The organism is Stenotrophomonas sp. YIM B06876 (assembly GCF_030711595.1).
GTDB lineage: Bacteria > Pseudomonadota > Gammaproteobacteria > Xanthomonadales > Xanthomonadaceae > Stenotrophomonas.
In genome coordinates this window covers 57,672-173,014 of record NZ_JAUJUJ010000001.1, presented here as the reverse complement: position 1 = coordinate 173,014, position 115,343 = coordinate 57,672, and the positions used below count along the sequence as shown (strand labels likewise).

101 protein-coding genes and 1 tRNA gene (2 of these 102 cut by a window edge) are annotated in these 115,343 nt (G+C 66.1%); 69 read left to right on the top strand and 33 right to left on the bottom strand.

Features of this window, described 5'->3' with window-relative positions; all coding sequences use genetic code 11:
• Positions 1-88, bottom strand: the beginning of a protein-coding gene (locus QZH66_RS00725; protein ID WP_305804028.1) for an Rne/Rng family ribonuclease. It extends 2,966 nt beyond the left edge of the window; the window shows 88 of its 3,054 coding nt (coding positions 1-88); it begins with the start codon at positions 86-88; its stop codon lies off the left edge, out of view.
• 409 nt (positions 89-497) lie between these two features.
• Here QZH66_RS00725 and QZH66_RS00720 point away from each other — a divergent pair, with 409 nt between their 5' ends.
• The gene (locus QZH66_RS00720) at positions 498-1,472 is read left to right on the top strand and encodes an RluA family pseudouridine synthase (RefSeq protein WP_305804027.1); all 975 of its coding nucleotides are present in this window, start codon (positions 498-500) and stop codon (positions 1,470-1,472) included.
• 316 nt (positions 1,473-1,788) lie between these two features.
• Here the strand turns inward: QZH66_RS00720 and QZH66_RS00715 are convergent, their stop codons facing one another.
• On the bottom strand, positions 1,789-2,205 hold the full coding sequence (locus tag QZH66_RS00715) for a TonB family protein (protein WP_305804026.1): 417 nt from the start codon (positions 2,203-2,205) through the stop codon (positions 1,789-1,791).
• A gap of 5 nt (positions 2,206-2,210) precedes the next feature.
• Positions 2,211-2,552 carry a 4a-hydroxytetrahydrobiopterin dehydratase gene (locus tag QZH66_RS00710; RefSeq protein ID WP_305804025.1) on the bottom strand — a complete coding sequence of 114 codons (342 nt, stop codon included), beginning with the start codon at positions 2,550-2,552 and terminating at the stop codon, positions 2,211-2,213.
• Positions 2,553-2,642: 90 nt separating this feature from the next.
• Between QZH66_RS00710 and QZH66_RS00705 the strand changes: the two genes are divergently transcribed.
• Together QZH66_RS00705 and QZH66_RS00700 are read left to right on the top strand one after the other, a co-directional pair.
• On the top strand, positions 2,643-3,242 hold the full coding sequence (locus tag QZH66_RS00705) for an NfuA family Fe-S biogenesis protein (RefSeq protein WP_305804024.1): 600 nt from the start codon (positions 2,643-2,645) through the stop codon (positions 3,240-3,242).
• Between the two features lie 51 nt (positions 3,243-3,293).
• On the top strand, positions 3,294-4,916 hold the full coding sequence (locus QZH66_RS00700; protein WP_305804023.1) for a hypothetical protein: 1,623 nt from the start codon (positions 3,294-3,296) through the stop codon (positions 4,914-4,916).
• Positions 4,917-5,004: 88 nt separating this feature from the next.
• Here QZH66_RS00700 and QZH66_RS00695 read toward each other — a convergent pair whose 3' ends face one another.
• Positions 5,005-5,466, bottom strand: a complete 462-nt coding sequence (locus QZH66_RS00695) for a cytochrome c (protein WP_305804022.1) — start codon at positions 5,464-5,466, stop codon at positions 5,005-5,007.
• Positions 5,467-5,475: 9 nt separating this feature from the next.
• The gene (locus QZH66_RS00690) at positions 5,476-5,868 is read right to left on the bottom strand and encodes a c-type cytochrome (RefSeq protein ID WP_305804021.1); all 393 of its coding nucleotides are present in this window, start codon (positions 5,866-5,868) and stop codon (positions 5,476-5,478) included.
• Between the two features lie 205 nt (positions 5,869-6,073).
• Here QZH66_RS00690 and QZH66_RS00685 point away from each other — a divergent pair, with 205 nt between their 5' ends.
• The 3 genes from QZH66_RS00685 to QZH66_RS00675 are packed head-to-tail and all read left to right on the top strand — an operon-like array spanning position 6,074 to position 13,799.
• A complete protein-coding gene (locus tag QZH66_RS00685) occupies positions 6,074-7,219 on the top strand; it encodes an efflux RND transporter periplasmic adaptor subunit (RefSeq protein ID WP_305804020.1) in 1,146 nt (381 codons plus the stop codon).
• A complete protein-coding gene (locus QZH66_RS00680) occupies positions 7,216-10,725 on the top strand; it encodes an efflux RND transporter permease subunit (RefSeq protein ID WP_305804019.1) in 3,510 nt (1,169 codons plus the stop codon). The genes QZH66_RS00685 and QZH66_RS00680 overlap by 4 nt, the downstream gene beginning before the upstream one ends.
• Positions 10,722-13,799 carry an efflux RND transporter permease subunit gene (locus tag QZH66_RS00675; protein WP_305804018.1) on the top strand — a complete coding sequence of 1,026 codons (3,078 nt, stop codon included), beginning with the start codon at positions 10,722-10,724 and terminating at the stop codon, positions 13,797-13,799. Before QZH66_RS00680 ends, QZH66_RS00675 begins: the two co-directional genes overlap by 4 nt.
• A gap of 60 nt (positions 13,800-13,859) precedes the next feature.
• Here QZH66_RS00675 and QZH66_RS00670 read toward each other — a convergent pair whose 3' ends face one another.
• From QZH66_RS00670 to ykgO, 6 genes are all read right to left on the bottom strand, one after another.
• On the bottom strand, positions 13,860-15,080 hold the full coding sequence (locus QZH66_RS00670; RefSeq protein WP_305804017.1) for a TraB/GumN family protein: 1,221 nt from the start codon (positions 15,078-15,080) through the stop codon (positions 13,860-13,862).
• A 4-nt stretch (positions 15,081-15,084) separates the two neighbouring features.
• On the bottom strand, positions 15,085-15,615 hold the full coding sequence (locus QZH66_RS00665) for a GNAT family N-acetyltransferase (protein WP_305804016.1): 531 nt from the start codon (positions 15,613-15,615) through the stop codon (positions 15,085-15,087).
• Positions 15,616-15,630: 15 nt separating this feature from the next.
• Positions 15,631-16,518 carry a carbon-nitrogen hydrolase gene (locus QZH66_RS00660; protein WP_305804015.1) on the bottom strand — a complete coding sequence of 296 codons (888 nt, stop codon included), beginning with the start codon at positions 16,516-16,518 and terminating at the stop codon, positions 15,631-15,633.
• Between the two features lie 197 nt (positions 16,519-16,715).
• Positions 16,716-17,777 carry an agmatine deiminase family protein gene (locus tag QZH66_RS00655; protein ID WP_305804014.1) on the bottom strand — a complete coding sequence of 354 codons (1,062 nt, stop codon included), beginning with the start codon at positions 17,775-17,777 and terminating at the stop codon, positions 16,716-16,718.
• A gap of 122 nt (positions 17,778-17,899) precedes the next feature.
• Complete coding sequence (locus QZH66_RS00650) at positions 17,900-18,229, bottom strand: hypothetical protein (protein WP_305804013.1); 330 nt, start codon at positions 18,227-18,229, stop codon at positions 17,900-17,902.
• Between the two features lie 131 nt (positions 18,230-18,360).
• Complete coding sequence (gene ykgO / locus QZH66_RS00645) at positions 18,361-18,486, bottom strand: type B 50S ribosomal protein L36 (protein ID WP_057628212.1); 126 nt, start codon at positions 18,484-18,486, stop codon at positions 18,361-18,363.
• A 184-nt stretch (positions 18,487-18,670) separates the two neighbouring features.
• Here ykgO and cmk point away from each other — a divergent pair, with 184 nt between their 5' ends.
• From cmk to galU, 8 genes are all read left to right on the top strand, one after another.
• A complete protein-coding gene (cmk, locus tag QZH66_RS00640) occupies positions 18,671-19,351 on the top strand; it encodes a (d)CMP kinase (protein ID WP_305804012.1) in 681 nt (226 codons plus the stop codon).
• Positions 19,352-19,545: 194 nt separating this feature from the next.
• Positions 19,546-21,225, top strand: coding sequence for a 30S ribosomal protein S1 (gene rpsA / locus QZH66_RS00635; RefSeq protein WP_305804011.1), 1,680 nt, complete (start codon positions 19,546-19,548; stop codon positions 21,223-21,225).
• A gap of 35 nt (positions 21,226-21,260) precedes the next feature.
• Positions 21,261-21,611, top strand: coding sequence for an integration host factor subunit beta (locus QZH66_RS00630; protein ID WP_305804010.1), 351 nt, complete (start codon positions 21,261-21,263; stop codon positions 21,609-21,611).
• An 80-nt stretch (positions 21,612-21,691) separates the two neighbouring features.
• Positions 21,692-21,991, top strand: coding sequence for a hypothetical protein (locus tag QZH66_RS00625; protein ID WP_305804009.1), 300 nt, complete (start codon positions 21,692-21,694; stop codon positions 21,989-21,991).
• 6 nt (positions 21,992-21,997) lie between these two features.
• Positions 21,998-23,176: a lipopolysaccharide assembly protein LapB gene (lapB, locus tag QZH66_RS00620; protein WP_305804008.1), complete on the top strand. Its 1,179-nt coding sequence runs from the start codon at positions 21,998-22,000 to the stop codon at positions 23,174-23,176.
• A 20-nt stretch (positions 23,177-23,196) separates the two neighbouring features.
• A complete protein-coding gene (locus QZH66_RS00615; RefSeq protein WP_305804107.1) occupies positions 23,197-24,159 on the top strand; it encodes a glycosyltransferase family 4 protein in 963 nt (320 codons plus the stop codon).
• A gap of 12 nt (positions 24,160-24,171) precedes the next feature.
• Positions 24,172-26,073 (top strand): nucleoside-diphosphate sugar epimerase/dehydratase, encoded by a 1,902-nt coding sequence (locus QZH66_RS00610; protein ID WP_305804007.1) that lies wholly within the window; start codon positions 24,172-24,174, stop codon positions 26,071-26,073.
• Between the two features lie 6 nt (positions 26,074-26,079).
• Positions 26,080-26,964 carry a UTP--glucose-1-phosphate uridylyltransferase GalU gene (gene galU, locus QZH66_RS00605; protein ID WP_305804006.1) on the top strand — a complete coding sequence of 295 codons (885 nt, stop codon included), beginning with the start codon at positions 26,080-26,082 and terminating at the stop codon, positions 26,962-26,964.
• Between the two features lie 358 nt (positions 26,965-27,322).
• On the opposite strand, the gene QZH66_RS00600 is transcribed toward galU, so the two are convergent.
• From QZH66_RS00600 to QZH66_RS00590, 3 genes are all read right to left on the bottom strand, one after another.
• Positions 27,323-28,531 (bottom strand): acetyl-CoA C-acyltransferase, encoded by a 1,209-nt coding sequence (locus QZH66_RS00600; protein ID WP_305804005.1) that lies wholly within the window; start codon positions 28,529-28,531, stop codon positions 27,323-27,325.
• 67 nt (positions 28,532-28,598) lie between these two features.
• Entirely contained in the window at positions 28,599-30,971 is a 2,373-nt protein-coding gene (locus QZH66_RS00595; protein ID WP_305804004.1) for a 3-hydroxyacyl-CoA dehydrogenase/enoyl-CoA hydratase family protein, read from the bottom strand.
• Between the two features lie 26 nt (positions 30,972-30,997).
• Positions 30,998-31,660: a TetR/AcrR family transcriptional regulator gene (locus tag QZH66_RS00590; RefSeq protein ID WP_305804003.1), complete on the bottom strand. Its 663-nt coding sequence runs from the start codon at positions 31,658-31,660 to the stop codon at positions 30,998-31,000.
• Between the two features lie 208 nt (positions 31,661-31,868).
• On the opposite strand from QZH66_RS00590, the gene ndk reads away from it, so the two are divergent.
• The 12 genes from ndk (at position 31,869) to QZH66_RS00530 (ending at position 47,423) form a co-directional block, all read left to right on the top strand.
• On the top strand, positions 31,869-32,294 hold the full coding sequence (gene ndk, locus QZH66_RS00585; protein ID WP_305804002.1) for a nucleoside-diphosphate kinase: 426 nt from the start codon (positions 31,869-31,871) through the stop codon (positions 32,292-32,294).
• Between the two features lie 12 nt (positions 32,295-32,306).
• Positions 32,307-33,512, top strand: a complete 1,206-nt coding sequence (gene rlmN / locus QZH66_RS00580) for a 23S rRNA (adenine(2503)-C(2))-methyltransferase RlmN (RefSeq protein WP_305804001.1) — start codon at positions 32,307-32,309, stop codon at positions 33,510-33,512.
• A gap of 16 nt (positions 33,513-33,528) precedes the next feature.
• Positions 33,529-34,305, top strand: coding sequence for a tetratricopeptide repeat protein (locus QZH66_RS00575; RefSeq protein ID WP_305804106.1), 777 nt, complete (start codon positions 33,529-33,531; stop codon positions 34,303-34,305).
• A 6-nt stretch (positions 34,306-34,311) separates the two neighbouring features.
• Positions 34,312-35,157 carry a RodZ domain-containing protein gene (locus QZH66_RS00570; RefSeq protein WP_305804000.1) on the top strand — a complete coding sequence of 282 codons (846 nt, stop codon included), beginning with the start codon at positions 34,312-34,314 and terminating at the stop codon, positions 35,155-35,157.
• 57 nt (positions 35,158-35,214) lie between these two features.
• On the top strand, positions 35,215-35,856 hold the full coding sequence (locus QZH66_RS00565) for a tetratricopeptide repeat protein (protein WP_305803999.1): 642 nt from the start codon (positions 35,215-35,217) through the stop codon (positions 35,854-35,856).
• Entirely contained in the window at positions 35,856-37,064 is a 1,209-nt protein-coding gene (gene bamB / locus QZH66_RS00560; RefSeq protein ID WP_305803998.1) for an outer membrane protein assembly factor BamB, read from the top strand. The genes QZH66_RS00565 and bamB overlap by 1 nt, the downstream gene beginning before the upstream one ends.
• An 11-nt stretch (positions 37,065-37,075) precedes the next feature.
• Entirely contained in the window at positions 37,076-38,470 is a 1,395-nt protein-coding gene (gene der / locus QZH66_RS00555; protein WP_305803997.1) for a ribosome biogenesis GTPase Der, read from the top strand.
• A 275-nt stretch (positions 38,471-38,745) separates the two neighbouring features.
• Complete coding sequence (gene moeB / locus QZH66_RS00550) at positions 38,746-39,885, top strand: molybdopterin-synthase adenylyltransferase MoeB (RefSeq protein ID WP_305803996.1); 1,140 nt, start codon at positions 38,746-38,748, stop codon at positions 39,883-39,885.
• Positions 39,886-40,083: 198 nt separating this feature from the next.
• Entirely contained in the window at positions 40,084-40,965 is an 882-nt protein-coding gene (gene folD / locus QZH66_RS00545; RefSeq protein WP_305803995.1) for a bifunctional methylenetetrahydrofolate dehydrogenase/methenyltetrahydrofolate cyclohydrolase FolD, read from the top strand.
• Between the two features lie 123 nt (positions 40,966-41,088).
• Positions 41,089-42,549 carry an IMP dehydrogenase gene (guaB, locus tag QZH66_RS00540; RefSeq protein ID WP_305803994.1) on the top strand — a complete coding sequence of 487 codons (1,461 nt, stop codon included), beginning with the start codon at positions 41,089-41,091 and terminating at the stop codon, positions 42,547-42,549.
• An 88-nt stretch (positions 42,550-42,637) separates the two neighbouring features.
• On the top strand, positions 42,638-44,203 hold the full coding sequence (gene guaA / locus QZH66_RS00535) for a glutamine-hydrolyzing GMP synthase (protein WP_305803993.1): 1,566 nt from the start codon (positions 42,638-42,640) through the stop codon (positions 44,201-44,203).
• A 352-nt stretch (positions 44,204-44,555) separates the two neighbouring features.
• Positions 44,556-47,423, top strand: a complete 2,868-nt coding sequence (locus QZH66_RS00530; protein ID WP_305803992.1) for a ligand-binding sensor domain-containing diguanylate cyclase — start codon at positions 44,556-44,558, stop codon at positions 47,421-47,423.
• 202 nt (positions 47,424-47,625) lie between these two features.
• Here the strand turns inward: QZH66_RS00530 and QZH66_RS00525 are convergent, their stop codons facing one another.
• The 5 genes from QZH66_RS00525 to QZH66_RS00505 form a co-directional block, all read right to left on the bottom strand.
• On the bottom strand, positions 47,626-48,513 hold the full coding sequence (locus QZH66_RS00525) for a DMT family transporter (RefSeq protein WP_305804105.1): 888 nt from the start codon (positions 48,511-48,513) through the stop codon (positions 47,626-47,628).
• Positions 48,514-48,545: 32 nt separating this feature from the next.
• Complete coding sequence (gene murB / locus QZH66_RS00520; protein ID WP_305803991.1) at positions 48,546-49,586, bottom strand: UDP-N-acetylmuramate dehydrogenase; 1,041 nt, start codon at positions 49,584-49,586, stop codon at positions 48,546-48,548.
• Entirely contained in the window at positions 49,583-50,638 is a 1,056-nt protein-coding gene (locus QZH66_RS00515; protein WP_305803990.1) for a quinone-dependent dihydroorotate dehydrogenase, read from the bottom strand. Before QZH66_RS00515 ends, murB begins: the two co-directional genes overlap by 4 nt.
• A 130-nt stretch (positions 50,639-50,768) precedes the next feature.
• The gene (locus QZH66_RS00510) at positions 50,769-51,065 is read right to left on the bottom strand and encodes a DUF4190 domain-containing protein (RefSeq protein ID WP_305803989.1); all 297 of its coding nucleotides are present in this window, start codon (positions 51,063-51,065) and stop codon (positions 50,769-50,771) included.
• A gap of 124 nt (positions 51,066-51,189) precedes the next feature.
• Complete coding sequence (locus QZH66_RS00505; protein WP_305803988.1) at positions 51,190-52,722, bottom strand: aldehyde dehydrogenase family protein; 1,533 nt, start codon at positions 52,720-52,722, stop codon at positions 51,190-51,192.
• A 160-nt stretch (positions 52,723-52,882) separates the two neighbouring features.
• On the opposite strand from QZH66_RS00505, the gene QZH66_RS00500 reads away from it, so the two are divergent.
• A tRNA-Arg gene (locus tag QZH66_RS00500) sits at positions 52,883-52,959 on the top strand.
• Positions 52,960-53,216: 257 nt separating this feature from the next.
• Here the strand turns inward: QZH66_RS00500 and QZH66_RS00495 are convergent.
• Positions 53,217-53,450, bottom strand: coding sequence for a hypothetical protein (locus tag QZH66_RS00495; protein ID WP_305803987.1), 234 nt, complete (start codon positions 53,448-53,450; stop codon positions 53,217-53,219).
• 67 nt (positions 53,451-53,517) lie between these two features.
• Here QZH66_RS00495 and QZH66_RS00490 point away from each other — a divergent pair, with 67 nt between their 5' ends.
• From QZH66_RS00490 to thrC, 6 genes are all read left to right on the top strand, one after another.
• A complete protein-coding gene (locus QZH66_RS00490) occupies positions 53,518-53,697 on the top strand; it encodes a hypothetical protein (protein ID WP_305803986.1) in 180 nt (59 codons plus the stop codon).
• 297 nt (positions 53,698-53,994) lie between these two features.
• On the top strand, positions 53,995-54,942 hold the full coding sequence (locus QZH66_RS00485; RefSeq protein WP_305803985.1) for a DMT family transporter: 948 nt from the start codon (positions 53,995-53,997) through the stop codon (positions 54,940-54,942).
• Positions 54,943-55,189: 247 nt separating this feature from the next.
• Positions 55,190-55,327: a hypothetical protein gene (locus QZH66_RS00480; RefSeq protein WP_305803984.1), complete on the top strand. Its 138-nt coding sequence runs from the start codon at positions 55,190-55,192 to the stop codon at positions 55,325-55,327.
• 94 nt (positions 55,328-55,421) lie between these two features.
• On the top strand, positions 55,422-57,935 hold the full coding sequence (thrA, locus tag QZH66_RS00475; protein WP_305803983.1) for a bifunctional aspartate kinase/homoserine dehydrogenase I: 2,514 nt from the start codon (positions 55,422-55,424) through the stop codon (positions 57,933-57,935).
• Positions 57,932-58,852 (top strand): homoserine kinase, encoded by a 921-nt coding sequence (locus tag QZH66_RS00470; RefSeq protein ID WP_305803982.1) that lies wholly within the window; start codon positions 57,932-57,934, stop codon positions 58,850-58,852. Before thrA ends, QZH66_RS00470 begins: the two co-directional genes overlap by 4 nt.
• Before the next feature lie 38 nt (positions 58,853-58,890).
• On the top strand, positions 58,891-60,189 hold the full coding sequence (thrC, locus tag QZH66_RS00465) for a threonine synthase (protein WP_305803981.1): 1,299 nt from the start codon (positions 58,891-58,893) through the stop codon (positions 60,187-60,189).
• A gap of 32 nt (positions 60,190-60,221) precedes the next feature.
• Here thrC and QZH66_RS00460 read toward each other — a convergent pair whose 3' ends face one another.
• Together QZH66_RS00460 and QZH66_RS00455 are read right to left on the bottom strand one after the other, a co-directional pair.
• On the bottom strand, positions 60,222-60,779 hold the full coding sequence (locus QZH66_RS00460) for a hypothetical protein (protein ID WP_305803980.1): 558 nt from the start codon (positions 60,777-60,779) through the stop codon (positions 60,222-60,224).
• A gap of 57 nt (positions 60,780-60,836) precedes the next feature.
• The gene (locus tag QZH66_RS00455) at positions 60,837-61,592 is read right to left on the bottom strand and encodes a helix-turn-helix domain-containing protein (protein WP_305803979.1); all 756 of its coding nucleotides are present in this window, start codon (positions 61,590-61,592) and stop codon (positions 60,837-60,839) included.
• A 119-nt stretch (positions 61,593-61,711) separates the two neighbouring features.
• Here QZH66_RS00455 and hisS point away from each other — a divergent pair, with 119 nt between their 5' ends.
• The 21 genes from hisS (at position 61,712) to QZH66_RS00350 (ending at position 81,926) form a co-directional block, all read left to right on the top strand.
• Positions 61,712-63,118, top strand: a complete 1,407-nt coding sequence (gene hisS / locus QZH66_RS00450) for a histidine--tRNA ligase (RefSeq protein WP_305803978.1) — start codon at positions 61,712-61,714, stop codon at positions 63,116-63,118.
• Positions 63,119-63,477: 359 nt separating this feature from the next.
• On the top strand, positions 63,478-63,798 hold the full coding sequence (locus QZH66_RS00445; protein WP_305803977.1) for a YerC/YecD family TrpR-related protein: 321 nt from the start codon (positions 63,478-63,480) through the stop codon (positions 63,796-63,798).
• A gap of 10 nt (positions 63,799-63,808) precedes the next feature.
• Positions 63,809-64,720, top strand: a complete 912-nt coding sequence (hisG, locus tag QZH66_RS00440; RefSeq protein ID WP_305803976.1) for an ATP phosphoribosyltransferase — start codon at positions 63,809-63,811, stop codon at positions 64,718-64,720.
• On the top strand, positions 64,717-66,012 hold the full coding sequence (hisD, locus tag QZH66_RS00435; protein ID WP_305803975.1) for a histidinol dehydrogenase: 1,296 nt from the start codon (positions 64,717-64,719) through the stop codon (positions 66,010-66,012). The genes hisG and hisD overlap by 4 nt, the downstream gene beginning before the upstream one ends.
• Entirely contained in the window at positions 66,009-67,106 is a 1,098-nt protein-coding gene (gene hisC / locus QZH66_RS00430) for a histidinol-phosphate transaminase (protein ID WP_305803974.1), read from the top strand. Before hisD ends, hisC begins: the two co-directional genes overlap by 4 nt.
• Positions 67,103-68,176 carry a bifunctional histidinol-phosphatase/imidazoleglycerol-phosphate dehydratase HisB gene (gene hisB, locus QZH66_RS00425; protein WP_305803973.1) on the top strand — a complete coding sequence of 358 codons (1,074 nt, stop codon included), beginning with the start codon at positions 67,103-67,105 and terminating at the stop codon, positions 68,174-68,176. The genes hisC and hisB overlap by 4 nt, the downstream gene beginning before the upstream one ends.
• Entirely contained in the window at positions 68,173-68,775 is a 603-nt protein-coding gene (gene hisH, locus QZH66_RS00420; RefSeq protein WP_305803972.1) for an imidazole glycerol phosphate synthase subunit HisH, read from the top strand. The genes hisB and hisH overlap by 4 nt, the downstream gene beginning before the upstream one ends.
• Complete coding sequence (gene hisA / locus QZH66_RS00415) at positions 68,772-69,506, top strand: 1-(5-phosphoribosyl)-5-[(5-phosphoribosylamino)methylideneamino]imidazole-4-carboxamide isomerase (protein WP_305803971.1); 735 nt, start codon at positions 68,772-68,774, stop codon at positions 69,504-69,506. The genes hisH and hisA overlap by 4 nt, the downstream gene beginning before the upstream one ends.
• Positions 69,500-70,276 (top strand): imidazole glycerol phosphate synthase subunit HisF, encoded by a 777-nt coding sequence (gene hisF / locus QZH66_RS00410; protein WP_305803970.1) that lies wholly within the window; start codon positions 69,500-69,502, stop codon positions 70,274-70,276. Before hisA ends, hisF begins: the two co-directional genes overlap by 7 nt.
• On the top strand, positions 70,266-70,904 hold the full coding sequence (gene hisIE / locus QZH66_RS00405) for a bifunctional phosphoribosyl-AMP cyclohydrolase/phosphoribosyl-ATP diphosphatase HisIE (RefSeq protein WP_305803969.1): 639 nt from the start codon (positions 70,266-70,268) through the stop codon (positions 70,902-70,904). The genes hisF and hisIE overlap by 11 nt, the downstream gene beginning before the upstream one ends.
• Positions 70,905-71,127: 223 nt before the next feature.
• Positions 71,128-72,711, top strand: a complete 1,584-nt coding sequence (locus tag QZH66_RS00400) for a calcineurin-like phosphoesterase family protein (protein WP_305803968.1) — start codon at positions 71,128-71,130, stop codon at positions 72,709-72,711.
• A 491-nt stretch (positions 72,712-73,202) separates the two neighbouring features.
• Positions 73,203-73,775, top strand: a complete 573-nt coding sequence (locus QZH66_RS00395) for a sigma-70 family RNA polymerase sigma factor (RefSeq protein WP_305803967.1) — start codon at positions 73,203-73,205, stop codon at positions 73,773-73,775.
• Complete coding sequence (locus QZH66_RS00390) at positions 73,772-74,548, top strand: anti-sigma factor (RefSeq protein WP_305803966.1); 777 nt, start codon at positions 73,772-73,774, stop codon at positions 74,546-74,548. The genes QZH66_RS00395 and QZH66_RS00390 overlap by 4 nt, the downstream gene beginning before the upstream one ends.
• A gap of 78 nt (positions 74,549-74,626) precedes the next feature.
• Positions 74,627-75,583 (top strand): fatty acid desaturase, encoded by a 957-nt coding sequence (locus QZH66_RS00385; RefSeq protein ID WP_305803965.1) that lies wholly within the window; start codon positions 74,627-74,629, stop codon positions 75,581-75,583.
• Complete coding sequence (locus QZH66_RS00380) at positions 75,583-76,887, top strand: FAD-dependent oxidoreductase (protein ID WP_305803964.1); 1,305 nt, start codon at positions 75,583-75,585, stop codon at positions 76,885-76,887. The genes QZH66_RS00385 and QZH66_RS00380 overlap by 1 nt, the downstream gene beginning before the upstream one ends.
• A complete protein-coding gene (locus tag QZH66_RS00375; RefSeq protein WP_305803963.1) occupies positions 76,884-77,660 on the top strand; it encodes a DUF1365 domain-containing protein in 777 nt (258 codons plus the stop codon). Before QZH66_RS00380 ends, QZH66_RS00375 begins: the two co-directional genes overlap by 4 nt.
• Positions 77,657-78,937, top strand: a complete 1,281-nt coding sequence (locus QZH66_RS00370; RefSeq protein WP_305803962.1) for a cyclopropane-fatty-acyl-phospholipid synthase family protein — start codon at positions 77,657-77,659, stop codon at positions 78,935-78,937. The genes QZH66_RS00375 and QZH66_RS00370 overlap by 4 nt, the downstream gene beginning before the upstream one ends.
• Positions 78,934-79,491: a DUF2878 domain-containing protein gene (locus QZH66_RS00365; protein ID WP_305803961.1), complete on the top strand. Its 558-nt coding sequence runs from the start codon at positions 78,934-78,936 to the stop codon at positions 79,489-79,491. Before QZH66_RS00370 ends, QZH66_RS00365 begins: the two co-directional genes overlap by 4 nt.
• 11 nt (positions 79,492-79,502) lie before the next feature.
• Positions 79,503-80,288 carry a DUF1295 domain-containing protein gene (locus QZH66_RS00360; RefSeq protein ID WP_305804104.1) on the top strand — a complete coding sequence of 262 codons (786 nt, stop codon included), beginning with the start codon at positions 79,503-79,505 and terminating at the stop codon, positions 80,286-80,288.
• Positions 80,285-81,370 carry a class I SAM-dependent methyltransferase gene (locus QZH66_RS00355; protein WP_305803960.1) on the top strand — a complete coding sequence of 362 codons (1,086 nt, stop codon included), beginning with the start codon at positions 80,285-80,287 and terminating at the stop codon, positions 81,368-81,370. Before QZH66_RS00360 ends, QZH66_RS00355 begins: the two co-directional genes overlap by 4 nt.
• Before the next feature lie 16 nt (positions 81,371-81,386).
• The gene (locus QZH66_RS00350; protein ID WP_305803959.1) at positions 81,387-81,926 is read left to right on the top strand and encodes a lipocalin family protein; all 540 of its coding nucleotides are present in this window, start codon (positions 81,387-81,389) and stop codon (positions 81,924-81,926) included.
• A gap of 131 nt (positions 81,927-82,057) precedes the next feature.
• Here QZH66_RS00350 and QZH66_RS00345 read toward each other — a convergent pair whose 3' ends face one another.
• Positions 82,058-83,044 (bottom strand): C13 family peptidase, encoded by a 987-nt coding sequence (locus tag QZH66_RS00345; protein ID WP_305803958.1) that lies wholly within the window; start codon positions 83,042-83,044, stop codon positions 82,058-82,060.
• A gap of 313 nt (positions 83,045-83,357) precedes the next feature.
• Here QZH66_RS00345 and QZH66_RS00340 point away from each other — a divergent pair, with 313 nt between their 5' ends.
• From QZH66_RS00340 to QZH66_RS00300, 9 genes are all read left to right on the top strand, one after another.
• A complete protein-coding gene (locus QZH66_RS00340; protein WP_305803957.1) occupies positions 83,358-85,205 on the top strand; it encodes a class I SAM-dependent DNA methyltransferase in 1,848 nt (615 codons plus the stop codon).
• A 151-nt stretch (positions 85,206-85,356) separates the two neighbouring features.
• On the top strand, positions 85,357-86,688 hold the full coding sequence (locus QZH66_RS00335; RefSeq protein WP_305803956.1) for a hypothetical protein: 1,332 nt from the start codon (positions 85,357-85,359) through the stop codon (positions 86,686-86,688).
• Entirely contained in the window at positions 86,685-87,134 is a 450-nt protein-coding gene (locus tag QZH66_RS00330; protein ID WP_305803955.1) for a hypothetical protein, read from the top strand. Before QZH66_RS00335 ends, QZH66_RS00330 begins: the two co-directional genes overlap by 4 nt.
• A gap of 47 nt (positions 87,135-87,181) precedes the next feature.
• On the top strand, positions 87,182-89,752 hold the full coding sequence (locus QZH66_RS00325; RefSeq protein WP_305803954.1) for a DUF4268 domain-containing protein: 2,571 nt from the start codon (positions 87,182-87,184) through the stop codon (positions 89,750-89,752).
• A 54-nt stretch (positions 89,753-89,806) separates the two neighbouring features.
• On the top strand, positions 89,807-90,529 hold the full coding sequence (locus QZH66_RS00320; RefSeq protein ID WP_305803953.1) for a nucleotidyltransferase domain-containing protein: 723 nt from the start codon (positions 89,807-89,809) through the stop codon (positions 90,527-90,529).
• Positions 90,477-90,926 (top strand): DNA-binding protein, encoded by a 450-nt coding sequence (locus QZH66_RS00315; RefSeq protein ID WP_305803952.1) that lies wholly within the window; start codon positions 90,477-90,479, stop codon positions 90,924-90,926. Before QZH66_RS00320 ends, QZH66_RS00315 begins: the two co-directional genes overlap by 53 nt.
• Positions 90,923-94,030 (top strand): DEAD/DEAH box helicase family protein, encoded by a 3,108-nt coding sequence (locus tag QZH66_RS00310; protein ID WP_305803951.1) that lies wholly within the window; start codon positions 90,923-90,925, stop codon positions 94,028-94,030. Before QZH66_RS00315 ends, QZH66_RS00310 begins: the two co-directional genes overlap by 4 nt.
• Positions 94,031-94,250: 220 nt before the next feature.
• A complete protein-coding gene (locus QZH66_RS00305) occupies positions 94,251-96,374 on the top strand; it encodes a M13-type metalloendopeptidase (RefSeq protein ID WP_305803950.1) in 2,124 nt (707 codons plus the stop codon).
• 187 nt (positions 96,375-96,561) lie between these two features.
• On the top strand, positions 96,562-96,978 hold the full coding sequence (locus tag QZH66_RS00300) for a DUF1801 domain-containing protein (protein WP_305803949.1): 417 nt from the start codon (positions 96,562-96,564) through the stop codon (positions 96,976-96,978).
• Between the two features lie 138 nt (positions 96,979-97,116).
• Here QZH66_RS00300 and QZH66_RS00295 read toward each other — a convergent pair whose 3' ends face one another.
• Positions 97,117-97,632 carry a hypothetical protein gene (locus QZH66_RS00295; protein WP_305803948.1) on the bottom strand — a complete coding sequence of 172 codons (516 nt, stop codon included), beginning with the start codon at positions 97,630-97,632 and terminating at the stop codon, positions 97,117-97,119.
• A gap of 321 nt (positions 97,633-97,953) precedes the next feature.
• Complete coding sequence (locus tag QZH66_RS00290; protein ID WP_305803947.1) at positions 97,954-99,225, bottom strand: amino acid permease; 1,272 nt, start codon at positions 99,223-99,225, stop codon at positions 97,954-97,956.
• 248 nt (positions 99,226-99,473) lie between these two features.
• On the opposite strand from QZH66_RS00290, the gene QZH66_RS00285 reads away from it, so the two are divergent.
• On the top strand, positions 99,474-101,294 hold the full coding sequence (locus QZH66_RS00285; protein ID WP_305803946.1) for a DUF885 family protein: 1,821 nt from the start codon (positions 99,474-99,476) through the stop codon (positions 101,292-101,294).
• An 809-nt stretch (positions 101,295-102,103) separates the two neighbouring features.
• On the opposite strand, the gene mtnC is transcribed toward QZH66_RS00285, so the two are convergent.
• The 5 genes from mtnC to QZH66_RS00260 form a co-directional block, all read right to left on the bottom strand.
• A complete protein-coding gene (gene mtnC / locus QZH66_RS00280) occupies positions 102,104-102,805 on the bottom strand; it encodes an acireductone synthase (protein ID WP_305803945.1) in 702 nt (233 codons plus the stop codon).
• Positions 102,806-102,808: 3 nt separating this feature from the next.
• Positions 102,809-103,375, bottom strand: a complete 567-nt coding sequence (locus QZH66_RS00275) for an acireductone dioxygenase (protein WP_305803944.1) — start codon at positions 103,373-103,375, stop codon at positions 102,809-102,811.
• Between the two features lie 61 nt (positions 103,376-103,436).
• Entirely contained in the window at positions 103,437-104,084 is a 648-nt protein-coding gene (locus QZH66_RS00270) for a methylthioribulose 1-phosphate dehydratase (RefSeq protein ID WP_305803943.1), read from the bottom strand.
• A gap of 10 nt (positions 104,085-104,094) precedes the next feature.
• The gene (locus QZH66_RS00265) at positions 104,095-105,540 is read right to left on the bottom strand and encodes an amino acid permease (RefSeq protein ID WP_305803942.1); all 1,446 of its coding nucleotides are present in this window, start codon (positions 105,538-105,540) and stop codon (positions 104,095-104,097) included.
• Between the two features lie 73 nt (positions 105,541-105,613).
• On the bottom strand, positions 105,614-107,089 hold the full coding sequence (locus QZH66_RS00260) for an amino acid permease (protein ID WP_305803941.1): 1,476 nt from the start codon (positions 107,087-107,089) through the stop codon (positions 105,614-105,616).
• 186 nt (positions 107,090-107,275) lie between these two features.
• Here QZH66_RS00260 and QZH66_RS00255 point away from each other — a divergent pair, with 186 nt between their 5' ends.
• Positions 107,276-107,833: an NUDIX hydrolase gene (locus QZH66_RS00255; protein ID WP_305803940.1), complete on the top strand. Its 558-nt coding sequence runs from the start codon at positions 107,276-107,278 to the stop codon at positions 107,831-107,833.
• Positions 107,834-108,078: 245 nt separating this feature from the next.
• On the opposite strand, the gene serA is transcribed toward QZH66_RS00255, so the two are convergent.
• On the bottom strand, positions 108,079-109,320 hold the full coding sequence (gene serA, locus QZH66_RS00250) for a phosphoglycerate dehydrogenase (protein WP_305803939.1): 1,242 nt from the start codon (positions 109,318-109,320) through the stop codon (positions 108,079-108,081).
• Between the two features lie 207 nt (positions 109,321-109,527).
• Here serA and QZH66_RS00245 point away from each other — a divergent pair, with 207 nt between their 5' ends.
• The 3 genes from QZH66_RS00245 to QZH66_RS00235 all read left to right on the top strand — a co-directional run bounded on the left by QZH66_RS00245 (position 109,528) and on the right by QZH66_RS00235 (position 113,094).
• On the top strand, positions 109,528-110,916 hold the full coding sequence (locus tag QZH66_RS00245) for an FAD-binding oxidoreductase (protein ID WP_305803938.1): 1,389 nt from the start codon (positions 109,528-109,530) through the stop codon (positions 110,914-110,916).
• Positions 110,917-110,980: 64 nt separating this feature from the next.
• Positions 110,981-111,280, top strand: coding sequence for a DUF2388 domain-containing protein (locus QZH66_RS00240; protein WP_305803937.1), 300 nt, complete (start codon positions 110,981-110,983; stop codon positions 111,278-111,280).
• Positions 111,277-113,094, top strand: a complete 1,818-nt coding sequence (locus tag QZH66_RS00235; protein WP_305803936.1) for a DUF4105 domain-containing protein — start codon at positions 111,277-111,279, stop codon at positions 113,092-113,094. Before QZH66_RS00240 ends, QZH66_RS00235 begins: the two co-directional genes overlap by 4 nt.
• Before the next feature lie 31 nt (positions 113,095-113,125).
• Here the strand turns inward: QZH66_RS00235 and QZH66_RS00230 are convergent, their stop codons facing one another.
• Together QZH66_RS00230 and folE are read right to left on the bottom strand one after the other, a co-directional pair.
• The gene (locus QZH66_RS00230) at positions 113,126-113,824 is read right to left on the bottom strand and encodes an RNA polymerase sigma factor (protein WP_305803935.1); all 699 of its coding nucleotides are present in this window, start codon (positions 113,822-113,824) and stop codon (positions 113,126-113,128) included.
• Positions 113,825-113,836: 12 nt separating this feature from the next.
• On the bottom strand, positions 113,837-114,451 hold the full coding sequence (folE, locus tag QZH66_RS00225; protein ID WP_305804103.1) for a GTP cyclohydrolase I: 615 nt from the start codon (positions 114,449-114,451) through the stop codon (positions 113,837-113,839).
• Between the two features lie 172 nt (positions 114,452-114,623).
• On the opposite strand from folE, the gene QZH66_RS00220 reads away from it, so the two are divergent.
• A protein-coding gene (locus QZH66_RS00220) for an FAD-dependent oxidoreductase (RefSeq protein ID WP_305803934.1) crosses the window boundary here: on the top strand, positions 114,624-115,343 show its start. The gene runs 816 nt beyond the window's last position; only the first 720 of its 1,536 coding nucleotides appear in the window; it begins with the start codon at positions 114,624-114,626; its stop codon lies beyond the right edge, outside the window.

The window sequence follows — 115,343 nt, the reverse complement described above, 5'->3', positions numbered from 1 at the left end:
CGATGTCGATGTCGTACAGGGTCTGCCCGTCGACGATGGCCACGCGCAGTTCTTCGGCCTGCGTGGCGTTGATCAGCATTCGCTTCATTTTGGGTTCCTTGCGCGCTGCTACCGCGCGGAACGCCATGGGGACTTCGCCTCTGGACACGGTTCGCTGCCCTTCGCGCAGGCGCGGGGAGGGCGGCTTGGGTTTCCAGCGCTACGACACCACGGCAGGCCGCGGGAGCGCTTCTCTTGATGTTTATTGGTTTTTCGGGGCCGGTGGCGGCTTCCAGACGGACTGGCAGAGCCACGCGGGACATGTGTTTCGTCCAGCACAGATGCGCATTGCATCCGACGATGGCCGGGAACGCCGGTGAGCCGCTAACATGGCCGCCCCGGGGGCGGTGGCCGCGCACTGTGCCGGATTCGTGGGAAGTCGGGCTTCTGGCCCTGACTAACTTCCAACGAAATCAAACCCTTATCTCGCGCCCCGAGTGTAGCAGAATAAAAGCCCGATGAATGATTCCGAACAGAACCGCAAGCCGCTTGCGGCAAAAACCGGCGTGCGTGTGGTCACGATTGCTGAAGATCGCGATGGCCAGCGGCTGGACAACTTCCTGCTGGGCCAGCTCAAGGGCGCGCCGCGCAGTCTGGTCTACAAGCTGGTGCGCAGTGGCCAGGTGCGGGTGAATGGCGGCCGGGCGAAGGCGGAGCGCAAGCTGGAGAGCGGCGATGAAGTCCGTATTCCGCCGGTCAATCTCGTCGAGGTCGGCGAAAAGGCGCCGCCGCCGTCCGGTTTCCTGCAGCGCATGGAGCAGGCCATCGTGTTCGAGGACGCTCGCCTGCTGGTGCTCAACAAGCCGTCGGGGGTGGCCAGTCATGGCGGCAGCGGCATCAGTCATGGGGCCATCGAGACAATGCGGGTGTTGCGGCCGAATCTGAACCTGGAGCTGGTGCACCGCCTGGATCGTGACACCTCCGGCCTGCTGGTGATGGCCAAGAAGCGTTCGGCGCTGACCGAGTTGCAGGCGCTGATGCGTGAGGACCGCGGCGGCATCCAGAAACGCTACCTGGCCCTGCTGGTCGGGCGGATGCCCGACGGGGTGATGAGTGTGGATGCGCCGCTGCATGTCGGGCTGCGCCAGGGCGGTGAGCGCCACGTCCAGGTCAATCCGGCCGGCAAGGGTTCACTCAGCCACTTCCGGGTGCTGGAGCGGCGCGGCGGGCATTCCTATTGCGAGGTGCGGATTGAAACCGGGCGCACCCACCAGATCCGGGTGCATGCCCAGCATATCGGCCATGCAGTGGCTGGCGACGATAAATACGGTGATCCGGCAATCAACAAGCGGTTTCGTGAGCAGATCGGCCTCAAGCGCCTGTTTCTGCATGCCGCTTCGCTGGAATTCGCGCTCGATGCCGGCAAGACCCCCTATCTGCTGAATGCGCCGTTGGCCGAGGAGTTGGGTGAGGCGCTGAGCCGGCTGGGATGAGCGGGCGATGCCAGCGCCGGATCCGGGCCGGCGATGGTTTGGAGCGCCCCGACATAGTCCGGTGGTGCGCGGGAGGCCAGTGGACGGTGGACTCCCGCCCGTCCGAAAAGTGGCCGAGGGCCGCGGCATCCTGGCCGGGGTCGGGAGGGCGGCAACCCCGCAACCGGACAGCGGGCGCGGGTTGGGCTGCCTGGAAAAGACCCCCGTCAGGCGGCCCGGCGCGGTCAAGCCAGAGATGACCGGTGGAAATCGCTGGCATGCGTGGGAGCGCCTGGCGGGAAAGACGGTGGCGGCCGCCCGGGGGCGCGCCTGCAGGTCAGTCGCCGTGGTCCATGTGTTCCTGGATGGCGAAGCACTTGTCCGGCTTGGGCTGCGGCGGGTTGAAGCTGACCGGCACCTGGATGGTGGCGTTCACGCCCTTGCCATTGCGGGTGGCGGGATTGAACTTCCATTCGCGCACGCGGCTCTGCGCGGATTCATCCAGCTTGGCATTGCCGCTGCTGGTCAGCAGTTTGACCTCCACCGGCACGCCTTCCGCGCCGACCACGACGTTGAGCACCGTGGTGCCGCCCACGCCGGTGCACGCCAGTTCGATCGGGTAGTCCGGCGGCGGCGTCTGCACCGCGGCCACCTCGGTTGGCGCGATGGCCGGGGCGGCGCGTTCGCCCGACTGGCCGCAGCCGCTGAGCAGGGCGGTGACGATGCTGGCACACAACAACAGACGCAGGTTCATGACGGTCACTCCGTTAGGGCCGAGGCTTTGGCAGCGCAGATGAAGTCGTTTTCGCTCAGGCCGCCCACATCGTGGGTGGAGAAGCGGACCACGGCCCGGTCGTAATGTACGCCCAGGTCGGGGTGGTGGTCTTCGCGATGGGCGATCCAGGCCAGCGCATTCACAAAGGCCATGGTGCGGTGGTAGTCCTTGAAGTGGAACGTGCGCACCAGCGCCTGCCCGGCTTCGGCCACTTCCCAGCCGGGAACCTGCGGCAGCAGTTCCTGCACCCGGGCTTGGGTGAGGCGGTGCTCGTGGCCTTTGCGCGGGATGCAGTGCGCCTGCACAAGCGGAATCAGGTCTGCCATATGGATCTCCAGTAGCGGTTGGCTGAACATTGCAACGCCCGATGTCGATATCCCATGAGCGTCCAGCAAGACAGGGCTAGAATAACCCGCATGATCCAGATCTCCGACACCGCCCAAACCCATTTCCGCAAGTTGATCGAACGTGAGTCCGCGCCCGGAATGGGCGTGCGCCTGAGTGCCTCCGAGCCGGGAACGCCGCGTGCCGATGTACGCCTTGAATTCGCCGAGCCGGCCGATCTGATCGGCGACGAGTGGGCCGTCGATTGCGATGGGTTCACGCTGTATGTAGCCGCCACCAGCGTGGCATGGCTGGATGGCGCTGAAATCGACTACGTCACCCAGGCCGCCGGCAGCCAGCAGCTGACCATCAAGGCGCCGAAGATCAAGGGCGAAGCCCCGGCTGAATCGGCCTCCATCGTCGAGCGCGTGCGCTGGGTGATCGAAAACGAGATCAACCCGCAACTGGCCTCGCACGGCGGCCGTGTCGCGGTGCAGGAAGTATCGGCCGATGGCGTGGTGCTGCTGCGCTTTGGCGGGGGCTGCCACGGCTGTGGCATGGCCGATGTGACCCTCAAACAGGGCATTGAAAAAACCCTGATGGGCCGGGTGCCGGGGATCACCGCGGTACGTGACGCCACCGACCATGAAACCGGTCAGGCGCCCTATATCCCGCGCGATGGCGCGGGTTGATCCGACGGCTTCCGCGCCCCGGTGACGAGAGCCGCCGACATCCTTGACGCCGTGCTGGCATCACGTCAGCCGGGCAAACTCATTCTTGAACGCAAAACCGGCCTGCCGTATGGCTGGGGCCTGTGGCTGCGCCGATTGCCGGCGCTGGCGCCGGTGGTGGCCGCGCAGCAGATGACGGCGATCCTGGCGGCGCGGCCGCCCCCGGTATCGACCGGACCGGTACCGCTGCTGTCAATGTGGCAAGCGCTGCGCCAGCTGTTCTGGCAGGGCTGGGAACGGGCGCCTGCCGACGAGCGTGGACTGCGCTGGTTTTCCGCGTTTATCAGCGCCGCGTTGCACGTGCTGTTTGCGCTGTTCCTGGTCTGGGTGGCGTTGATCCGCACCCCGCCGACCCCGGACAACGCCGGCGACGCCGGGCGGGTGCAGCTGCAGTATTTCGGAACTGGCACGCCGCAACAGCAGGGGGGAGGGATACCCGTCGCAGGCGGCGATGCCGGCGCGACCGGGTCGAGCGGGGCGGCCTCCACACCGCGGGCGCCGGACCTGGCCGCCGCAGCGGCTGCTGAAAGCGAGGAGCAAAGTACGGCGCCGGCGCCGGGTGAACCTGGGACGGCAGAGCCGATCCCCGCCCCGGAGGTGGTGCCGCCGGCCGCGCAGCCGTTGCAGGTCACCGACGTGGCGCAGCCGGTGAGCGACTTCGTATTGCCGCCGGTCAATACCGTGCCTGCCAAGGTTGAAGCGCCACAGCTGCGCATGCCCGAGCTGCAAGTGCAGATGCGGCCGGTGGATATCGTCGAAGAACGGCCGCCTGCCGTCCAGATCCGCACGCCGGTGACAGCACTGCAGCCGGCGGTGTCCGCGCCGCAGGTGCAGGTGCGCGAACGCGAGATCCACATCGCTCCCCCGCAGACGCCGGTGATCCGCCCGGTACGCGCCTCCGCGGTCGAGGTGCGCGTGCCCACGCGCGAGCTGGCGGTGCGTGAGGCATCGATACCGGCGGCACCGGAAAAGGACGCGGCTGCAATTCCAGGTCCTGCTCAGATGAGGGGACTGGCCGGCCGCGAAGATGTATCGGCAGTTTCTTCGGCGGTTCCGGCTGCACCGGGTGCGGCAGCAAGTCCAACCTCCGGTACCAGTGCTGGCGCAGGGCCGCGATCGCAGGACCGGGTGGGCGGCTGGGAGGCGCCGGTAAAGGGGGATGACTGGGGGGTGGGAAAACGCCAGACCGCGGGAAATACCGGGCACCAGGCGTCCGCGGGGGAGGGGCTGTTCAACGCCGATGGCAGCGTCCGCATCCAGGCCGGGGCGGATAGCCAGGGTGGGACAGGGCGCGGCGCGCCGGGTGGCGAGTCGGATACCTGGACCCGCGACCGGATCGCTGAATCCGGCACCTGGCTCAAGCGACCACCCTACGAACACACGCCGACCTCGTTCGACAAATACTGGGTGCCGAACGAATCGTTGCTGGCCGAATGGGTGCGCAAGGGCATCAAGAGCATCGAGATTCCGATTCCCGGCACCAATACCCGGATTTCCTGCGTGGTGTCGCTGCTGCAGTTCGGCGGCGGCTGCGGCCTGAGCAACCCGAACATGCAGGAACAGCCGGCCGAGGCGCGGCCGCCGCCGGATATCCCGTTCAAGAAAGCGCTGCAGGAAGACAACGGCAGCCGCTGATGCAAAAACGCCGCCCCCGAGGGCGGCGCTTTTCGGTAGGACCAAAGTGCCGGAGGCGGTGGCCGCCCCGGCAGCTAACGCAAGCGGATCACTTGAGGCCGTGCAGATCGCGCAGCTGGCTGGGGCGGGAGCCGAACCAGGCGGCCAGGTCGGAAATGTCCTGATCGCTCAGGTTGGCCGCCTGCGGCGACATCAGCACATGCTGGCGGTTGCCGTCCCGGTAGGCCTGCAACGCATGGGCGAGATAGTCGCCGTACTGGCCCCCCAGTTTGGGGTAGGTGGCATCGATCGGGTGGTTGCCGTCGGCGCCATGGCAGTCGATGCAGCTTTGTCCCGTCGCCTTGCCCTTGGCCTGGGCCAGATGTTCGCCGGCGGCAATGCGGCCTTCCGGCAGGCCGGCCGACGAGCGCGAACCCTGTTCCCCACTGGCGTGCCCGGGATCTCCGGCGGATTTGTCGGCCGACTCCACCTCCGATTGCGAACAGGCCGCCAGTGCGCCGGCCGCGAACAGGACGATGGCAAAACGCTTCAGTTGCGTGGCTTTCGGCATGATCGATGCTTATTTTAGGGTGGACAGGTAGGCCGAAAGGTCAGCGATATCCTGCACGCTGAAGCTCATCGACTGCGCCTGCATGGTCGGGTGTTTGCGCTTGCCTTCCCGGTATTCGGTCAGCGCCTGGCTCAGATATTCGGCCGATTGGCCGCCGATCTTTGGCACGCGATAGCTGGGATAGGCGTTCTTGTATCCGGTCAGGCCGTGACAACCCTGGCAGGTGTAGGACAGCGTCCTGCCCGCGTCGACATTGGCGACGATCGCAGGTGGCGAGGGGGCGGCGGGCACTGCAGGCGCAGCGGGAGCGGCAGGTGTTGCGGACTGCGGATTGGCTTGGGCGGCCCCGAACGACAGGGTGACGGCCAGAGCGAGACAAGCGGCGAGCGTCTGCGGGCGCATGGTTTCAAGGTCCGGAGTGCGGGTCTGGGCGTTCCGCCGTGGGACGCGGAACGACCCGAGTATAGCCTGCGTATTCACGGCTTCGGAACCGCGCGCGGATGCTGCATTGCGGCGTGAGGTCCATGACTTTTGGCGGATGGTGTGTCCGTGCCGTGGTGCAATACTTTCCTATAACACCTGTTAACGCATCCCCAGGGACAAGACGATGTCGCCACTTACACACCCGCACGGCCGCAGCGGAATCTGCGCTGCTGCTTTGATCATTTCCACCTCGCTGCTGCTGGGCGGTTGTAGCGCTGGCGGCGAAGAGGCCCAGGCCAAAACGCAAACCGAACAGAAGGCGGTGGACGCGGTGCCGGTGGAGGCGGCCAAGGCGACCCGTCGCGCCGTGGCGGCCAGCTATACCGGTACTGCGGCGCTGGAGCCGCGCGCCGAATCGCAGGTGGTGGCCAAGACCTCGGGCGTGGCGCTGGCCGTGCTGGTCGAGGAAGGCCAGCCGGTAAAGGCCGGACAGCCGCTGGTGCGGCTGGACGCGGACCGCGCGCGGCTGGCGGTGGCCCAGGGCGAAGCGCAGATGCGCAAGCTGGAGAACAGCTACCACCGTGCGCAGAAACTGGTGGCGCAACAGCTGATCAGCGCCGCCGATGTGGACCAGCTGCGTTTCGATCTGGAAAACGCGCGGGCGCAGTACCGGCTGGCCACGCTGGAGCTTTCCTATACCACCGTGGTGGCGCCGATTTCCGGTGTGATCGCCTCGCGTGCGATCAAGACCGGCAATTTCGTGCAGATCAATACGCCGATCTTCCGCATCGTCGATGACAGCCGGCTGGAAGCCACGCTCAACGTGCCCGAACGCGAGCTGGCCACCTTGCGCGCCGGCCAGCCGGTGACGTTGCTGGCCGACGCGCTGCCAGGGCAGAGCTTCACCGGCAAGGTCGATCGGATCGCGCCGGTGGTGGATGCCGGCAGTGGCACCTTCCGCGTGGTCAGTGCGTTCGATGGGCACGCGGGGCAGTTGCAGCCGGGCATGTTCGGTCGCCTGCGCATCGATTACGACCAGCGCGCCGATGCGCTGGTGGTGCCGCGGCTGGCGTTGCTGGACGATGGCGATCCGGCGGTATTCAAGGTGGAGGCCGACAAGGTCCGCCGCGTTGCGGTGAAGCTGGGTTATGCCGAAGGGCCGTGGGTGGAGATCCGGGAGGGTCTGGCCGAGGGCGACCGCGTGGTCACCGCCGGCAAGGTCGCCTTGCGCGATGGCACGGGGGTGCAGGTGATCGAGGCCGCGCGGGCGCAGCAGGCCGCTCCCGCGCCTGTGGCTGATGCCAAGGCGAAGGCGGAGACCCGGCAATGAGCCGCGCGGACCGCGACCCCGGCAACGATCCACACAGTCCGTTGCCCACGGGCGCCCACGGTGGCGGGCTGGTCGAATTTGCCACCCGCCGCCGCGTGACCATCGCCATGTTCACGGTGACGCTGCTGCTGTTCGGTTTCATCGCCCTGGGCAGCCTCAAGGTCAATCTGTTGCCCGACCTGAGCTATCCGACGCTGACCGTGCGCACCGAGTACACCGGTGCGGCACCGGTGGAAATCGAAACCCTGATCACCGAGCCGGTCGAAGAAGCGGTGGGGGTGGTCAAGAACCTGCGCAAGCTCAAGTCGGTGTCGCGCACCGGACAGAGCGATGTGGTGCTGGAGTTCGCCTGGGGCACCAACATGGACCAGGCCAGCCTGGAGGTGCGCGACAAGATGGAAGCGCTGAACCTGCCGCTGGAGGCCAAGGCGCCGGTGCTGCTGCGCTTCAATCCCTCGACCGAGCCGATCATGCGGCTGGTGCTGTCGGGCAAGAACGAGCCTGGCAGCGAGACCGATGCGGTCCGCCAGCTCACCGGACTGCGCCGCTACGCCGAAGAGGACCTGAAGAAGAAGCTGGAGCCGGTGGCGGGCGTGGCCGCGGTGAAGGTGGGCGGTGGCCTGGAGGATGAGATCCAGGTCGATATCGACCAGCAGAAGCTGGCGCAGTTGAGCCTGCCGATCGATACGGTGATCAAGCGGCTCAAGGAGGAGAACATCAACATCTCCGGTGGCCGGCTGGAGGAGGGCTCGCAGCGCTACCTGGTGCGCACCGTCAACCAGTTCGCCGATCTGGAGGAGATCGGCAACCTGCTGATCACCACGCAGGGGGCCAATACCAGCGCCGCCGATTCGGCGATGGCGCAGATGTATGCCATTGCCGCGTCCACCGGCTCGGATGCGGCGATTGCGGCCGCCTCCGCGGCGCAGAGCGCGTCGTCGGCGTCGGCCAGCAATATCGCCAATGGCATGCCGGTGCGCCTGAAGGATGTGGCCAGCGTGCGCCAGGGTTACAAGGAGCGCGAGGCCATCATCCGCCTCGGCGGCAAGGAAGCGGTGGAGCTGGCGATCTACAAGGAAGGCGATGCCAATACGGTGGCCACCGCCAAGGCGTTGCGCACGCGGCTGGAGCAGATCAAGGCGCAGTTTCCCGCCGATGCCGAGCTGACCACGATCGAGGACCAGTCGCGCTTCATCGAACATGCGATCAGCGACGTCAAGAAGGATGCGGTGATCGGCGGCCTGCTGGCGATCCTGATCATCTTCCTGTTCCTGCGCGATGGCTGGAGCACGTTCGTGATCAGCCTGTCGTTGCCGGTGTCGATCATCGCCACGTTCTTCTTCATGGGCCAGCTGGGGCTGAGCTTGAACGTGATGTCGCTGGGCGGGCTGGCCTTGGCTACCGGACTGGTGGTGGACGATTCGATCGTGGTGCTGGAGTCGATTGCCAAGGCGCGCGAGCGCGGCCTGGGGATTCTGGAGGCGGCCATTGCCGGCACCCGCGAAGTGAGCATGGCGGTGGTGGCCTCGACCTTGACCACGATTGCGGTGTTCCTGCCGCTGGTGTTCGTCGAGGGCATCGCCGGGCAATTGTTCCGTGACCAGGCATTGACGGTGGCGATCGCCATTGCGATCTCGCTGCTGGTGTCGATGACGTTGATTCCGATGCTCAGCTCGCTCAAAGGCCGCCCGCCGCTGGCGTTCCCGGAAGAGCCGCCGCATCCGCAGTGGCAGCCGTCGCAGCGCTGGCTCAAGCCGGTGGCCGGGGGCGGACGCGGGCTGGGGGCCGCGCTGCGCGGACTGTTCTTCGGCATCGCCTGGCTGCTGGTGCGGTGCTGGCGCGGACTGGTGCGGGTCATCGGCCCGATCATGCGCAAGGCCAGCGATCTGGCGATGGCGCCGTATGCGCGCGCCGAGCGTGGCTACCTGAAGCTGTTGCCCGGTGCCCTGCATCGCCCCGGGCTGGTGCTGGGTGCCGCGGCGCTGGCGTTCGTGTTGACGCTGGCGGTGGTGCCGATGCTCGGCGCCGACCTGATCCCGCAACTGGCGCAGGACCGCTTCGAGATGACCGCCAAACTGCCGGCGGGCACGCCGCTGCGGCAGACCGACGCGCTGGTGCGCGAACTGCAGCTGGCCCACGCCCAGGACAGTGCGATCGCCTCGATGTACGGCGTCAGTGGCGCCGGCACCCGGCTGGATGCCAGTCCGACTGAAAGCGGCGAGAACATCGGCAAGTTGACCGTGGTGATGCAGGGCGGTGGCAGTCCGAAGCAGGAGGCGGCCATCACCGAGCGCCTGCGCGCGGGCATGCAGCAGCACCCGGGGGTACAGGTCGATTTCGCGCGCCCGGCGTTGTTCAGTTTTTCCACGCCGCTGGAAGTGGAGCTGCGTGGCCAGGACATGGAAACGCTGGAGCGCGCCGGACAGAAGCTGGCTGCATTGCTGCGCAACAACCCGCACTACGCCGACGTCAAGTCGACGGTGGAGGAGGGGTTCCCGGAAGTGCAGATCCGCTTCGACCAGGAACGTGCCGGGGCACTGGGGCTGACCACGCGGCAGATCGCCGATGTGGTGGTGAAAAAAGTGCGCGGTGATGTCGCCACCCGCTACAGCTTCCGTGACCGCAAGATCGATGTGCTGGTGCGGGCGCAGGAAAGCGACCGCTCCAGCGTCGACAACATCCGCCGGCTGATCGTCAATCCGGGCAGTGCGCGGCCGGTGACGCTGGATGCGGTGGCCGACGTGGTGGCCACCACCGGACCGTCCGAGATCCATCGCGCCGACCAGACCCGGGTCGCGGTGGTGTCGGCGAACCTGCGCGATATCGATCTGGGCGCGGCGGTGCGCGAGGTGCAGGGCATGGTCGGCAGCAACCCGCTGGGCGCCGGTGTGGGCATGCATATCGGCGGCCAGGGCGAGGAGCTGGCCGAGTCGGCCAAATCACTGCTGTTCGCCTTCGCGCTGGCCATCTTCCTGGTCTATCTGGTGATGGCCTCGCAGTTCGAATCGCTGCTGCACCCGTTCGTGATCCTGTTCACCATCCCGCTGGCGCTGGTCGGCGCGATCCTGGCGTTGCTGCTCACCGGCAAGCCGATCTCGGTGGTGGTGTTCATCGGCCTGATCCTGCTGGTGGGGCTGGTGACCAAGAACGCGATCATCCTGATCGACAAGGTCAACCAGCTGCGCGAGGCCGGGGTGGGCAAGCGCGAGGCACTGGTGGAAGGCGCGCGTTCGCGGCTGCGGCCGATCATCATGACCACCCTGTGCACGCTGTTCGGCTTCCTGCCGCTGGCGGTGGCGATGGGCGAGGGCGCGGAAGTGCGCGCGCCGATGGCGATCACCGTGATCGGCGGCCTGCTGGTATCCACGCTGTTGACGCTGGTGGTGATTCCGGTGGTGTACGACCTGCTCGATCGCCGTGGCGATGCCTACTACCTGGAGCGTGGACGGCGCATGCGCAGCCGCCATGGCGTTGCCGCCGATGACGCGGCGTTGGAGTCGGCATGAGCGTCGCCGCCTTCAGCATCCGCCGCCCGGTCACCACGATCATGTGTTTCGTGTCGCTGTTCGTGGTCGGCCTGATTGCCGCCTTCCGGCTGCCGCTGGAAGCCCTGCCGGATATCTCCGCGCCGTTCCTGTTCGTGCAGATACCCTATGCCGGCTCCACGCCGGAAGAGGTGGAGCGCAACCTGGTACGGCCGACCGAGGAAGCGCTGGCAACGATGACCGGGATCAAGCGCATGCGCTCCTCGGCGACCTCGGAAGGGGCCAGCATCTTCATCGAGTTCTCCGACTGGGATCGCGATATCGCCATCGCCGCTTCCGATGCACGCGAACGCATCGATGCCATCCGTGCCGATCTGCCCGACGACCTGCAGCGCTACAGCGTGTTCAAGTGGTCCAGCAGTGACCAGCCGGTGCTCAAGGTGCGCCTGGCCAGCGAGACCGACCTGACCGGCGCGTACGACATGATCGATCGCGAGTTCAAGCGGCGGCTGGAGCGGATCCCTGGGGTGGCGCGGGTGTCGATCTCCGGCGCGCCGCCGAACGAGGTCGAGATCGCGGTAGACCCGGACCGGCTGAGCGCGCACAACCTCAGCCTCAACGACCTCAGTGCGCGGCTGGCGGCGCTGAATTTTTCGGTCTCGGCGGGCCGCATCGACGACAACGGCCGCCGCGTGCGGATCCAGCCGGTCGGCGAGCTGGCCGATCTGCAGCAGCTGCGCGATCTGGTGATCGACAACCGCGGTCTGCGCCTGGGCGATATCGCCGAGGTCCGGCTCAAGCCGGCGCGGATGAACTATGGGCGGCGCCTGGACGGCCATCCGGCGATCGGCCTGGATATCTACAAGGAGCGCAGTGCCAACCTGGTGGAAGTGTCGCGGGCGGCGTTGGCCGAGGTGGAGGCGATCCGCAAGCAGCCGTCGATGAGCGACGTGCAGGTCAAGGTGATCGATAACCAGGGCAAGACGGTGACCTCGTCGCTGCTGGAGCTGGCCGAAGCCGGCGGAGTGGGACTGCTGCTGTCGGTGACGGTGCTGTTCTTCTTCCTGCGGCATTGGCCATCCACGCTGATGGTGACGCTGGCGATCCCGATCTGTTTCACCATCACCCTGGGCTTCATGCATTTTGCCGGGGTCACGCTCAACATCCTGACCATGATGGGGTTGCTGCTGGCGGTGGGCATGCTGGTGGACAACGCCGTGGTGGTGGTGGAAAGCATCTACCAGGAACGCGAGCGCATGCCGGGCCAGCCGAAGCTGGCCTCGCTGGTCGGCACCCGCAACGTTGCCATCGCGCTCAGCGCCGGTACCTTGTGCCACTGCATCGTGTTCGTGCCGAACCTGTTCGGCGAGACCAACAACATCTCCATCTTCATGGCGCAGATCGCGATCACCATCTCGGTGTCGCTGCTGGCCTCGTGGCTGGTGGCGGTGAGCCTGATCCCGATGCTGGCGGCAAGGATGAAAACGCCCGCCCTCGTCAACTCCAGCACGGGTGTGATCGCGCGCCTGCAGCAGCGCTATGCGCGTCTGTTGCAGTGGTCGCTGGAGCACCGCGGCTGGAGCGTCATCGGCATCGTCCTGGTGGTGCTGGTCAGCCTGGTGCCGATGAAACTGACCAAGATCGACATGTTCGGTGGTGGTGGTGGCAACGAAGCCTATGTCCAGTACCAGTGGAAGGGCTCGTACACGCGCGAGCAGCTGGCCGACGAGGTGGGCAAGGTCGAGCAGTTCCTGGACGGGAACCGCGAGCGCTTCCATATCAGCCAGCTGTACTCGTTCTTCAGCGAGCAGGAGGGCAGCACCACGGTGATCACCTTCGATCCGGCACACGCCAAGGAACTGCAGCAACTGCAGGAACAGATCCGCAAGGAGCTGCCGCGCTCGGCGCGGGCCGACTACAGCATCGGCAACCAGGGCGATGACCAGGGCGGCGGGCAGAGCGTGCAGGTGCAGCTGGTGGGCGATTCCACCCAGGTGCTGCAGGAAATGGCCGGGGACGTGATTCCGTTGCTGGCCCGGCGCAAGGAGCTGCGCGATGTGCGTGTCGAGGCCGGTGACCGCAGCAGCGAGCTGGCGGTGCGGGTTGATCGTGAGCGCGCGGCGGCCTTCGGTTTCAATGCCGAGCAGGTCGCCAGTTTCGTCGGCCTGGCATTGCGCGGTTCACCGCTGCGCGAGTTCCGCCGCGGTGACAGCGAGGTGCCGGTATGGGTGCGCTTTGCCGGCGCCGAAGAAAGCAGTCCGGAAGACCTGGCCGGTTTCACCGTGCGTTCCAGCGACGGCCGTTCGGTGCCGCTGCTCAGCCTGGTGGAAGTGGCGGTCAAGCCATCGGCCACCCAGATCGCGCGGACCAACCGCCAGACCACGCTGACCATCAAGGCCAACCTGGCTGAAAAGGTGACCGTGCCCGAAGCGCGCAAGGCGATGGAAGACACGCTCAAACCGATGGAGTTCCCCGGCGGCTACAGCTTCAGCTTCGATGGGGGCGACTACCAGAACGACAACGAGGCGATGGCGCAGATGATGTTCAACCTGCTGATCGCACTGCTGATGATCTACGTGGTGATGGCGGCGGTGTTCGAATCGCTGCTGTTCCCGGCGGCGATCATGAGCGGGGTGCTGTTCTCCATCTTTGGCGTGTTCTGGCTGTTCTGGATCACCGGCACCGCGTTCGGGATCATGTCCTTCATCGGCATCCTGGTACTGATGGGGGTGGTGGTGAACAACGGCATCGTGATGATCGAGCACATCAACAACCTGCGCCGGCGTGGCATGGGCCGCACCCAGGCGCTGGTGGAAGGTTCACGCGAACGCCTGCGTCCGATCATGATGACCATGGGCACCGCGATCCTGGCCATGGTGCCGATCTCGTTGACCGACACGCAGATGTTCGGCAACGGGCCGGCGTATTACCCGATGGCACGGGCCATTGCCGGTGGCCTGGCGTTCTCGACCCTGGTCAGCCTGCTGTTCCTGCCGACGATCTACGCCATGCTCGATGACCTGAGCACCGGCACGGCGCGGCTGCTGCGGCGCGCCCGCGGCTTGCCCGCCGCCAAGATGATCGTCGAAGGCTGAGGCGGCAAAAGGAAAGGCCCGCGCAAGCGGGCCTTTCGCCATCCTCCCGGTCCGGGCGGATCAGCCGGCGAGCCTGCCATAGACGGTGAAGCCGGTCAGCCACAGCCCGAGCATGCTGCCGAGGTTGGTCAGCATGAAGGTCATCACCACCCGGGTAACCCGGTTGCGGTACCAGCCGCGCAGCGTTTGCGCATCGTCGCGCAGCTGCAGGAAGTCGTGGTACGCAGGCTTGCGCAGGCGCGCTTCCATCAGTGCCGAGAACGCGCCGGTGGGAATGCTCAGGCGGAACGGCTTGAACGGGGCGACCACCACCGCGGTGAGGATGCTCAGCGGGTGACCGCCGGCAAGCAGGCAGCCCAGGCCGGCCAGGCCGCCGGTATACATCGCCCACACCGCGAGCATTTCGGTGCCCATGCCGAGACCGCCGCGCCAGAAGCCGATGCCGATACCGGCCAGCACGATGGCCAGGATGCCGAGCGTGATCCACGGCAGCTTGCGCTTGCGCGGCACTTCCTCCAGCGACTCCCGCAGCGGGCCCGGTGCCGCCGTGTCGGATTGCAGATACGTCGCCATCCCGGCCAGATGCCCGGCACCGACCACCGCCAGCACGTTGCGCTGGTCATCACTGCGCTCCTCGCGCAGGCGCGTGGCCATGTAGCGGTCGCGCTCGCCGATGATGGTCTCGTACAGTTCCGGACTCTCGCTGGCGAATTCGCCAAAGCTCGACTCCAGCATGTCGCCCTGCTTGAGTTTCTCGATCTCGGCTTCGCCTACCTCGTCGGAGGCGAACAGGCCCGCGCCGAGACCACCGATCAGTTTGAGCTTGCCGAAGAAGCCCAGCCGCTGCGAGGCGCGGCGGAACGTCAGGCCGACTTCGCGGTCGATCAGGTACACCGGCAGCTGGCGCTCGTGGGCCAGCGTCACCGCGCGCTTGAGCTCGGCGCCCGGTTCGATCCCCAGCTGTTCGGCCAGGCGCCGCTGGTAGGCGGCCAATGCCAGGTTGGCGGCAAACAGCGCCACCCGCCCGTTGCGGATCACCTCGACCAGGTCCAGCCGGGCCAGCTTGTCCGGTTCGGTCAGGGCCTGCAGGCGCTGCGGGTCCAGTTCCACCGCGACCGCATCGAACTGGCCGCTGTTGATGGCCTGTTCGACCGCTTCCACGCTCGCCTGGGAGACATGGGCGGTGCCCAGCAGGGTGTAGCGGACACCGTCACGTTCGACGATGCGCACCGGCTGGCCGGCCAGCAGCTCGCCGGCGGATTCGTTGGAGGATTCAGTCATTTCTTCATTCATTGGAGGGCGCGCTGTCGGCGCCGTCGCCCAGTGCGCGTTGCATCTGGACCGTGTCCAGCCAGCGCCCGTGCTTGCGGCCCAGGCCGCGGAAGATGCCGACCATCTGGAAGCCGAAGCGCTCGTGCAAGCGGATGGAGGCCGTGTTGGAAGGTTCGCCGATCACCGCCACCATCTGCCGGTAGCCGCGTTGCGTGCAGGCTTCGATCAGGCCCCGCATCAGCGCGCTGCCGACCCCGCGACCCTGGCAGGCCGCATCCACATAGACCGAGTTTTCCACCGTCCACCGGTAGGCGATGCGGCCGCGGTAGGTGTTGGCATAGGCATAGCCGGCGATCGCGCCGTCGACCAGCGCGACGATGTACGGGAAACCGCGGGCAACGATGTCGTGCATGCGCCGGGTCATTTCCGCCAGGTCGGGCACGTCGTACTCGTAGGTGTTGACCAGACCGGTGACCTCCACCGCATAGATCGCGGTGATGGCCGCCATGTCGGCATCGGTAACGTCACGCAGCTGGACGGTCACGGCTGGTCCGGAAAATCAGTCGATGTAGCGTTTGAGCAGATCGGCATAGGCATCGATGCGGCGATCGCGCAGGAACGGCCAGATGCGCCGCACGTGCTCGCTGCGCTGCAGGTCGACATCGCACACCAGCACGGTGGGATCCGCCCCGGCCTCGGCGAGGAATTCGCCCTGCGGCCCCAGCACATGGCTGTTGCCCCAGAAGTCGATTCCCGACGCGCCCATCGGCGAGCTTTCATGGCCGACGCGGTTGCAGCTCAGTACCGGCAGGCCGTTGGCGACCGCATGACCGCGATGGCTCAGCACCCAGGCGTCGCGCTGGCGGTTCTTCTCGTCCTGCACATCGTCCGGATCCCAGCCGATGGCGGTCGGGTAGAGCAGCAGTTCGGCGCCGGCCAGCGCCATCAGGCGCGCGGCTTCCGGATACCACTGGTCCCAGCACACCAGCACGCCCAGACGGCCGACCGAGGTGTCGATCGGGGTGAAGCCCAGATCGCCCGGGGTGAAGTAGAACTTCTCGTAGAACCCCGGATCGTCAGGGATGTGCATCTTGCGGTACTTGCCCAGCAGGCGGCCGTCCTTTTCCAGCACCACCGCGGTGTTGTGGTACAGGCCCGCGGCACGGCGCTCGAACAGCGAGCCCACGATCACCACGCCATATTTTTTGGCCAGCGCGCCCAGCCGTTCGGTGCTGGGGCCGGGAATCGGCTCGGCCAGGTCGAACTCGTCCACCGATTCGTGCTGGCAGAAATAGGGGCCGTTGTGCAGTTCCTGCAACAGCACCAGCTTCGCGCCCTGGGCGGCGGCTTCAGCCACGCGCGCTTCGATGACGGCCAGGTTGGCCTGCGCATCACCGTGGTTGCGTTCCTGGATCAGGGCGACGGAAAGGGTGTGACGGGAACTCATCCTGGTAGGGGTCCTGCAGTAAAAAATGCATGGTAGCGCGGAAGCCGCCGGTGCAGACCGTCGCCGGCTGAACGCGTGTGCGGTGGATGCGCTACGGGGCCGTTACCGGCCCCGGATGGTTGCGCAAGGTCCAGATGGCGCGCGGGCAGGTGACCCTGTCGCGGGTGACGCGGCACGACAGGGGACGTCACACACGTCTATCCGGTGTGTGGCGTCGCCTGCGGCGCGGCGAGCAGGCCGGCCGGAAGCTGCATGGTGATGCAGTGCAGGCTGCCGTTCTGCCAGATCAGCGGGCGGCAGGGCACCTGTACGATCTCGCGCCCGGGAAATGCCATCGCCAGCACCGCCTTGGCCTGCTCGTCGGCGGCATCACCATAGGCCGGCATCAGCACGGCGCCATTGATGATCAGGAAGTTGGCATACGAGGCGGCCAGGCGCCGGTTCTGGTCGATCACCGGCTGCGGCCAGGGCAGCGGGAACAGCCGATAGGGAGCGCCCTCGCGGGTGCGCAGCGCCGCCAGTTCCTTCCCCATCGCCTGCAGTTCGGTGTAGTGGGAGTCGGCGGGGTCGTCACAACTCTGATAGACGATGCCGTCCGCCGGGGCGAAACGGGCGAGGGTATCGATGTGGGCATCGGTGTCATCGCCCTCCAGATAGCCGTGGTCCAGCCACAACACGCGATCCTGCCGCATCCACTGCGCCATATCGGCACTGAGCGATTCGCGATCGCGCTCCGGGTGGCGTTCGTGCAGGCACTGCCAGGTGGTCAGCAGCGTGCCTGCGCCATCGGTCTCCACCGCGCCGCCTTCCAGTGCGAACGGAATGCTCTGCACCCCGGCATTGGCAAAGACGCCCGCAGCCTGCAGCACGCCCACCAGCCGGTCGTCGCGGCTGGCTTCGAACTTGCCGCCCCAGCCGGTGAAACGGAAGTCGAGCAGCTGGAAGCGGCCATCGGCGCGTGTGAGCGAGATCGGGCCGGAGTCGCGCAGCCAGGTGTCGTCGTACTCGGCGACCACGAAATGCACACGCTGCATGTCGATGCGGGCGGAGCGCAGGCGGGCTTCGGCATAGATCTGCAGGTCGTCATCGGCCACGCAGATCAGCGCCGGCTGGAAGCGGGTGATTGCCGCGACCAGGGCGATGTAGGTGTCCTCGACCTCGGCCAGGCGTTCGGCCCAGTCGGTGTCGGCGTGGGGCCAGGCGATCAGGATGGCCGACTGGGATTCCCATTCGGCCGGAAAACGCAACGTTTCGTTCATGTTCTCTATATTGCCGCCGGACCATGCAGTGGCCGCGGGGCGCAGTGGCCGCGCCCTTGCGGGAAGATGCGCGGCAGTTCGCGATGACCAGGGCCGAAGGGCTGGCCTTCGCCCGGGGGAATTCAGAGGATCGGTGGCTTCGGGCCGATTTCTTCCGGGGCGGCCTTGTTGGCCACCACGTCGATCACCTTCTGCTTTTCGAAGTACACGGTGAAAGCGGGGTAAACCCAGCGATTGATGGTCGGCCACTGCCGCTTCTGCCCGCCGCGCGGATCCATGCGCTCCTGCGGAGCACCGAAACGGGCCTCCACCTGGCTCATGCTCTGGCCACGCACGGGCAGCACCGCCGCCGGCTTTTCCTGCACACGGTCGATCAGCAGGGTGTCGGCGCGTACGCCGGAACTGGCGCCCAGCAGGGCAATCAACGGCAGTGCATACAGATATCGCTTCATGGTCACTACTCCCGGGTGGTCAGGTGCCGATTACAGCAAAAAACGCGCAACAAAAAACCGCCCTGAGGCGGCTTTCTGCTGGAAGCCCGGAATCGGTGTGGATTCCGGTGGCAGCCGTGAGGCCGCCCGGCTCAGCGCTGGCGAGCCTTGAAGCGCGGATTGGACTTGCAGATCACGAAGATCTTGCCGCGGCGACGGACAACTTTGCAGTCGCGGTGACGGGTCTTGGCCGATTTCAGGGAAGACAGGACTTTCATGGCATACCTCGGCGTGTAACGTGGATTCGTGGGGAGCGCGGCCGCGGATATGCAGATTGACGCTCGTTCAAGCCGGCCATTCTACTGGTCTTTTCCCCGCATGTTCAAGTGGTTGCCCAATCAGGGATCGAACAGGATGCGGCGCGGGGTCTAGAATGACCAATTCCGATTGCCAAGGTCGCGCATGAGTCAGCCAGTTCCCGTCCTCACCATTGATGGCCCCTCGGGCGCCGGCAAGGGTACCGTCAGCCGTATCGTGGCGCGCCGCCTGGGGTGGCACTATCTTGATTCAGGGGCGTTGTACCGCGCGGTCGGGGTGGCGGCCAGTTGGGCCAATCTGGACATTTCCGATGCCGCGGCGCTGGTGCGCTGCACCTTCGACACCCGGGTCGAATTTGTCGAGCGCGGGGCGGGTGACTTGCGCGTGCTGGTCAATGGCATCGATGCGACCGACGAGTTGCGGCTGGAAACCGCCGGCGCGGTGGCATCGGCGATCGCCGCCATCGCCGAAGTGCGGGCGGCACTGAAGGAGCGCCAGCGCGCATTCAGGGTTGCCCCGGGGCTGGTGGCCGATGGTCGCGATATGGGCACGGTCATCTTCCCGGACGCGCCCTGCAAGGTTTTCCTGACGGCCAGCGCCGAAGAGCGGGCGCAGCGGCGGCATAAGCAGTTGAAGCAGAAAGGGGTTTCGGTTAACTTTGACGACCTCCTGCGTGAGATCATGGCCCGCGACGCCCGTGATGCACAGCGCGCAGTGGCGCCCTTGAGGCCGGCCGATGACGCCGTTCTCATCGACACCAGTGGTATTGGCATCGACGAGGTCGTTGCCAAGGTGCTGGGTCTGCTTCCCTTTGCGGAGGCGTGATACCGGGACATGGAGTGCAGCCAGCGCACCGGCTGCAGTCGCACGACAGGAAGTTGCAACAGCTCCGTTACACAATGGTGTGTGGCGGATTCTTCTATCAACACACGATCGCTTTTGCAGGGTCGACCAACAGGCTGGACAGTCCGCGTTCCCGTAACCGGTCCGCTGTCCGTGTGTCCAACTGAGTAAATCTAATGACCGAATCATTTGCCGAACTGTTTGAAGCCAGCCAGACCAATCTGGCCAAGCTGAAGCCCGGTTCCATCGTCATCGGTACCGTCGTGGAAGTCCGCGGCGATGTGGTGGTGATCAACGCCGGCCTGAAGTCCGAAGGCATCGTGCCTATCGAACAGTTCCGTAACGATGCTGGCGAGATCGACGTCGCCGAAGGCGACCAGGTCAAGGTCGCCCTCGACTCGCTCGAGAACGGCTTCGGCGAAACCGTGTTGTCGCGCGAGAAGGCCAAGCGCGCCATGGTGTGGGACGAGCTGGAAGAGGCCCTGGAAAAGAACGAAACCATCACCGGTCGCATCAGCGGCAAGGTCAAGGGTGGCTTCACCGTGGACATCAAGGATGTCCGCGCGTTCCTGCCCGGTTCGCTGGTGGATGTGCGCCCGGTGCGCGACCCGGCCTACCTGGAAGGCAAGGAGCTGGAGTTCAAGCTCATCAAGCTCGACCGCAAGCGCAACAACGTGGTCGTTTCGCGTCGTGCAGTGGTCGAGAGCGAGCACTCGGAAGAGCGCGAGCAGCTGATGGACAAGCTGCAGGAAGGCGCGATCCTGAAGGGTGTCGTCAAGAACCTGACCGACTACGGCGCGTTCGTGGACCTGGGCGGTATCGACGGCCTGTTGCACATCACCGACATGGCGTGGAAGCGCGTGCGCCATCCGTCCGAAGTCGTCAACGTCGGCGACGAGCTGGACGTGCGCGTGCTGAAGTTCGACCGTGAGCGCAACCGCGTTTCGCTCGGCCTGAAGCAGCTGGGCGAGGATCCGTGGGACAACATCGCCCGTCGCTACCCGGCCAACAGCCGCGTGTTCGGCAAGGTCTCCAACGTCACCGATTACGGCGCGTTCGTCGAGATCGAGCCGGGCGTCGAAGGCCTGGTGCACGTTTCGGAAATGGATTGGACCAACAAGAACGTCAACCCGTCCAAGGTTGTGCAGGTCGGTGACGAGGTCGAAGTCATGGTCCTGGACGTCGACGAGGAGCGTCGCCGCATCTCGCTGGGCATGAAGCAGGTTGCCGCCAATCCGTGGGAAACCTTCGCTGCGATCCACAAGAAGAACGACAAGGTGTCCGGTCAGATCAAGTCGATCACCGACTTCGGCATCTTCATCGGTCTGGACGGTGGCATCGACGGTCTGGTGCACCTGTCGGATATCAGCTGGAACACCACCGGCGAAGACGTGGTCCGCAACTACAAGAAGGGCGACACCCTGGAAGCCGTGGTTCTGGCGGTCGATCCGGAGCGTGAGCGCATCAGCCTGGGCGTCAAGCAGCTGGAGCAGGACCCGTTCGGCCAGTACATGGCGACGTATCCGAAGGGCTCGAAGGTCGAGGGCGTGGTCAAGGAAGTGGACGCCAAGGGCGCTACCATCGAACTGGCTGACGGCATCGAAGGCTACGTGGCTGCACGCGACATCAGTGTCGACCGTGTGGATGACGCTACCCAGCACCTGAAGGTCGGCGACAAGATCGAAGCCAAGTTCGTGGGCATGGACCGCAAGGGCCGCACCCTGCAGCTGTCGATCAAGGCCAAGGACGACGCGGAAATGCGTGAAACCCTTGAGGACTACCAGTCCGCCTCGGGTGGCACCACCCAGCTGGGCGCACTGCTGCGTGCACAGCTGAACAGCAACAAGTCCGAGTAATCGGTTGACGTAAGCGTTCCTGGACGGTCCGGGCAATGCCCGGACCGTCTCAGGTGGCGCGCCCACCGCAAGATTGTGAAATGACCAAGTCCGAGCTGATCGAAATCCTTGCGCGCCGACAGGCGCATCTCAAGTCGGACGATGTGGATCTGGCGGTAAAGTCGTTGCTGGAGATGATGGGCGGGTCGCTGGCGACCGGGGATCGTATCGAGATCCGCGGTTTTGGCAGTTTCTCCCTGCATTACCGCCCGCCGCGCCTCGGGCGTAACCCGAAAACCGGTGAATCGGTCGCGCTGCCGGGCAAGCATGTCCCGCACTTCAAACCGGGCAAGGAGTTGCGTGAGCGCGTGAGCGACGTGACGCCGCTGGAAAACGATCCGGCCTGAGTTATCTGTCGCAGCGCAAACCGCTGCTGGAATCTGGCCCGGTCGGATAAGCTGGGCGCTCCCGGACCTGGAGCTGCTGCATGAAAGTTGTACGTTTGCTGATATTGCTCGCCGTGCTGGTGGGGGGGCTGATTATCGGCTCGCTCAATTCGCAGCCGCTTGATATCAGCCTTGCCTTCTGGGTGCTGAAGACCACCTCCGGGGTGGCAATTATTGTTTCGCTGCTGCTGGGTGCCCTGTTGGGAGGCGCGCTGGTGGCTGCAGGGGTGGTGATTCCCCTCTATGCGAAGTTGCGGCGTGCCAGCAAGGCTGCGCTGGTTGCGTCACGTGCGCCTGCAAACCAGGTGCCGCCTTCTCCTTCTCCTTTTGACGGGCGCTGATCGAAGATGGCCTTTGTCAGTGAGTGGTTCTGGTTTTTCCTGTTCCTGCCGATTGCTGCGATCTGCGGCTGGATCATCGGCCGGCGTGGTGGGCAGCGACATGGTGAAAACCAGGTCAGCCGGCTGTCCAGCACCTATTTCCGTGGTCTGAACTACCTGCTCAACGAGCAGCCGGACAAGGCGATCGAGCTGTTCCTGCATATCGCCGAGCTGGACAAGGAAACCTTTGAAACCCAGGTGGCATTGGGTCATCTGTTCCGGCGCCGGGGCGAAGTCGATCGGGCGATCCGTCTGCATCAAGGGCTGGTCCATCGCACTGATCTGAATGATCAACAGCGGGTGCAGGCGCTGCTTGCGCTGGGCGAGGACTATATGAAGTCCGGCCTGCTGGACCGTGCCGAAACCGTGTTCACGGAACTTGCCCAGATCGATCAGCGCGCCCCGCAGGCGCTCAAGCATCTGATCGGCATCTACCAGGCCGAGCGCGACTGGGAAAAGGCGATCGACAATGCCTCGCGTTATGAAGAGGTCAGCGGCGAGCCGATGGGCAAGCTCATTGCCCAGTTCGAATGCGAGCTGGCCGACCGCCACCGCGGCGCCGGTAACAACGTGCAGGCGCGTGAGGCAATCGCGCGGGCGTACCAGGCCGATGCGATGTCGGTGCGCGCCGGTATTCTCGAGGGGCGTCTGGAGGGCGACGCAGGCAATGCCGAAGCGGCAGTGCGTGCGTTCGAACGTGCAGCGCGCAATGATCCGGATTACCTGCCTGAAATCCTGCCCAAGCTGCTTGAAAATTACCGCAAGGTAGGGGATATGGGCGGCGCACGGGCGTTTCTGTCGGAGATGACCGAACACTACCGTGGCATCGCGCCGGTGTTGGCGTTGACCCGGCTGGTGGAGGAGCAGGAAGGGGTGGCGCCTGCGCGGGCCTATCTCGGCAGCCAGCTCAAGGACCGGCCTTCGGTCCGCGGCGAGTCGGCCCTGATCGAGCTCACCCTGGCCGACGGTGCTGATCCGACCGCGACCCTGCACGATCTGAAGCACATTACCGAGCAGTTGCTGGTGCGCAATCCGGCTTACCGCTGTACGCGATGCGGCTTCGGTGCCCGCACCCACCATTGGCAATGCCCAAGCTGCAAAGAGTGGGGAACAGTGAAGCCATTGCTCAACTTCGCGGTGCTGTAGAGATGTTCAAGCTGTCATGGATGGCGGCACTGCTGCTGATTGTGTCGTTCTGCGCCACCGTCACCTGGCTGGCCAGGATCTACGCGCTACGCCGCAATCTCATGGACCACCCGGGTGAGCGGCGTAGCCACCAGGTTGCCACCCCGCGTGGAGGTGGTGTCGCGATCGTGGTGTCAGTACTGCTGGCGATGGCTGCCGGGGCGGTGATCTGGCCGCCATTTTCGCCATCGCTGGGGGGTTTTTCCCTGGGCCTGGTTCTGGTGGCCGGAATTGGCTGGTGGGATGATCATCGGCCGTTGTCTGCGTTCACGCGGCTTGCGGTGCATGCACTGGCGGCGCTGCTGCTCGCCAGCCTGGTGTGGCACGCCACCGCCGATATTGCGCATTCGGTTCTGGCGCTGCTGATCACGCTGTCGTTGATCAATATCTGGAATTTCATGGATGGCATCAACGGCCTTGCCGTCACCCAGGCGTGCCTGGTTGCGGCGGTGTTTGCGCTGATCTTGCCCGCTCCTTTCGCGTTCGCGGCCTTGGTGGTGCTGGCGGCCTGTGTCGGGTTTCTGCCTTTCAACTTTCCACGGGCGAAGATATTCCTTGGCGATGTGGGCAGTGGTGGGCTGGGCTATACGCTGGCGGGTCTGCTTTGTCTGGCCAGCGTCACCACCAGAACCAACTGGCTGGTGCTGTTGCTGCCGTTGACGGTATTCCTGGTGGATGCGGGGCTTACCTTGCTTCTGCGGATAGTGACCGGCGAGCAATGGATGCAGCCGCATACGCAGCATCTGTACCAGCGGTGGACGAAGTGTGGCACCAGTCACGCCGTGGTCACCTGCACTTACGCGGTTTATACGCTCTTTGGGATTACACTTGCGCTGATATCACGCGAACAACCTGCGGGGCTGGCTGGTGGGATTGCTGCTTCCTGGTTGTTGCTCTCTGCGGTTGTGTGGATTTTTCTGCGCAGGCGCGTCGGTGATCAATAAGGTCTCAAATTCATGACCCCATTGCTCCAGCGGACTGCTGGTTTTGCCCCTCGGTTTGCGGTTATCTGCCATGACTTGCTCATGGTGTGGCTCGGCTGGCAGTTGTTGCACGCCGGCAGATACTGGGTGTTGCAGGATGCACCCCCTTTGCCGCTGTGGAATGTGGATACCGCGCTGGTCCTCGGCATCCAGGCCGTTATTTTCTGGAAAATGGGCCTGTATCGGGGGCTATGGCGTTTTGCCAGCGTGGCCGACCTGTTGAATATCTTCAAAGCCTGTTTTCTGGGCGCAGTGGCGATTGTGGTGGTGCTCGCTTTCAAGCGATTGAACGGCAACCCGATCTCGGTGCTGGTGGTCTACCCGTTTGCGCTGTCCGCGCTGCTGGGCACGCCGCGATTGCTGTATCGCGCGTGGAAGGACTATCAGGCCGTGCAGTCCGATGCCGGTGCACGCCGGGTTCTCATCCTGGGCGCAGGTCGCGCGGCAGAGGCGCTGGTGCGTGATCTGCGCCGCTCCGGCGATTATGAGCCGGTCGGCCTGCTTGACGACTCCGCGCATCTGCAGGGCGCCAAGCTGCAGGATGTGCCTATTCTCGGGTTGCTCGAAGACGCGCCGGTAGTGGCACGCGAGACGGCGGCTAAATTGCTGGTCATCGCTATCCCTACGCTGGACGCGGCCGGAATGCAGCGCGTGGTGGGTATTTGCGAAAGTACCGGTATTCCCTTCCGTAAGGTTCCCCGGCTCAGCGATGTTCTCGAGGGGCATTCGCTTCCGGGCCAGTTGAAAGAAGTGGCGATCGAGGACCTTCTGGGGCGCAAGCCGATCCTCCCGAATTGGGAGTTGATCCGGGGCTGGCTGGGAGGCCGGACGGTTCTGGTGACCGGCGCCGGCGGGTCTATCGGGTCGGAGTTGTGCCGGCAGTGCGCGCGCCATGGCGCGGCCAGGATTGTGCTGCTTGAGATCAGCGAGTTGGCCTTGCTGACGATCCAGGCGGAACTGGAGCGGGGCTTTCCGGCATTGCAGATCGAGGCGGTACTGGGAGACTGCGGGGATCCTGCGGTTATCCGGCATGCGATAGGCCGGGGCAGGCCGGATGCGGTGTTCCATGCGGCCGCCTACAAGCAGGTGCCGGTGCTGGAAGCGCAGGTGCGCGAAGCCGTACGCAACAATATTCTCGCGACCGAGAATGTCGCACGTGCCTGTATTGAAGCCGATATCGCACAATTCGTATTCATTTCCACCGACAAGGCGGTCGAGCCGGTCAATGCGCTGGGCGGCAGCAAGCGCTATGCGGAAATGATCTGCCAGAGCCTGGATCAGCAAGCCGCGCGCACCCGGTTTGTCACGGTCCGCTTCGGCAATGTGCTCGATTCGGCAGGCAGCGTTGTACCGCTGTTCCGTGAGCAGATCAGAAACGGTGGCCCGGTGACCGTCACCCATCGGGAGGTCAGCCGATACTTCATGACCATCCCCGAGGCCTGCCAGCTTATTCTGCAGGCCGGGGCCTCTGCATCCCATGGCGCCATCTACACCCTGGATATGGGCGAGCCCATTCTGATAAGGGTGCTGGCCGAGCAGATGATCCGATTGGCCGGCAAGCGGGTGGGCAGTGATATCGCCATCATCTACACCGGGCTGCGCCCGGGTGAAAAAATGCATGAAACGCTGTTCTATTCCGATGAGAATTGCCGGCCCACCTCACACCCCAAGATCCTGGAGGCCGGAGTCCGCAGCTTTTCATCCGAGCAGGTGTTGTCGAGTATTCCCCATCTGCGCGAAGCGGTGGCAACATACGACCTCGAAAAAATCCAAGCCATTTTCAATTCGACGATGCCGGAATTTTCTGGAATTGCCTGCGAACAATCTTCGGATTCGGCAAAAGTGGTCCAGTTTCCGGTTGCACGAGGCAAATAGAAGTTGATGACACAACGTATCCGCAAAGCTGTTTTTCCGGTTGCCGGGCTCGGGACTCGGTTTCTTCCGGCCACCAAGACGGTGCCCAAGGAGATGCTGCCGATCATTGACCGGCCACTGATCCAGTACGCCGTCGATGAGGCGATAGAGGCCGGTTGTGACACTCTGATTTTCATCACCAACCGCTACAAGCACGCGGTTGCCGATTACTTCGACAAAGCCTACGAACTCGAGCAGAAGCTTGAGCGTGCCGGCAAGCACGAGCAGCTGGAACTGGTGCGGCATGTGTTGCCCAAGGGCGTGCGGGCCGTGTTCGTGACCCAGGCCGAAGCACTGGGGTTGGGACATGCGGTGCTGTGTGCAAAGGCCATCGTCGGCAACGAGCCGTTCGCGGTTCTGCTGCCCGACGATCTGATCTGGAATCGGGGCCACAGCGCGCTCAAGCAGATGGCTGACGCCAACCAGGCCACAGGCGCCAGCATCATTGCCGTGGAGGATGTGCCGCATGACAAGACCGGCAGCTATGGCATCGTCGCCACCGATATGTTCGAGGGGCGCCAGGCCTGCATCAGCGCGATCGTCGAAAAGCCCAAGCCCGAGGAGGCGCCCAGCGACTTGGCCGTGGTGGGGCGCTATGTGTTGAGTCCGAAAATTTTTGAGCTTCTGGAAGCGACAGGAACCGGGGCCGGCGGCGAGATCCAGTTGACCGACGCCATTGCTGAGCTGCTCAAGACTGAACGGGTAGACGCGTTCCGGTTCGAAGGTAGGCGTTTCGACTGCGGTACCCATCTGGGGCTGGTCGAAGCGACGATCCGTTTCGCGCTGAACAACGAAAAGCTGGCGGGTCCGGCCCGTGAGGTGCTGCAGCGGATGCTGGCCGAAGACTGCTAGGATCTGGCTGATGCAAGGTCCGATCATGGGCGAGTGCATTTGCCCGGGACGCGCGGGCCGGAGCGATCAAGGCCAGGCAGGCAATCGCGAGGCGGCCTTCTCCGGTTTACTGAATACTTCCGCCAAGTCGTGATGGATACCTGGTCCGCTGCCGGGGGTTGCTCAGTCATCAGGGTCCGGCTCGCCACCGCGCCGGTCGCCGCAAACGGTTCCCCCTGCGGTTGTGGGCAATGACGTGTCGCCGTAAAGGGTGCCGGGGAGGCGGGTTCTCTCTATCGAGGTGTCTCCAGGTACCGCACCAACCGACAAAAAAGGGCAGCCGTATGGCTGCCCTTTGGGTATCCCGCGCTACGTCGGATCACAGCGCCTCGAAGATGCCCGCCGCGCCCATGCCGGTGCCGATGCACATCGTGACCATGCCGTACTTCTGCTGGCGGCGGCGCAGGCCGTGCAGCAGGGTGGCAGTGCGGATCGCGCCGGTCGCGCCCAGCGGATGGCCCAAGGCGATCGCGCCACCCAGCGGATTGACCTTGGACGGGTCCAGGCCGCAATCGCGGATGACCGCCAGCGACTGCGCGGCGAAGGCTTCGTTGAGTTCGATCCAGTCCAGTTGGTCCTGGCTCAGGCCGGCCTGCTTGAGTGCCTTCGGAATCGCCGCGATCGGGCCGATACCCATCACTTCCGGGCGCACGCCCGCGACCGAGAAACTGACGAAGCGGGCCAGCGGGGTCAGGCCGTAATCCTTGATCGCCTGCTCCGAGGCCAGCAGCACCGCACCGGCGCCGTCGCTCATCTGCGAGGAGTTGCCGGCGGTGACGGTACCGCCGAACTGGCCGTTGCGGAACACCGGGCGCAGCTTGGCCAGGCCTTCGGCGGACGAATCCAGGCGTGGGCCTTCGTCGGTGTCGACCATGCGGTCACGGGTGATGATGCGGCGGCCGTCGGCCAGGTCCGGCTGGCGGGTACGCACATCGTACGGGCTGATCTCGTCCTTGAACTCGCCGTTCTGGATTGCGGCGATCGCCTTCTGGTGCGAGGCCAGGGCGAAGGCGTCCTGCTCCTCGCGCGAGACCTTCCATTCCTCGGCGACCTTCTCGGCGGTGATGCCCATGCCGTAGGCGATGGCGACGTGGTCGTTGTCGAACACGCTCGGCGCCATCGCGATCTTGTTGCCCATCATCGGCACCATCGACATCGACTCGGTACCGCCGGCCAGCATCAGGTCCGAATTGCCCAGGCGGATCTGGTCGGCGGCCATGGCCACGGCCTGCAGGCCGGAGGAGCAGAAGCGGTTGACCGTCTGCGCGGCGATGGTGTCCGGCAGGCCGGCCAGCAGCACGCCGATGCGCGCCACGTTCATGCCCTGCTCTGCCTCGGGCATGGCGCAGCCGATGATGGCGTCGTCGATGCGGTTGACGTCGATGCCCGGCGCCTGCGCGACCACGCTGCGCAGCACGTGGGCGAGCATGTCGTCGGGGCGGGTGTTGCGGAACATGCCCTTGGGCGCCTTGCCGACCGGGGTACGGGTGGCGGCGACGATATAGGCGTCCTGGATTTGCTTGGTCATTGCAGTGATCTCTTTGGTAAGAATTGGGAGAGGTTGCCGGCCAGTGGCCGGCACTACCGATGTCCCGTCAGTTCCGCAGCGGCTTGCCGGTCTTGAGCATGTGCGCGATGCGGGCCTGGGTCTTTTCCTGCTGGGCCAGTTCGACGAAGTGCTTGCGCTCCAGGGTCAGCAGCCACTCTTCATCCACCAGCGTGCCGCGATCCACTTCGCCGCCACACAGCACAGTGGCGATGCGCACGGCGATCTCGTAGTCGTACGGGCTGATGAAGCGGCCTTCCAGCATGTTGACCAGCATCATCTTGAACGTGGCGATGCCGACGTCACCGGCAACCTGGATGCGGCGGGCCGGCATCGGCGGACGGTAGCCGCCTTCAGCCAGCGCCTGCACCTCGGCCTTGGCGATGTACAGCGCTTCGAAGCTGTTGAACACGACCTTGTCGGTCGCACGCATCAGGCCCAGCTCCTTGGCGTTGACCGCCGAGTTGGAGACCTTGGCCATCGCCACAGTTTCGAAGGTCTTCTTCAGCTCGGCGAACACGTCGCCGCCCGGGCCGGCGGCCTGCGCCGCGCGCACGGCCAGCTCCTTCAGGCCACCACCGGCCGGCAGCAGGCCGACGCCGGCCTCGACCAGGCCGATGTAGCTTTCCAGCGCCGCCACACTCTTGGCGCTGTGCATCTGGAACTCGCAGCCGCCCCCCAGAGCCAGGCCGCGCACGGCGGTCACCACCGGCACCAGCGAGTACTTGATCGCCTGGCTGGTGCGCTGGAAGTTGTGCACCATTTCCTCGAACTGCTCGACCTTGCCGGCCTGCAGCAGGCCCAGCGCACCGGCCAGGTCGGCACCGGCGGAGAAGGGCTCCTTCTGCTGCCAGATCACCAGGCCCTTGAAGTCCTGCTCGGCGCGCTTGATCGCTTCCTGCAGGCCATCGAGCACCTGGTCGGAGACGGTGTTCATCTTGGTCTTGAAGCTGACCACCGCGATGCCGTCGCCGTCGTGCCACATGCGCACGCCGTCGTTCTCGAACACGGTCTCGCCGGGGCTGAAGGTTTCGCCCAGCAGCGGATCGGGGAAGCGCTGGCGCTGGTACACCGGCAGCGCCGAGCGCGGCAGCTTGGCGTTGCGCGACGGGCTGTAGCTGCCTTCGGCGGCGTGCACGCCGTCGCGGCCATCGAACACCCAGTCCGGCAGCGGGGCGTTGCTCATGCTCTTGCCAGCCACGATGTCATCGGCGATCCACTGCGCGACCTGCTTCCAGCCAGCGGCCTGCCAGGTTTCGAACGGGCCCAGCGACCAGCCGTAGCCCCAGCGGATGGCCAGATCCACGTCGCGCGCGGTCTCGGCGATGTCGGCCAGGTGGTAGGCGCTGTAGTGGAACAGGTCGCGGAAGGTCGCCCACAGGAACTGCGCCTGCGGGTGCTGGCTTTCGCGCAGCCTGGCGAACTTTTCGGCCGGGTTTCTGATCTTCAGGATCTCGACCACTTCCGGCGCGGCGGCGCGGTCAGCCGCACGGTAGTCCTGCTTTTCCAGATCCAGCACCACGATGTCCTTGCCGACCTTGCGGAAGATGCCGGCGCCGGTCTTCTGGCCGAGGGCGCCCTTGCCGATCAGCGCCTCCAGCCACTTGGGCGCCTTGAAGAATTCATGCCACGGGTCGTTGGGCAGGGTGTCGCCCATGGTCTTGATGACGTGGGCCATGGTGTCCAGGCCCACCACGTCGGAGGTGCGGTAGGTGGCCGACTTCGGGCGCCCGACCAGCGGGCCGGTCAGGCCGTCCACTTCATCGAAGCCCAGGCCGAACTGCTGGGTGTGATGGATGGTGGACAGGATCGAGAACACGCCGATGCGGTTGCCGATGAAGTTCGGGGTGTCCTTGGCGTACACCACGCCCTTGCCCAGCGTGGTGACCAGGAAGGCTTCCAGGCCTTCCAGCACGGCGGCATCGGTGGTGGTGGCCGGGATCAGCTCGGCCAGGTGCATGTAGCGCGGCGGGTTGAAGAAGTGCACGCCGCAGAAGCGGTGGCGCAGCTGTTCGGGCAGCACGTCGGCGAGCTTGTTGATGCCCAGGCCCGAGGTGTTGGAGGCCAGCACGGCGTGGTCGGCCACGAACGGGGCGATCTTCCTGTACAGGTCCTGTTTCCAGTCCATCCGTTCGGCGATGGCTTCGATGATCAGGTCGCAGCTCTTGAGCTGTTCCAGGCCGGTCTCATAGTTGGCCGGGGTGATCGCCTCGGCGTAGGCCTTGCTGGCCAGCGGGGCGGGGCTGAGCTTGCCCAGGTTGGCGATCGCCTTGAGCACGATGCCATCGGTCGGGCCTTCCTTGGCGGGCAGGTCGAACAGCACGGTGTCGACGCCGGCGTTGGTCAGGTGGGCGGCGATCTGGGCACCCATGACGCCGGCACCCAGCACGGCGGCACGGCGGACTGGCAGGGAATTGGACATGTCGATAAGCCTTTGTTGGTCAGCGATTACTGGGTGGAAAGGGAGGTCGTCGAAGCGCTCGAAGCCGCACTGGCGCGGAAGCCGGCCTCGGCGAAATGGATCAGTTCACGTGCCGCGTGGGCACGATGGGCGGCTTCGCTGACTCCGGCAGGGCGTTTGATCAGGCCGAAGTCGGCCATGGCGTAGGTCAGTGAGCCGGCCAGGAAATCCAGGCGCCAGTACAGCTGCTCCTTGTTCAGGTCAGGCACGCAGGCGGCGATGGCTTTGCCGAAGTCGCGCAGCACGTGACCGTAATGGTCGGACAGGAACTTGCGCAGGTTGTCGTTTTTCTCGGCGTAGGCGCGGGCGATCACCCGCACGAAGGCGCCGCCGGTCTGGCGGTCCTGGGCCATCGCCAGGGCGGGCTCGACGAAGGCGGCCAGCACCGGGCGCAGCTGGCCGGGATGCTCGCGGCGCGCGGTTTCCAGCTGTTCCAGGCGGGCGCTGGTCATCTCGTCCATGCGCCGGCGGAACACCTCGTTGACCAGGTTTTCCTTGGAACCGAAGTGGTAGTTGACGGCCGCGATGTTCACGTCGGCCTGGCTGGTGACCTGGCGCAGCGAGGTGCCGGCAAAGCCGAATTGCGCGAACAATTCCTCGGCGGCGCTGAGGATGCGGTCCTTGGTGGAGAAGTTGGCGGGTTTGCCCATGGCTAAAAATCAATCAAACGATTGTTTGGATCTTATGCCTGGTCATGGACCGGGTCATGCTGCGATGCAGCAGTGTTTATCCAGCGGTGTGCAAGTTGCCCGGGCAGCCGTTAGAATTACGCACCGCAATTCAGGCCAAGCCCGCGTCCGCACGCGGGTTTTTTCATTACCTCCGGGCCGAAAAGGCCCGTCCAACGGAGTACTTCCCATGGCGCTCGAGCGCACCCTGTCCATCATCAAGCCCGATGCCGTTGCCAAGAACGTGATCGGTGAAATCTACGCGCGCTTTGAAAAGGCCGGCCTGAAAATCGTTGCTGCCAAGTACAAGCAGCTGTCGCGCCGCGAAGCCGAAGGCTTCTATGCCGTGCACCGCGAGCGTCCGTTCTTCAACGCGCTGGTCGAGTTCATGATCTCCGGCCCGGTGATGATCCAGGCGCTGGAAGGCGAAAATGCCGTGCTGGCCCATCGCGACCTGCTGGGCGCCACCAATCCGAAGGAAGCGGCCGCGGGAACTATCCGTGCCGATTTTGCCGAGTCGATCGACGCCAATGCCGCACACGGCTCGGATTCGGTGGAGAATGCTGCCATCGAGATCGCCTATTTCTTCGCTTCCACCGAAGTGGTTTCCCGCTAAAGAGTTGATGCCGTGAACGAGGTCGTCCAGAAACCCGCAATCGTCCTGGTGCCTGCCGCCACGATGGGGGCGGTCAAGAAGCAGAACCTGCTCGACCTCGATCGCGAGGGCCTGGAGCATTTCTTCGCCGCGCTCGGCGAACAGAAATTCCGTGCCCATCAGGTGATGAAGTGGATCCACCATCGCTACGTCACCGATTTCGATGAGATGACCGACCTCGGCAAGGCTCTGCGCGCCAAGCTGCACGAGCATGCCGAGGTCGTCGTCCCGCAAGTGGTGTTCGACAAGCCTTCCGCCGACGGCACCCACAAGTGGTTGCTGGCGATGGGCAATGACGGCAAGAACGCCATTGAAGCGGTCTACATTCCGGACAAGGGCCGCGGCACGCTGTGTGTGTCCTCGCAGGTCGGCTGCGCGCTGAACTGCACGTTCTGTTCCACCGCCACCCAGGGCTTCAATCGCAACCTCTCCACCGCCGAGATCATTGGCCAGGTGTGGGTGGCGGCGCGCCATCTGGGCAACGTCCCGCACGGCATCCGCCGTCTCACCAACGTGGTGATGATGGGCATGGGCGAGCCGTTGATGAATTTCGACAACGTCGTGCGCGCAATGAGCGTGATGCGCGATGATCTGGGCTACGGCCTGGCCAACAAGCGGGTCACCCTGTCCACGTCCGGCCTGGTGCCGATGATCGACCGGCTCTCGGTCGAGAGTGATGTGTCGCTGGCGGTGTCGCTGCACGCGCCGACCGACGAGCTGCGCGAGACGCTGGTGCCGCTGAACCGGAAATACCCGATTGCCGAATTGATGGCTTCCTGCGCGCGCTATCTGCGCGGCAACAAGCGGCGCGATTCGGTGACGTTCGAATACACCCTGATGAAGGGTGTCAATGACCAGCCCGAGCATGCGCGGCAGCTGGCCAGGTTGATGCGCCAGTTCGACAACGCGGTGCAGGCGGCGAACTCGGGCAAGGTCAATCTGATTCCGTTCAATCCGTTCCCGGGCACGGGCTACGAGCGTTCCGGTGAGGCCGAGATCCGCGCCTTCCAGAAGATCCTGCTTGATTCGAAGGTGCTGACCATGGTGCGGCGGACCCGCGGGGATGACATCGATGCGGCCTGCGGCCAGCTCAAGGGGCAGGTGATGGACCGCACGCGCCGGCAAGCCGAGTTCCAGCGCACGCTCGATGCGTTGGATGCGGGTGATGCCCTTGCGTAATCCGGCCCTGTGGCTGCTGCTCGCGGGCGTGCTGGTGATCACCAGCTGCGGCGGCGGGCGCAGCGCAAAGCCGGGCAGGGTGCGCAGCGTCCAACAAGTGGCGCCCAGTTACGATATCCGCGATGACAAGCCGGCGCGCCAGCGCATGCAGTACCGGGAGTTGTTGCAGATTTCCGCCGACCGGTTGGGGCGCGGCGAATTGGATGAGGCGCTCAAGCACGCCCGTTCCGCGCAGAAGCTGGAGCCATCCGTTGCCGATGCCTACACCGTGCAGGCGGTGATCGAGGCGCGGCGCGGCAATGACGAACGGGCCGGTGCGCTGTATCGCAAAGCGGTCGAGGTCGGCCCCGGCCAACCCGATGTGCTTGGCAACTACGGAGCCTGGCTGTGCGGCAGTGGCCATCCGGCCGAGGCGCTGGTCTGGTTTGACCGGGTGTTGGCCGATGCCGGCTACGCTGGCCGGGCCGAGACCCTGGCCAATGCCGGTGGCTGTGCGCTGGAGGCGGGGCAGCTTGAGCGCGCCGACCGGGATCTGCGCGAGGCGCTGGCATTGCGGCCCGACAATCCGTATGCGTTGGAGTCGATGGCGCGCAACGAGTACGTCCACGGCCGGTACTTCGAAGCGCGGGCGTTCTATCAACGTAGATTGGCGGCTGCGCCGGCCACCGCTTCCGTGTTACAACTGGCCGTTCAGATTGAGGACGGGCTGGGCGACAAGGTGGCGGCCAGTCGATATCAACAGCGGTTGCGCGAGGAATTTCCCTCTGCTGCGACCTCGAATCCCCAGGGTTGATGCATTGTGATCAATGATCCAGGTGTGAACGCTTTCGATGGTGCTGTGGGATGTGGCGGCCGGCTGCAGCAGGCGCGTGAGGCCGCAGGATTGTCGCGCGAGCAGGTGGCGGCCCAGCTGCGCATGCCCGAGCAGGTGGTGACGGCACTGGAAGAAGACCAGTGGCAGCGGCTGGGGGCTCCGGTCTTCGTGCGCGGCCAGTTGCGCAGCTATGCAAGATTGCTGAACGTCGATCTGGGAAGCCTGCTTGAGCAGGCGCAGATCGCTCCGATCGAGCCGGCGCGGCTGGTGAGTCACGTTCATACCCCGCGGTTGCAGCGGGTGGCGGAAAATATCGGCCGGCGCGCGGTCTATGTGGTGATCACCGCCGCGCTGGTGGTGCCGGTGTGGTACGCCAGTCGCGGCCATTTTGCCGACACGCCGCCCCATACCGCGTCCCTGGATGTGGTACCGGCCAGCGAGCCGACGCCGGTTGCAGGATCGCCGGTGCAGTCGGTGCCGGCAGCTGCTCCGGCAGCGCGGCCGTCGTCGGCGCCATATATCGCCTCGATCACGCCTGTCGCGCGGACGCCGCAGCCCGAAGCGGGGCGTGGCGTGGTTCTCGATTTCAAGGGTGACAGCTGGGTGGAGATCACCGCCGCTGACGGCTCCACGCTTGAGCGTGCCTTGATCCGCGCCGGTGGAAAGCGCAGTTACCAGCCTGGCGAAGTGGCCCGGATAGTGCTGGGCAATGCCTCCGCGGTCGAGGTTCAGCAGGCCGGCGGCACATTGGATATCAGCCCTTACAAGCGCGCTAATGTCGCCCGCTTTACGGTATCCTCTGACGGCTCCGTGGTGCCGGTTTCCAACTGAAACACGCAGCCCAACTAAAATCACAATGCTCCCCGGCAGGGTAGAGCGAGAGTACGCATGGCGATTGACGACCTGCTCGACGAGCACGAACAAAGCGAACGTGTCCGCACGTGGATCCGCAAGAATGGCGCCGGTATTCTCGGCGGGGTGGTGTTCAGCATCGCCGTGATCGGCGGCTGGCAGTGGTGGCAGAGGCAGCAGGTCAGCCAGCTGGCCGAAGCCAATGCGCGTTACGACGCAGTCATCCGCAGCCTGCAGTCCAAGGACCTCGCCGAGGCAGCCAAGGACGTAGCGGCGCTCGAAGGCGGCAAGGCGAGCATCTACGCGGATCTGGCAGCGCTGGAACTGGCCAAGGCCCAGGTTGACGCGGGCAAGAGCGAGGCGGCGATTGCCACCTTGCGCGCGGTCAAGGCCGAAGGCGAGTTCAAGCTGCTGATCGAACAGCGCATCGCGCGGCTGCTGATTGAAACCGGCAAGCCCGACGAGGCGTTGAAATTGCTCGCCACCGGCGAGGACAGCGCCAGCCTTGAAATCCGCGGCGATGCGTTGATGGCACAGAGCAAGCGTGATGAAGCGCGCGAGCTGTACAGCAGGGCGCTGGCCAGGCTGGACGTGGCGGCTCCGCAGCGTCGTCTGCTGGAGACCAAGCTGACCGATGCCGGCGGTACGGTGGTTGACCCTGCGGCGGAAAAAATCTGATGAGGCAGGTAACCATGTTCAAGCGTATTGCGACGGTGTTGCTGGTAACGCTGGCACTTTCAGGCTGCACCACGATGAAAGGCTGGTTTGCCGGCAAGGACGCCGAGGCCAAGAAGGCGCTTGAGCCGGCTGAGCTGGTGAAATTCGAGCCGACCGTCAAGGTCGACAAGCTCTGGTCCGCCAACGTGGGCAAGGGTGAAGGACGTATCGGCATCCGCCAGGGCCCGGCGGTGGCCGATGGGCGCGTGTATGTCGCGGCGGTGCAGGGCGGGGTCCGCGCCCTGGACCTGCAGTCCGGCAAGCTGATCTGGAAATACGAGCCGTCCAAGGTGAAGAAGCAGCCGAAGTTGCGTCTTTCCGGTGGTCCGGGCGTAGGTGAAGGGCTGGTGGCGATCGGCACGCTGGACGGGCAGGTGATCGCGCTGGATGCAGAAAATGGTGCCGAGAAATGGCGGGCCAAGGTGCCGGCCGAAGTCATCGCCGCACCGGCGATTGCCCAGGGCCTGGTGTTCGTGCGCAGCAATGACGGCCGCACCACCGCATTTGATGCCAGCAATGGCACCCGCCGCTGGTTCAACACCCAGGAGCTCCCGTCGCTGACCGTGCGTGGCAACGCGCCGGTGGTGGTCGGGCCGGGCGTTCTGTTCATCGGCAATGACGACGGCACCCTGACCGCCTTGGCGATGCAGGATGGCCGCCCGCTGTGGGAGCAGATGGTCGGCACGCCGGAGGGACGCACCGAGCTGGAGCGCATGGCTGACGTCGATGGCGCGCCGGTGCTGGAAGGCAATACGCTGTTTGTGAGCAGCTTCAAGAACGAGACACTGGCCATTGAAGGGCCGACCGGGCGTCCGATGTGGTCGCGCGACCATGGCGGTGCCGGTGGCGTGGCGGTGTCCTCGGGCAATGTGGTGGTGACTGACAGCAAGGGCGGTGTGTTCGGCCTGGACAAATCCACCGGTTCGGCAATGTGGTCACAGCAGGCGCTGGCACGCCGCTCGTTGACCGGGGCTGCAATCCAGGGCGACTACGCCGTGGTGGGTGATTACAAAGGGTATCTGCACTGGTTGCGACTGGATGATGGCGGGCTTGCGGCTCGCGCCAAAACCGGGGGCGACGCATTGTTGGCGCAGCCGGTGGTGGTAGATGGGATTCTGCTGATGCAGAACGTTGATGGTGACCTGACCGCATTCCGGTTGGGACAATAAGGAGTTCCGCGATGCTGCCCTTGGTCGCCCTGGTCGGACGGCCGAATGTCGGCAAGTCCACCCTTTTCAATGCTTTCACCCGTACCCGGGATGCACTGGTGCATGACCAGCCCGGCGTTACCCGTGACCGTAATTACGGTGTCTGTCGCCTCGATGAGGACAACCCGTTCCTGATCGTCGATACCGGCGGTATCGCAGGTGACGAGGAAGGGCTGGCTGGCGCCACCGCCCGGCAGGCACGTGCTGCCGCCGGTGAAGCCGACCTGATCCTGTTTGTCGTCGATGCCCGCGAGGGAACCTCGGCACTGGACGACGAAATCCTCGCGTGGCTGCGCAAGTTGTCGCGGCCCACGTTGCTGCTGATCAACAAGATCGACGGCACCAACGAGGACGCCGTGCGTTCGGAGTTTTCCCGCTACGGCTTCAGCGAAATGCTGACCGTCTCGGCCGCCCATCGCCAGGGTCTGGATGACCTGCTCGATGAGGTGGTCGCACGGTTGCCGGAAGAGGGCACCACCGAAACCCTGGACAACGATCCGAAGCGTATGCGCATCGCTTTTGTCGGCCGGCCCAACGTGGGCAAGTCGACGCTGGTCAATCGTCTGCTGGGCGAAGAGCGCATGATCGCCTCGGAGGTTCCGGGTACCACGCGCGATTCGATCGCGGTGGATATGGAGCGCGACGGCCGCGAATACCGGCTGATCGACACCGCCGGCCTGCGTCGCAAGGGGCGGGTGGAAGAGGTCGTCGAAAAATTCAGCGTGGTCAAGACGCTGCAGTCGATCGAACACTGCCAGGTGGCGGTGCTGATGCTCGATGCCACCGAAGGCGTCACCGACCAGGACGCCAGCGTGCTGGGTGCGGTGCTCGACGCCGGGCGCGCATTGGTGGTGGCGATCAACAAGTGGGACGGGCTCACCGATTACCAGCGTGAACAGGCCGAGGCGCTGCTGGCACGCAAGCTGAGCTTCGTGCCGTGGGCCGAGGTGGTGCGCATTTCGGCCATCCACGGGTCCGGGTTGCGCGAGCTGTTCCGCGCAGTGCACCAGGCACATGCCTCGGCCATCAGGGAGTTCAGCACCAGCGAGGTCAACAAGGCGCTGGAGGTGGCGTATGAAACCAATCCGCCGCCGGCCGTCCGTGGCCATGTCGCCAAGCTGCGTTACGTGCATCCGGGCGGCTCCAACCCGCCGACGTTCATTGTCCACGGCACCCGGTTGAAGGAATTGCCGGAGTCGTACAAACGCTATCTGGAAAACTTCTTCCGCAAGCGTTTCAAGCTGGTGGGCACGCCAGTGCAGTTCATCTTCCGCGAGGGAGTCAATCCCTTCGAAGGCAAGAAGAATGTGCTGACCGACCGGCAGGTTGCGAAGAAGCGCCGCTTGATCAAGCACATCAAGCGCTGACGCGTTCGCGGTATTGCGGACGTGACAGGAGAAGCCCGCGCCTTGCGCGGGCTTTTTCTTTGCGGCGAGTGGATTGCTATCGGGTTGCAGCGCCCCAGTAGCGATGTCGCTTCACCCGCCGGCCTTGGATGTCGAATCGCCCGGAGAGGCGTCGCGGGCGGCTGCGGCAGCCGATCAGCCGGATCTTGATGCAGGCGTCCGTCTGGCCTTCTCTCGGGAAAATTCCCGAGGAATGATCGACATCTGCTCCCGGGAATTGTGCCGATAATGGATGCATGGACATTATCGAATTGACTCCCGCCCAGGCCCGGCAGCGGGTGGCGGCCGGTGCCATCCTGATCGACGTGCGGGAAGCCCACGAGCGCGCCAGCGGCCAGGCTGAAGCTTCGCGCGGCGTGGCCAAGGCCGAATTGCTGGCCGCGCCGGCGACGCATCTGCCCGAATCCACGGCGGAGATTGTGCTGATCTGCCAAGGCGGGTTGCGTTCGCTGCAAGCGGCGCAGGCGTTGGCAGCGGCGGGTTATGTGCGGATCGCTTCGGTTGCCGGCGGCACCACGGCCTGGCGTGACTGCGGATTGCCGTTGGTCCAGCCTGTGCAGACCGTCGAGGAGCACGACTTCCAGCAGCGTTACTCGCGCCATCTGCTGCTGCCGGAGGTGGGCGTGGACGGGCAGCGCCGTCTGCTGGCATCGCGGGTGTTGCTGCTCGGTGCGGGCGGCCTGGGATCGCCGGCGGCGTTCTATCTGGCGGCGGCCGGGGTGGGGCATCTGCGCATCGTCGATGACGACGTGGTCGAGCGCAGCAACCTGCAGCGGCAGATCCTGCATACCGACGCCAGTGTGGGCAGCGCCAAGGTCAGCTCGGCGCGCGAGCGGCTGGCCGCGCTGAATCCGGGGGTGGGCGTTGAGGCACTGCCGCTGCGGGTGACCTCGGGCAATGTGGAGGTGATGTTGCAGGACGTGGATGTGGTGCTCGACGGTTCGGACAACTTCCCGTTGCGCTACCTGCTCAACGATGCCTGCGTGAAGCTGGGCAAGCCGCTGGTGTATGGCGCGGTGCAGCGCTTCGAGGGGCAGGTGAGCGTGTTCGATGCCGGCCGCCATCGTGGCGCGCAGCCCTGTTATCGCTGTCTGTTCCCAGAGCCGCCGGCGCCGGAGTTCGCGCCCAACTGTTCCGAGGCGGGAGTGCTCGGGGTGTTGCCGGGTATTATCGGCCTGCTGCAGGCCACCGAGGTGTTGAAGCTGCTGCTGGATATCGGCCAGCCATTGGCCGGGCGTCTGCTGCGTTTCGATGCGCTGTCCATGCGGTTTCGCGAGACCCGGCTCGCGGCCGATCCCGATTGCCCGGTGTGCGCTCCGGGCCGGGAGTTTCCCGGCTACATCGACTATGCCGCGTTCTGCTCCAGCGGCGTTTGACTGCCCACATTTTCGCCACGCGGCGCCGGGCCCGGTGCAGGTGGGCGGTCGCCGCATGGCCCATCACCGGATGACGGTGGCGATGGGGGCTGCAGGAGTGTCGCGGCAACCGCGCGGGATACCGCCTGGCAGGGCAAAAAGGGTGTCGGGTTCACGGGAATCGGGGACAATATGCGTCCCCCGCCCAGCCCCACGCCGATGACCCTGCCTGCAGATGCCGCCATGACCTCCCGTATCCTCGATGGGCGGCGTATTGCCGAGGAACTGCTGGATGATTTGAAGGTGCGCGTGGATGCGCGCCTGGCGGCGGGTCGCTCGCGCCCCGGGTTGGCGGTGGTGCTGGTGGGCGCTGATCCGGCCTCGGCGGTGTATGTGCGCAACAAGCGCCGCGCGGCCGAGAAGGTCGGTATCGAGGCGTTCGACTACGACCTGCCGGCGGGCACCACCGAGGCGCAGCTGCTGGCATTGATCGACCAGCTCAATGCCGATCCGAAGATCCACGGCATCCTGATCCAGCTGCCGCTGCCCGGCATTCCCGATGCCAATCGGCTGATCCAGCGGATCGATCCACGCAAGGATGTCGACGGCTTCCATCCGGAGAACGTCGGCCATCTGGTGTTGCGCCAGTTCGGCCTGCGCCCGTGCACCCCGCGCGGCATCACCACGCTGCTGGGGCATACCGACCAGCCGGTGCGCGGTCGCAACGCCACCATCGTCGGCGTCAGCAACCATGTCGGCCGGCCGATGGGGCTGGAACTGCTGATCGCCGGCTGCACCGTCACCAGCTGCCACAAGTTCACCCCGCGCGCGGAGCTGGAGCGGGCAGTGCGCAACGCCGACATCCTGGTGGTGGCGGTGGGTATTCCCGGACTGGTGCCGGGTGAATGGGTGAAGCCCGGCGCGGTGGTGATCGATGTCGGCATCAACCGGCTCGATGACGGCCGCCTGGTCGGCGACGTCGGATTCAACGCCGCCGCCCAGCGCGCCAGCTGGATCACCCCCGTACCCGGTGGGGTCGGCCCGATGACGGTGGCCACGCTGATGCAGAACACCATTGAAGCGGCCGAAGCGGCGGGCTGAACCACAGTTGCGGGCAACGGCGCGGCTGCAACGCAGCTTTGCGCAGCGGACTACTGCCTCCCCCTGCCAAAGGGGGGCAAACAAGGGTAAAATGTCGCGCTTCCCCACACAACGGGCACGCCGATGCTGCGCATCCAGGCTGAAGCACTGACCTACGACGACGTTTCGCTCGTCCCCGCCCACTCCATTGTCCTGCCCAAGGATGTCGATCTCGGGACGCGCCTGACGCGCGATCTGCGGTTGAAGCTGCCGGTTGTCTCGGCGGCCATGGATACCGTCACTGAAGCCCGTCTTGCCATAGCGATGGCCCAGATTGGCGGCATCGGCATCATCCACAAGAACCTGGCCCTTGAGCAGCAGGCTGCCGAAGTGGCCAAGGTCAAGAAGTTCGAATCCGGCGTGATTCGCGACCCGATCACGGTCGGTCCGGAAACCACGATCCGCGACGTGCTGGCGCTGACCCAGGCGCACAATATTTCCGGGGTGCCGGTGGTGGACGACAGCGGCCAGCTGGCCGGCATCGTCACCCACCGTGACATGCGCTTCGAGACTGAACTCGACGATCCGGTCCGCCACATCATGACCAAGAAGGATCGCCTGATCACGGTCAAGGAAGGCGCCGCCTCGGTCGAAGTGCTGCAGCTGCTGCACAGGAACCGCATCGAAAAGGTGCTGGTGGTCAACGATGCGTTTGAACTGCGCGGCCTGATCACGGTCAAGGACATCCAGAAGAAGACCGACAACCCCAACGCCGCCAAGGACGCCTCGACCCGTTTGCTGGTCGGCGCCGCGGTAGGCGTGGGCGGTGATACCGAGCGCCGTGTCGAGGCGCTGGTCGCGGCGGGTGTTGACGTGCTGGTGGTGGATACCGCGCACGGCCACTCGCAGGGCGTGCTGGACCGCGTGCGCTGGGTGAAGAAGAACTTCCCGGGCGTGCAGGTCATCGGCGGCAACATCTGTACCGGTGATGCGGCGCTGGCGCTGCTCGACTGCGGCGCCGATGGCGTCAAGGTCGGCATCGGCCCGGGCTCGATCTGCACCACGCGCGTGGTGGCAGGCGTGGGCGTGCCGCAGATCACCGCCATCGACCTGGTGGCCGAAGCGCTGCAGGACCGCATCCCGCTGATCGCCGATGGCGGCATCCGCTATTCGGGCGATATCGGCAAGGCGCTGGCCGCCGGTGCCTCCACGGTGATGATCGGTGGCCTGTTCGCCGGTACCGAGGAATCGCCGGGCGAAACCGAACTGTTCCAGGGCCGCAGCTACAAGAGCTACCGCGGCATGGGTTCGCTGGCGGCGATGGAAAAGGGCAGCAAGGATCGCTACTTCCAGGATTCGGCCGATGCCGACAAGCTGGTGCCCGAGGGCATCGAAGGCCGCGTGCCGTACCGTGGTCCGGTCGGTGGCATCGTCCATCAGCTGATGGGCGGCCTGCGCGCCACGATGGGCTACGTGGGTTGCGGCACCATCGAGGAAATGCGCACCCAGCCGAAGTTTGTGAAGATCAGCGGTGCCGGCCAGCGTGAGAGCCACGTCCACGACGTGCAGATCACCAAGGAACCACCGAACTACAGAATGGGCTGATCCAGTCCGAACGCAAAGAGGGAGACGTTCGCGTGTCCCTCTTTTCGTATCCGCCATCCGTTTCCCGACTTGCACCTGCATTGGCGACATGACCAACATCCATAACGACAAGATCCTCATCCTCGATTTCGGCGCGCAGTACACGCAGCTGATCGCCCGCCGCATCCGCGAGTTCGGCGTGTATTGCGAAATCTGGGCGTGGGACCACGATCCTGACGAGATCGCCGCCTTCGGCGCCAAGGGCATCATCCTGTCCGGTGGCCCGGAATCGACCACACTGGCGGACGCGCCCGCCGCGCCGCAGCAGGTGTTCGACAGCGGCCTGCCGATCCTGGGCATCTGCTACGGCATGCAGACCCTGGCCGCGCAGCTGGGCGGTGCCACCGAAGCGGCGGACCAGCGCGAGTTCGGCCATGCCGAAGTGACGCTGCTGGGCAACGATGCGCTGCTGGGTGGCCTGTCCGACCACGCCGGTGAGCCGCGTCTGGATGTGTGGATGAGCCACGGCGACCACGTGTCGCAGGCGCCGCCGGGCTTCGTGATCACCGCGGTCACCGATCGGATTCCGGTGGCGGCGATGGCCAACGAGGACAAGCGCTGGTACGGCGTGCAGTTCCACCCGGAAGTCACGCACACCAGGCAGGGCTCGGCGCTGCTCAAGCGCTTTGTCACCGGGATCTGCGGCTGCGCCACGTTGTGGACGGCGGCCAACATCATCGAGGACCAGATTGCCCGCGTGCGCGAGCAGGTCGGCGATGACGAGGTGATCCTCGGCCTGTCCGGCGGCGTCGACTCCTCGGTGGTCGCCGCGCTGCTGCACAAGGCGATCGGCGACAAGCTGACCTGCGTGTTCGTCGATACCGGCCTGCTGCGCTGGCAGGAAGGCGACCAGGTGATGGCGATGTTCGCCGAACACATGGGCGTCAAGGTGATCCGCGTCAATGCCGCGGACCGCTATTTCACCGCGCTCGAAGGCGTGGTCGACCCGGAGGCCAAGCGCAAGATCATCGGCAACCTGTTCGTCGATATTTTCGACGAAGAGTCCAACAAGCTCAGCAACGCCAAGTGGCTGGCGCAGGGCACCATCTACCCGGACGTGATCGAGTCGGCCGGCAGCAAGACCGGCAAGGCCCACGTCATCAAGAGCCACCACAACGTCGGCGGCCTGCCCGAACACATGAAGCTGGGCCTGGTCGAGCCGCTGCGTGAGCTGTTCAAGGACGAAGTGCGCCGTCTCGGCGTCGAGCTCGGGCTGCCCCGCAGCATGGTCTACCGGCATCCGTTCCCGGGCCCGGGCCTGGGCGTGCGCATCCTCGGCGAGGTGAAGCGCGAGTACGCCGAGCTGCTGGCCAAGGCCGATGCGATCTTCATCGAGGAACTGCGCAAGGCCGATCTGTATGACAAGACCAGCCAGGCGTTCGCGGTGTTCCTGCCGGTGAAGTCGGTCGGCGTGGTCGGCGATGCGCGCGCGTACGAGTGGGTGATCGCGCTGCGTGCGGTGGAAACCATCGACTTCATGACCGCACACTGGTCACACCTGCCGTACGACTTTCTCGGCCGCGTCTCCAACCGCATCATCAACGAGCTGCGCGGCGTCTCGCGCGTGGTCTATGACATCTCCGGCAAGCCGCCGGCGACGATCGAGTGGGAATGAGCCGGCAGTGGCAAGCGTCTGCGCCGCAACGCGCTTGAATCAGCAGTGCACAACAACGCCCCGTCAGGGGCGTTGTTGTGTAAACGCACTTGCGCTCGGTGGATTCAATGTGGCCGCGTCAATAATGTCGACCAATGGCCGATATCACTATGGCCAGTGTCCGTTGGCATCCGGCGGTTGGACGGGGGCTTTGCTATTTTTTCCAGACTCTTATTGGTCGAACAGGTGATAGTCGATGCCGCATGACGCCTTTGCTTCGCGCAGCGGATTTGATCCGCGCAGCAAGGCGTATCGGGGTTCTCGTTCTGGATATGCGCCGGGGCTGGCGCGGTGTTTCGTGTACGGAAAGCGAATGCGCGGTGTGTTGTTGCTGTGCCTGCTTTTTCTGGACGCGTGGCCGGCACTGGGCTTGCCGTCCAAGCCGCTCGACGGCTATTTCAAGGAAGTGTGGACCACCCGCGAAGGGCTTCCACACAACCTGATCCACGGCATCGCACAGACGCAGGACGGCTATCTGTGGTTCGCCACCTGGGAAGGCGTGGTGCGCTACAACGGGATCGATTTCCGTCTCTTCGACCAGCATGTCATCCCCGAACTGCGCGACAGCGGCGTGCTGGCCCTGCGGTTGGCGCGTGATGGCGGCTTGCTGCTGGGGACGGCGAGCGGTGGCGTGGTGCGTTATCACGCGGGGCGCTGGAGCGCCTGGCCGGGGAGCGAGGCGCTGCCGCAGGATCAGGTCATCGACCTGGTGGAGGGCCGTGACGGCGCGCTGTGGGTGGGTACCCACGGTAGCGGCGTACTGCGCATCGACAGCAGCGGCGCGATGACGCGTTTCGGTGTTGGCGCCGGCCTGCCCAGCCATTCCGTGCAGAAGATGCTGCAAGCAGACGACGGCACGCTCTGGGTCGCCACCACGGGCGGGCTGGCGCGCTATTCGAACGGGCGTTTTGCGGCACTGGGCGCAGCGCAGGGATTGCCGCCCGGACAGGCGTTCAATGTGGTATCCGGGCCGGATGGCCGCATCCATGTGGGTATGGAGCAGGGCGCGTGGCGGCAGGACGGCGAACGGTTTGCACCGCTGGCGCCGGACATGCCGTCCTCCAACGTGACCCGCATGATGGTGGAAGCCGACGGCACGGTTTGGCTGGGCACGGTCACCGGACTGTACCGGCACAGCCCGGGCTATGGGCTGGAACGGATCGGCACCGCCAACGGTCTGCCCAACGAACAGGTTTCCGCACTCTGGCAGGATCGCGAAAGCAGCCTGTGGGTCGGTACCAATGGCGGACTCCTGCGCCTGCGCGATGCGCCCTTCAGCACCTTCGGCCTGCAGGATGGGCTGCCCAACGCCTATGTGCGCAGCGTGCTGGCCGATACGCAGGGCACCCTCTGGATCGCTACCAGCGATGGCCTGGGCTGGCTGCGCAAGGGTCGTTTCAGCGCAGCCGGCAGCCGCGCCGGCCTGCCTGGCGATTCCCTGCTCAGTCTCGCCAGGTCGCGCGCGGGCGGTGTCTGGGTTGGCACCTACAGTCATGGCGCGGCGCTGTGGGACGGTCGCGTGCGCCGCCACCTCGACAGCCGCAGCGGCCTGACCGGCAATCAGGTGCGCGCCCTGCTGGAAAGCGCTGACGGCACGCTCTGGATCGGCACCTCGCGCGGGCTGAACCGGGTCGATGCGCGGGGTGTGCGGCACTACACCATGGCCCAGGGCATGCCCAGTGACTTCATCATCGCGCTGCACGAGGATCGTCACGGCGCGCTGTGGGTCGGCACCTCCAACGGGCTGGCACAGATCGAAGGCGAGCATGTCCGCGCTTATTCGCTGCGCGATTTCGGTGCCAGCAACGTATTCGGCCTGCACGAAACCGAAGACGGCACGCTCTGGCTGGCGACCAATCAGGGAGTCATCCGCCGCCGCGACGGACACATGCGCCTGATCGGCACAGGGCAGGGATTGCCGGTGGCCAAGATCTTCCAGGTGCTGGAAGACGGCGAAGACCGGTTCTGGCTCACCTCCAATCGCGGCATGCTGCGGGTGGCACGACACGATCTGGACGCCGTAGCCGATGGCCGGCAATCGGACCTGGACGTGGAGTGGTTCGACGAGGGCGACGGCCTGGTGAGCGCACAGAACAACGGCAATTCCGGGCCGGCGGCGTGGCGCACAACGGATGGAAAGCTCTGGTTCGCCACCGCCGGTGGACTGGCGATGACGGCGCCGGGCCGCATCCACGAACTCACCCGCACGCCACCGCCAGTGGTGATTGAAGAGGTGCGCGTGGATGATCGCCCCACGCCGCTGCAAGCCGCACTTCGCCTGCCACCGGGCACGCGCAAGCTGGAGCTGCACTTCGCAGGCTTGAGCTATCTGATTCCGAGGAAAATCCGCTATCGCTACCGGCTCGATGGCTTCGATTCGGATTGGGTCGAACGCGGCTCACTGCGGTTTGCGCAGTTCACCAACCTCGAACCCGGCGATTACGTATTCCGCGTATCCGCCGCGCATCCCAATGGCGGCTGGAGCCGCGAGGAAGCGCGCATCGCGTTGCACGTCCAGCCCCGGCTGGTGCAGCGCAGCGATTTCCGGCTTGGGCTGGCGGCGCTGGCGCTGCTGGCGCTGTATGGTTTCTATCGCTGGCGCGTGCATGCGCTGCAGGCGGCCAGGCGCCAGCTCAGCACGCAGGTGGAGCAGCGTACCCGTGCTCTGCGCGTCCAGGCCGGCGCGTTCGAGCGGCAGGCGCGCGAGGACGCGCTCACCGGGCTGATGAACCGGCGTGCCTTTGACGAAGCCCTTGCGCGCGACTTTGACAGAGCTGCGAAGGAGGGCACGCCGCTGACCCTGGCCATGGCCGACCTGGATTATTTCAAGCGCATCAACGATGGGTATTCGCACACCGCCGGCGATGCGGCACTGCGCGCCGCTGCAGCCACGATCCGCGCACATGCTGGCGACGGCGTGCTTGCTGCGCGCTGGGGCGGCGAGGAGTTCGCGCTGCTGTTTCCCGGCCTTGCACGCGAACAGGCGCTGGCGCGCTGTGAAAGGTTGCGCCAGGCGGTGGCCGCCATCGATACCTCCGGCTTTGCCCCGGGATTCACGATGAGCGTGAGCATGGGTGTGGCCGATCGCGTGGGGCTGACCCATCACGAAAAACTCCTCAACCGCGCCGACGCGCTGCTCTACCAGGCCAAACGCAGCGGGCGCAACCGCGTGTGCGGATGATGCAGTGATATTTCCTGCGGCGGGATGGCCCGCAGGGCCGGTTCCCCCAAAGGAGGGGGTTGAAGGCACCATGCTCGCCATCGGCGCTGTCCGATGGCCGATGCATTCTCTATGCCACTGGAGTTCGCCTTCGCGCACAACCTGAGCGTGGCTGTCTCTGTCTAATGCGTTGCCAGTGCAGTTGCTTCAGGCCGGCCGACGGCTATTCGGTGACCTTGCCGGTGGCACATGGCGCCTGCGAGGCCGCCCGGCGCTTCAGCACCGCTTCGCGGTGGGCGATGTAGGCATTGGACCCAAGGATGATGCAGGCGCCGATCACGGTCCAGCGGTCCAGCGTCTCGCCAAACAGAAGCCAGCCGAACATGGCCACCAGCGGCAACTGCATGAAGCTGATCGGGGTCAGTGCCGATACTTCGCCCAGGCGCAGGGCGCGGGTCCACAGCAGCTGCCCGAGGGTGCCGAACACGCCGGTGGCGGCCAGCCACAGCCAGGCGATGCCGGCAGGCCAGGTCCAGACAAACAGTGCCGGCACCAGCGACATCGGCACCCAGAACACATAGGTGTAGAACACCACCGTGTCGGCACCATCGGTACGGGTGAGCTGTTTGATCTGGATCGCCACCACGGCGCTGAGCAGGGCGCCCAGCACCGCGACCAGGGTGCCGGCCTCGAAGCCGGCCTGGCCCGGGCGCACGATGATCAGCACGCCGATAAAGCCGCAGATGACCGCCGCCCAGCGCCGCGCGCGCACGATTTCGCCCAGCCACAGCACCGCGGCGATGGTGACGAACAGCGGGGTGGAATAGGACAGCGACACCGCCTGCGACAGCGGCAGATGGCCGACCGCCCAGAAGCCGCAAAGCATGGAGCCCAGGCCGATGGCGCTGCGCACGAAGTAACGCGGCAGCTGCTGCGTGCGCAGCGGTGCATTGCCCGGACGCAGCAGCATCGGCACCATCGCGAGCAGGCCGAACGCATTGCGGAAAAACGCCACTTCCTGGGTTGGCACATGGGCGGTCGCCAGGCGGATGGCCACGGCCATGATGCCGAAGGCCATGGTGCTGCCCAGCATCAGCAGGGCGGCACGCAGGGCGTCGTTGGAGGGCAGATGCGTGGCCGGGCTCACCACTGTGCGCCGATCAGGCGCGGCTCCGGTTCGATGGCAACGCCGAATTTCTCCCGGACCGAGGCGGAGACCTTGCGCGCCAGGGCCAGCAGTTCGGCTCCGGTCGCATTGCCGTGATTGACCAGTACCAGCGCATGGCTGGGCGCGACCCCGGCATCGCCCTCGCGGTGGCCTTTCCAGCCGCACGATTCGATCATCCACGCGGCCGAGACCTTGCGCAGGCTGTCATCGCCGGCGGGAAACACCGGCAGCTGCGGGAAGTGCCGACGCAACACCTCGACCTGCTCGCCTGGCAGGATCGGATTCTTGAAGAAGCTGCCGGCATTGCCGAGCACGTCCGGGTCGGGCAGTTTGCGGCGGCGGATGCTGATCACCGCATTGGCCACGTCGGCGGCGCCGGGAAGCTCCACGCCCATTGTCTCCAGCTCCTCATGGATGCCGGCATATTCCATGCGCAGGCTGTGCAGGAACGGCAGCCGCAGTTCCACGGCAGTAATCAGGTAACGGTCTGGCCGCTGTTTGAACAGGCTGTCGCGATAGCCGAACCGGCACTGCGCCGGTTCAAAACGCACAAATGCCTGCTCGGCGGTATCCCAGGCGTCGACGGCATGGATGAATTCGTCCACCTGCACGCCGTAGGCGCCGATGTTCTGGATCGGGGCCGCGCCGACGGTGCCGGGAATCAAGGCCAGGTTCTCCAGGCCGGACAGGCCTTCCGTCAGCGACCACATCACCAGCTGGTGCCAGTTCACGCCGGCGCCGGCGCGGACAAGGGCATGGTCGGCGCGATGCTCAAGGATGCGGATGTCCTCGTTGCCGAAGACCAGCACGGTGGCGTCCGGATCGGCGGCAATCAGCACGTTGCTGCCACTGCCCAGTACCAGCAGCGGGCGGCCGCTGACGGCGGCCAGGGCCTCGGGCAGCACGTGCGGGTCGAACACCTGCAGCAGGCGCGGCGCGGTGGCGGCCACGTGGAAGGTGTTGAGGGTTTGCAGCGGCGCATTTTCGGTCAGTGACCAGCGGCGGACATCACTCATAGTGGAGCCGGTGCTCCGCCGCTGGGCGATTCACGCCGCCGCCGGATCGCCGCCACGCACTCGCCAATCAATGCCGGGCCGCGGAAGATCAGGCCGCTGTAGCACTGCACCAGTGCCGCGCCGGCCGAGGTCTTGGCTACCGCATCGGCACCGGAAAGGATGCCACCGACCCCGATCAGCGGGATGCTCTCGGCCAGGCGCGCGCGCATGCGGCGCAGCACCAGGGTCGACTGGCCCAGCAGCGGAGCGCCGGACAGCCCGCCCATCTCCTTCGCGTGCGGGTCGCCTTCCACCGCCTGGCGGTCAACCGTGGTGTTGGTGGCAATCACGCCATCGACCGCAAGCTCGGACAGCACGCGCGCGGCGGCCTCGATGTCGCGGTCGTTCAGGTCCGGGGCGATCTTGACCAGCATCGGTACACGCCGGCCATGTTTGGCGGCCAGCTGTTCCTGGCATTCGCGTAATCCCCCCACCAGCTGCCGCAGCGCCTGTTCCTCCTGCAGCTCGCGCAGGCCGGCGGTGTTGGGCGAGGAGATGTTCACGGTGATGTAGTCGGCCAGCGGATACACCCGCTCCATGCAGTGCACGTAGTCCGACAGCGCATCTTCATTGGCGGTGTCCTTGTTCTTGCCGATGTTGATGCCCAGTGGTCCGGCCCGGCGCTGTACGCGCTCGACGTTCTTCACCAGCGCATCCACGCCAAGGTTGTTGAAACCCATGCGGTTGATGATGGCGTTATGGCGGGGCAGGCGGAACAGGCGTGGCCGCGGATTGCCCTCCTGCGCGCGCGGGGTGACGGTCCCGATCTCGACAAAGCCGAAACCCAGCGCGAACAGCGCTTCGACATGTTCGCCGTTCTTGTCCAGGCCTGCGGCCAATCCCACCGGGTTGGGGAAGTCCAGACCGAACACCCGCGAGGGCAGCGGCTTGAGCCGGCTGGCCAGCAGTGGCGTGGTGCCGGTACGGTAGGCCAGTTCCAGTGCGGACAGACCGAGGCCGTGCGCACGTTCGGCATCCAGGGTGAACAGCAGGGGGCGGGCTAATGAGTACATTGGCTCAGCTCAGCATGCCGGCAACGGCGCAGGTTGGATATTCACTATCGACATGGCCCTGGCCACGGAGCGCCGCAACGATCCGGACCAGCTGCGACGGGGTTCGCTGAAGGACAGGGCGCTCATGGCTTCAGCTGTTGACCGCGGCCAGCCACGCCAGGCCGCCAAAGAACAGGATGAAGGCCAGGAAGGCCAGGATGGCCAGCACCCACAGCGCCACCGACACCCAGCCCAGCACCAGACCGGTGACCGCCAGTCCGTCGCCATCCAGCTGGCCATTGCTGCGGCGGATTTCACCGCGCGCCATGTGGCCGAAAATGATGGCGCCCAGGCTGCCGAGGAATGGCAGCAGGGTCCAGCCCAGAATGCCGGCGACCAGGCTGATCACCGCATAGCTGCTGGTCTGTCGTGGAGGGGGCAGGCTCATCGGGGAACTCCTTGTAGGGGTGGGGTTGCCGTGGCACTGGCGCAACCGGCTTTTCAGATGTGGAAAACGGACGGCCGAAAGCCGTCCGCTGTATCCGGCGGCTCCCGCGCGGGAGCCGCTGCCATCACAGGTCGAACTTGATGCCCTGGGCCAGCGGCAGCGAGTCTGAATAGTTGATGGTATTGGTCTGGCGACGCATATACACCTTCCATGCGTCCGAACCCGATTCGCGGCCGCCGCCGGTGTCCTTTTCGCCACCGAAGGCACCGCCGATCTCGGCACCGCTGGTGCCGATGTTGACGTTGGCGATGCCGCAATCCGAACCGGCCGCCGACAGGAAACGTTCGGCGGTTTTCAGGTTGGTGGTGAAGATCGACGAAGACAGGCCCTGCGGCACGCCGTTCTGCATGTCGATGGCTTCGTCCAGGGTGCTGTACTTCATCACGTACAGGATCGGGGCGAAGGTCTCGTGCTGGACGACCTCATCGCTGTTCTTCAGCCCGGTGACGATCGCCGGCAGCACGAAGTGGCCGGGGCGGTCGATCGCGGTGCCGCCGATTTCAACGGTACCGCCGCTGGCCTTGGCCTGGGCGATGGAGGCCAGGAACTGCTCCACGGCACCGGCGCTGTTGAGCGGGCCCATCAGGTTGGCCGGATCGGTCGGATCGCCGATCTTGCCTTCGACCTGCTTGTACGCCTTGACCAGCGTGGCCAGCACGTTGTCGTAGATCGATTCGTGCACGATCAGGCGGCGGGTGGTGGTGCAGCGCTGGCCGGCGGTGCCCACGGCACCGAACACGATGCCCGGCACAGCCAGTTTCAGATCGGCAGTCTCGTCCAGGATGATGGCGTTGTTGCCGCCCAGCTCCAGCAGGCTGCGGCCCAGGCGACGGGCGACACGCTCACCGACGACGCGACCGATGGCGGTCGAGCCGGTGAAGCTGATCAGCGGAATGCGGCGGTCATCGACCAGCTTTTCCGACAGCGCGGTGCCGGCATCGTTGATCAGGAAGAACAGGTCCGGGAAGCCGGCGTCCTTCAGTGCCTCGTTGCAGATCTTCATCGAGGCGATGGCGGTCAGCGGAGTCTTGTTGGACGGTTTCCAGATGCAGATATCGCCGCAGATCGCCGCCAGGAACGAGTTCCAGGCCCACACCGCGACCGGGAAGTTGAACGCCGAGATGATGCCGACCAGGCCCAGCGGCTGGTACTGCTCGTACATGCGGTGGCCGGGGCGCTCGGAGTGCATGGTGTAGCCGTACAGCATGCGGCTCTGGCCCAGCGCGAAGTCGGCGATGTCGATCATCTCCTGCACTTCGCCGTCGCCCTCGGGCTTGGACTTGCCCATTTCCAGTGCGACCAGCGAACCCAGTGCGTCCTTATGCTTGCGCAGCGCTTCGCCGCACAGGCGCACGGCTTCGCCGCGGCGCGGGGCCGGCGTGGTGCGCCATACCTTGAAGGCTTCCTGCGCGCGGGCGATCACGGTTTCGTAATCGGCCTCGGTGGTGGCCTGGACTTCGGCGATCACCTCGCCGGTGGCCGGATTCTGCGGGGTGATCACTCCTGCGCCGGTGGCCGAGGACCACTGACCGTTGCCCAGATAGGTGCCAGCGTTGGAAGCGTCGAGGCCGAGCGCCTTGAGCAGTTCAAAGGACATGAAATCTCCTGATTGCTTTGCGTTGTAGGACGCAGCCGCTGGCATCTGTGGGAGGCGGCATGCAGAGGCCCGATTTTAGCAGAGAGGGAGGGACAACCCCTGTTGCCGCTGGTACCCGCAGGGTGCGGCAAATGCGGCGCGCATGCGACAATGCCGGCTTGGCCCCGTAGCTCAGCTGGATAGAGCGTCCCCCTCCTAAGGGGAAGGTCGCCCGTTCGAATCGGGCCGGGGTCACCAGAATCAACAGCTTGCGAGGCGGTGATCGTGGGCGTTTGGCCGATTCCACCACTTTCAGCCTGGCATTTCCCTGCTGCCGCCGTCATGGCCGGAGCCTCCGGCTGCTGCTTCATCCCTCGCCAGTGGGGTCGCATTCGCTTCAAAAAGGGCGTGCCCCACGCGCGCTGCAGCACGGTTGGCGATGTGGAAGCGTTTGCCTGTGGCCGGGAAGATGAGGACGCCGCGCCTGTACCTCGACAGCGCCCCCCGTGGCTCCGTCAGCTCTTGAGAAGTTCGGCGATGAACTTCCTGTTGTCCTGCAGTTCCCTCACGGCTGAGCGCATTCCGGCTTCATGGGTCAGCACCCGATGAATCTCGCCTTCGATCTCGATCTCCTCGATGTCGTCGTCGGACTGCGCCTTTTGCAGGTTGATCCGAACCTCTCTGGCTCGCTTGCCGATCAGCAGCGCCCTGATGTCTTCCAGCAATCCGTTTTCCATCTCGCCCTCCATTCGGGTTGTTTGGTTTGAAGCCGCAGCCTAGCGCAAGGCGGGGCGCTGCTTCGTCGAAATGGTTGTGATGCAGGACATCAGCCAGGCCTACGGGCGGATGCTGGGAAGCGACGACAAGGATCGTTTCGTGATCGACACCAGGACCGCTCCGACCCGGGGCGCTGCATCGCTGCCGGCAACCGTGCGGGGTGTCTCGACCGGGCCGCAGGCCCCGGCAGGATGCGGGGCCTTCCTGTTTGCCGGCTGAAGAGGCCTCTGTTGTGGCTTCGCGGTTGGCATCGGCTGATCGCTGCGCAAGGGTGGGCTAAAATTGCGCTTCGCCGCCCGCGGATCATGTTCCCAGTTGTGCGCGGCGGGTTTTCTTCCTTGTGCCTGATGTTGATGTCGCGTCGCCTCCCATGATCCCGATCGATCTGCCATGCCTGCCTGGCGTACCCGCGCGCCAATGGCCGCCGTATTCACGATGCGCTGCGTGGTGGCCGATGCACACGCAAGGCCGCCGGCGGAGGGCTGGCGGCCGGTTCCGGACCGACAGGATGGAGGGGTGACGCGGCGGATGTGGAATGGCACCGCCAATGGCGTGGCCGCGGGCGCGCTTTGGGGGCTGGTGTTCCTGGCGCCTGCGGTGCTGTCCGGTTTTTCGCCGGTGCAATTGGCCGCTGCCCGTTATCTGATCTATGGCGCCCTCGCGCTGCTGTTGCTGGCGCCGCGCTGGCCGGCGCTCAGGGCCAGGGTGGGGCGGCAGGAATGGGGAGCGCTGACCTGGCTGAGTCTGCTCGGCAATCTGGTGTATTTCGTGCTGCTGGCGATGGCCGTGCAATTGAGTGGAGGCGCGGCCGCCTCGTTGATCGTCGGCATGGTGCCGGTTTTGGTGGCGGTGGTGGGCGCGCGCGAGGCCGGGGCTGTGCCGCTGGCCCGGCTGGCGCCGTCGCTGGTCCTGTGCGTTGCCGGGGTCGGATTGATGGGTTATGCGGCATTGGCCGGGTCACAGGCCGGCGGCACCATGGCCGGGCGTCTGCTGGGACTGCTGTGCGCGGTGGGGGCACTGGTCGCGTGGACCCTGTATTCGGTGGGCAATTCACGGTGGCTGGGGCGGTGTTCCGACATCTCCGGCCATGACTGGTCGTTGCTGACCGGGGTGGCGACCGGCGGGCTGGCATTGCTGCTGGTGCCGTGGGCGTTCAGCGCTGGCCCGGCGCACAGCGCGTCGCAATGGTGGGGGTTCTGGGCGGTGGCGGCGGCCGTGGCGGTATTCGCCTCGATCCTGGGCAATGCCTGCTGGAACCGGGCCAGCCGCCTGCTGCCGCTTACATTGAGCGGGCAGATGATTGTTTTTGAAACCCTGTTCGCGCTGCTTTACGGCTTTGTGTGGCAACAGCGTTGGCCCACCGGCCTGGAGCTGCTGGCGGTGGGCTTGCTGGTGGGTGGGGTGATGCTGTGTGCGCTGGCGCACCGGCCGGTGGCGGGGTTGGCACCGGTGCCGGGCGGCTGATCCCGCGCAGCGGGCCCTGCCCGGGCTGTGGATTGGAAGGTCGCCACGGGCGGGGGCCATGAGTGGCCATCAATGGGCCCGCGTAGCGGACCGGCCTGATTTTGCCGCCCGATCCTCGCCAGATGCGCGATGTTCGAAGTTGATGACATTTGCAACTTTTAATTACATGTTCGCAGACGATGTCTACTCCGGATCTTTTGCGCCGCAACACTTGACAGTGGCTTCGCCGCTGGTGTCCTCTAGATCCATGAATGCCGTCCAGACGCTTGCACTGCCCGATCTGCCGCCCGCCAGCGGGCTGCCGGCGTGCCGCGCGGCTGCATTCACCATCACCACCATCATTACCGTCACCACTCGCCCGGTGCGGGCCGTCGTCTTCGCGTAATTTCCGAAAACCACGGCCCCGCACCCGGATCAGGATGCGGGAACACCCTCATTCGCTGATACGTGTCCGGGGCCTCCAGCCGAGGTTCCATCCGATGTCGTCTGTTGCTGCTGCAAACCCCGTGGTCGCCGAGGCTCCCGTTGCCGCGCCGCGCACGCTGGTGCACAAGTTTGGCGGTACCTCGCTGGCCGATGCCGATCGCTACCGCCACGTCGCGCAATTGCTGCTGGCCCGCGACGAGCACATGCAGGTTGCTGTGGTGTCGGCGATGAAAGGCGTCACCGATGCGCTGATCACCCTGGCTGAACGGGCCGCCTGCAACCAGGCCGACTGGCGGGATCACTGGCATGACATCCGCGCCCGCCATGGCGCTGCGGCGGCATCGCTGCTGGGCGAGCATGCCGGCGCCACGGTGGAATGGCTGGATGCGCGCTTCGACCATCTGGCTGAAATCCTCGGCGCGCTGGCGGTGATCGGCGAGCTGCCGCGCGAGGTGCGGGACCGGGTGCAGGGGCTGGGGGAGGTGTTTTCCGCGCATCTGCTCGGCCACCACCTGCAGGCGCTCGGCGAGGACTGCGCGGTGCTGGATGCGCGTGAAGTGCTGGTGGTCGGCCATGGCGAACTGGGCGTGGATGTGGACTGGGCGCTGAGCGCGCAACGGCTGGCCACATGGCGGCGGCAGCATCCGCAGAAACGGGTGGTGGTCACCGGCTTTGTCGCCCGCGACCGCGACGATCACGTCACCACGCTGGGCCGCAATGGCAGTGATTTTTCCGGTGCGATCTTCGCTGCGCTGTTCAATGCCGACGAGCTGCATATCTGGACCGATGTCGATGGCGTGCTGTCGGCCGATCCGCGCATCGTGCCCGAGGCGGTGCAGCTGGGCACCCTCAGTTATGACGAGGCCTGCGAGCTGGCCTATTTCGGCGCCAAGGTGGTGCATCCGCAGACGATGTCGCCGGCGATCGCGCGCGGTCTGCCGATCATCATCCGCAACACCTTCCATCCCGATCATCCGGGCACCCGCATCACCGCCAGCAGTGCCAGCAGCGGGCCGATCAAGGGGCTGACCCTGAGTCCGGATCTGGCGGTGCTGAACCTGGAAGGCACCGGCCTGATCGGCGTGCCGGGTACCGCCGAGCGGGTGTTCGCCGCATTGCGCAACGCGCAGGTGTCGGTGGTGATGATTTCCCAGGGCTCCTCGGAGCATTCGATCTGCTGCGTGATCAAGCAGGCCGAATCGACCCGCGCGCGGGATTCCCTGCTGCAGGCCTTCGCCCATGAGCTGGCGCTGGGCCAGGTGCAGCGGGTGCAGCTGACGCCCGGCATCAGCGTGCTGGCGGCGGTGGGCGACGGCATGGCCGGGCAGCCGGGCGTGGCCGCGCGCCTGTTTGAATCGCTGGGGCGGGCGCAGGTCAACATCCTGGCGATCGCGCAGGGCTCGTCCGAGCGCAACATCTCGGTGGCGATCGACAGCCACGACGCCACCAAGGCGCTGCGCGCGGCGCATGCCGGCTTCTGGCTGTCGCCACAGACCTTCTCGGTCGGGGTGATCGGACCGGGCAATGTCGGTGCGGCGCTGCTGCAGCAGTTGCGCCTCGCCCAGCCGCAGTTGCTGGCCAAGGCCAGGCTGGATCTGCGCCTGCGCGCGGTCGCCTCGCGCAGCCGCATGCTGCTCGATCAGCGCGGATTGCAGGATGACTGGAAGCCGGCCTTCGATTCGGCAGCCAGCCAGCCGGCGGATCTGGAGCGGTTCACCGCGCATCTGCTGTCGGCGCGGTTGCCGCACAGCCTGATCATCGACTGCAGTGGCAGCAGTGAGGTGGCCGATCACTATGCGGCGTGGCTGGCGGCGGGCATCCATGTGGTCACACCGAACAAGCAGGCCGGCGCCGGGCCGCTGGATCGCTACCAGGCCATCCACGCGGCAGCGCAGGGCAGCGGCGCGCGGTTCCGCTACGAGGCCACGGTCGGGGCCGGTTTGCCGGTCATCACCACGCTGCGCGATCTGGTCGATACCGGCGATGAAGTCACCGCGATTGCCGGCATCTTCTCCGGCACGCTGGCATGGCTGTTCAACAAGTACGATGGCAGCGTCCCGTTCTCGGCACTGGTCACCCAGGCGCGGGCGATGGTGTATACCGAACCGGACCCGCGCGATGATCTGTCCGGCGTGGATGTGGCGCGCAAGCTGGTGATCCTGGCGCGCGAGGCCGGGCGCGAATTGAGCCTGCAGGACGTGAGCGTGGAAAGCCTGGTGCCGGCATCGCTGCGGCAGAACAGCGTGGAGGCGTTCATGGATCAGCTGTCCCGGATGGATGCGGCGTTGGCCCGGCGCCTGGCTGGGGCCAGATCGCGCGGCAATGTGCTGCGCTATGTCGCGCAACTGTCGCCGACGCTGGCACCCAGTGTCGGCCTGGTGGAACTGCCGGCCGATCACGCCTTCGCCAACCTGCGCCTGACCGACAACGTGGTCCAGTTCACCACCCGCCGGTACTGCGACAACCCGCTGGTGGTGCAGGGCCCGGGTGCCGGTCCGGAGGTCACCGCCGCCGGTGTTTTTGCCGACGTACTGCGGGTCGCCGCCGGTGAAGGGGCGCGACTGTGAGCGGCTGGATCCGGGCGTTTTCACCGGCATCGGTCGGCAATGTCGCGGTGGGGTTCGACATTCTCGGCCATGCCATTGCCGGGGTCGGCGATACCGTGGCGGTGCGCCGCATCGATGCGCTGGAAGTGCGCATCTCAGCCATCCGCGGCACTACCGTGGACCTGCCGTTGGATGCACCGGCCAATACCGCCGGGGCGGCGTTGATCGCGCTGCGCGAGGCGTTGCAGCTGCCGTTCGGATTCGAGATTGAAATCGACAAGGGCATTGCGCTGGGGTCGGGCATGGGCGGTTCGGCGGCCTCGTGCGTGGCGGCGCTGGTGGCCGCCAATGCCTTGCTGGAGCAGCCGCTCGCGCGCGAGGTGCTGTATCCATTCGCGCTGGCGGGCGAGGCGGTGGCCAGTGGCGGGCGGCATGGCGACAACCTCGGGCCGATGCTGCTGGGCGGGCTGGTGCTGGCCACGGCCGAGCGGATCATCCGCATCCCGGTGCCGGACGCCTGGCACAGCCTGCTGGTGCATCCGGACGCGGTGCTGGAAACCCGCCGCGCCCGCGTGGCATTGCAGGGCAGTTACGCGCTGCAGGAATTTGTCGCGCAGAGCGCCAACCTGGCGCTGGTGCTGACCGGCTGCCACAGCGCCGACGCGGCGCTGGTACGCGCGGGCCTGGCCGATGTGCTGGTCGAACCGCGGCGGGCACCGTTGATTGGCGGATTTGCCGCCGCCAAGTGTGCGCTGCTGGAAGCCGGAGCGATGGGCGCCAGCATCTCTGGCGCCGGGCCCAGCGTGTTCGGCTGGTTTGAAACCGGCGCTGCCGCCTTGGCCGCACGGGCGCCGGTGCAGTCGGCGTTCGCCGCCGCCGGATTCGACAGCCAGGGCTGGGTATCGCCGCTCAATTCGCCCGCCGCGCGGCTGCTGTGATGGCCCCCTTGCCCCGATCCGTTTTCCCACGGAGTGCCATGAACTTCATTTCCACCCGCGGCAACGCCCCTGTCGCCACGCTCAGCCAGGCCATCGCCGCCGGGCTCGCCCCCGATGGCGGCCTGTATGTGCCCGAACAGATGCCGCCGGCGCGCGCGCTGCAACCGGGCGCTTCGCTGGCGCAGACCGCCGCCACGCTGCTGCAGCCGTTCTTTGCGGGCGATGTGCTTGCAGGCGAGCTGCCCGCGATCTGCAGCGAGGCGTTCGATTTCCCGGCGCCGCTGCGGCCACTGGCGACCCCCGGCGACCACGTGCTGGAACTGTTCCACGGCCCGACCGCCGCATTCAAGGATTTCGGCGCCCGCTTCCTCGCCGCCAGCCTGTCGCGCTTGCGGGGCGGCAACGGCCGGCCGCTGACGGTCGTGGTCGCCACCTCCGGCGATACCGGCGCCGCCGTGGCCGCCGCGTTCCATCGCCAGCCGGGGTTGCAGGTGGTGGTGCTGTATCCGGACGGGCGCGTGTCGCCGCGACAGGCCCACCAGCTGGGCTGCCTGGGCGGCAACATCCGTGCGCTGCGGGTGGCCGGCTCGTTCGATGACTGCCAGGCGATGGTCAAGCAGGCGCTCGGCGATGCCGACCTGCAGGCGCGGCGGCCGCTGAGTTCGGCCAACAGCATCAGCCTGGGCCGCCTGCTGCCGCAGATGGGCTATTACGCCGATGCCGCGCTCCAGCATCAGGCGCGGCACGGCAAGCCGCTGAACCTGGTGATTCCCACCGGCAATCTCGGCAATGCGATGGCGGCGGTGCTGGCGCGCCAGCTCGGTGTGCCGCTGGGACGCATCGTGCTGGCCACCAATGCCAACCGGGTACTGCCGGATTATTTCGCCGGGGGCGACTACGTGCCGATGCCCAGTGTGGCGACGCTGGCCAATGCGATGGATGTCGGCGCGCCGAGCAATTTCGAACGGCTGCGCGGGTTCTATCGCGGTGACGATGCCGCCCTGCGCGCGGCGTTCATCGCGCGCGCGGTGGACGACGATGCCATCCGCGCCACCATCCGCCATCGCTTCGAAAACCAGGGCGAAGTGTTCTGTCCGCATACTGCCACCGCCCTCCACGTGCTTGCGCAGTTGCGCGCCAGTGGTGAGGCGGCGGCGGACCAGGACTGGGCGGTGGCCGCCACCGCACACCCGGCCAAGTTCGAAGCGGTGGTCGAGCCGCTGATCGGTCGCGAGGTGCCGGTGCCGGCGGCCTTGGCCGAACTGCTGCAGCGCCCGGCCCATGCAGAACCCTGCGCCCCGCAGTACGACGCCCTGCGCACCTGCTTGCTCGGCTGAAGTCGGCCGCCTGCCGGTCTGACTGATATCGCCTACTTGCGCTTTATCGGCGCGGTAGGTGTGGGGTCGGGTTGCGGCACTGTACGGGCTGCAATATTCGTTGGCGGAAATGGCACGGGTAAGGGCTTGCCGGCGTACAGGGCTTGAATTACCGGAAGTACAAAGACCGAGCGCAGGTTGCGCTGTTTTCGTGCCGGGTCGTAAAAGCCGTCGAGGTCAAATAACGAGGGGTCGTCGAAGTCGAGCTCGATCCGCGGGCCTCGGGCATGCGTGGCAATCAGGTAGTGATGGCCTACCACCAGGTTAACGCCACCGCACCAGCCGCTATAGAAGCGCAGTGTGCGGTAGCCGGTGGGATTGCCGTGCAGGGTCTGGATCACCGTGATCTCCCCGTCGACCCATTCGGTATAAACACTGCTTCCCAGCTGCTGGCGGACATAGGTCGCGCTGTCCAGCCGAAACACGAACGTGGACGTGGACGTCTTCAGCGCGTCTGCAAAGGTCCGCGCGCTCGGCGGCGGGGGCAAGCAGGCCAATGCCGCTGGTGTAGCCGAAACCAGGCAAAGCACGAGGATCAGGCAGGTTCGCATCGCCGTTCCAGGTCGGGTGACGCTGGCGATTATGCGTGGGCCAGCATCAAAGGGCGATCAGACCCCGTTGCTCGCCAATTGCTTCAGCCCGAGGGGGTCGAGGATTTCCACCAGGTTCAATTGCGGCAGCGCGATCAGCCCCAGCTGCCGCAGCTTGGTGAACGTGCGGCTGACCGTTTCCATCGTCAGCCCCAGATGGTCGGCGATATCGCCCCGGCCCATCGGCAGCGACACCCGCTTGCCAGACGGCCGCAGCAGCGCTTCGCGGTCGGCCAGCCGCAGCAGGAAGCCGGCCAGCTTTTCCATAGGCTGCAGCCGTGCCAGCGCCAGCGCGTTGTCCTGGGCGGCGTCCAGTTCCTGGCAGGCGCGTTGCAGCAGCTTGCGTTCCAGGTGCGGGAAGCGCTGGCGCAGCTCCTTCATCTGCGACAACGGCACCCGGCAGACGCGGCTGTCGGCGATCGCCTCGATGTCATAGCGGTGGTTGTCACTGCCGCTCAGGCCGAGATAGTCGCCGGGCAACACGAAGCCGCTCACCTGGCGGCGGCCATCGGCCAGGGTCCTGACCAGTCGCAGTGCGCCGTCGGTCACCGTATAGACGTGGGTGCGCGGTTCGCCGGCGCGTGCCAGGGTGGCGCCGGTCGGCACCGGTTGCGACACCGTGATGGCTTCCAGTGCCTGCACTTCATCGCACGACAATGCCGAACACACCGACAGATGGCGGATCGAACATTGCAGGCATTCGCGACCGCCCGCCGCATCCGTGGCGGAGGGCTCGGCAGTGGGCGAGGGCGTGCCGGTATCGGGCCGGGTCATGGGGTCCAGCGGGGGGGGGGGGCGGATAAGCGGCAGATGATACTTCATGCGGCCTGGCGGGCAGCGTCCGGCTAGAATTGGCGTCCCGCTCATTCCCCCGTTTTGCAGGAGTTTCGCCCGTGATCAAGCCCCGTACCCCGCCCGGCATCATGGAATTGCTGCCGCGCGAGCAGATCGCGTTCCAGCGCATGCTGGACGTCATCCGCCGCAACTACGAGCGCTTCGGGTTCCTGCCGGTGGAGACGCCGGTGTTCGAGCTGTCCGATGTGCTGCTGACCAAATCCGGCGGCGAGACCGAGCGCCAGGTGTACTTCGTGCAATCCACCGGCGCGCTGGCCAACGCCGCTGGAACCGGTGACACCACCCTGCCGGAAATGGCGTTGCGTTTCGACCTGACCGTGCCGCTGGCGCGCTACGTGGCCGAGCACGAGCACGAGCTGACCTTCCCGTTCCGCCGTTACCAGATGCAGCGCGTGTATCGCGGCGAACGCGCCCAGCGCGGTCGCTTCCGCGAGTTCTACCAGTGCGATATCGACGTGATCGGCAAGGACGCGTTGAACATCCGCTACGACGCCGAAGTGCTGGCGGTGATCCACGCGGTGTTTGCCGAGCTGGGGATCGGCGATTTCGCGGTGCAGCTGAACAACCGCAAGCTGATGCGCGGCTTCTTCGAGGCCCAGGGCGTGGTCGACCCGCAGCAGCAGGCGCTGGTATTGCGCGAGGTCGACAAGCTCGACAAGCGCGGCGCCGACTACGTGCGTGACACCCTGGTCGGTCCGGACTTCGGCCTGCCCGCAGACGCGGTCGCGCGCATCCTGGCCTTTGTCGAAGTGCGCTCGTCCTCGCATGCCGATGCGCTGGCGCAGCTGGATGCGGTGCTGGCCGAGGCCGGTGACGCGGCCAGCGAGGCGCTGCGTACCGGTGCGGCCGAGCTGCGCGAGGTGCTGCAGCTGGTCAAGGCGCTGGGCGTGCCGGAAAGCGCGTACTGCCTGAATTTCTCCATCGCCCGTGGCCTGGACTACTACACCGGCACCGTCTACGAGACCATGCTCAGCGATCACCCGCAGATCGGTTCGATCTGCTCGGGCGGCCGCTACGAGGATCTGGCCAGCCATTACACCAAGTCCAAGCTGCCGGGCGTGGGCATTTCCATCGGCCTGACCCGCCTGTTCTGGCAGCTGCGCGAGGCCGGCCTGATCGAGGACATCGACAGCAGCAGCGTGCAGGCCATGGTGGCGTTGATGGACGAAAGCGGCCTGGCCGATTCGCTCGAAATCGCCCGGCGACTACGCGCCGGTGGCATCAACACCGAAGTGCAGATGGAGCCGAAGAAGGTTGGCAAGCAGTTCCAGTACGCCGCCAAGTCCGGCATCCGCTTTGTGGTGCTGGCCGGCGAGGACGAACTGGCGCGCGGGGTGGTCGCGGTCAAGGATCTGCTGCGCGAGCAGCAGTTCGAGGTGGCCCGCGATGAGCTGGCCAGCACCTTGCAGGTGGAACTGGAGCAGACCCGCGCAATGGCGCGCTGAGCCACCGCGGCCATTCGCTTCGCCTCGACAACGCCCCGCATCGCGGGGCGTTGTTTTTTGGCCGGTCCCGGCGCGATGGGGCGGGTGGCCGCTGCCGCATCGCCCGCAGCGCAGTGGGTTTGCGCAAGTGCGCCGGGCGGCCGCGCGATGGCTGCAGCGCTTTTCCGTTGCGGCAACCCGGAAAGACGGGGTGCACACTGCGCCGCGCCGCGGTGGCTGCCGGCGTGGTCGGGTGGAATCCACGGCGTCCGCCCGGTACCGGGATTGCGTGGCGATGTGAATCAACCTGCGGCGGCGCCCGGCAGTTGACCCCTGCTGCGCTGCGGCGTAATGTAATAGCACGCTATTACGTTGATACGATGAAGCCTCGACCGACCCCCCGAGAAAAAAACGCCCCGGCCGATCTGGACCGGCTGGCCCGTGCCTTTGCCGCGCTCTCCAGTCCGGAGGCGGTCACCGCGTTCCTGCAGGACCTGTGCACGCCGGCCGAGCTGGAGGCGCTTTCGGACCGCTGGAAAGTGGTGCCGCTGCTGCAGCAGGGGGTGCCGTATCGCGAAATCCATGAATTGACCGGCGTCAGCGTGACCACCACCGGGCGCGTCGCGCGCTCGCTGGAATACGGCCACGGCGGTTATGCCGCCGCCCTTGCCGCCGCGCCGGCATCGCCCGAATCCGAATGAGACTGTTCCCATGAGTGCTACCCACACCGCGCCGGCCCGTGACCGGCTGCGCATCGCGATCCAGAAAAACGGCCGCCTGGCCGAGCCGGCCCGCAACCTGTTGACCGCCTGCGGGCTGAGCTGGCGGCAGAGCCGCGACAAGCTGTTCTGCTATGGCGAATCGATGCCGGTGGATCTGTTGCTGGTACGCGATGACGATATTCCCGGGCTGATTGCCGATGGCGTCTGCGACCTGGGCATCGTCGGCCTCAACGAACTGGACGAGCAGGCCAAGGCGCGGCGCCAGATGGGGTTGGCCGATGCCTACCAGCCGCTGCGCGGGCTGGGCTTCGGCGACTGCCGGCTGATGATCGCCATCCCCGAAGAGTGGCAATGGAGCGGGGTGCAGATGCTGCAGGGCAAGCGCATCGCCACCAGCTATCCGGCGATCCTGCGCCACTGGCTGCAGGAAAACGCGGTACAGGCGCAGGTGGTGGAACTGTCCGGCTCGGTGGAGATCGCGCCCAAGCTGGGCACGGCCGACCTGATCTGCGACCTGGTGTCCTCCGGCGCCACGCTGGCGGCCAACCAGCTCAAGCCGGTGCAGACCCTGCTTGACAGTGAGGCGGTGCTGGCCGGGCCGGTGCGCGAGCTGTCCGATGCGCGCGGCGGGCTGATCGCCATGCTGCTGCGGCGCATGGACGGCCTGGCGCAGGAACAGGCGACCAAGCTGCTCAGCTTCCGCGCGCCGGGCGAACGGCTGGATGCCCTGGTGGCCCTGCTCAACGACGCCGGGCCGCTGGTGCAGCTGGGCGAGCGCGACGGGCTGGTGCAGGCGCAGGCGCTGTGCCGCGGCACCTTGACCTGGCAGCAGCTGGAGGAATTCGAGCGCGCCGGTGCCTGCAACGTGGTGCTGTATTCGGTGGAGCGCTCGTTGGCATGAACAGGTTGCAGTGGAATCAGCTCGATCCCCGGGCGCAGGCGCTGGCGCTGACCCGTCCGGTGCAGACGGTGGCCGCGCAGACCCGCGAAACGGTCGCCGCGCTGATCGCGCAGGTTCGCGCCGGCGGCGATGCGGCGCTGCGCGAGATCACCCGGCGGTTTGACGGGGTATCGCCGCCGGCGTTGGAAGTCAGCGAGGCCGAGTTCGCCGCGGCGGTGCTGGCGGTACCGGCAGCACTGCGCGCGGCGATGGAGCAGGCCATCGGCCGTATCGACGCCTATCACCGCGCCGGCATCAGCGAAGGCTATTCAATTGAAACCGCTCCGGGCGTGGTCTGCGAGAAAATCGTGCGGCCCATTGGCCGGGTCGGGCTGTATGTGCCGGCCGGCAGCGCGCCGCTGCCGTCGACCGCGCTGATGCTGGGCGTGCCGGCGCGGCTGGCCGGGTGCCGTGAAGTGGTGCTGTGCACGCCGCCACGCAAGGATGGCAGTGTCGATCCGGCAGTGCTGGTGGCCGCCCGGCTGACCGGCATCAGCCGTGTCTTCAGACTGGGCGGGGCGCAGGCGATCGCGGCGATGGCCTATGGCACGGAGTCGGTTCCCGCCTGCGACAAGCTGTTCGGGCCGGGCAACAGTTTCGTCACCGAAGCCAAGCAGCAGGTGGCCCAGGACGGGGCGGTGGCGATCGATATGCCGGCCGGGCCGTCGGAAGTGCTGGTGATTGCCGATGCCGGTGCCAATGCCGCCTTCGTCGCCGCCGATCTGCTGTCGCAAGCCGAGCATGGTCCCGATTCGCAGGTGCTGCTGCTGTCCGACGATGCCGCGTTGATTGCGGCGGTCGAAATCGAGATCGAGCGCCAGCTGGCCACGCTGCCGCGCGCGGCTATCGCCCGTCAGGCGTTGTCGGCCTCGCGTCTGATTCTGGTGGACAACCTTGCCCAGGCCTTCGCGATCAGCAACCGCTATGCGCCCGAGCATCTGATCCTGGCCCTGCGCGAACCACGGCACTGGCTGCCGCAGGTGGAAGCCGCCGGTTCGGTGTTTCTGGGGGATTACACCCCCGAGGCGCTGGGCGATTACTGCAGCGGCACCAACCACGTGCTGCCTACCGCCGGTGCCGCGCGCGCCTACAGCGGGGTCAGCGTGGCCAGCTTCCAGAACCGGATCAGCGTGCAGGCGGCCTCGCGTGCCGGCATCGCCGCCATCGGTGGCTGCGCGCTGGTGCTGGCGCGGGCCGAGGGGCTGGACGCGCACGCCAATGCGGTCGCGCTGCGCATGGAGGCCTGCCAGTGAGCACGGCTTCCGTATCGCCGGTGCTGGCGCTGGTCCGTGACGACCTGCGCGCCTTTGCCGGTTACAGCTCGGCCCGCAGCAGCGCGCTGCAGGGCGATATCTGGCTCAACGCCAACGAGGCGGCCTGGGCCAATCCCGCCGACCCCCATTCCAGCGCGCGCCGCTATCCCGATCCGCAACCGCCGCCGCTGCGCCAGGCGCTGGCCGCGCTGTACGGCTGCCGGCCCGAACAACTGCTGATCGGGCGCGGCAGCGACGAGGCGATCGACCTGCTGGTGCGCGCGCTGTGCGTGCCCGGGCGCGATGCGGTGCTGGCCACGCCGCCGGTATTCGGCATGTACGCGGTATGCGCGCGGCTGCAGAATGCACCGCTGCTGGAAGTGCCGCTGCACGATGGCGAGGAAGGGCTGGTGCCGGATATCGAGGCCATCATCGCCATCGCGCTGGCGCAGGCGGCCAAGCTGGTGTTCCTGTGCTCGCCGTCAAATCCGGGCGGCGCCGCCATTCCGCTGGCGCAGGTCGAACAGGTGGCCACCGCGCTGCGGGGGCACGCGCTGGTGGTGGTGGACGAGGCCTACGGCGAATTTGCCGACCAGCCATCGGCGGCCACGTTGCTCGGCCGCTACGACAACCTGGCCGTATTGCGCACGCTGTCCAAGGCGCATGCGCTGGCGGCGGCCCGCATCGGCTGCGTGATCGCCGATGCGCAGTTGATCGAGGTGTTGCGGCGCTGCCAGGCGCCGTATCCGGTGCCGGCACCGTGTTCGCAGCTTGCATTGCAGGCCTTGGCGCCGGCGGTACTGGCGCAGACCGCGGCGCGCGTGGCGGTGGTCAAGAGCGAGCGCTCACGCCTGCACAACGCATTGCAGGCCATCGTCGGCGTGCGCCGGGTCTATCCCTCGCAAGGCAACTTCCTGCTGGTGCGTTTCGACGATGCCGAGGCCGCCTTCCAGGCATTGCTGGACGCCGGGATCGTGGTGCGCGACCAGCGTGCCGCCCCGCAACTGGCCGATGCGTTGCGCATCACCATCGGTACCCCGGACCAGAACGACCGCGTGCTTGGCGCGCTGCAGGCAATCAAGGTGAGTGCATGACCCCGATTCTTTTCGTCGACCGCGATGGCACCCTGATCGAGGAGCCGGCCGATTTCCAGATCGATGCCTATGAAAAAATCCGCTTCGTCAACAACGTGATCCCGGCGATGCTGAAATTGCGCGATGCCGGCTACCAGTTCGTGATCGTGTCCAACCAGGACGGCCTCGGCAGCGAAGGCTATCCGCAGCAGAATTTCGACGGGCCCAACAACCTGATGCTGCAGATCTTCCAAAGCCAGGGCATCGTGTTCCGCGACGTGCTGGTCGATCCCAGCTGGCCGGCCGACAACAGCCCCAACCGCAAACCGGGACTGGGGATGATGGTGTCCTATCTGCAGGACCGCTCGATCGACTGGGCGCGTTCGGCCGTGGTCGGCGACCGCCCGAGCGACATCGCATTCGCGCAGAACCTCAACATCCGCGGCTTCCAGCTGCGTACCGCGCAGTTCGGCGGGCAGTGGGACTGGGAGGCCATCGCCCATGAACTGGCCGACGCCCCGCGCCGGGCCACGGTACAGCGCGACACCAGGGAAACCCGGATCCGCGTGTTCGTCGATCTGGACCAGGTGGCGGACGCGAAGATCGATACCGGGCTGCCGTTCTTCGACCACATGCTCGACCAGATCGGCCGCCACGGCGGCTTCACCCTGGAAGTGCAGGCCAAAGGCGACCTGCATATCGACGAACACCACACCATCGAGGACACCGGGCTGGCGCTGGGGCAGGCGCTGCGCGAGGCACTGGGTGACAAGCGCGGCATCGGCCGCTACGGCTTCACCCTGCCGATGGACGAAGCCCTGGCCAGTGCCGCGCTGGACTTCAGTGGCCGTCCGTACTTCGTGTTCAGTGGCGGATTCAAGCGCGAGCGGGTCGGCGACATGCCCACCGAACTGGTACCGCACTTCTTCCGTTCGCTGTGCGATGCGGCCGGGCTCAACCTCAACCTGAAGGTCGAAGGCGACAACGACCACCACAAGGTCGAAGCCTGCTTCAAGGCGTTGGCCCGCGCGCTGCGCCAGGCGATCCGCAAGCAGGGCACCGAACTGCCCTCGACCAAGGGGGCGCTGTGAGCGAGGTCGCGCTGATCGATGCCGGCGGTGCCAACCTCGGCTCGGTGCGTTTTGCGCTGGAACGCTGGGGCGTGCGCGTGCGCCTGGTGGGCGATGCCGCCGGGCTGGATGGCGTCTCGCGGGTGATCCTGCCCGGCGTCGGTGCCGCGCGGGAAGGCATGGCGCGGCTGCATGCGCAGGGGCTGGTCGAGCCGCTGCGCACTATGCAGGTGCCGTTGATGGGTATCTGCCTGGGCATGCAGCTGCTCTACGAACATTCGGAAGAGGGCGCTGTCGACTGCCTCGGGATACTGCCCGGCGTGGTGCGCCACCTGCATCCGGCGGTCGGCATCCGTGTCCCGCACATGGGCTGGAACAAGTTGCTGGCGCTGCGCGAATCGCCGCTGATGAACAACGTGCCGGCCGGCTCCAGCGCCTATTTCGTGCACAGCTATGCCGCCGCCGTGACCGCCGACACCGTTGCCGCCTGCCATCACGGCGGGCTGTTCACCGCGGTGGTGCAGCGGGGCAACTACTGCGGCGCCCAGTTCCACCCGGAACGTTCCGCCGACACCGGCGCGCGGATCCTGCGCAACTTCCTGGAGACCGCACCCCTATGAGTTTCATCCTCTATCCGGCACTGGATATCCGTGGCGGCCGCGTGGTGCGGCTGTTGCAGGGCGATTACGCCAGGGAGACCCGCTACGGCGATGACCCGCTGCCGCGCGCGCAGGCGTTCGCCGACACCGGCGCACGCTGGATGCATCTGGTCGACCTGGATGCCGCCAAGGCCGGCGGCTACACGCTGGCGCCGTTGCTGGGCCAGATCACCCGGCACACGTCGTTGAAGGTGCAGACCGGTGGCGGCGTGCGTTCGCGCGAGGATGTCGCCCGCCTGCTCCAGGCCGGGGCCAGCCGCGTGGTGATCGGCTCGCTGGCGGTGCGCCAGCCCGATGACGTGGAAGCCTGGCTGGCCGAGTTCGGCCCCGGCTGCCTGACCATCGCGCTGGATACCCGCCAGGGCGAGGACGGCGTCTGGCGCCTGCCGGTGCACGGTTGGACCGAGACCGCCGATGTCACCCTGGACGAACTGGCCACGCGCTATGCGCAGGCCGGGATGCAGCATCTGCTGTGCACCGACATCGCGCGCGACGGCATGCTGTCCGGCCCCAATATCGCGTTGTACGCGCATCTGGCCGCGTTGCTGCCCGGGGTGGCGGTGCAGGCGTCGGGCGGGGTGCGTGACGAGGCCGATCTCCGCGCCGCGCGCGCGGCCGGCTGCGGCGGGGTGGTACTGGGCAAGGCGCTGCTGGAAGGACGCCTGTCGCTGGCCGGAGCACTGGCATGCTGAGCCGCCGCATCATTCCCTGCCTGGATGTGCGCGAAGGCCGCGTGGTCAAGGGCGTGCGCTTCCGCGACCACGTCGACATGGGCGATATCGTCGATCTGGCGCTGCGCTATCGCGACAACGGCGCCGACGAGCTGGTGTTCTACGACATCTCCGCCAGCCCGGAAGGGCGCTCGGTGGACCGCGAGTGGATCGAGCGGGTGGCGCGATTGCTGGATATCCCGTTCTGCGTGGCCGGGGGCATCCGCGATGTGGAAACCGCGCGCCAGGTGCTGCATTCCGGTGCCGACAAGATCTCCATCAACACCCCGGCGCTGGAGCGTCCGGCACTGATCACCGAACTGGCCGACACCTTCGGCGTGCAATGTGTGGTGGTCGGCATCGACTCGCTGCGCGAGCCCGATGGCCAGTGGCGGGTGCGCTCCTATACCGGCGATCCGTCCAGGACCCGCGCCGAGGCCCGCCGCACCCTGGACTGGGTGAGCGAAGTGCAGCAGCGCGGGGCCGGTGAGGTCGTGCTCAACTGCATGGACAACGACGGCGTGCGTCGCGGCTATGACATCGCCCAGCTGCGCCAGGCGCGCGAATTGTGCAAGGTGCCGCTGATCGCCTCCGGCGGCGCGGGGCAAATGCAGGACTTCGCCGATGTGTTCGAACAGGCCGACGTGGATGGCGCGCTGGCGGCCAGCGTGTTCCACAGCGGCGCCATCGCGATTGCGGAGCTGAAGCGGTTCCTGCGCAACCAACAGATCGAGGTAAGAGATGTCTATTGAGTCCAAGCAGCTGGACGATGCCCAACTGGACTGGGACAAGGTCGGTGGCCTGATCCCGGTGGTGGTGCAGGACGTGGCCACGCTGCGGGTGCTGATGCTCGGCTACATGGACCGCGCCGCGCTGGCCAGCACCCGCGAAACCGGCAAGGTCACCTTCTTCAGCCGCAGCAAGCAGCGCTTGTGGATGAAGGGCGAGACCTCCGGCAACCAGCTCGACGTGGTGGACATCCGTCACGACTGCGATGCCGATACCCTGCTGGTCATCGCCAGTCCGCACGGGCCGACCTGCCATACCGGCACCCCCAGCTGCTTCGGTGCGGCGCCGGGCAATTTTCTCGGCGCACTGGATGCGTTGATCAAACAGCGTGAACGCGACCGCCCACTCAAGAGTTACACCACCGAGCTGTTCGAGAAGGGCACCCGCCGGATTGCGCAGAAAGTGGGCGAAGAAGGGGTGGAAACCGCCCTGGCCGGGGTGGCGCAGGGCGATGCCGAGCTGCTGGGCGAATCGGCCGATCTGCTGTTCCATCTGACCGTATTGCTGCGCGCGCGCGGTTTTTCCCTGATTGACGCGGTCGCGGTGCTGGAAGAGCGCCATGCCAGGGCGGCGGAGAAGGCGGCGCACTGAGGCCTCGCGCTCACCGCGCGACGTGTGGCCTTGGGCCACCGGCATGGCGCCTGCGGAACAATGCCAGCGTCCTGTAGCAGCGCGGTCAGTGGCGGGCGCTTTTCCCGGCCCGAAAGCGCCCACCGGCACCTGCGGCAGGGCGACTGGCAGCGGCGTGGCGCCCGCCGCCCGCCTCGTGGCGCGATAATGCGCGCCTGTCTGTCTGCTCCCGCCGGGGGATTGCATGCGTTATCCGATTCTGGCCAGCCTGCTGCTGGTGTGCGCGCCGCTTGCTGCGGCTGGGCTGCAGGCCACCGGCACGGTGTATCTGGAAAGCGACGGCCGGCCCGGGCGCGGTGCCGGCGAAGTCGGCCTCGCCGACGTGCAGGTCTCCAACGGCGAGCAGATCGTGCGTACCGACGCCCGGGGACGCTGGACGCTGCCGCTGCGCAACGGCCAGACCGTCTTCGTGATCAAACCGGATGACACCCGCTACGTGGCCGCGGCCGATGGCCTGCCCGCGTTCTGGCGCCACTACCTGCCGGCCGGCTCGCCGAAGCTGAAGTACGGCGGTATCGCCGCCACCGGCACGCGGCGCGGGCAGTGGGATTTCGCCCTGGAGCGGGCCGAACCGGCCTCCGGCGCCGGCTTCCAGATGCTGGTGTTCAGCGATACCCAGACCGCCAACGCGATCGATATCGACTACTACGCCCGTGACATCGTCGATCCCATCGTCGGCAAACACCACGCGCGGCTGGGCACCACGCTGGGCGACATCACCAATGACGACCTGTCGCTGTACCCGGCCATCAACCGCGTCACCACCCGGCTCGGTGTGCCGTGGTTCCACGTGCCCGGCAACCACGATCTGGATTTCGACGCCGGCAATGACCTGGATTCGCTGTCCAGCTGGCGCGCCGTCTATGGCCCGGACACCTATGCGGTGGAAGAGGGCGGCGCCAGTTTCATCTTCCTCGACGACGTGGTCTACCGGCCGCAGGGCACGCCGGGTTACATCGGCGGCCTGCGCGAAGACCAGTTCACCTTCCTGGAAAATTACCTGCGCGCGCTGCCGCGCGAGCGGCTGCTGGTGCTCGGCATGCACATCCCGCTGTTCGACGCCTACCCGGACCGCGAATCGTTCCGCCACGCCGACCGCACCCGCCTGTTCGCGCTGCTCAAGGACTTCCCCAAGGTGCTGGTGCTCAGCGGCCACAGCCACACCCAGCGGCATTACTTCCACGGTGCCGACGAGGGCTGGCAGGGCGCCACGCCGCTGCACGAATACAACGTGGGCGCGGCCTGCGGCGCGTTCTGGTCCGGGGTGAAAGACGCCGCCGGCATTCCCGATGCCACCATGAGCGATGGCACCCCCAACGGCTACGCGCTGCTCGATGTGGCCGGCGATGGCGGCTACCGCGTGGAATACCGCGCCGCCCGTGCCCCCGCGACCACCCAGATCGCATTGCATGCGCCCAGGGTGCTGCGCCAGGGCGCGTATCCGGCCTGGGGCGTGTACGCCAACGTGTTCATGGGCCGCGATGACATCGCCGTCGAATTCCGTGTCGATGGCGGCGCCTGGCAGCCGATGAAGAAAGTGCTGCAGCCCGATCCGCGGCTGCTGGTGGAAAACGTGGCCGACGATCTGGCCGACGCGCTGCGCGGATTCGACCGCTCGCCTGAAGCCACCCCTTCCACCCATTTGTGGCGCGGCGCGATTCCCACCGACCTGGCTGTCGGCGAACACCGCATCGACGTGCGCGCCTCGCTCGAAGGTGCCGCGTTCACCGCCATCACCACTTACCGTTTGCAACACGCCGATCCCTGACCCGCGACCCCACGGTTTGTAGGGGCGGCGCAAGCCGCGGGCTTCCCTGCCAGGCCAGCCGATGCCGCGCTCATGCCACCGCCCGCTGCCGGCGGCTCCACGGTGTGTGTAGCAGCGCCATGAGCCGCGCGCCTTGCCGGCGCCCGGCCGCGGCATGGAAATCCCGCGCCTGGCGGAAGCCGCGCGTTCCTCGGCTGCCCGCACTTTGTTCCCGCGATGACTTCAAGCCGCGCTGCATCCCTGCCGGCACCGGCTGCGTATATGCCGGGTATATGGCCTTGCCGGTCGCCGGAACCGCCCTGATGACCCCGTTCACGCCCGCGTATGCCCGATTCGTCCGCTTGTTCCGGCCCGCGGCTGCAAAGCTCCGCGGCGGTGCGAAGCGCAGGCGTCGGCAGTTGCCGCACGCGGTCGTGCAGGTGCGGGCGCTTGCGCTGCCACGGACGCTCACGCAGCATGTGTGGTCACGCTGCTGCTATCCGGGATTTGGAATGACTGATCCACACGCACGGATGCCCACGCCTTCACCGGGTCCGCTCGACGAGCTGTTGAGCCAGGTGGCACGCGGCAGTCGCGAGGCATTTGAAAGCCTTTACCGGCAGACCTCATCGCGGCTGTTCGGGGTCTGCCTGCGGGTGCTGGGGGACCGCGCCGAGGCCGAAGACGTGCTGCAGGAGGTCTACGTCAATATCTGGAACAAGGCCGGGCAGTTCGATGTGCAGCGTGCCGGGGCCATGGCCTGGCTGGCGATGATCACCCGCAACCGCGCCATCGACCGGCTGCGCGCCAACCCGGGTGCGCGCACCACCGCGCTGGAGCTGGTCGACGAGCCGGTCGATCCGGCGGCGACCCCGCAGCAGGGGGCGGAAACCGACAGCGAGCACGCGCGGCTGGCGGCCTGCATGGACCAGCTCGACCCGCGCCGCCGTTCGTTGATCCACGAGGCGTTTTTCAGTGGCGCCACCTATGAGCAATTGGCCAGCCGCATCAGTTCCCCGCTGGGGTCGGTGAAGAGCTGGATCCGCCGTGGTCTGGCGCAACTGCGGGTGTGCCTGGAACCATGAACGACCACGATTTGAACGATCACAGCAGCGACGGCGCCGAGCCGCCCACCGCCGACATTCTTGCCGGCGAATATGTGCTGGGCCTGCTGGAGGCGCGGCAACGCCGTCAGGTGGAGGCGCGCATCGCCGCCGATGCCGGGTTCGCCCGGCTGGTGGACGATTGGGAACAACGGTTGGCGCCGTTGCTGGACGGGGTGGCCGCGGCCGAAGTGCCCGCGCACCTGTGGCCGCGCATTCGCACCCGGCTGGGCTGGCCGCCGGTGCAGCGCCGCAGCGTCTGGCAGAACGTCAATTTCTGGCGCGCGGCCACCGGAGTAGCCGCCGCGGCGGCACTTGCGGCGGTGGTGGTCGGGCAACTGCCGCCGGCGCCTTCCACCCCAGGCGCCGGCACAGGCGTGGTGCAGGCGCCGCCGCCGGCAAGCGAGGAGGAGGCCACCCGTCCGGTCACGCCGTTGCTGCGTGAGGATGGCGTCGCCGGCTGGCTGGCCTCGGTGGATACCGCCCACGCCAAGGTGCTGATGGTGCCGGTGCCGGCGCCGCCGGATCCGCAGGGACGGGTGCCCGAGCTGTGGCTGATCGCACCGGGTGAACCGGCCAGGTCGCTGGGTATTGTTTCCACCAGCCGTTCGCACACCGTCGATGTGCCGCAGGGGCTGCGCGGTGCGCTGGCCGCAGGCTCGATCCTGGCCATCACGCTGGAGCCGCAAGGAGGCGCGCCGCAGGGCGTGGCGACCGGTCCGGTGGTGGCCAAGGGCGATATCGTCACGTTGTAGTGGGCAGACTGCGGGGAGGTGCATCCGTATGTCCTCCTGCTACGTATCACCTGATGGAACACTCCTCAGGAGATACGCATGTTGTCCCGTCCATCCGCCACGTCCTCCGCCCGCCGTTGGCCACGTTGGCTGCAGGGGCTGCGGCGCTGGTTCGACACCAGTGCGGCCGCCGAAGCCGGGCGGGGGGATCGCATCGACTGGCTGCGGGCCACGCCGTTCATCGCCATGCACCTGGCCTGCGTGGCGGTGCTCTGGGTAGGCGTGTCGCCGGTGGCCGTGGCGGTGGCGGTGGCGCTGTATGCGGTGCGCATGTTCGCGCTGACCGGGTTCTATCACCGTTATTTCGCCCATCGCACCTTCCGCACCTCGCGCCCGGTGCAATTCGTGTTCGCGCTGATCGGCGCGGCCTGCGTGCAGCGCGGCCCGTTGTGGTGGGCGGCGCATCACCGTCATCACCACCGCCATGCCGATACCGCGCTGGACCCGCATTCGCCGTCGGTGCATGGCTTCTGGTGGAGCCATGCCGGCTGGTTCCTGACGCCCGACGGCTTCCGCACCGACTGGTCGCGCATTGCCGATCTGGCCAAATTCCCCGAGCTGCGGTGGCTGGACCGTTTCGACACGCTGATCCCGGTGCTGCTGGCGGTGGCGCTGTACGGCCTGGGCGCGTTGCTGGAGCGCATGGCGCCGGGGCTGGGCACCAGCGGCGGGCAGATGCTGGTCTGGGGTTTCTTCATTTCCACCGTGGTGCTGTTCCACGCCACGGTGACGATCAACTCGCTGTCGCACCGCTACGGCACGCGGCGGTTCGCCACGCGCGATGAGAGCCGCAACAACGTATGGCTGGCGCTGCTCACCTTTGGCGAGGGCTGGCACAACAACCACCATTTCTTCCCCGGCTCGGCGCGCCAGGGCTTCCGCTGGTGGGAAATCGACCTGACCTATTACGGCTTGCGGCTGCTGGCGGCCCTCGGTCTGGTCCGCGATCTCAAGCCGGTGCCGGCATGGGTGCTGGCCAAGGCGGAGACGCGCTGATGCGGATCGCGGTCATCGGTTCGGGCATCTCGGGGCTGGCGTCGGCCTATCTGCTGTCGCGCCGGCATCAGGTGACGCTGTACGAAGCCAACGACTATCTGGGCGGGCACACCCATACCCACGACATCGAGCTGGAAGGGCGCCGGCTGGCCGTGGACAGCGGTTTCATCGTCCACAACCGCCAGCACTACCCGCTGCTGACGCGCCTGTTCGAAGAGCTGGGCGTGGCGACCCGGCCGACCACGATGGGTTTCTCGGTGCAGGTCCAGGCCAGCGGGCTGGAATACAGCGCCACCACCCTGGATACGCTGTTCTGCCAGCGCCGCAACCTGCTCTCGCCACGGTTTCTGGGCATGGTGCGCGACCTGTTCCGTTTCTACCGGCAGGCGCCGGCGCTGCTGGACATGCCCGGTCCGGGCCCGGACATCGGCCAGTACCTGGCGCAGCACGGTTATGGCGAGGCCTTCCGCGACGAGCACCTGCTGCCGATGGCCTCGGCGCTGTGGTCCTCGCCCTCGCAGGCCATCCTGCAGTTTCCCGCGCGCTATCTGGTGCAGTTCATGGCCAACCACCAGATGCTGCAGGTCAGTGGCCGGCCGCAATGGCGGGTGGTGCAGGGCGGCTCGGCCAGCTACGTGCGCGCGCTGCGACGCCGCTGGAGCGTGGACGAGCGGCTGATCTGCCCGGTGCAGCAGCTGCGCCGCCAGGCGAGCGGCGTGGACGTGGTGACCGCGCGCGGCGTGGAGACCTACGATCAGGCGGTGCTGGCCTGCCACAGCGACCAGGCGCTGCGCCTGCTCGAGCATCCCAGCGCGCAGGAAACCAGCGTGCTGTCGGCCATGCGCTACCAGAGCAACGACACCGTGCTGCATACCGACGCCACGCTGCTGCCGCGCAACCGCAAGGCATGGGCGGCGTGGAATGCCTTCATCCCGCGCGAGCCCGGCGCGGCCTGCACCGTCAGCTACTGCATGAACCTGCTGCAGGGCATCCAAACCCCGCAACCGCTGGTGGTCACCCTCAACCGCAGCGAGGCGATCGACCCGGCCAAGGTGCTGCGGCGCATGCGCTATGAGCATCCGCTCTACAGCCATGCCACGGTCGCCGCGCAGGCGCGCAAGGCGGAAATCCAGGGCCGGCAACGCACCTGGTTTGCTGGCGCCTACTGGGGCTGGGGTTTCCATGAAGATGGCATGCGCAGCGCGGTGGAGGTGGCCGCGGCGCTGGGCGTGGCGTGGCCGACGGCCCAGTCCGTGCCTGAAACCGCGGTGCGCCTGCCGGCATGGGCGGAAGGTGCGATGTGACCCTGCCGTTTGCCAGCGCCGTCTACGAAGGTGTGGTCAGGCACCAGCGGTATCTGCCGCATGCGCATGGCTTCCGCTATCGCATGGCGCAGCTGTACCTGGATCTGGACGAGGTCGAGCGCGTGTTCGCCAGCAGCCCGCTGTGGTCGGCCAACGGCCGCAACCTGGCCGAGTTCCGCCGCAGCGACTATCTGCGGCCGGCAGAGCTGCCGCTGGGCGAGGCGGTGCGGCAGTGCGTGCAGCGCGCCACCGGCCAGCGTCCGGCCGGTCCGGTGCGCATGCTGGCGCACGTGCGCTACGCCGGCTACGTGTTCAATCCGGTGACGTTCTATTACTGCTATGCCGGCGACGGGCAGACGCTGGAATACGTGGTGGCCGAGATCACCAACACCCCGTGGCGTGAGCGGCACTGCTATGTGCTGGCGGCGGCCGCTGCGGTGTGGCGCGGGCGGGTGATGCACTGGTCATTCGACAAGGCGTTCCACGTCTCGCCGTTCATGGCGATGCAGCGCCGCTACGCATGGGGCTTCACCGTGCCCGGTGACGATCTGCGCGTGCATATGGATGTGCTCGATCACGACACCCGCGAATTCCAGGCCGACCTTGCCCTGCAGCGGCGGCCGCTCGATGCGCACTCGCTGCATCGGGTGCTGTGGCGCTATCCGCTGATGACCGTGCAGGTGATCGGCGCCATCCACTGGCAGGCGCTGCGGCTGTGGCTCAAACGCACTCCGGTGCACCCGCATCCCTCCCTTCCGCGAGATCCGCCATGAACGAACGCGCCGATGCCGTGCAGGCGAGCTTGACCAGTCCTCCGTTTGGCGCGTTCGACCGCCTGCTGCGTTCGCGCCTGCTGGCCACGTTCGCCCAGCTGCGCGATGGCCAGCTGCAGCTGACCGATCCGCTGGGAAGCGTGCTGCTGGGCCAGGACAGCGACGCCACGCCGCCGGTGCAGGTGACCGTGCACGGCCGTGATTTCTACCGCGCGGTGGCCGCCAACGGCAGCGTCGGCGCGGGCGAGGCCTATATGCGCGGGGCGTGGCAGTGTGATGATCTGGTGGCGCTGGTGCAGCTGCTGGTGCGCAACCGCGACCTGCTCGATGGCATGGAATCGGGCACCGCGCGCCTGCTCGGCTGGGCGATGCGTGCCGGCCACCAGTTGCGGCGCAATACCCGCCGCGGCAGCCGCCGCAACATCGCCGCCCATTACGATCTGGGCAACGCCTTCTTCAGCCTGTTCCTGTCGCCGGACCTGATGTATTCCGCGGCGCTGTGGGCCGGTGTCGACGACACCCTGGAGCAGGCTTCCACCCGCAAGCTGGAGCGCATCTGCCAGACCCTGCGCCTGCAACCGGGCGATCGCGTGGTTGAAATCGGCACCGGCTGGGGCGGCTTCGCGCTGCATGCGGCGCGCCATTACGGCTGCCACGTCACCACCACCACCATCTCGCGCGAACAGCACGCACTGGCGCAGGCGCGCATCGACCAGGCCGGCCTGGGCGGGCAGGTCACGCTGCTGCTGGAGGACTACCGCGACCTGTCCGGCCAGTACGACAAGCTGGTGTCGATCGAGATGATCGAAGCCATCGGCGCGCCGTATCTGGACACCTATTTCGCCCAAATCGCCAGCCTGCTGGTGCCGGGCGGGCTGGCGCTGGTGCAGGCGATCACCATCGAGGACCACCGCTACGAACAGGCGCTGGCCGCGGTGGACTTCATCAAGCGGCATGTCTTCCCCGGCAGCTTCATTCCCTCGGTGGCGGCGATGGTTGCGGCCAAGACCCGCGCCAGCGATCTGGCACTGGTGCAGCTGCATGATTTCGGCCTGTCCTACGCGCGCACGCTGCAGGCCTGGCGCCAGCGGTTCATGGCGGCGTTGCCGCAGGTGCGGGCGCAGGGCTTCGATGAAGCCTTCATCCGCATGTGGGAGTTCTACCTGGCCTATTGCGAAGGCGGTTTCCGCGAAGGCTCCATCGGCGTGGCCCATCTGCTGCTGCGCAAGCCGGGCATGGGCGTGATCCCGCACAGTCGGCCGGGCGCGAACAGATGAACGCCTGGGTCGTCTTTGTCGCCTACCAGCTGGTGTGGTTTGCCGCGGTGATCGGCGCCGGGCACGGGCTGGCGTGGCCGGGAGCGGTGGCCGCCATCACGTTCGTGGTCTGGCAGCTGCTGCGCCGGGCGGCGCGCGGGCAGGCGCTGTTGATGGTCACGCTGGGAATCGTGCTGGGACTGCTGGTCGATGGCGGTGCCGCCATGGCGGGGCTTTTGCACTATGCCGCCGCGGACCGGGCGCTGCCGGCCGGCGGCGCGCCACTGTGGATTCTCGGCCTGTGGGCGTGCTTCGCGTTGACCTTTGAACAGTCACTGGCGTTCCTGTGCCGGCGCCCGTGGCTGGCGCTGGCCTTCGGTGCAGTCGGCGGGCCGTTGGCCTACTGGGGCGCGCAACGCGGCTGGCAGGCGGTGCAGTTCGGCACGCCGCTGTGGGCGCCGCTGCTGTGGCTGGCGGTGGGCTGGGCACTGGCCACCTCGATGTTCGCGTGGACGCTGCGCCGGTTGCAGCCGCAGCTGGCCTCCAACACTGGCAAACGTGGGGAAACGCTATGAATCCGTGGGCATTGTTGGCAATGGTATGGGCGCTTGCCGCCGCGGTCATGGTGCTGGGCTGGGGGTGGCAACGCCGCCATGCCAATGCCAGCATCGTCGATGTGCTGTGGGCGGCAAGTGTCGGCGCGGCCGCGGTGCTGCTGGGAATATTCGGGCAGGGCGCGGCGGGCGTCCGCGGGCTGCTGGCGGTGCTGGGCGGCGGCTGGGGGCTGCGGTTGGCGCTGCACCTGTGGCGGCGGGTGCGCGCCGAGCCCGAAGACGGGCGCTACCGTCATCTGCGCACGCACTGGAACGGCCATCAGGGCAAGTTCTTCCTGTTCTTCCAGGCCCAGGCACTGCTGGTGGTGCTGTTCGCGCTGCCGTTCGTTGCCGTCTCGGCCGCACCGCGCCTGCTTGCGTGGTGGGCGGCGGTGGCGGTGGTGGTGTGGCTGGTCAGCGTCGGCGGTGAAGCCATCGCCGACCGCCAGCTGGCCCGGCACCGCGCCGATCCGGCGATGCGGGGTAAGACCTGTCGCTCCGGACTGTGGCGCTATTCGCGGCACCCGAACTACTTCTTCGAATGGACCCACTGGTTCGCCTATGTGGCGTTGGCTGTCGGTTCGCCGCTGGCCGGGTGGGCCTGGCTCGGCCCGGTGGTGATGCTGGCGTTCCTGCGTTGGGTCAGCGGCATTCCCTATACCGAAGCCCAGGCGCTGCGCACCCGCGGCGAGGACTACCGGCAATACCAGCAAACCACGTCGATGCTGTTCCCGTGGTTCCCCCGCCACGCGTCATCCACCCCAAGGAATGCCCGATGAGCACCCCGACCCCCCATGTGCTGGAACTGCCGCAGGACCGTCCGGCCCCGGGGCTGCTGGGCCTGGCCGAGCGCGGCCGGCTGCCCGATGCGCTGGTGCGCTACGGCATCCGCCGCCAGTGCGAGGCGCGGCTGCGCGAGGAATGCGCAGGCGGCGTCGATGCCCAGGCGCTGCGTTTCGGACAGCTGGTCGAACAGCTGCGCCACAGCGACATCGCGCTGCAGACCGAGGCGGCCAATGCCCAGCATTACGAACTGCCACCGGCCTTCTTCGAATACTGCCTGGGCAAACGCCTGAAGTATTCCAGCGCCTATTACCCCAGCGGCCGCGAAACCCTGGACCAGGCCGAGGAGGCGATGCTCGCGCTGTACGGCAGCCGCGCCGAGCTGGCCGATGGCCAGCAGATCCTGGAACTGGGCTGCGGGTGGGGCTCGCTGACCTTGTGGATGGCCGAGCGCTATCCCAACGCGCGCATCACCGCGGTGTCCAACTCCAGCCTGCAGCGCGAGCACATCCTCGCCCAATGCCGGTTGCGCGGCTGGAGCAACGTGCAGGTGCTGACCCGCGACGTGAACCGGCTGGAGTTGCCCGCGCAGCAGTTCGACCGCTGCGTGTCGATCGAGATGTTCGAGCACATGCGCAACTACGACCTGCTGCTGCAGCGCATTGCCGGCTGGCTCAAGCCGGCCGGCAAGCTGTTCGTGCACCTCTTTGCCCACCGCACCTTGATGTATCCGTTCCAGACCGAAGGCAGCGACAACTGGATGGGCCGCCATTTCTTCACCGGCGGCATCATGCCGGCCAGCGATACCCTGCTGTGGTTCCAGCGTGACCTGCAGATCGAGCAGCGCTGGCAGCTGGACGGCACCCATTACCAGCGCACCGCCAACCATTGGCTGCAGAACCAGGATGCCCACGCCGACGAGGTGCGCGCGGTGCTGGTACAGGCCTATGGCGCGGCGGGCGCGGCGCTGTGGTTCCAGCGCTGGCGGATGTTCTGGATGGCCTGCGCCGAGCTGTTCGGTTACGACAACGGCCAGCAATGGCGGGTGGCGCACTACCGCTTCACCCGCACTCGATGACCGGGAGCTCAAGACGATGAAAACCACGCAACCGCTGCGCGCGCTGGGACTGCTGCTGATGCTGTCCGGCTGCAGTACCCAACCGGTCCATCCCATCCCGCCGGTGGCGCAGGTGGACCTGCCGCGTTTCATGGGCGACTGGTACGTGATCGCCAACATCCCCAGCTATCTCGAACGCCACGCCTGGGACGCGGTGGAGTCCTACCGGCTCGATGCCGACGGCCGCGTGCAGACCACCTTCCGCTACCGCAACGGCAGCTTCGACGCGCCGGTCAAGACCCTGCATCCGGTGGGCACGGTCAAGCCGGGCACCGGCAACGCGATCTGGGGCATGCAGGTGTTCTGGCCGATCAAGGCCGAATACGTGATCGTCTATCTGGACCGCGACTACACCCAGACCATCGTCGGCCGCAGCGCCCGCGACTACGCCTGGGTCATGGCCCGCACCCCCATGATCTCCGAACAGGACTACCAGGCCAGCCTGCAACGCCTGCAGGCGCTGGGCTATGACATCAGCAAAGTGCGTCGCGTCCCGCAGCTCCCACTCCGGAAATAGGAGCGACGCCGGGTGGCCGGGGACCAAAAGTCGCGACCTGTATCTCCCGGACCCGCGACACACCTTGACACTCCAATCACCGCCCCCACCCGACACCTGCCACCGACTCACCCCACCGGCACGGCCTCGGCCTACTGCTCTGCCGATGCCGATGCCGGCTCCGATGCCGGCTCGCCATCACCCGCATCCGGCGGCGCATATATGAACGGGTAGGGCACCGCCGCCCCGGGTTGCAGGGCGGCGCGCCACCGCGCCAATGCCGCTCCAATCCGCTGGCCGACCGCGATCTGCGGATGGGACGGCAGTTCCTTCTCCTCGCGCTCGCGGCGGCGCACCGTCGCCCTGGCCTGTTCGAACGCCGTCGCAAAGTCGCTCGTCGCATTCAGCGCTTCCACCAGAAACGCGCGCCCGAACCAGGTGGCGCTGTCGCTGTTGCCGCAGCCAAATGACGGCCGGTCGTGGCGGGCGGCGGTAACCACCATGCGATTGGGGGCCTTCAACGCCGGCACGAAGCCGCCCGCATAGCAGGCCGACACCACAATCACCGCATTGCCGATGCCGGCCTCGTCCAGCAGCTGCGCCAGATCCTCCGGCGCCAGGTAGTCCTCTTCGTCCGGCCCGGTCTGCAGGTAGAAACTGCTGTCCTCCAGCCCGTGGCTGGTCAGGTACAGCAACAGCACATCCTCGTCCGGGTCCAGCGTCTGCCCCAGCACATCCAGCGCGTACCCCAGGCTTTCATAGGTGGCCAATGGCGCGGCCGCCGCCTCGTCACGGCTGCCGGCATGGTTGATCAGGCTGACGTTGCGCCCGGTGGTGCCAAAACGCTGCTCGAACAACGAGCGCAGATACACCACCTCGTTGCGGAACACGTCCTCGCTGGCGTCGCCGGCCACGCCCAGCACATACAGATCGGTCACCCCGGCGCGTTGCGGCAACAGCCCGCCCAGCTCACGCTCCAGCCGTGCCAGCTGCGCCCCTTCCAGCACCGGGGGGGTGGGCGCCCAGACCGGCGGCTCGGCGGTACCCGCCAACGACGGCCACCCCCCGGCCAGCAACACCGCCCCCAGCATCAACCCGCGCAACAGCGGCGAACGGAGCAGGGCGGAGGCGGCAACCATCGGGAAATCCAGCGCAAACGGGAGCGCAGATGTACAGCGCCAGCCCCAGGCACGCAAGTAGACGCGCGCCTCACCGGGCTCGCATGCAGTAACCCCCGGCCGGCTGCCCTGTAGCAGCGACGTGAGTCGCGAACGGCCTTTCCCAAACAAGCCCACCACTTCCTGGCATTCGGACCACCAACTACCCAGTGCCCAAAGGCAGCGCATCGCAGCCGGCGCCACGCCTTGGCCTAGAATGAATGTCTGTCAATCAGGGGGCGATGCGGGGGCCGATACACATGGGTCGCGGCTGCTCCCACTGTGTGGAAGCACCATGAACCAAGCTGATCTTTCCAATCTCATCTGGTCCGTTGCCGACCTGTTGCGTGGCGACTACAGGCAATCCGAATACGGCAAGGTGATCCTGCCGTTCACCGTTCTGCGCCGGTTGGACTGCGTGCTGGCGCCCACCAAGGCCAAGGTGCTGGCTGAATTCAGGAAGAAGACCGACGCCGGGATCAATCCCGACCCCTTCCTGCAGCGCATCGTCGGCGAGCTCAAGCTCTACAACACCTCGCCGCTGAACCTGCCGACCCTGCTCGGGGATCAGGACCATATCCGCCAGAACCTGTACACCTATGTGCAGGGCTTCTCGGCCGATGCCCGCGATATCTTCGAGCGCTTCGACTTCTACAGCCAGATCGAGCGGCTGGCCAAGGCCGACCTGCTGTACCTGGTCACCGAGAAGTTCGCCAATGTGGATCTGCACCCGCAGCGCGTGGACAACGCGCAGATGGGGCTGGTGTTCGAGGAACTGATCCGCAAGTTCTCCGAAATCTCCAACGAAACCGCTGGTGAACACTTCACCCCGCGCGAGGTGATCCGGTTGATGGTTAACCTGATTTTCATCGAAGACGATGACGTGCTCAGCCCCGGCAACCCGGTGGTGCGCACCATCTATGATCCCACCGCTGGCACCGGCGGCATGCTCTCGGTGGCAGCCGAGCACCTGGCCCAGCACAACCCGGCGGCGCGGCTGACCCTGTCAGGGCAGGAGCTCAACGACGAGTCCTATGCCATCTGCAAGGCCGACATGCTGATCCGCGGCCAGGCGGTAGAGAACATCGTGCCCGGCAACACCCTCAGCGAGGATGGCCACGGCGGGCGCAAGTTCGACTACATGCTCTCCAACCCGCCGTTTGGCGTGGAATGGAAGAAGGTGGAAAAGGCCATCCGCAAGGAACACGAGGAAAAGGGCTTCGACGGCCGCTTCGGTCCCGGTCTGCCGCGGGTGTCCGATGGCTCCATGCTGTTCCTGCTGCACCTGGTGGCCAAGATGGCGCCGGTAGTGGATGGCGAGGGCGGCAGCCGCTTCGGCATCGTGCTCAACGGCTCGCCCTTGTTTACCGGCGGGGCGGGAAGCGGCGAGAGCGAGATCCGCCGCTACCTGCTGGAGAACGACCTGGTGGAGGCCATCATTGCCCTGCCCACCGACATGTTCTACAACACCGGCATCGCCACCTATGTCTGGATCGTCTCCAACAAGAAGCCCGACGACCGCAAGGGCTTTGTGCAGCTGCTCGATGCCAGCGGCTTCTGGCGCAAGATGCGCAAGAGCCTGGGCAGCAAACGCAAGGAAATGGGCGAGGAGCACATCGCCACCGTCACCCGGTTGTTCGGGGACTTCGTCGAGGCCGAGCGCGTGACCGTGTTCGATGCCGAAGGCAAGACGCTCGAGGAGCGCATCGTCACCGCCACCGAATCTGCACCGCAACCGCCCGAAGGCGGCCGGCTCAAGCGCGTGCCGATGTCGCGCATCTTCCGCAACGAGGAGTTCGGCTACACCACTCTCACCGTCGAGCGCCCGCTGCGCGACGAGGCCGGCAATATCGTGCTCGGTCAGAAGGGCAAGCAGAAGGGCAAGCCGCAGCCGGATAGTTCACTGCGTGACACCGAGAACGTACCGCTGGGGCAGGACATCCAGGCTTACCTCGCGCGCGAGGTGCTGCCGCATGCACCCGATGCCTGGATCGACGAGGCCAAGAGCAAGGTCGGCTACGAAATTCCGTTCAACCGCCACTTCTATGTGTTCGAGCCGCCGCGCGATCTGCACGAGATCGACGAGGAGCTGAAGGGCGTGTCGGCGCGGATCATGGCGATGCTCGGGGAGTTGGCGGAATGAGTTTGCGGACAAGCCATCGCGAAAACCACCACGCCGCGGCGTCCCTCATCGTCATTCCAGCGGCTTTCAACAGCCACATAGCTGGTCAGGCTGTGCTGTCAACAGCCGAATTACTGGTCATTCAGCGCCTTTGCTTTTGGCGGTGTGCGCCATGAGTCTGCCGAGGTATGCGGAATACAAGGACAGTGGGGTGGCGTCGCTTGGGCTAGTTCCATCCCATTGGCAGATCAAGCGTCTACGCTTCGTTGCTGAGCTCAATCCATCCAAAAGCGAAGTCGCAAGCCTAGACCGGCAAACGGATGTCTCGTTTCTACCCATGGACGCCATTGGCGACGACGGAACCATTCGACTAGATGAAACGCGCACGTTGGCTCAGGTGGAGAATGGATATACCTATTTTCGCGATGGTGATGTTGTGATCGCCAAGATCACACCATGCTTCGAAAACGGGAAGGGAGCTGTGATTCGGGGGCTCCTCGAAGGTGTTGGCTTTGGAACAACAGAGCTCATCGTTGTTCGTCCGAGGCATCAACAGACGACGAGTAACTATCTAGTATGGCTTTTTGCATCACCCACATTTCGCAATGACGCAGAGGGTGCTATGTACGGAGCGGGCGGGCAGAAGCGCGTGCCCGACAGTTTTGTTCGCGACTACCTTGGTGCTGTGCCGCCGCTTGACGAGCAATCTGCCATCGCCACCTTCCTCGACCGCGAGACCGGCAAGATCGATGCGCTGATTGCCGAGCAGGAAAAGCTGCTGGCGCTGTTGGCCGAAAAGCGTCAGGCCACCATCTCCCACGCCGTTACCCGCGGCCTGGACCCCGACGTTCCGATGAAGGACTCTGGCGTGCCGTGGCTGGGTGAAGTGCCAGCGCATTGGGAAGTACAACGGCTCAAGACACTGTCACCGTCGATCACGGTGGGGATTGTGGTCAATCCTAGCGACTATGTTTCTCAATCAGGCCTGCCTTTCATTTACGGTGGGGATATCAGTGAGGGACATATTTCGATAGAGACTTCTCGGCGGATTGAACCTGCAGATAGCGCCAAGCAGGCAAAGACTCAGCTCCGAACGGGCGACTTGCTGACCGTTAGAGTAGGTGCGCCAGGTGTGACGGCCGTTGTTGGTGAGGAATGCGAAGGCGGAAATTGCGCATCGGTGATGCTGATCCGTCGCGGAGACTTCAATTCGAACTGGCTGTGTTTCGCAATGAACAGCCGTATGGTCAGGTACCAAGTGGAGGTCGTGCAGTACGGCGCAGCGCAAGAACAGTTCAATATCGGGCACGCAATCAACTTCTGTATATTGACCCCGTCCCGCGATGAGCAGACAGAGTTGGCTGGGCGGTTATCGGAAATGGTTGGTCAGATCGTTAGTCTCAGCGAAGAAGCAAGGCGTGCCATTGGATTGCTCCGCGAGCGCCGCAGCGCCCTGATCGCTGCTGCCGTCACCGGCAAGATCGACGTGCGGCAGGCCGCATGAGCGGCAAGGGCGAGGCGGTGGTCGGCTTCATCGCCAACCTGCTGCCGCTCTACGACGGTGAGCAACACGATGACCTGTGGTGCGCCCGCTCGCTGACCGATGGCGCGCTGATTCTCCCCGTCGACGAATCCGGCAGCGATGACGAACAGGGCTGGGTGCGCGTGCGCTGGCAAGGCGATCCTGCCCGCGAACAGGAAACGCGCGGCGACATGCTCGCCAGTGTGGCTCTGGAGCGCTACGTGCGCTGGCACACCGTGGGCTACGACGAGCAAGCCATTGCTAATGAGCTCTGGCACATGGCCCAGCACTTTCACTTCAAGACTGACTGCCACGTCTACTTGCCACAATTGCGCGAGCCGCTGCATCCGCTGGTAAGCGTCGGAAAGCGCGCCCTGACGATGGGCCAGGGCGTGTTGGTAAATCTGGTCAGCAAGGCCATAACTTGAACAACGCGGGATCCAGCCCAGCTGGATCCGATCTACAGGGGATGAAGATGACAAGTACGCTTTCGGCAAAGGAACAGTCGCTGTCGAAGATTTTCAGCGATGACTATGTGTTCACCATTCCCGACTATCAGCGGCCTTATTCCTGGGGCACCGAGCAAGCGCGCGAGCTGATGGAGGACTTGCTCGAATATATGCAGGCTGCCGGCGGCAAGCTTGACGAGTTGGCGCCATATTTCCTTGGCAGTATTGTGCTGATCAAGAAGGAGGCGGTATCCGGGACGACCGTGGTGGACGGCCAACAACGGCTGACGACGCTGACCCTGCTGCTGTCGGCGATCCGCGCCAACGTCGCCGATACCGATGTACGAGCGGGGATCACCAAATGCATTTATGAGCAGGGCAGTGTGGTCTTTGGTACCGAGGCCCGCTATCGGCTCTCCCTGCGTGAGCGTGACCGCGATTTTTTCCGGCAATACGTGCAGCACGGCGACGGCATCGAGAAGCTGGTTGCCCTCAACGACAAGCTGCCCGATGCGCAGCAACGCCTGCGCGAAAACGCTCAGCTGTATATGGCCGCTCTGGCCAAGCTGGATCAGGCGGTTCTGGTGCGACTGGTGCAGTTCATTGTTACACGCTGCTACCTGGTGACGGTGGCGACACCGGATCTCGATTCGGCATACCGAATTTTCGGCGTGCTCAACAGCCGTGGACTCGACTTGAGCGCGACCGACATTCTCAAGGCCGAGATCATCGGCGCCATCGCTACAGCCAGGCGCAGTGCCTATACGGCCAAATGGGAAGATCTGGAGGAGGATCTGGGCCGTGACGCGTTTGGCGACCTGTTCAGCCACATCCGCATGGCGTATCGCAAGGCCAAACCCAAGAGCACGTTGCTGAAAGAGTTTCGCGATCACGTGGGGCCGAGCGATCCGGTCGCGTTCATCGACATGGTGCTTGAGCCGATGGCACAGGCGTTCCGCGAGATCACGGACGCAGACTATTCCAGTCAGAAGCACGCTGAAAGCATCAACCACTGCCTGCGCTGGTTGAATCGCATCGAGTTCAAGGACTGGCTGCCGCCGGCATTGGCGTTCTTCTCGCGGCATCGTAACGATCCGGCAGCGATGCTGGCATTTTTCGGCGATCTTGAGCGGCTGGCGTATTCGATGCTGGTGCGGCGCTCCGGCGTCAATGAACGTATCGAGCGCTTCGCTGCGCTGACATGGGCAATCGAGGCGCAGGCGGATCTTATGGGCATCTCTTCGCCTTTGCAGTTGTCGCGGGTGGAGCAATACGCGATGTACACGGCGTTGTCCGGCCCTCTCTACGAGATTTATTCGTCACGGGCGCTGGCGGTCATCCTGCTGCGACTGGACGGCCTGGTATCGGGTGGCGGCGCTACCTATGACTACGACACGATCACGGTGGAGCATGTGATGCCCCAACAGCCGCGGCCGGATAGCTGTTGGTTGGAATGGGTTCCCAGCCCCGAGGATCGTCTGCTGTGGGTCCATCGTTTGGGCAATCTGGCCCTGCTCACGCGCAAGAAGAACAGTTCTGCGAACAACTATGATTTCGACAAGAAGAAGACGGCCTACTTCACCAAGGGGGGAGTGTCTCCGTTTGCACTGACCACGCAGGTTCTGCAGCACGCAAAATGGACTCTCAAAGTGCTGGAAGAGCGGGAAGCGCAATTGCTGGACGTTCTGGAGACGCATTGGCGATTGCAAGATCGACAGAGCCCGCGCTCGCACGCGATGAGTGCCTTGGCGGATCAAAAGGCATCCGGTGATTCGCCCGTCTACGAGATCAAGAGCCAGAAGCAGAACCTGATGGCAACGGCGCGCGAGGTGGATGGAAACTTTGTCGTACTGGCGGGTTCGCAGGCGCGATCCGAGTGGATCGGTCAATACCACAGCTACCAGACGCTCAGGCAACAACTGATTGATGGGGGAAGCCTGAAGCCAGCGGATGACGGCTCTTTGCACTTCATCCAAGGCGTCTCCTTCAGTAGCCCCAGTGCGGCGTCCGCTATTGTCTTCGGCCGCCCCGATAACGGTCGTACGAGTTGGATCGTACAGGGGACGGGGCATACCTACGCGGAGTGGGAAGACGGATTGCCGGCAGGTCCCGGTTTGGACGGCGACGAAGACGAACAGGAGCCTGCGGCCAATCGTCAGGATCTTTTCCGCCTCTTTTGGACGCGCTTCATTGAACGCTCTTTGACGCGTACGCAGCTGTTCGCCAACCGGAGCACGACGGCTGACCATTGGTTGAGTGCCGGAGTCGGCCGCACAGGCTTCTCGCTTTGTGTGAGCCTCACCCAGGCTCGAGGTCGCGCTGCGTGTTTTATCGGGTTGCCAAAGGATAATGGTGAGCGATCCACGCAGGCGTTTGAGGTACTTCGAAGTCAACGTGCTGCGATTGAGGAAAGTTTTGGGGGTGTACTGGATTGGCAGTCCTTGCCGGGGCGGGTAGGCGCAAGGATATGCAGTGATGTGCCCGGTGGATGGAAGCTGCCCGAGGATCAATGGCCGCAACTTCAGGACAAGCTCATTGATGTCATCGTGAGATTGGATCTCGCGCTGCGAGATCGAATCAAGGATCTGGACGTGTGAAGGAGTGGGCACAGTCGGCGCCGTCGGGGTTTGAGGTCAGCACGCATACCATGCATGGTGCTGCCGCCCGCCAATAGAGCTGGGATGCAGTTGCTGCGGTTACCGCAGATTGCAGGGTGTTGCCGATTTGGCTACATTCGTCGCCTGATGAGCAACACAGCCGCCCTGATGGACCTGCTATTTCCCGCCACCCGGCAACGGGTGCTGGCGCGGCTGTTGCTGAATCCGGATGAGAGTTTCCATCTGCGCGAGTTGGCCCGGTTGACCGGCAGCCACGCGGGCACCGTGGGGCGTGAGCTGGAAAAACTGGTCGGCGTTGGCTTGCTGCTGCGCACCGAGCAGGGCAATCAGGTGCGCTACCAGGCCGATGTACAGTGCCCCTTGTTTGCCGAACTGGCCGCCATGTTCCGCAAGACCTTTGGCATGGTGCCGGTGCTGCGCGAGGCATTGCTGCCGCTGCTGGGTGCTATCGAGGTTGCGCTGGTGTTCGGCTCGATGGCCCGCGGCACGCAGTCCGCCGGTAGTGACATCGACCTGCTGGTGATTGGCGAAGTGGGGTTCGCCGAGCTGGTGCAGGCGTTGTATCCGGCGCAGCAGGCGTTGCAGCGCGAGATCAACCCGGTGCTGTATGCGCCGACGGAATTCCGGCGGCGGGCGGGCGAGGGCGATGCTTTCATCCACCAGTTTCTGGACAAGCCCAATGTGTTCCTGAGGGGGGATAAGGATGACCTTGCAAAACTTGCTGGCGATCAAACGCCTGCTGGCGCACGCGCCTGACGCTGCAGCGGTGCGCAAACTGCTGGCGGCGGCGCAACGCAACATGACGGATGCAGGCGTTGCGGGCATCAGCACGGACAACCGCTTCGACGCGGCCTACAAGTGCGTGATGCAGTGCGCGATGCTGGGTTTGTGGGCCAGTGGTTACCGCACCGCGACCAGCCAGCCGGGCCATCACCAGACCGCGATCCAGTGCCTGACCCTGACCATGAGCGTACCCACGCCTACCGTGATTGTGCTGGATGCCTTGCGTAAACAACGCAACCTCAGTGACTACGAAGGCGACCCGATTTCCGAGGCGACACTCGCATCGTGCGTGGACGAGGCCAGCAAGCTGCTGGCGCATACCAGGCAATGGCTGCGCGACCACCATTCCGATTTGCTGGGTGACGCATGAGCCTGCACAGGGAAGTCCATTTCGAGCAGGCGATCTGCAATCACCTGGCGGCAAGTGGCTGGCTGTACGCCGAGGACGACGCCGCCCATTACGAGCGCTCGCATGCGCTTTACCTGCCGGACCTGCTGGCGTGGATCGAACACACCCAGCTGGACAGCTGGCAGCGCCTGCTCAAGAACCACGGCCCCGATTTGGGGGCGCGTGTGGCCGAGCGGGTACGCAAGAACCTGGACGAGCGCGGCACGCTGGATGTGCTGCGGCGTGGCGTGGAGATGCTGGGCCTGAGAGAGCCGCTGTCGCTGGTGCAGTTCAAGCCGGCGTTGGCAATGAACCCGGTGACGCAGCAGCGCTATCTGGACAACCGGTTGCGTGTAGTACGGCAGGTAAGGCATTCACCCAATAATCCGCAGGATTCGGTGGACCTGGTGTTTTTCGTCAACGGTATCGCCGTTGCGACGGTTGAACTGAAATCGGATTTCACCCAGAGCGTGGGCGATGCGGTGGACCAGTACCGGTTTGATCGCAATCCGCAGCCCAAGGGCGGGCTGGTTGAGCCGTTGCTGGCGTTCCCGGGTGGGGCGCTGGTGCATTTTGCGGTGAGCCAGGCCCAGGTGATGATGACCACGCGGCTGGAAGGGGCGGCGACACGTTTCCTCCCGTTCAATCGCGGCAACGACGGTGGCGCCGGCAATGCGTCGAACCCGGATGGCTTCGCCACCAGCTATCTGTGGGAAGAGATCTGGGCGCGCGACAGCTGGCTGGAAATTCTGGGTCGTTACCTGATTGCCAAGCGGGACGAGAAGAAACAGCTCAAGGGACTGATCTTCCCGCGCTACCACCAGCTGGATGTCACCCGCAAGCTGGTGGCCGATGTGCGCGCCAACGGGCCAGGGCAGCGTTATCTGGTGCAGCATTCGGCTGGGTCGGGAAAGACCAACTCGATTGCGTGGACGGCGCACTTTCTGGCCGACCTGCATGATGAGACGCACCGCAAGCTGTTCGACAGCGTGCTGGTGGTATCCGACCGCAATGTGCTCGATGCGCAGCTGCAGGAGGCGATCTTCGATTTCGAGCGCACCGCCGGGGTGGTGGCGACCATCAGCAACGAACATGGCAGCAAGAGCACGCAGCTGGGACAGGCGCTGAAAGATGGCAAGAAGATCATCGTCTGCACGATCCAGACGTTCCCGTTTGCGCTGAAGGCCGTACAGGAACTGGCGGCAACCGAAGGCAAGCGCTTTGCGGTGATTGCAGACGAAGCGCACAGCTCGCAGACCGGCGAGGCGGCTGCCAAGTTGAAGCAATTGCTCAGTGCCGAAGAACTGGCGCAACTGGCCGATGGCGGTGAGATCGATACCGAAACCGTGCTGGCCGCTAACATGGGGGCGCGCGCCAGCGAAGGCGCCGGGTTGACCTATGTGGCATTCACCGCAACCCCGAAAGGCAAGACGCTGGAACTGTTTGGTCGGCCGGGGCCGGATGGCAAGCCGGTGCCGTTCCATGTGTATTCGATGCGGCAGGCGATCGAGGAGGGTTTCATCCTCGACGTGCTGAAAAACTACACGCCTTACGATCTGGCATTCCGGCTGGCCCACGACGGCAAGGAGCTGGACCACAAGGCGGTGGAGCGTGACACCGCGATGAAGGGGATCATGCAGTGGGTGCGCCTGCACCCCTACAACATCGCGTCCAAGGTGCAGATCGTGGTGGAGCACTATCGCGAGAATGTGCAGCCGCTGCTGGAAGGACGCGCCAAGGCGATGGTGGTGGTGGGCAGTCGCAAGGAGGCGGTGCGCTGGCAGAAGGCGATCCGCAGCTATATCGAGCGCCAAGGCTATCCGCTGGGGGTGCTGACGGCGTTTTTCGGCGAAGTGGACGATGCGGAGAGCTACCCCGAAGCCGTGACGGAGACGAGCAGGCTGCTCAATCCGGGGCTGAAGGGCCTCGATATCCGCGAGGCTTTCACCAAGCCCGAGTTCCACCTGCTGCTGGTAGCCAATAAATTCCAGACCGGCTTTGATCAGCCGCTGCTGTGTGGCATGTACGTGGACAAGATGCTGGGCGGCATCCAGGCGGTGCAGACCCTCTCGCGCCTTAATCGCGCGCATCCGGGCAAGGACACCACCTATGTACTGGATTTCGTCAACGATCCGGCCGAGGTACTGACAGCTTTCAAAACGTACTACGCCACGGCGGAAATGGAGGCGACAACCGACCCCAATCTGGTTTTTGACCTGCGTTCGAAACTCGATGCCAGCGGCTGCTATGACAGCTACGAAGTGGACCGCGTAGCGCATGCGGAGCTGGACCCTGCAGGTACCCAGGCGAAACTGAGTGCGGCCATTGCTCCGGTAGCCGACCGGCTATTGAAGCGCTACGGCGCGGCTAAGCGGGCGTTGGCGGATGCAAAACAGGCCAGGGATGATGCAGCCGGGAAGGCAGCCAAGGACACGCTTGATGCGCTGGTGCTGTTCAAGGGCGACATGGGGGCGTTCAACCGCCTGTATTCGTTCCTGTCGCAGATGTTCGACTACGGCAACACGGATATCGAAAAGCGTTTCCTGTTCTACAAGCGGCTGATTCCGTTGCTGGAGTTCGGGCGCGAACGCGAAGAGGTGGATCTTTCGAAAGTGGTGCTGACGCATCACACCCTGCGCTCGGCGGGCAAACAGCCGCTCAGCCTCAACGCGGATGGTTCCTACAAGCTCAAACCGATGGATGGGGTAGGGACGGGCGGTGTGCAGGACAAACAGCAGGCCTATCTGGCGGAGATCATCGAGAAGGTCAACGGGTTGTTTGAAGGCAAGCTCAGCGATGATGACCAGTTGCATTACGTGAATGGCGCGCTCAAAGGAAAATTGCTGGAAAACACGATGCTGGTGCAGCAGGCCGGCAGCAACAGCAAGGAGCAGTTTGCCAACTCGCCGGACCTGAAAGACGCCATCCTGCATGCGGTGATGGATGCCCTTGAGGCACATACCACCATGAGCACACAGGCGCTGGGCTCGGATCGCGTGCGTAATGGGTTGAAGGATATTTTGCTGGGGCCCGCGCAGCTGTACGAATCATTGAGGGCCAGAGCCGGCGTCGAGGCGCGGATTTGAGCTGCGCCGATGAATAGCGGCAAACGGAGGGCGGGGCAACCCGCTCTTCTTTTTTGTCGGGAAAGCGGGGGCGCGACTGATGGTTGCGTGACTTGCCCCACCGCAGCCACCGCCGCCGTATGGCCTCCGGCACATGGGCGCGTTGGCGAAGCTGGCTATGCTTGCCGGCACTCGAGGGGCCGGGGGAATCGGCTCCGCCACCATTTTCAGGAGAGTTCTGTTGAAGAAGACGCTGTTGACCACCGCCACGTTGCTGGCCCTGGGTTTCGCCGGTTCGGCGTCCGCCGACCAGAACCACGCCTGCGTGGATGATGCGTGCACCGTGCAGACCCTGTTTGCCGCCACCGAGGCCGGCAGTGCCAGCGCCGGTGGCAGCATCGCCGCGCCGCGCATGGGCCAGTGGGGCGTGGACACCGCCGGCATGGACACCAGCGCCAAGCCGGGCGATGACTACTTCGCCTACGTCAACGGCAACTGGGCCAAGAACACCCCGATCCCGTCGGACAAGTCGAGCTTTGGCGCGTTCATGGCGCTGCGCGATCTGTCCGAGGCGCGCGTGCACCAGATGCTGGAAGGCTACGCGCTGGGCAACCCGGCCACCGATGGCGACGGCGCCAAGATCGCCGCGCTGTACCGTGGCTTCCTGGATGAGGCCGCGGCCGAGAAGGCCGGTGCCGAACCGCTGAAGCCGATGCTGGCTTCGATCCGTGCGGCCAAGGACAAGTCCGCGATCGCCGCGCTGATGGGCCGCAGCAATGCCGGTTTCGGCGCAACCTTGTTCAGCGTGGGCGTTTCCGACGACCAGCGCGACCCGGAGCACTACACCCTGTACATGAGCCAGTCCGGTCTGGGCCTGGGCGACCGCCAGATGTATCTGGACGAGAAGTTCGCCCCGCAGCGCGAGCGCTATGTGGCCTATATCGCGCAGATGCTGACCTTGGCTGGCTGGAGCAAGCCGGCCGCTGCCGCCGCGAAGATCATGGCGATGGAAACCGAGGTGGCCAAGGGCCACTGGACCCGCGCCGAGAGCCGTGACCGCGACAAGACCTACAACCCGCTGACCCGCGCCGAGCTGGCCGCGCAGGCGCCGCAGGTGGACTGGAACGTGCTGTTTGATTCCGCCGGCGTGGGCCAGGCGCAGCGTGTGGTGCTGCGCCAGAACACCGCCATTCCGGCGCTGGCCAAGGTGTTTGGCGCCACCGACCTGGACACGCTGAAGGCGTGGCTGGCGTTCCATACCACTGATGACGCCGCCGGCCTGCTGTCGAAAAACTTCGTCGATGCCGAGTACGAGTTCCGCGCCAAGTTCCTGTCCGGCCAGCCGGAGCCGAAGCCGCGCTGGAAGAATGCGGTCGGCTACAGCGAAGGCATCATGGGCGAGGCCATCGGCCGCGATTTCGTCAAGCTGTACTTCCCGGCCGATGCCAAGGCCAAGATGGATGCGCTGGTCTCCAACGTGAAGCTGGCGATGGGCGCGCGGCTGGACACGCTGGCCTGGATGAGCCCGGCCACCAAGGCCGAGGCCCACGCCAAGCTCAAGGGCTTCGGCCTGAAGATCGGCCACCCGGAACAGTGGCGTGACTACAGCGCTCTGGAAGTGCGCAACGGCGACATCGTCGGCAATGCGCTGCGCGCCCGTGCCTTCGAGTGGGATTACCGCCGTGCCCGCCTGGGCCAGAAGGTCGACAGGAACGAGTGGGGCATGACCCCGCAGACGGTCAACGCGTACTACAATTCGGTCAAGAACGAAATCGTGTTCCCGGCCGCGATCCTGCAGCCGCCGTTCTTCGATCCGTCGGCCGACCCGGCGGTGAACTACGGTGGCATCGGTGGCGTGATCGGCCACGAGATCATCCACGGCTTCGATGACCAGGGCCGCAAGTCCGATGGTGCCGGTGTGCTGCGCGACTGGTGGACCGCCGAAGACGCGGCCAAGTTCGAAGTGCAGGCCGCCAAGCTGGGCGCGCAGTACGAGGCGTTCGAGTTCCCGCAACTGCCGGGCATGAAGATCAACGCCCGCGTGGCGATGGGCGAGAACATCGGCGATCTGGGTGGCCTGACCATCGCGCTGGAAGCCTACCGCCGCTCGCTGGATGGCAAGCCGGCGCCGGTGATCGACGGCTTCAGCGGCGAACAGCGCTTCTTCATGGGCTGGGCCCAGGTATGGCGCACGCTGTGGCGCGACGACGCGCTGCGCCAGCAACTGGTCAACGGCACCCACTCGCCGGGCCACATCCGCGCGTTCGCCCCGCTGCGCAACATCGATGCGTGGTACGAGGCGTTCAACGTGAAGGCCGGTGACACGCACTACGTGGCCCCGGAAGATCGCGTGCGTATCTGGTAATCGGTGCGCTTTGACGTTGCGAAAGAATGGGCCCTTCGGGGCCCTTTCTGTGGGTGGGAAACACGCCCAATGAACAGATGCATCGAGCCTCCACGTCGGCGGTCTCTGGTACTCGCCCCGGCTTGTCCGGCAGTATCCAGGTGGCGGCGATCACCTTCCAACCCATGCCGGCGGAGTTCGAAACACCATGAGCGAGAACAAGGCCCGGCCCACCGACGCGAGCGTGTCAGCGTTCCTGGCAGCCGTCGAGGATGGGCAGCGTCGCCAGGACTGCCAGGTGCTGTTGGCCATGATGGGCTCGATCACGGGCCAACCGGCGGTGATGTGGGGGCCGGGCATGGTCGGCTTCGACACGTATCACTACCGGTACGAAAGCGGCCGCGAGGGCGACATGGCGGTCACCGGGTTCTCGCCGCGCAAGTCCGACATCAGCGTCTACCTCAGCGCGGAAGGCCCGGGCCAGGTCGAACTGCTCGCGCGGCTCGGGCGCCACAAGATGGGCAAGGCCTGCCTGTCCATCCGCAGGCTCTCCGACATTGATCTGGATGTGCTGGAGCAGTTGATTGCAGGCTCTGTCGCGGAGGTCAGGCGTCGTCATGGCTAGGTCGATGCGTGTCACGCGGCAGATTCCGCTCCTGCTCGCCGCCTTGCTCATATGCGAAGCACATCCAGGATCAAAAACAGCCGGTTGCGGCAGATGTGACGCTTGCCTTTTCGTGGATTGAAACGACTTCGATCGTGTTCAATCGTGGGGCAACGGCTGCATTCCCTGGTGATCGAAGGTCACTTGATATTCGTTCACCGCTGCCACCAGTTGCGGCAGGCCATCGGCGGAGGCGGGATCGGCACGAAGCCTGGCGCTCGCCTCCAGCATCCTGCCGATCAATCCATGCAGGGCGGCATCCGGCCCGGGCGCCAGTTTGCAGTTCGCAAACATGTAGTCGATGTTGCTTTCAACCGCCGTGGCCAGTGCGTCGGCGTCTGCGGCCTGCAATCTGGATTGATGAAACGCGGGCAGGTTCTTTGCCACATCGTCATGGATGCGGCTCATCGCTGCCCGTAGAGGCTCATCGGTTTTCCAGCGCTGGCCTTCGGCGAGCACCGGTGCGGCACCGTGGTCGTGGACTTCGCTGGCAGGTTCACTTTGCGACGAGGGTGCGGCGGCGGACGTCGATGCGGCGTTGCCATTGCCCCCGGTGCAAGCGGTCAATGCAAGGGCACACGCAGCTGCATGGAGGGTGATGGCTCGCATCTTCATGGACGTGTCTCTTCACATACTTGCCGCCACCGTAACAAGCAGGGGCGCTATCCGGATTGACCTGCATCAAGCAGGTGGCAGATTCGGTTCTGACTGCAGCGGATGGGCGCAGGTTTGCATCGACAGGCCCGAGACCTTGCGTGTGGCCCGATAGGTGGGGGCCTTGCACGGGTGGCGCGGTGCGAAACCATTTGAAGCGGCTGCGATGTAAGTTGCGAATCGCTTCGTCGATGTGGAAAGCCGCCGCGACTGATGGCCTGGGGCCATGAGTCAGGAAGCGGTTGGAGAAGGCCCCTTTGCGACTCCTACATCAGGGCGCAATCAACGCTGCCGCCGCGACCAGAAGTAGATCGGCAGGCCGGCCACGATCAGCACCGCGCCCCACAGCAGGGCTTCGCTGCCGACGCCGAGCACGGCGTAGAGGCTGTAGATGAGCGCGCCCGCGGCGACCAGGCGGGTGCCGGTGCCGGTGCCGCGCAGCACCCAGGCGGCGGCGCCGGCCACGTAGGGCAGCAGGGTGGCGGCGGTGGAGAGCAGCACCGAGAAGATGAACAGCTGCACCAGCGAGCGGTTGTAGTTGGCGATCACCAGCACGGTGGCGAGCACGCTGCTGGCGAGTACACCGAATACCGGAGCGCCCTTGGCATTGATGCGGGCAAACGCCGCCGGCAGCACGTGGTCGCGGGCGGCGGCCAGCGGCAGTTGCGCCGACAGCAGGATCCAGCCGTTCAATGCGCCCAGGCAGGAAACAGCCATCACCACCGCCAGCGCGGTGCCGGCGGCCGGGCCCCACAGCGCGGCCGCGGCGTCGGCCATGGGTGCGGAGGAGTGCTGCAGCACGTCCATCGGCAGCAGCCCGATCACGGTGGTGCAGGCCAGGATGGTGGCGATGCCGGCCAGGGCGGTGCCGACGACGGTGGCGCGGGCCACGGTGCGCGGGGCGTCGTGCACCGAATCGGCGGGCACGGTGGCCGCTTCCAGCCCGATCATCGCCCACAGGGTCAGTGCGACGGTGGCGCTGGCCACGGCCGGCAGGCTTTCGCCGCTGGGATTGAACGGCACGTAGTGGCTGGTATCGACGAACCACAATGCGATGCAGCCGAACAGCAGCAGCGGCACGACTTTGAGCACGGTGGTGAGCAGCTGCATGCGCCCGGCCTCGCGGGTGCCGGCGATGTTGATGGCCGCGCACGCCCACAAGGCGAGCAGGGCGCAGCTGGCCGCGCGCACCGGGGTGGCGGTGAGGGCGGGGAAGATGGCGCCGATGCTGCCGGTAAAGGCCACGGCAATGGCGGCGATGGCACACCACATCGAGATCCAGTAGCTCCACGCGATCACGAACCCGGGCAGCTCGCCGAAGGCGTTGCGGGCGAATACATAAGGCCCGCCGGTCTGCGGCCAGCGCCGCGCCAGGCAGGCGAAGGTGACGGCCAGCAGCAGCGCTCCGCACAGGGTGATGCCCCAGCCCAGGGTGCTGGCGGCGCCGTACTGGGCCAGGGCCGAGGGCAGCAGGAAGGTGCCCGAGCCGATCATGCTGCCGACCACCAGCGCGGTGGTGGACCAGAAGCCCAGGGGGCGGCGGGGAGTTTTCATAGAGGGGACGGGCAACGGAGCGTGGCTGACGCGAAGCGCGGCAAGCCGGGTCATCAGGCGCGCGCGACGGGGCGAAAAAGGCCCGTGCAGCGCAGGGAGGGCGCGATTATGACCGTTCAGGGCGCTGGCCGCGATGCCCGCGGCGGCGCGATCCAGCTCGTGGCCATGGCGGGTAATGACCTTTGGCCCTTGTCGCTGGCGGAGATGCTCTTGACGCTTGACGCTTATCCACAGCATCGGACGCCCTCATGCCTCTTCGCCCGCTCGTGCTTGCCGTATCCCTGTCGTTGGCCGCCGGCCTGACCGCCTGTTCGCCGTCCGCCCCTGAGGGCAAGCCGGAAGGAACTTCCGCCAGCGCGGCGCAGGCCGACAAGGCCCGGCAGTTGACCGCCGCCTATGCCGAGTTCTGGGAAGAGGTGCTCAAGCTCAATCCGGTGCAGGCCACCTTCCAGGGCGACAACCGCTACAACGACCAGCTGCCGGACTTCGGCTCGGCCGAGTACCGCAAGCAGATCCACGATTTCAACCAGCGCTGGCTGGACAAGGTGCGGAAGTTCGGCGATGCCGGCCTGACCGGGCAGGACCTGCTGAGCTACGAGATTTTCGTGCGCGAGCGCCAGGACGAGCTGGAATCGGAGAAGTTCCCCTCGTGGATGCTGCCGGTCAACCAGATGGGCAGCATTGTCAGCTACGCGGTGATGCTCGGCTCCGGGCAGGGCGCGCAGCCGTTCAAGACGGTGAAGGATTACGCCAACTGGCTGGCACGTGCGGGGCGTCTGCCGGTGCTGCTGGATACCGAAATCGCCAACATGCGCGAAGGCATCAAGGCCGGCGTGGTGCAGCCGCGGGTGCTGATGGAAAAGGTGCTGCCGCAGTTCGATGCGCTGATCACCGCCAAGCCGGAGGACAGCGAGTTCTGGGGTCCGATCAAGGCGCTGCCGGCCGATTTCGCCGATGCCGACAAGCAGCGCCTGACCGCGGCCTACCGTGGGTTGATCGCCGACCAGCTGATGCCGGCGCTGCAGAAGCAGCGTGACTTCATCGCCAACGAGTACCTGCCGGCGACCCGTGACAGCGTGGGCCTGGACGCGCTGCCCAATGGCAAGGCGTGGTACGTGTTCTCGGCCCACCAGAGCACCACCACCGAGCAGACGCCCGAGCAGATCCACCAGATCGGCCTGGACGAAGTGGCGCGCATCCACGGCGAGATGCAGAAGGTGATGGAGCAGGTGGGCTTCAAGGGGTCGCTGCAGGACTTCTTCAAGTTCATGCAGACCGACAAGCGCTTCGAGTTCAAGTCGGAAGAGGAGCTGCTGGCGCATTACCGGGCGCTGGAGGCGAAGATCCAGGCCAATGTGCCCAAGCTGTTCTCGCTCACGCCCAAGGCCGGGTTCGAGATCCGCCCGATCGAGGCGTTCCGCGCGCGCTCGGCGGCCGGTGGCGAGTACATGAGCCCCAGCGAAGACGGCAGCCGCCCGGGCATTTTCTACGTCAACACCTACGACCTGCCGACGCGCAAGACCTGGGACGCCGAAGACCTGTTCCTGCACGAGGCCATTCCCGGCCACCACTTCCAGCTGGCGTTGCAGCAGGAGCTCAAGGGCGTGCCGGCGTTCCGGCGTTTCGGTGGCGAGACCGCTTTCATCGAGGGTTGGGGCCTGTACGCCGAAGGGCTGGGCAAGGATCTGGGCGTCTACACCGACCCGTACAGCTACTTCGGCCGCCTGCAGGGCGAGTTGTGGCGTGCGGTGCGCCTGGTGGTGGATACCGGCCTGCACAGCAAGAACTGGGACCGCCAGCAGGTGCTGGACTACATGTTCGCCAACTCCTCGGTCAGCGAACCCGATGCCATCGCCGAGGCCGAGCGTTACATCGCATGGCCGGCCCAGGCACTGGCCTATAAGACCGGTGAGCTCAAGATCAAGCAGCTGCGCGCCCGCGCCGAGCAGCAGCTGGGTGACAGGTTCGACATCCGCGAATTCCATGCCGAAGTGTTGAAGGACGGCTCGGTGCCGCTGAGCGTGCTGGAAAGCAAGATCGACACCTGGATTGCCAGCAAGAAGGGTTGATCCACCGGCAGCCGCGCCTGCCGGCTGCGCGCACATGTGGAGCCGGGGGGCGCACCTGTAGAGCCGGGCAGCGCCCGGCTGCTCTGCGGTTCCCATGCGGGACGGTGCTTGCCGGGCGTTGCCCGGCACTACAGGTAGGTCGGTGCGCGGGCGCGTTCTGTTGTGCCGGGATGTCGCCGAGCAACCCTGTAGCGCCCGCGCTGCGCGCATGCCTCTGTAGAGCCGGGCAGCGCCCGGCTGCTCTGCGGTTCCCATGCGGGACGGTGCTTGCCGGGCGTTGCCCGGCACTACAGGTAGGTCGGTGCGCGGGCGCGTTCTGTTGTGCCGGGATGTCGCCGAGCAAACCTGTAGCGCCCGCGCTGCGCGCATGCCTCTGTAGAGCCGGGCAGCGCCCGGCTGCTTTGCGGTCTCCTGCGGGACGGTGCTTGCCGGGCGTTGCCCGGCACTACGGGGCTGGCTTGCCGGGCGTTGCCCGGCACTACCGGTTGGTCGGTGTGCGGACGCGTTTCCTGTAGAGCCGGGCAGCGCCCGGCTGCTTTGCGGTTCCCATGCGGGACGGTGCTTGCCGGGCGTTGCCCGGCACTACGGGTCTGGCTTGCCGGGCGTTGCCCGGCACTACGGGTCTGGCTTGCCGGGCGTTGCCCGGCATTACCCGGCACTACCGGTTGGTGGTGCGCTACAGGTCGCTCTTGTGCGCTTGTGTCGTCGGGCCAACAAAAACGGACCCCGCGGGGTCCGTTTCAGCGATACGAACGCATTGCCCTGGCGAATGCCGGGCAGCGGGTTTCCCCCGCATCGGGCGCCCGGTTTCAGAGCGTGATCTGCTCGAAGTTCTCCGCGCGGGTGTGGCCGTGGGTGGCTTCGCCCGTGCGGGGCATCGGGTAGTCCGGCAGACGGTCGATCAACACCGTCTGCAGGCCGGCGTCGCGGGCCGCATCCAGCTCCTCGACCACGTCGGACAGGAACAGGATGTCGCGCGGTGCCTGCTTGATGGCGGCGGCGATGCGGGTATAGCTGGGGGCCTCGCGCTTGCCGCCGACTTCGGTGTCGAAGTGGCCGGAGAACAGGCCGGTCAGGTCGCCGGCGTCGCTGTAGGCGAAGAACAGTTTCTGCGCGGCCACCGAACCGGACGAATACACATACAGCGGAATGCCGGCCGCATGCCATCCGCCCAGGGCCGCGGCCACTTCCGGGTACAGATGCGCGGTGTAGTCGCCGTTGCGGTAACCGGCGTCCCAGATCATGCCCTGCAGCGCCTTGAGCGCGGTGTGTTTGCGGTCCTGGTCGATCCAGCCTTGCAGGGTCTCGACAATGACCGCATCGTCGCAGGCGCTGGCGGCAATCTCGGTGGCCACCGCATCCAGCCAGCGGCGCACCTGCGGCTCTTGCCCATGGCTGCGGACGAACCCGGGCAGGGCGGTGCGGGCGTAGGGAAACAGCACATTCTTGACGAAGGAAATGCTGCTGGTGGTGCCTTCGATATCGGTCAGGATCACGCGGGGACGGGACATGGCTCAGGCCTCCTTGGCCGGCTGGCCGGGTTCATGGCCGGGAAACCTGCGGGCGATATCGGTACCGGTGAAGTGGCCGACCCAGCCGTCGGGCTCGGTGAAGAAACGGATGGCGGCGAAGTCCGGTTCGGCGCCCATGTCGAACCAGTGGGTAAGGCCATCGGGCACCGAGATCAGGTCGTCCTTCACACACTCGACCTGGTAGACCTTGTCGTCCACATGCAGGGTGAACAGGCCCGAGCCGGCGACGAAGAAACGCACCTCGTCTTCCTTGTGGTAGTGCTCGTCGAGGAACTTCTGACGGATCGCGGCGCGGTCCGGATGGTCCGGGGCGACGGAGGCCACATCGACGCTCTTGAAGCCATACGCGGCGACCAGCCGGTCGATGTCTGCGCGGTAGGCGGCGAACACCTCCTCCTGGCTGGCACCGGCGGTGATCGGGTGGTTGGCCTGCCAGCGCTCGAAGGTGACACCGATCTTCTGCAGTTCGGCGGCGATGACCTCCCCGTCGCGGCTGTCCAGCAGCGGCGTGTCGGGAGCGGTGTCGTTGAAGATGCGGAGTCGACTCATGGCGGGGGCAGTCACGAAAAGAGGGGGGGGGTGTCAGCGGCCGGCTGCCGGCCGCACGGATTCAGCGACCGCCGCGCAGCTTGCGCAGTTCCAGTTCGCAGTGCAGCAGGAACTCGAACGCTTCCAGGTGGCGGCGGGCCTCGGCCATGTCGCGGCCCCAGGCATACAGCCCGTGGCCGTCGATCAGATAGCCCCACATCGATTGCGTATCGAGCAGGGCATCGACCTGGGCCGCCAGCAGGTCCATGTCCTGGGTGTTGGCGAACACCGGCACGTCCACCGCCATCTCGTGGGTGCGGTTGCCGTGGAAGGCCTTGAGCAGTTCGTAGCCTTCCAGGCGGATATGACCTTCGCCGGCGTACAGCCGCGAGGCGATGGTCTGCACCGGCGAATGGGTGTGCAGCACGCAGCCGATGTGCGGAAAGCGGCGGTAGATCTGGGTGTGCAGCAGGGTTTCGGCCGACGGACGCAGCGGCCGGCCGACGGCCTTGCCATCGAAGTCAACGACCATGATGTCGTCCTCGACCAGCCGGCCCTTGTCGCGGCCGGACACGGTGATCGCCGCATGGCGCTCGTCCAGGCGGTGCGAGAAGTTGCTGCTGGTGGCCGGGGTCCACCCTGCCTGGGCAAGCTCACGGACATTGGTGATCAGCAGCTGCGCCAGTTCGCGCAGCTGCTGGGTGTCATACGGAAAGGAAGGGGCGTTCATGCCCCGTATTCTACTTCCCGGCTTGCCCGCTGTCGGCGCGCAGCTTGCTGTGGCGGACGCCATAGGTGAAGTAGATGACGAAGCCGGTCGCCGTCCAGATTCCCATCAGCATCCAGTTGTGCGCGGTCATGGCGGTCAGCAGCGCGATGCAGCTGAGCACGCCCAGACTGCAGATCAGCCACGCCATCGGCATGCGGAACGGGCGCGGCAGGGCCGGCTGGGTACGGCGCAGGATCATCACCCCGGCACAGACCGCGGCAAACGCGATCAGGGTGCCCATCGAGGTCAGTTCGCCCAGGATGTCCAGCGGGAACAGCGCCGCCAGCAAAGCGATGCCGATGCCGGTGATCACGGTATTGATGTGCGGGGTGCGGTATTTGGGATGGATGCGGGTGAATACCGGCGGCAGCAGGCCATCGCGGCCCATGATCATGAAGATCCGCGGCTGGCCGATGATCATCACCAGCACCACCGAGGAAAGCCCGATCAGCGCGCCGATCTCGACGATGATGCGCAGCCAGCCCAGTTGCGGATGGGCGGCCACCGCGGTCACCACCGGCTCGTCGGTGCCGAGCAGCTGGAACGGCACCAGCCCGGTCATCACCGCGGCCATGGCGATGTACAGCACGGTGCAGATCAGCAGCGACAGCAGCATGCCAATCGGCATGTCGCGCTGCGGCTTGTGCGATTCCTGCGCTGCCACCGACACCGCCTCGAAGCCGATATAGGCGAAGAACACCATGGCGGCACCGCGCAGTACCCCCTCGAAACCGTACTTGCCCGGCCCCTCGTTGGCGGGAATGAACGGGGTCCAGTTGCCGGGGTCGACATATTTCCAGCCGGCGAAAATCACCAGCACGATCAGGCCGACCTTCAGCACCACCATCGCCATGTTGATCGCGGTGGATTTGCGGATGCCGACATAGCACAGCCAGGTCAGCAGCAATACGATCCCGGCGGCGGGCAGGTTGGCGATGGCGCCGGTCGGGCGCAGTTGCGCGTCCAGTGGCGCACTCACCAGTGCGGCAGGCAGGTGGATGTTGAAATGGTCGAGCAGGCTGAGAAAGTAGCCGGTCCAGCTGACCGCGACCGCCGAGGCGGAGACGCCGTATTCGAGCACCAGCATCCAGCCGATGAACCAGGCCGACAGCTCGCCGAAGGTGGCGTAGGTATAGGTGTAGGCACTGCCGGAAACCGGCACCATCGCGGCGAATTCGGCATAGGCCATCGCGCAGAAGGCGCAGCAGATGGCGGCCAGAATGAACGACAGGATGATCGCCGGGCCGGCGTGATTGGCTGCCGCCTGGCCGGTGATGACGAAGATGCCGCCGCCGATCACCGCGCCGATGCCCAGTGCGGTCAGGCCCCACGGGCCCAGGGTGCGGCGCAGGCTCAGGCCGTTGGCTTCCTGGTGCGCGGCGTGCGGATGCTTGGTGGCCCACAATTGTTTGAGCATGGTCGATGTCTTCGCTGGCAGTGCGCGGTGGCGCATGAAAAAAGGCCGGCGTGGTGGCGCCGGCCCCGGTCGGTTACGCGCTCTGGTTGAGCTTGCTGTGGCGGATGCCGTAGCCGAAGTAGATGCACAGGCCGAGCAGCGTCCACAGCACGAACACCAGCCAGTGGGCGGCGAACGCCATGGCGAACAGGCCCAGGCAGATCAGGGCACCGGCTGGCGCGATGAACCAGACCGCCGGAACGCGGAAGGAACGCGGCATGTCGGGTCGGGTACGGCGCAGCACCAGCACGCCGATGCAGACGGTGGCGAAGGCCAGCAGGGTGCCCATGGCGACCAGCTCGCCCAGCACGCTCAGCGGCACCAGCCCGGCCAGGGTGGCGGCGACCACGCCCACGATAAGGGTGCTCAGGTGCGGCGTGCGGAACTTCGGGTGCACCTTGCCGAAAATCGGCGGCAGCAGGCCATCGCGGGAGATAGTGTAGGCCACGCGGGTCTGGCCCATCATCATCACCAGGATCACCGAGGACAGGCCGGCAATGGCGCCGATCTCGACCCAGGTCTTCAGCCAGGACAGGCCGGCATAGGCTTGCAGCGCGGTGGCCACCGGCTTGTCGGTACCCAGCAGCTTGTAGGACATGAGCCCGGTCATCACCGCACAGACGACGATGTAGATCACGGTGCACACCGCCAGCGAGCCGAGCAGGCCGATCGGCATGTTCTTCTGCGGGTCCTTGGTTTCGCCGGCGGCGGTGGAGACCGCGTCGAAGCCGATGTAGGCGAAGAACACGATCGAGGCGGCGCGCAATACACCGCTCCAGCCGAACTCGCCGAAGGTGCCGGTGTTGTCGGGGATGAAGGGGGTCCAGTTGGCGGGATCGACGTAGCTCGCGCCGAAACCGACGAACAGGCAGATCACCGTCACCTTGATCGCCACGATGACCGCGTTGACGAAGCTGGACTGGGTGACGCCGACGTACAGCAGGGTGGCGATCGCGGCGACGATCAATACCGCGGGAAGGTTGAACAGCTTGCCCGAGGCGACGAACTGGCCCGCTTCCCAGGTGATCGGGGCCGCGGTGAGGGCGTCGGGGAAAGGCAGGTTCAAGGTGGTGGTGAGGAAGCTGATCATGTACGCCGACCAGCCCACCGCCACGCTGGCCGAGGCGAACAGGTATTCCAGCACCAGGCACCAGCCGATGAACCAGGCCATGCCTTCGCCGAGGGTGGCATAGGAGTAGGAATAGGCGCTGCCGGAGACCGGGATCATCGCCGCGAACTCGGCATAGCACAGGCCGGCGAAGGCACAGGCCAGGCCGGCCAGCACGAACGACAGCATGATCGCCGGGCCGGCGTGGTGGGCGGCAGCCTGGCCGGTGACGACGAAGATGCCGGCGCCGATCACCGCACCCATGCCGAGCAGGATCAGGTGCTTCGCTGTCAGGGTCCGTTTGAGCGTGGCTTCGCCTTCCAGGCTGCCTTCGACCGGTTCACCGGCGTCGACGTGGGCGGCCGGCTCGACCGGTTTGACCCGCAACAGAGATTTGAGCATGCGGCAATTTCCCCAAGGTGTTCAGGTGGCTCGCGGTCGAATGCCGCAGTGCCGGAGTGGTGACGTGATCCGTCGTGGATCGCGCATCCGCCTTACCTTGCCAAAGCCGGCGGTGCTCCACAAGCGCGGTTGCAGCATGAGCGGCGATAATGCGCGCTGGATGTTGCCACGGGGATAGTCCCACTCATGCACGACCCGGATACGGATTTGAAACAGGCGCTGCGCGACTATGCGCAGCGCTGGCCGGAAGAGACCGCGCTGGCCGCGCAGTTCGCCGCGTTGCTGGACGATGCGCAGGACCCGTTCGCGCGCGAGCGGCTGCAGGGGCATTTCACCGGCAGCGCGTGGCTGGTCAGCGCCGACGGCGCGCGGGTGCTGCTCACCCATCACCGCAAACTGCAGCGCTGGCTGCAACTGGGCGGCCATGCCGACGGTGAACGTGATCCCGGCGCGGTGGCGTTGCGCGAGGCGCAGGAAGAATCCGGCCTGTCCGGATTGACGCTGCTGTCAACGCGGATTTTCGATCTCGACCGGCACTGGATTCCCGAACGCAAGGACGCGCCCGGTCATTGGCATTACGACCTGCGCTACGTGGTGCGTGCCGGTGCCGACGAGACGTTCATGGTCAGCGCGGAGTCGCTGGACCTGGCCTGGTGCGAGGTGGCGGATGTGGCCGCCGGGCCGGACCTGTCGATGCGGCGGATGGCCTGCAAGTGGCAGCAGGCGGTAGCCGCGGCGGTCTGACCGGCGCGGTCTGGCGCAGGCGCTTTCCGCAGCAGCGAGGCCAGCGGAGGCCGTGCGGGAAAGCGGGGGAGGTTCCAGGGGCGGAGGAGGTGCAGTGGAAGCCCCCTCGCGGCGTAGGCCGCCCCTATCAAATCGGCAGTCTTGCGACTTATGTCGCTGCTGCGAAAACCGGCGCCGCGGGCAGGGCGACGTCAGTGGCGCGGCGTTCTGCGTCCACATCGCGGCGGCGGCAGCGCAGGCGCGGCTCAGTAAAGGACGCGGGTACGCAGCGTGGCGGGAATGGCGGCCAGTTCCTCGCGGATGGTGGCGGTCTGGTCCTCGCTGGCACTGATATCGATGACCACGTAGCCGACCTTGGCATCGGTGCGCAGGAACTGGCCGTCGATGTTGAGGTTGTGGCGCGAGAAAATGTCGTTGATCTGCGACAGCACGCCGGGCACGTTGCGATGGATGTGCAGCAGACGCAGGCTGTGCTCGTGGCTGGGCAGGGTCACTTCCGGGAAATTGACTGCCGACAGCGTGCTGCCGTTGTCGCTGTAGCGCACCAGTTTGGCGGCCACTTCGACGCCGATGTTGTCCTGCGCTTCCAGCGTGCTGCCACCCACGTGCGGGGTCAGGATGACGTTGTCATGGGCAACCAGCGGCGATTCGAACGGATCGCCATTGCCTTGGGGTTCAACCGGGAACACGTCCACGGCGGCGCCGCCCAGGTGTCCGGAAGTCAGTGCCGCATCCAGCGCATCGATATCGACCACGGTGCCGCGGGCGGCGTTGATCAGGTGCGCGCCGGGCTTCATCTTCGCCAGCTGCGCGGCGCCGATCATCCACAGCGTGGACGGGTTTTCGGGCACGTGCAGGGTGACTACGTCCGAACGCGCCAGCAGGTCGTCCAGGCTGGCGGCCGGATGGGCGTTGCCCAGCGACAGTTTGGTTTCGATGTCGTGGAAGATCACGTGCATGCCCAATGCTTCAGCCAGCACCCCGACCTGGGTGCCGATGTGGCCGTAGCCGATGATGCCCAGCGTCTTGCCCCGTACCTCATGGCTGCCGGCGGCCGATTTCGACCAGCCGCCGCGGTGGCACTCGGCGTTCTTCTGCGCAATGCCGCGGGCCAGCAGGATCGTCTCGGCAATCACCAGTTCGGCCACTGAACGGGTATTGGAATAGGGCGCGTTGAAGACCGGAATGCCGGCCAGTTCGGCCGCTTCCAGATCCACCTGGTTGGTGCCGATGCAGAAACAGCCGATCGCCATCAGCCGCTTGGCATGGACCAGCACGTCGGGGCCCAGCTGGGTGCGCGAGCGGATGCCGAGGATGTGGGCTTCGGCGATGCGCGTCTTCAGCTCGTCTTCCGGCAGCGACTTGGCATGCAGCTCGATCTGCGAATACCCGGCCGCCTTGAAGATATCCACGGCGGTGGGGCTGACCCCTTCGAGCAACAAAACGCGGATGTCCTGCTTCGGGAACGAGGTCTTCTTCGGCGACATGTCGGCTGGGGCGGAAATAGCGAAGGGAAATTCACTATGCCAGAAGCCGGATGGATTTGGTGCGCTGCGCAATGCGGCAAGGCATTGATGGGAAAAGGTTTCATATGAATTCAATCGCCTTCCCGAGCGCTGCCGCGCGACGACTGGACGCGCCCGGGGCAGGCTGGCACGCTGGGCGCCCCTCACGTTGCCGACGCCGCCGTTGCCATGACCGATCCGCGCCTGGAATCCCTGCAGCACGCCTGCCCGACGCTGCGCCTGACGACCGAGCCGTCCGACCTGGAGCATTACGGCCGCGACTGGACCCGGCGCTGGACCCCGGCACCGCTGGCCATCGCGTTGCCGGCCACGGTCGAGGAAGTGCAGGCGGCGGTGCGCTGGGCCAATACACAGGGTGTGGCGATCGTGCCTTCAGGGGGACGCACCGGCCTGTCCGGCGGTGCGGTCGCGGCCAACGGTGAGCTGGTGCTCAGCCTGGAACGGATGAACAAGGCGCTGGCGTTCGATGCGGTGGATCGCACCCTGACGGTGCAGGCCGGCATGCCGCTGGAGGCGGTGCACAACGCCGCCGGCGAGCATGGCTTGAGCTATCCGGTGGATTTCGCTGCCCGCGGCTCCTGCTCGATCGGCGGCAACATCGCCACCAATGCCGGCGGCATCCGCGTGATCCGCTACGGCAATACCCGCGAGTGGATCGCCGGGCTGAAGGTGGTGGCCGCCAATGGCGAGTTGCTCGAACTGAACAAGGGCCTGATCAAGAACTCCAGTGGCTACGATTTCCGCCAGCTGATGATCGGCTCGGAAGGCACGCTGGGCATCGTGGTCGAGGCCACGCTGAAACTTACCGATCCGCCGCCGGCGACCCGGGTGATGCTGCTGGCACTGCCCTCGTTCGAGGTGCTGATGCAGGTGTTTGCCGCCTTCCGTGAACGCCTGCCGCTGGAGGCGTTCGAGTTCTTCACCGACCGTGCGGTGAACCACGTCACCGCCCATGGCGCGCAGTATCCATTCGATGCGCGGCATCCGTATTACGTGGTGACCGAGTACGCCTGCCGCGATGAGGCCGGTGAGGCGGTGGCGATGGCCGCGTTCGAGCACTGCATGGAGCAGGGCTGGGTGCTGGATGGCGTGATCAGCACCAGCGAGGCCCAGGCCCGGCAGCTGTGGCGCCTGCGCGAGGGCATCACCGAAGCGGTCGCCCGCTACACGCCCTACAAGAACGACGTATCGGTGCGGATCTCGGCGATGCCGGCGTTCCTGGCCGAAACCCAGGCGCTGATCGGTGAGGCCTATCCGCATTTTGAGGTTGTGTGGTTCGGGCATATCGGCGACGGCAACCTGCATATCAACGTGCTCAAGCCCGATGCCAGCAGTGACGCCGAATTCCTGGCGCAGTGCGAGCACGTCACCAGACTGCTGGCGCAGGTGCTGCAGCGCTTCGATGGCAGCATTTCCGCCGAGCACGGCATCGGCCTGGTCAAGAAGGCCTACCTGTCCAGCACCCGTTCGCCGGCCGAGATCGCTTTCATGCGTGCGGTCAAACACGCTTTCGACCCGGCCGGGTTGATGAATCCGGGCAAGCTGTTCGATGCCTGAGCCAAGACGCCTGCGGTGCGGGCGGTTAATCTTGCCGCCTTGCCCACCACCTTCCAAGACGATGATGATCCGCTCGATTCTGTTCTGCACATTGTTCGCCCTGCCGTTGTCGGCGGTTGCTTCCAGCTTTGCCGGCACCTCGGCCGGATCCGCCTCGGGTGCGTCCTCGCATTCGTCGGGCAGCAGCTCCGGCGACGACAAGGTGGTGCTGGACGCACGCGACGACGCAGCCGGCTTCATTGCCAGCGAAGGCCGCATCCGCAGCGCGCGTCTGGAAGCGGCGTTGATCCAGCTGCGTTCGCGCGACAGCGCGGCGCGGTCGGCCAGCGATCTGGAACTGGCGCGGGCCATCCTGGCGCTGTGATCCACCGCTGGCGCCGCCTGGCGCTGCTGGCGCTGCTGTGCTGTGCGGCACCGGCGCAGGCCGCCATCCGTTTCCATCTGGATCCCGATGGCCTGACCCCGGCCGAAGTGGCGGCCAGCACGCAGCTCACTGAAGTGGCCCTGGGCCATCTGCCGGCGAACTGGCGGCGGACGCAGGTACCCGAGGTCGAACTGCAGTGGCGAAATGACCTGCCAGCGCATGTCAGCGGCCGGGCGTTGGGACACCGGATCCGGCTGGACCGGCGGATATTGGCGCAATGGATGGCGGTTGCCGGGGATGCCGACACTCTGGATGGCCGCCGCGCACTGGCGACGCTGCTGCATGAGCTGGCGCATGTGCTCGACCGTTCGCCGCAGGGGGGATGGTCGCGGCAGTCGCGCTTCCGGGAACTCGCCGGCTGGCAGGCGCGTCCGTTGCGGATCGGTCGCGGCCGGAACCGTTTTGCCGATCGCAGTCCGGATCGCTACGAGCTGCACAGCCCGGCGGAGTTCTTCGCGGTCAACGCCGAGTATTACCTGCTCGACCGCGAATATGCCTGTCGGCGGCCGGCCCTGCATGCCTGGTTCGCTGCCCGGCTGGGACCGGCAACGCTGCCGCCACCGGATTGCGGCACCACGATGCCGCTGCTGCAGAACACCGGTGCCGAGGGGGGGGCGGCGCTGATGACGCTGGACCCGGCGCGGATCTATGAGGTGGATTACCTGCTGGCCGAAGGCAACCATCAGCCGATGAGCCGCTGGGGACACAGCATGCTGCGGCTGGTGATCTGCGCGCCGGGACGCGCGCCGGGTCCCGCGTGCCGGCTCGACCTCCCGCATCACCGGGTACTGTCATTCCGCGCGTTTGTTTCCGATGTGCAGATCTCCAGTTGGCGTGGGCTGACCGGCGGCTATCCGTCGCGCCTGTTCGTGCTGCCGCTGGACCAGGTGATCGACGAATACACCAAGGTGGAATTGCGCGGCCTGCAGTCGATCCCGCTGCGCCTGTCGCGTGACGATATCGCCGAGCTGTTGCAACGTACCGGCCAGGTGCACTGGGGCTACGACGGACGCTATTTCTTCGTCAGCAACAACTGCGCGGTGGAGACCGGCAAGCTGCTGCAGGAAGGTATTTCGCGGCTGGAATCCTCCGGGCTGGACCGGATCACCCCGCGCGGACTGTTGCGCCGCCTGCAGCGTCAGGGCATCGCGGATGCGTCGGTGCTGGATGACCGCGAAACCGCGCTGCGCCAGGGCTACTACTTCGAGTCGGCCGCCGCGCACTACCAGAACATGCTGGACGTGGCCCGCGCCGCGCTGCCGATCCCGCAACGGACGGTGGCGCAGTGGTGGGCACAACCGGCCCAGGCACGCGGAAAATGGATTGCCGATGCCGACCTGCGCGCGGCCGCCGCTTTGCTGTTGCTGGAACAGGGCGCGTTGCGGCGGCAGGAACTGCAGGTGCGCGACGCGCTCAAGCGGCGCTTGCTGGGCAGCGACAAGGCGCTGGAGCAATCGCGGGAAACGCTCGAGCAGCTGCTGGAGGTGGCCGGGGTGCTTGCGCGGCCTGCGGCGCTGGCCGGGGAGCGCGGTTACGGCCTGCCGCGGGCGGCGGAACTGGCAACGCTGGAGCACAACGCCGGGCAACTCAGTGCGCGCGCCCGGCAAGGGGCAGGGCAGTTGCGTGAACAGGGCCGCGCCCGGCTGTCCGTGCGCCAGCAGCAGGCGCTGGCCGGCACAGAAGCCAATCTGGATCAACTGGCGCAACGGCTGCGAATTCTCAGCCGCGAGACGCCTTCATCGCCGACGCCGTAGACCGTGATCGAGCTGGCCGCGGCGGTGACGGCTACGGCAGCGCGTTCAGGCGCTGCATCACCGCCGCGCTTATCCGGTCGCAGCGTGCGCCCAGGAACGGGAATGTGCCGGTCAGTGTCGCCGCCAGCACCTCGTGCAGGTCGGTACGCAGCATCCGCCGCGCCCGGTGCAGGCGTGTCTTCACCGTTTCACCGCGCAGCCCCAGCGCCGCGGCAGTCTCCTCGACGCTGCAGTCTTCGATCTCGCGCAGCACGAACACGATGCGGAACGGTTCCGGAAGCCGGTCGATCGCCTGCTCCAGCAGCCGGCGGGCCTGGTCGCGTGCAAGGATCGCGGCCGGGTCGTCATTGCCGGCCTGGCCCGGGAACGGCAGCACCTGTCCCTGTCCCATCTGGATTTCCTCGATGTGCTCCACCGCCACCTGCGGGCGACGCTTGCGCAGGCGGCCATAGGCTTCGTTGAGCACGATGCGGGTAAGCCACGTCAGCAGCGAGGCTTCCCCGCGGAAGTGGGCGAGGCGGGCGAAGGCATGCACGTAGGCTTCCTGCACGACATCCTCGGCCTCGCCTTCATCGCGCAACACGCCGCGCGCCACCCGGAACAGACGCTGGTTGCAGCGGCGCAGGACGTCGCCAAAGGCGTTGCGGTCGCCTTGGCGCACCCGCGCCACCAGCGCCGCATCGTCCAGGGTGGCGTAGTCGGGCGCAGTCGAGGGCAGGGGCGTGGTCATGGTCTGACGGTCTCACGGAGCAGTGGCGGACAGCGCGTCCAGTACCTCGCCGCGCCAGGGATCGTGCGCAAAGTCGCCCAGCAGGCACCGTGTGAACATCGAAACACCGTGCATACGGACGCCGCGTGAGGACAGGCAGGCATGCCCGGCCTGCAGGACGACCGCCACACCACGGGGGCGCAGCCCCTGCTCGATGGTGTCGGCGATCTCGCGGGTCAGCCGTTCCTGGATCTGCAGGCGGGCAGCGAGGGCGTCCACCACCCGCGCCAGCTTGGAAATGCCGACGACCCGCGCGCCGGGCAGATAGGCGATGTGGGCTACGCCGCGGATCGGGGCCAGGTGGTGTTCGCAGACCGAGCGCACCGGAATGTCGCGCAGCAGGACCAGATCGTCGTAGCCGGCGCCGTCGAATGTGCGCCCGAGCGCGACCAGCGGATCGATGGCGTAGCCATGGAACCACTCCTCGCAGGCGCGCACCACGCGTGCCGGGGTGTCGCGCAGGCCCTCGCGATGCGGCTGCTCGCCGATCCAGCCGATCAGGGTGCGCACCGCCGCCTCGGCCTCCTGCCGGCTGGGGCGGGTGGCGGGGAGGTCGGCCAATGGCCGGACAGCTTCAACGGTGGGCAGGCGGGCATCACGCACGGCACGGTCTCGCAGGTGGACTATGCAGACAGATGCGCCAGCGGGCGCCAGGTTCCCGCGGGCCGGCCGGGAACCCGCCGCGTCCTGGCGCATCCAATCGGCAGGCGGTCCAGCACGGGCTGCCTTGAAACGGTATTCCCGCAGGAGGAGTCGTGTCATGGCCGCAGCAGGCGAAACAGGGCAGGGGCCGGATTTTGCGCAGGGTGTATCGCTGGAGGACGTGCCGGCCAGCGGCGTATTGGCCGGGCATGTCGATGGCAGCCCGGTACTGCTCGCGCGCGTGGACGGGCAGCTGTACGCGGTCGACGGCGCCTGTACCCACTACGGCGCGCCGCTGGGCGCGGGGCTGGCGGTGGACGGCCAGATCCGCTGCCCCTGGCACCATGCCTGCTTCAGTCTGCGTACCGGACAGGCCTTGCGCGCCCCGGCATTTGCCGGGCTGGCGACGTGGACGGTGGAAACGGTGGGGCAGCGCGTATTCGTCCGGGCGCGCGTTGCCGGGGGCGCAATCGCGCCGCAGCCCGGCGCGTCGGCAGGCAGCGCATCGCGGCAGCAGGCGCCCCGCCGCATCGTCATCATCGGTGGTGGCGCGGCCGGTTACGCAGCGGCGCTGCGGCTGCGCGAATCGGGGTTTTCCGGCAGCCTGACGCTGCTGTCGGCCGACAGTGACGCGCCCTACGACCGGCCCAACCTGTCCAAGGATTACCTGGCCGGTACCGCAGCCGAGGACTGGATTCCGCTGCAGGCCGCCACGTTCTATGCCGAACACGACATCGACCTGCGCCTGCGCTGCGAGGTGGCCGCCATCGATGTCGGCGCCGCGCAGGTGACGACCCTGGCAGGGGAGCGGTTTGGCTACGACCGCCTGCTGCTGGCC

Bases quoted from the DNA above. Each gene is read 5' to 3' on its own strand.
- bamB (WP_305803998.1), top strand. From the start codon at position 35,856: ATGAGGCAGGTAACCATGTTCAAGCGTATTGCGACGGTGTTGCTGGTA.
- moeB (WP_305803996.1), top strand. From the start codon at position 38,746: ATGGACATTATCGAATTGACTCCCGCCCAGGCCCGGCAGCGGGTGGCG.
- QZH66_RS00675 (WP_305804018.1), top strand. From the start codon at position 10,722: ATGAGCGTCGCCGCCTTCAGCATCCGCCGCCCGGTCACCACGATCATG.
- QZH66_RS00455 (WP_305803979.1), bottom strand. From the start codon at position 61,592: ATGACCCGGCCCGATACCGGCACGCCCTCGCCCACTGCCGAGCCCTCC.
- QZH66_RS00270 (WP_305803943.1), bottom strand. From the start codon at position 104,084: ATGAACGCCCCTTCCTTTCCGTATGACACCCAGCAGCTGCGCGAACTG.
- hisB (WP_305803973.1), top strand. From the start codon at position 67,103: ATGACCCCGATTCTTTTCGTCGACCGCGATGGCACCCTGATCGAGGAG.
- der (WP_305803997.1), top strand. From the start codon at position 37,076: ATGCTGCCCTTGGTCGCCCTGGTCGGACGGCCGAATGTCGGCAAGTCC.
- QZH66_RS00515 (WP_305803990.1), bottom strand. From the start codon at position 50,638: ATGTACTCATTAGCCCGCCCCCTGCTGTTCACCCTGGATGCCGAACGT.
- hisA (WP_305803971.1), top strand. From the start codon at position 68,772: ATGAGTTTCATCCTCTATCCGGCACTGGATATCCGTGGCGGCCGCGTG.
- QZH66_RS00690 (WP_305804021.1), bottom strand. From the start codon at position 5,868: ATGCGCCCGCAGACGCTCGCCGCTTGTCTCGCTCTGGCCGTCACCCTG.
- QZH66_RS00590 (WP_305804003.1), bottom strand. From the start codon at position 31,660: ATGGGCAAACCCGCCAACTTCTCCACCAAGGACCGCATCCTCAGCGCC.
- QZH66_RS00245 (WP_305803938.1), top strand. From the start codon at position 109,528: ATGACCGATCCGCGCCTGGAATCCCTGCAGCACGCCTGCCCGACGCTG.
- ndk (WP_305804002.1), top strand. From the start codon at position 31,869: ATGGCGCTCGAGCGCACCCTGTCCATCATCAAGCCCGATGCCGTTGCC.
- QZH66_RS00275 (WP_305803944.1), bottom strand. From the start codon at position 103,375: ATGAGTCGACTCCGCATCTTCAACGACACCGCTCCCGACACGCCGCTG.
- QZH66_RS00315 (WP_305803952.1), top strand. From the start codon at position 90,477: ATGACCTTGCAAAACTTGCTGGCGATCAAACGCCTGCTGGCGCACGCG.
- thrA (WP_305803983.1), top strand. From the start codon at position 55,422: ATGTCGTCTGTTGCTGCTGCAAACCCCGTGGTCGCCGAGGCTCCCGTT.
- QZH66_RS00230 (WP_305803935.1), bottom strand. From the start codon at position 113,824: ATGACCACGCCCCTGCCCTCGACTGCGCCCGACTACGCCACCCTGGAC.
- QZH66_RS00380 (WP_305803964.1), top strand. From the start codon at position 75,583: ATGCGGATCGCGGTCATCGGTTCGGGCATCTCGGGGCTGGCGTCGGCC.
- QZH66_RS00350 (WP_305803959.1), top strand. From the start codon at position 81,387: ATGAAAACCACGCAACCGCTGCGCGCGCTGGGACTGCTGCTGATGCTG.
- QZH66_RS00260 (WP_305803941.1), bottom strand. From the start codon at position 107,089: ATGCTCAAATCTCTGTTGCGGGTCAAACCGGTCGAGCCGGCCGCCCAC.
- hisG (WP_305803976.1), top strand. From the start codon at position 63,809: ATGAGTGCTACCCACACCGCGCCGGCCCGTGACCGGCTGCGCATCGCG.
- QZH66_RS00265 (WP_305803942.1), bottom strand. From the start codon at position 105,540: ATGCTCAAACAATTGTGGGCCACCAAGCATCCGCACGCCGCGCACCAG.
- QZH66_RS00680 (WP_305804019.1), top strand. From the start codon at position 7,216: ATGAGCCGCGCGGACCGCGACCCCGGCAACGATCCACACAGTCCGTTG.
- QZH66_RS00695 (WP_305804022.1), bottom strand. From the start codon at position 5,466: ATGCCGAAAGCCACGCAACTGAAGCGTTTTGCCATCGTCCTGTTCGCG.
- QZH66_RS00595 (WP_305804004.1), bottom strand. From the start codon at position 30,971: ATGTCCAATTCCCTGCCAGTCCGCCGTGCCGCCGTGCTGGGTGCCGGC.
- QZH66_RS00685 (WP_305804020.1), top strand. From the start codon at position 6,074: ATGTCGCCACTTACACACCCGCACGGCCGCAGCGGAATCTGCGCTGCT.
- rpsA (WP_305804011.1), top strand. From the start codon at position 19,546: ATGACCGAATCATTTGCCGAACTGTTTGAAGCCAGCCAGACCAATCTG.
- QZH66_RS00295 (WP_305803948.1), bottom strand. From the start codon at position 97,632: ATGAAGATGCGAGCCATCACCCTCCATGCAGCTGCGTGTGCCCTTGCA.
- guaB (WP_305803994.1), top strand. From the start codon at position 41,089: ATGCTGCGCATCCAGGCTGAAGCACTGACCTACGACGACGTTTCGCTC.
- QZH66_RS00365 (WP_305803961.1), top strand. From the start codon at position 78,934: ATGAACGCCTGGGTCGTCTTTGTCGCCTACCAGCTGGTGTGGTTTGCC.
- QZH66_RS00370 (WP_305803962.1), top strand. From the start codon at position 77,657: ATGAACGAACGCGCCGATGCCGTGCAGGCGAGCTTGACCAGTCCTCCG.
- QZH66_RS00445 (WP_305803977.1), top strand. From the start codon at position 63,478: ATGAAGCCTCGACCGACCCCCCGAGAAAAAAACGCCCCGGCCGATCTG.
- QZH66_RS00720 (WP_305804027.1), top strand. From the start codon at position 498: ATGAATGATTCCGAACAGAACCGCAAGCCGCTTGCGGCAAAAACCGGC.
- QZH66_RS00320 (WP_305803953.1), top strand. From the start codon at position 89,807: ATGGTGCTGCCGCCCGCCAATAGAGCTGGGATGCAGTTGCTGCGGTTA.
- QZH66_RS00345 (WP_305803958.1), bottom strand. From the start codon at position 83,044: ATGGTTGCCGCCTCCGCCCTGCTCCGTTCGCCGCTGTTGCGCGGGTTG.
- QZH66_RS00660 (WP_305804015.1), bottom strand. From the start codon at position 16,518: ATGAGTTCCCGTCACACCCTTTCCGTCGCCCTGATCCAGGAACGCAAC.
- QZH66_RS00300 (WP_305803949.1), top strand. From the start codon at position 96,562: ATGAGCGAGAACAAGGCCCGGCCCACCGACGCGAGCGTGTCAGCGTTC.
- galU (WP_305804006.1), top strand. From the start codon at position 26,080: ATGACACAACGTATCCGCAAAGCTGTTTTTCCGGTTGCCGGGCTCGGG.
- QZH66_RS00385 (WP_305803965.1), top strand. From the start codon at position 74,627: ATGTTGTCCCGTCCATCCGCCACGTCCTCCGCCCGCCGTTGGCCACGT.
- QZH66_RS00630 (WP_305804010.1), top strand. From the start codon at position 21,261: ATGCCCGGACCGTCTCAGGTGGCGCGCCCACCGCAAGATTGTGAAATG.
- thrC (WP_305803981.1), top strand. From the start codon at position 58,891: ATGAACTTCATTTCCACCCGCGGCAACGCCCCTGTCGCCACGCTCAGC.
- QZH66_RS00495 (WP_305803987.1), bottom strand. From the start codon at position 53,450: ATGGAGGGCGAGATGGAAAACGGATTGCTGGAAGACATCAGGGCGCTG.
- QZH66_RS00310 (WP_305803951.1), top strand. From the start codon at position 90,923: ATGAGCCTGCACAGGGAAGTCCATTTCGAGCAGGCGATCTGCAATCAC.
- QZH66_RS00650 (WP_305804013.1), bottom strand. From the start codon at position 18,229: ATGAAGCGATATCTGTATGCACTGCCGTTGATTGCCCTGCTGGGCGCC.
- QZH66_RS00355 (WP_305803960.1), top strand. From the start codon at position 80,285: ATGAGCACCCCGACCCCCCATGTGCTGGAACTGCCGCAGGACCGTCCG.
- QZH66_RS00290 (WP_305803947.1), bottom strand. From the start codon at position 99,225: ATGAAAACTCCCCGCCGCCCCCTGGGCTTCTGGTCCACCACCGCGCTG.
- QZH66_RS00285 (WP_305803946.1), top strand. From the start codon at position 99,474: ATGCCTCTTCGCCCGCTCGTGCTTGCCGTATCCCTGTCGTTGGCCGCC.
- QZH66_RS00460 (WP_305803980.1), bottom strand. From the start codon at position 60,779: ATGCGAACCTGCCTGATCCTCGTGCTTTGCCTGGTTTCGGCTACACCA.
- guaA (WP_305803993.1), top strand. From the start codon at position 42,638: ATGACCAACATCCATAACGACAAGATCCTCATCCTCGATTTCGGCGCG.
- QZH66_RS00625 (WP_305804009.1), top strand. From the start codon at position 21,692: ATGAAAGTTGTACGTTTGCTGATATTGCTCGCCGTGCTGGTGGGGGGG.
- cmk (WP_305804012.1), top strand. From the start codon at position 18,671: ATGAGTCAGCCAGTTCCCGTCCTCACCATTGATGGCCCCTCGGGCGCC.
- QZH66_RS00615 (WP_305804107.1), top strand. From the start codon at position 23,197: ATGGCGGCACTGCTGCTGATTGTGTCGTTCTGCGCCACCGTCACCTGG.
- folD (WP_305803995.1), top strand. From the start codon at position 40,084: ATGACCCTGCCTGCAGATGCCGCCATGACCTCCCGTATCCTCGATGGG.
- QZH66_RS00325 (WP_305803954.1), top strand. From the start codon at position 87,182: ATGACAAGTACGCTTTCGGCAAAGGAACAGTCGCTGTCGAAGATTTTC.
- QZH66_RS00715 (WP_305804026.1), bottom strand. From the start codon at position 2,205: ATGAACCTGCGTCTGTTGTTGTGTGCCAGCATCGTCACCGCCCTGCTC.
- QZH66_RS00705 (WP_305804024.1), top strand. From the start codon at position 2,643: ATGATCCAGATCTCCGACACCGCCCAAACCCATTTCCGCAAGTTGATC.
- QZH66_RS00255 (WP_305803940.1), top strand. From the start codon at position 107,276: ATGCACGACCCGGATACGGATTTGAAACAGGCGCTGCGCGACTATGCG.
- hisF (WP_305803970.1), top strand. From the start codon at position 69,500: ATGCTGAGCCGCCGCATCATTCCCTGCCTGGATGTGCGCGAAGGCCGC.
- QZH66_RS00390 (WP_305803966.1), top strand. From the start codon at position 73,772: ATGAACGACCACGATTTGAACGATCACAGCAGCGACGGCGCCGAGCCG.
- QZH66_RS00710 (WP_305804025.1), bottom strand. From the start codon at position 2,552: ATGGCAGACCTGATTCCGCTTGTGCAGGCGCACTGCATCCCGCGCAAA.
- QZH66_RS00340 (WP_305803957.1), top strand. From the start codon at position 83,358: ATGAACCAAGCTGATCTTTCCAATCTCATCTGGTCCGTTGCCGACCTG.
- hisD (WP_305803975.1), top strand. From the start codon at position 64,717: ATGAACAGGTTGCAGTGGAATCAGCTCGATCCCCGGGCGCAGGCGCTG.
- ykgO (WP_057628212.1), bottom strand. From the start codon at position 18,486: ATGAAAGTCCTGTCTTCCCTGAAATCGGCCAAGACCCGTCACCGCGAC.
- QZH66_RS00400 (WP_305803968.1), top strand. From the start codon at position 71,128: ATGCGTTATCCGATTCTGGCCAGCCTGCTGCTGGTGTGCGCGCCGCTT.
- hisIE (WP_305803969.1), top strand. From the start codon at position 70,266: ATGTCTATTGAGTCCAAGCAGCTGGACGATGCCCAACTGGACTGGGAC.
- QZH66_RS00610 (WP_305804007.1), top strand. From the start codon at position 24,172: ATGACCCCATTGCTCCAGCGGACTGCTGGTTTTGCCCCTCGGTTTGCG.
- mtnC (WP_305803945.1), bottom strand. From the start codon at position 102,805: ATGTCCCGTCCCCGCGTGATCCTGACCGATATCGAAGGCACCACCAGC.
- QZH66_RS00490 (WP_305803986.1), top strand. From the start codon at position 53,518: ATGCAGGACATCAGCCAGGCCTACGGGCGGATGCTGGGAAGCGACGAC.
- QZH66_RS00480 (WP_305803984.1), top strand. From the start codon at position 55,190: ATGAATGCCGTCCAGACGCTTGCACTGCCCGATCTGCCGCCCGCCAGC.
- QZH66_RS00670 (WP_305804017.1), bottom strand. From the start codon at position 15,080: ATGACTGAATCCTCCAACGAATCCGCCGGCGAGCTGCTGGCCGGCCAG.
- QZH66_RS00395 (WP_305803967.1), top strand. From the start codon at position 73,203: ATGACTGATCCACACGCACGGATGCCCACGCCTTCACCGGGTCCGCTC.
- QZH66_RS00240 (WP_305803937.1), top strand. From the start codon at position 110,981: ATGATCCGCTCGATTCTGTTCTGCACATTGTTCGCCCTGCCGTTGTCG.
- QZH66_RS00505 (WP_305803988.1), bottom strand. From the start codon at position 52,722: ATGTCCTTTGAACTGCTCAAGGCGCTCGGCCTCGACGCTTCCAACGCT.
- lapB (WP_305804008.1), top strand. From the start codon at position 21,998: ATGGCCTTTGTCAGTGAGTGGTTCTGGTTTTTCCTGTTCCTGCCGATT.
- QZH66_RS00655 (WP_305804014.1), bottom strand. From the start codon at position 17,777: ATGAACGAAACGTTGCGTTTTCCGGCCGAATGGGAATCCCAGTCGGCC.
- QZH66_RS00335 (WP_305803956.1), top strand. From the start codon at position 85,357: ATGAGTCTGCCGAGGTATGCGGAATACAAGGACAGTGGGGTGGCGTCG.
- QZH66_RS00530 (WP_305803992.1), top strand. From the start codon at position 44,556: ATGCGCGGTGTGTTGTTGCTGTGCCTGCTTTTTCTGGACGCGTGGCCG.
- QZH66_RS00565 (WP_305803999.1), top strand. From the start codon at position 35,215: ATGGCGATTGACGACCTGCTCGACGAGCACGAACAAAGCGAACGTGTC.
- QZH66_RS00330 (WP_305803955.1), top strand. From the start codon at position 86,685: ATGAGCGGCAAGGGCGAGGCGGTGGTCGGCTTCATCGCCAACCTGCTG.
- serA (WP_305803939.1), bottom strand. From the start codon at position 109,320: ATGTCGCCGAAGAAGACCTCGTTCCCGAAGCAGGACATCCGCGTTTTG.
- QZH66_RS00510 (WP_305803989.1), bottom strand. From the start codon at position 51,065: ATGAGCCTGCCCCCTCCACGACAGACCAGCAGCTATGCGGTGATCAGC.
- murB (WP_305803991.1), bottom strand. From the start codon at position 49,586: ATGAGTGATGTCCGCCGCTGGTCACTGACCGAAAATGCGCCGCTGCAA.
- QZH66_RS00600 (WP_305804005.1), bottom strand. From the start codon at position 28,531: ATGACCAAGCAAATCCAGGACGCCTATATCGTCGCCGCCACCCGTACC.